This is a genomic window from Pseudomonas sp. TH08 (assembly GCF_016651275.1).
Taxonomy (GTDB): Bacteria; Pseudomonadota; Gammaproteobacteria; order Pseudomonadales; family Pseudomonadaceae; genus Aquipseudomonas.
Genome location: NZ_JAEKEE010000003.1, coordinates 692,103 through 807,445, shown reverse-complemented (window position 1 = coordinate 807,445; position 115,343 = coordinate 692,103). Strand labels below are relative to the sequence as shown.

94 protein-coding genes and 4 pseudogenes (2 of these 98 cut by a window edge) are annotated in these 115,343 nt (G+C 59.4%); 51 read left to right on the top strand and 47 right to left on the bottom strand.

The features are described from left to right. Positions 1-267, bottom strand: partial view of a transaldolase gene (gene tal, locus JFT91_RS16950; protein WP_201149666.1) — the start only. 660 nt of this gene lie to the left of the window's left edge; 267 of the gene's 927 nt are visible here — the first part of the coding sequence; it begins with the start codon at positions 265-267; its stop codon lies beyond the left edge, outside the window. A 203-nt stretch (positions 268-470) separates the two neighbouring features. Continuing rightward, on the bottom strand, positions 471-1,427 hold the full coding sequence (locus tag JFT91_RS16945) for a cellulase family glycosylhydrolase (RefSeq protein ID WP_201204929.1): 957 nt from the start codon (positions 1,425-1,427) through the stop codon (positions 471-473). 293 nt (positions 1,428-1,720) lie between these two features. On the opposite strand from JFT91_RS16945, the gene JFT91_RS16940 reads away from it, so the two are divergent. From JFT91_RS16940 to JFT91_RS16905, 8 genes are all read left to right on the top strand, one after another. Continuing rightward, positions 1,721-2,161 (top strand): low molecular weight protein-tyrosine-phosphatase, encoded by a 441-nt coding sequence (locus tag JFT91_RS16940; RefSeq protein ID WP_201204927.1) that lies wholly within the window; start codon positions 1,721-1,723, stop codon positions 2,159-2,161. A gap of 39 nt (positions 2,162-2,200) precedes the next feature. Next, the gene (locus JFT91_RS16935) at positions 2,201-4,429 is read left to right on the top strand and encodes a polysaccharide biosynthesis tyrosine autokinase (protein ID WP_201233176.1); all 2,229 of its coding nucleotides are present in this window, start codon (positions 2,201-2,203) and stop codon (positions 4,427-4,429) included. Between the two features lie 40 nt (positions 4,430-4,469). Continuing rightward, a complete protein-coding gene (locus JFT91_RS16930) occupies positions 4,470-5,552 on the top strand; it encodes a glycosyltransferase (RefSeq protein ID WP_201204925.1) in 1,083 nt (360 codons plus the stop codon). Between the two features lie 15 nt (positions 5,553-5,567). Continuing rightward, entirely contained in the window at positions 5,568-6,680 is a 1,113-nt protein-coding gene (locus JFT91_RS16925) for a polysaccharide pyruvyl transferase family protein (protein ID WP_201204923.1), read from the top strand. After that, entirely contained in the window at positions 6,677-7,909 is a 1,233-nt protein-coding gene (locus tag JFT91_RS16920; RefSeq protein WP_201204921.1) for an MATE family efflux transporter, read from the top strand. Before JFT91_RS16925 ends, JFT91_RS16920 begins: the two co-directional genes overlap by 4 nt. After that, a complete protein-coding gene (locus tag JFT91_RS16915) occupies positions 7,900-9,003 on the top strand; it encodes a hypothetical protein (RefSeq protein WP_201204919.1) in 1,104 nt (367 codons plus the stop codon). The genes JFT91_RS16920 and JFT91_RS16915 overlap by 10 nt, the downstream gene beginning before the upstream one ends. A 12-nt stretch (positions 9,004-9,015) precedes the next feature. Beyond that, entirely contained in the window at positions 9,016-10,062 is a 1,047-nt protein-coding gene (locus tag JFT91_RS16910) for an acyltransferase family protein (protein WP_201204917.1), read from the top strand. 186 nt (positions 10,063-10,248) lie between these two features. Then, positions 10,249-11,370 carry an SGNH/GDSL hydrolase family protein gene (locus JFT91_RS16905; protein ID WP_201204915.1) on the top strand — a complete coding sequence of 374 codons (1,122 nt, stop codon included), beginning with the start codon at positions 10,249-10,251 and terminating at the stop codon, positions 11,368-11,370. A gap of 98 nt (positions 11,371-11,468) precedes the next feature. On the opposite strand, the gene JFT91_RS16900 is transcribed toward JFT91_RS16905, so the two are convergent. Both JFT91_RS16900 and galU read right to left on the bottom strand, forming a co-directional pair. Further along, positions 11,469-11,879, bottom strand: a complete 411-nt coding sequence (locus tag JFT91_RS16900; protein ID WP_201204913.1) for a phosphohexomutase domain-containing protein — start codon at positions 11,877-11,879, stop codon at positions 11,469-11,471. Positions 11,880-11,926: 47 nt separating this feature from the next. Continuing rightward, positions 11,927-12,760, bottom strand: coding sequence for a UTP--glucose-1-phosphate uridylyltransferase GalU (gene galU / locus JFT91_RS16895; protein WP_008087693.1), 834 nt, complete (start codon positions 12,758-12,760; stop codon positions 11,927-11,929). Positions 12,761-13,151: 391 nt separating this feature from the next. On the opposite strand from galU, the gene galE reads away from it, so the two are divergent. From galE to JFT91_RS16865, 6 genes are all read left to right on the top strand, one after another. Beyond that, positions 13,152-14,168: a UDP-glucose 4-epimerase GalE gene (gene galE / locus JFT91_RS16890; RefSeq protein ID WP_201204909.1), complete on the top strand. Its 1,017-nt coding sequence runs from the start codon at positions 13,152-13,154 to the stop codon at positions 14,166-14,168. A gap of 230 nt (positions 14,169-14,398) precedes the next feature. Further along, entirely contained in the window at positions 14,399-14,635 is a 237-nt protein-coding gene (locus tag JFT91_RS16885) for a hypothetical protein (RefSeq protein ID WP_201204907.1), read from the top strand. A gap of 90 nt (positions 14,636-14,725) precedes the next feature. Beyond that, positions 14,726-15,841: a polysaccharide biosynthesis/export family protein gene (locus tag JFT91_RS16880; protein ID WP_201233175.1), complete on the top strand. Its 1,116-nt coding sequence runs from the start codon at positions 14,726-14,728 to the stop codon at positions 15,839-15,841. Positions 15,842-15,852: 11 nt separating this feature from the next. Then, a complete protein-coding gene (locus JFT91_RS16875; protein WP_201204905.1) occupies positions 15,853-16,518 on the top strand; it encodes a YjbF family lipoprotein in 666 nt (221 codons plus the stop codon). Continuing rightward, positions 16,518-17,276: a capsule biosynthesis GfcC family protein gene (locus JFT91_RS16870; protein ID WP_201233174.1), complete on the top strand. Its 759-nt coding sequence runs from the start codon at positions 16,518-16,520 to the stop codon at positions 17,274-17,276. The genes JFT91_RS16875 and JFT91_RS16870 overlap by 1 nt, the downstream gene beginning before the upstream one ends. Further along, the gene (locus JFT91_RS16865; protein WP_201233165.1) at positions 17,273-19,351 is read left to right on the top strand and encodes a YjbH domain-containing protein; all 2,079 of its coding nucleotides are present in this window, start codon (positions 17,273-17,275) and stop codon (positions 19,349-19,351) included. Before JFT91_RS16870 ends, JFT91_RS16865 begins: the two co-directional genes overlap by 4 nt. A 952-nt stretch (positions 19,352-20,303) precedes the next feature. On the opposite strand, the gene JFT91_RS16860 is transcribed toward JFT91_RS16865, so the two are convergent. The 3 genes from JFT91_RS16860 to JFT91_RS16850 all read right to left on the bottom strand — a co-directional run bounded on the left by JFT91_RS16860 (position 20,304) and on the right by JFT91_RS16850 (position 23,756). Beyond that, the gene (locus tag JFT91_RS16860; protein WP_201233164.1) at positions 20,304-21,698 is read right to left on the bottom strand and encodes an undecaprenyl-phosphate glucose phosphotransferase; all 1,395 of its coding nucleotides are present in this window, start codon (positions 21,696-21,698) and stop codon (positions 20,304-20,306) included. A gap of 390 nt (positions 21,699-22,088) precedes the next feature. Continuing rightward, positions 22,089-22,745: a winged helix-turn-helix domain-containing protein gene (locus JFT91_RS16855; protein ID WP_201204897.1), complete on the bottom strand. Its 657-nt coding sequence runs from the start codon at positions 22,743-22,745 to the stop codon at positions 22,089-22,091. 270 nt (positions 22,746-23,015) lie between these two features. Next, entirely contained in the window at positions 23,016-23,756 is a 741-nt protein-coding gene (locus JFT91_RS16850) for a winged helix-turn-helix domain-containing protein (protein ID WP_201204895.1), read from the bottom strand. A 572-nt stretch (positions 23,757-24,328) separates the two neighbouring features. Here JFT91_RS16850 and JFT91_RS16845 point away from each other — a divergent pair. After that, positions 24,329-25,162 carry an undecaprenyl-diphosphate phosphatase gene (locus JFT91_RS16845; RefSeq protein WP_201204893.1) on the top strand — a complete coding sequence of 278 codons (834 nt, stop codon included), beginning with the start codon at positions 24,329-24,331 and terminating at the stop codon, positions 25,160-25,162. Here the strand turns inward: JFT91_RS16845 and JFT91_RS16840 are convergent, their stop codons facing one another. The 4 genes from JFT91_RS16840 to JFT91_RS16825 all read right to left on the bottom strand — a co-directional run bounded on the left by JFT91_RS16840 (position 25,163) and on the right by JFT91_RS16825 (position 28,552). Further along, a complete protein-coding gene (locus tag JFT91_RS16840) occupies positions 25,163-25,591 on the bottom strand; it encodes a DUF2388 domain-containing protein (protein ID WP_242489284.1) in 429 nt (142 codons plus the stop codon). A gap of 27 nt (positions 25,592-25,618) precedes the next feature. Next, entirely contained in the window at positions 25,619-26,605 is a 987-nt protein-coding gene (gene dusA, locus JFT91_RS16835; protein ID WP_201233162.1) for a tRNA dihydrouridine(20/20a) synthase DusA, read from the bottom strand. Positions 26,606-26,774: 169 nt separating this feature from the next. Next, positions 26,775-27,611, bottom strand: a complete 837-nt coding sequence (locus JFT91_RS16830) for a hypothetical protein (protein WP_201233161.1) — start codon at positions 27,609-27,611, stop codon at positions 26,775-26,777. After that, positions 27,608-28,552 (bottom strand): hypothetical protein, encoded by a 945-nt coding sequence (locus JFT91_RS16825; protein ID WP_201233160.1) that lies wholly within the window; start codon positions 28,550-28,552, stop codon positions 27,608-27,610. The genes JFT91_RS16830 and JFT91_RS16825 overlap by 4 nt, the downstream gene beginning before the upstream one ends. Positions 28,553-29,120: 568 nt before the next feature. Here JFT91_RS16825 and JFT91_RS16820 point away from each other — a divergent pair. Both JFT91_RS16820 and JFT91_RS16815 read left to right on the top strand, forming a co-directional pair. Then, positions 29,121-29,510 carry a type III secretion system chaperone family protein gene (locus tag JFT91_RS16820; RefSeq protein ID WP_201233159.1) on the top strand — a complete coding sequence of 130 codons (390 nt, stop codon included), beginning with the start codon at positions 29,121-29,123 and terminating at the stop codon, positions 29,508-29,510. A 573-nt stretch (positions 29,511-30,083) separates the two neighbouring features. Continuing rightward, complete coding sequence (locus JFT91_RS16815; RefSeq protein ID WP_201233158.1) at positions 30,084-30,446, top strand: DUF6124 family protein; 363 nt, start codon at positions 30,084-30,086, stop codon at positions 30,444-30,446. Between the two features lie 45 nt (positions 30,447-30,491). On the opposite strand, the gene JFT91_RS16810 is transcribed toward JFT91_RS16815, so the two are convergent. Then, the gene (locus tag JFT91_RS16810; protein WP_201233156.1) at positions 30,492-30,860 is read right to left on the bottom strand and encodes a DUF7079 family protein; all 369 of its coding nucleotides are present in this window, start codon (positions 30,858-30,860) and stop codon (positions 30,492-30,494) included. Between the two features lie 18 nt (positions 30,861-30,878). Continuing rightward, a pseudogene (locus tag JFT91_RS29650) lies at positions 30,879-31,049 on the bottom strand (UDP-4-amino-4,6-dideoxy-N-acetyl-beta-L-altrosamine N-acetyltransferase); the annotation flags it as partial. A 144-nt stretch (positions 31,050-31,193) separates the two neighbouring features. On the opposite strand from JFT91_RS29650, the gene JFT91_RS16805 reads away from it, so the two are divergent. Continuing rightward, positions 31,194-31,409: a hypothetical protein gene (locus JFT91_RS16805; RefSeq protein WP_201233154.1), complete on the top strand. Its 216-nt coding sequence runs from the start codon at positions 31,194-31,196 to the stop codon at positions 31,407-31,409. A gap of 193 nt (positions 31,410-31,602) precedes the next feature. Here JFT91_RS16805 and JFT91_RS16800 read toward each other — a convergent pair whose 3' ends face one another. Then, positions 31,603-32,517 (bottom strand): alpha/beta hydrolase, encoded by a 915-nt coding sequence (locus JFT91_RS16800; RefSeq protein WP_201233152.1) that lies wholly within the window; start codon positions 32,515-32,517, stop codon positions 31,603-31,605. A 161-nt stretch (positions 32,518-32,678) separates the two neighbouring features. Here JFT91_RS16800 and JFT91_RS16795 point away from each other — a divergent pair, with 161 nt between their 5' ends. After that, positions 32,679-33,530: a helix-turn-helix domain-containing protein gene (locus tag JFT91_RS16795; RefSeq protein ID WP_201233151.1), complete on the top strand. Its 852-nt coding sequence runs from the start codon at positions 32,679-32,681 to the stop codon at positions 33,528-33,530. On the opposite strand, the gene JFT91_RS16790 is transcribed toward JFT91_RS16795, so the two are convergent. Both JFT91_RS16790 and JFT91_RS16785 read right to left on the bottom strand, forming a co-directional pair. After that, complete coding sequence (locus tag JFT91_RS16790; RefSeq protein ID WP_201233149.1) at positions 33,499-34,284, bottom strand: transporter substrate-binding domain-containing protein; 786 nt, start codon at positions 34,282-34,284, stop codon at positions 33,499-33,501. The two genes, JFT91_RS16795 and JFT91_RS16790, sit on opposite strands and share 32 nt — an antisense overlap. A 76-nt stretch (positions 34,285-34,360) precedes the next feature. After that, positions 34,361-34,831: a hypothetical protein gene (locus tag JFT91_RS16785; RefSeq protein ID WP_201204872.1), complete on the bottom strand. Its 471-nt coding sequence runs from the start codon at positions 34,829-34,831 to the stop codon at positions 34,361-34,363. 165 nt (positions 34,832-34,996) lie between these two features. Between JFT91_RS16785 and JFT91_RS16780 the strand changes: the two genes are divergently transcribed. Continuing rightward, the gene (locus JFT91_RS16780; RefSeq protein WP_201204870.1) at positions 34,997-35,662 is read left to right on the top strand and encodes a ribonuclease T2; all 666 of its coding nucleotides are present in this window, start codon (positions 34,997-34,999) and stop codon (positions 35,660-35,662) included. A gap of 350 nt (positions 35,663-36,012) precedes the next feature. Then, entirely contained in the window at positions 36,013-37,584 is a 1,572-nt protein-coding gene (locus tag JFT91_RS16775; RefSeq protein WP_201233147.1) for a sensor domain-containing diguanylate cyclase, read from the top strand. Positions 37,585-37,787: 203 nt separating this feature from the next. Here JFT91_RS16775 and JFT91_RS16770 read toward each other — a convergent pair whose 3' ends face one another. Continuing rightward, positions 37,788-38,087: a hypothetical protein gene (locus JFT91_RS16770; RefSeq protein WP_201204866.1), complete on the bottom strand. Its 300-nt coding sequence runs from the start codon at positions 38,085-38,087 to the stop codon at positions 37,788-37,790. Between the two features lie 186 nt (positions 38,088-38,273). Here JFT91_RS16770 and JFT91_RS16765 point away from each other — a divergent pair, with 186 nt between their 5' ends. After that, positions 38,274-38,714, top strand: coding sequence for a carboxymuconolactone decarboxylase family protein (locus tag JFT91_RS16765; protein WP_129391721.1), 441 nt, complete (start codon positions 38,274-38,276; stop codon positions 38,712-38,714). A gap of 116 nt (positions 38,715-38,830) precedes the next feature. On the opposite strand, the gene JFT91_RS16760 is transcribed toward JFT91_RS16765, so the two are convergent. From JFT91_RS16760 to JFT91_RS16750, 3 genes are all read right to left on the bottom strand, one after another. Next, a complete protein-coding gene (locus JFT91_RS16760; RefSeq protein WP_201233145.1) occupies positions 38,831-40,423 on the bottom strand; it encodes a DHA2 family efflux MFS transporter permease subunit in 1,593 nt (530 codons plus the stop codon). After that, positions 40,420-41,538 (bottom strand): HlyD family secretion protein, encoded by a 1,119-nt coding sequence (locus JFT91_RS16755; RefSeq protein WP_201233144.1) that lies wholly within the window; start codon positions 41,536-41,538, stop codon positions 40,420-40,422. Before JFT91_RS16755 ends, JFT91_RS16760 begins: the two co-directional genes overlap by 4 nt. A 96-nt stretch (positions 41,539-41,634) precedes the next feature. Continuing rightward, positions 41,635-42,399 carry an AraC family transcriptional regulator gene (locus JFT91_RS16750; RefSeq protein ID WP_201233143.1) on the bottom strand — a complete coding sequence of 255 codons (765 nt, stop codon included), beginning with the start codon at positions 42,397-42,399 and terminating at the stop codon, positions 41,635-41,637. 101 nt (positions 42,400-42,500) lie between these two features. Between JFT91_RS16750 and JFT91_RS16745 the strand changes: the two genes are divergently transcribed. The 9 genes from JFT91_RS16745 to JFT91_RS16705 all read left to right on the top strand — a co-directional run bounded on the left by JFT91_RS16745 (position 42,501) and on the right by JFT91_RS16705 (position 59,995). After that, positions 42,501-43,634, top strand: coding sequence for an MFS transporter (locus JFT91_RS16745; RefSeq protein ID WP_201233142.1), 1,134 nt, complete (start codon positions 42,501-42,503; stop codon positions 43,632-43,634). A 108-nt stretch (positions 43,635-43,742) separates the two neighbouring features. Then, positions 43,743-45,470, top strand: coding sequence for a ShlB/FhaC/HecB family hemolysin secretion/activation protein (locus JFT91_RS16740; RefSeq protein ID WP_201233141.1), 1,728 nt, complete (start codon positions 43,743-43,745; stop codon positions 45,468-45,470). Positions 45,471-45,583: 113 nt separating this feature from the next. Continuing rightward, on the top strand, positions 45,584-50,050 hold the full coding sequence (locus JFT91_RS16735) for a hemagglutinin repeat-containing protein (protein ID WP_201233140.1): 4,467 nt from the start codon (positions 45,584-45,586) through the stop codon (positions 50,048-50,050). A 575-nt stretch (positions 50,051-50,625) separates the two neighbouring features. Further along, the gene (locus JFT91_RS16730) at positions 50,626-51,462 is read left to right on the top strand and encodes a hypothetical protein (RefSeq protein ID WP_201233139.1); all 837 of its coding nucleotides are present in this window, start codon (positions 50,626-50,628) and stop codon (positions 51,460-51,462) included. Beyond that, positions 51,440-55,057, top strand: a complete 3,618-nt coding sequence (locus JFT91_RS16725; protein ID WP_201233138.1) for an AAA family ATPase — start codon at positions 51,440-51,442, stop codon at positions 55,055-55,057. Before JFT91_RS16730 ends, JFT91_RS16725 begins: the two co-directional genes overlap by 23 nt. Positions 55,058-55,089: 32 nt before the next feature. Then, positions 55,090-55,743 (top strand): WD40 repeat domain-containing protein, encoded by a 654-nt coding sequence (locus JFT91_RS16720; protein ID WP_201233136.1) that lies wholly within the window; start codon positions 55,090-55,092, stop codon positions 55,741-55,743. 214 nt (positions 55,744-55,957) lie between these two features. Next, complete coding sequence (locus JFT91_RS16715; protein WP_201233134.1) at positions 55,958-56,449, top strand: sigma-70 family RNA polymerase sigma factor; 492 nt, start codon at positions 55,958-55,960, stop codon at positions 56,447-56,449. 40 nt (positions 56,450-56,489) lie between these two features. Beyond that, positions 56,490-57,470, top strand: coding sequence for a FecR family protein (locus JFT91_RS16710; protein ID WP_201233132.1), 981 nt, complete (start codon positions 56,490-56,492; stop codon positions 57,468-57,470). A 98-nt stretch (positions 57,471-57,568) separates the two neighbouring features. After that, positions 57,569-59,995 carry a TonB-dependent siderophore receptor gene (locus tag JFT91_RS16705; protein ID WP_201233130.1) on the top strand — a complete coding sequence of 809 codons (2,427 nt, stop codon included), beginning with the start codon at positions 57,569-57,571 and terminating at the stop codon, positions 59,993-59,995. Positions 59,996-60,036: 41 nt separating this feature from the next. Here JFT91_RS16705 and JFT91_RS16700 read toward each other — a convergent pair whose 3' ends face one another. Both JFT91_RS16700 and JFT91_RS16695 read right to left on the bottom strand, forming a co-directional pair. Continuing rightward, positions 60,037-61,572, bottom strand: a complete 1,536-nt coding sequence (locus JFT91_RS16700; protein ID WP_201233128.1) for a trypsin-like serine peptidase — start codon at positions 61,570-61,572, stop codon at positions 60,037-60,039. A gap of 115 nt (positions 61,573-61,687) precedes the next feature. Continuing rightward, the gene (locus JFT91_RS16695; RefSeq protein WP_201233126.1) at positions 61,688-62,839 is read right to left on the bottom strand and encodes an MFS transporter; all 1,152 of its coding nucleotides are present in this window, start codon (positions 62,837-62,839) and stop codon (positions 61,688-61,690) included. Positions 62,840-63,079: 240 nt separating this feature from the next. Here JFT91_RS16695 and JFT91_RS16690 point away from each other — a divergent pair, with 240 nt between their 5' ends. Then, positions 63,080-64,060 (top strand): diaminopimelate epimerase, encoded by a 981-nt coding sequence (locus tag JFT91_RS16690; RefSeq protein WP_201233124.1) that lies wholly within the window; start codon positions 63,080-63,082, stop codon positions 64,058-64,060. Positions 64,061-64,084: 24 nt separating this feature from the next. Here JFT91_RS16690 and JFT91_RS30265 read toward each other — a convergent pair. From JFT91_RS30265 to JFT91_RS16660, 6 genes and pseudogenes are all read right to left on the bottom strand, one after another. Next, a pseudogene (locus JFT91_RS30265) lies at positions 64,085-64,737 on the bottom strand (carboxymuconolactone decarboxylase family protein). Between the two features lie 117 nt (positions 64,738-64,854). Next, positions 64,855-66,090: a cytosine deaminase gene (gene codA / locus JFT91_RS16680; RefSeq protein ID WP_201233122.1), complete on the bottom strand. Its 1,236-nt coding sequence runs from the start codon at positions 66,088-66,090 to the stop codon at positions 64,855-64,857. 15 nt (positions 66,091-66,105) lie between these two features. Then, a complete protein-coding gene (gene codB, locus JFT91_RS16675; protein WP_201233120.1) occupies positions 66,106-67,377 on the bottom strand; it encodes a cytosine permease in 1,272 nt (423 codons plus the stop codon). A 253-nt stretch (positions 67,378-67,630) separates the two neighbouring features. Then, entirely contained in the window at positions 67,631-68,443 is an 813-nt protein-coding gene (locus JFT91_RS16670; protein WP_201233118.1) for an alpha/beta fold hydrolase, read from the bottom strand. Between the two features lie 200 nt (positions 68,444-68,643). Beyond that, entirely contained in the window at positions 68,644-69,000 is a 357-nt protein-coding gene (queD, locus tag JFT91_RS16665; protein WP_007915588.1) for a 6-carboxytetrahydropterin synthase QueD, read from the bottom strand. 85 nt (positions 69,001-69,085) lie between these two features. Continuing rightward, positions 69,086-70,165, bottom strand: a complete 1,080-nt coding sequence (locus JFT91_RS16660) for a patatin-like phospholipase family protein (RefSeq protein ID WP_201233117.1) — start codon at positions 70,163-70,165, stop codon at positions 69,086-69,088. Positions 70,166-70,411: 246 nt separating this feature from the next. On the opposite strand from JFT91_RS16660, the gene JFT91_RS16655 reads away from it, so the two are divergent. Genes JFT91_RS16655 through JFT91_RS16640 form a run of 4 tightly spaced genes read left to right on the top strand, consistent with a single transcriptional unit; the run spans position 70,412 to position 73,013 of the window. After that, complete coding sequence (locus tag JFT91_RS16655) at positions 70,412-70,720, top strand: PepSY domain-containing protein (protein ID WP_201233115.1); 309 nt, start codon at positions 70,412-70,414, stop codon at positions 70,718-70,720. Beyond that, positions 70,720-71,031, top strand: coding sequence for a PepSY domain-containing protein (locus JFT91_RS16650; RefSeq protein WP_201233113.1), 312 nt, complete (start codon positions 70,720-70,722; stop codon positions 71,029-71,031). Before JFT91_RS16655 ends, JFT91_RS16650 begins: the two co-directional genes overlap by 1 nt. Positions 71,032-71,034: 3 nt before the next feature. Continuing rightward, positions 71,035-71,703, top strand: a complete 669-nt coding sequence (locus JFT91_RS16645; RefSeq protein WP_201233111.1) for a response regulator transcription factor — start codon at positions 71,035-71,037, stop codon at positions 71,701-71,703. Beyond that, positions 71,700-73,013 carry an ATP-binding protein gene (locus JFT91_RS16640; RefSeq protein ID WP_201226502.1) on the top strand — a complete coding sequence of 438 codons (1,314 nt, stop codon included), beginning with the start codon at positions 71,700-71,702 and terminating at the stop codon, positions 73,011-73,013. The genes JFT91_RS16645 and JFT91_RS16640 overlap by 4 nt, the downstream gene beginning before the upstream one ends. A gap of 112 nt (positions 73,014-73,125) precedes the next feature. Here JFT91_RS16640 and JFT91_RS30260 read toward each other — a convergent pair whose 3' ends face one another. Beyond that, complete coding sequence (locus JFT91_RS30260; protein WP_371924612.1) at positions 73,126-73,881, bottom strand: methyl-accepting chemotaxis protein; 756 nt, start codon at positions 73,879-73,881, stop codon at positions 73,126-73,128. A 102-nt stretch (positions 73,882-73,983) separates the two neighbouring features. Beyond that, positions 73,984-74,130 (bottom strand): annotated as a pseudogene (locus JFT91_RS30255) (HAMP domain-containing protein); the annotation flags it as partial. A 1,552-nt stretch (positions 74,131-75,682) separates the two neighbouring features. Here JFT91_RS30255 and JFT91_RS16630 point away from each other — a divergent pair. Further along, a complete protein-coding gene (locus JFT91_RS16630; protein WP_201233107.1) occupies positions 75,683-76,999 on the top strand; it encodes a Na+/H+ antiporter family protein in 1,317 nt (438 codons plus the stop codon). A 197-nt stretch (positions 77,000-77,196) separates the two neighbouring features. Further along, positions 77,197-78,879, top strand: coding sequence for a methyl-accepting chemotaxis protein CtpM (ctpM, locus tag JFT91_RS16625; protein ID WP_201233104.1), 1,683 nt, complete (start codon positions 77,197-77,199; stop codon positions 78,877-78,879). Positions 78,880-78,986: 107 nt separating this feature from the next. Here ctpM and JFT91_RS16620 read toward each other — a convergent pair whose 3' ends face one another. After that, complete coding sequence (locus JFT91_RS16620; RefSeq protein ID WP_201233102.1) at positions 78,987-79,922, bottom strand: LysR family transcriptional regulator; 936 nt, start codon at positions 79,920-79,922, stop codon at positions 78,987-78,989. A gap of 113 nt (positions 79,923-80,035) precedes the next feature. Here JFT91_RS16620 and JFT91_RS16615 point away from each other — a divergent pair, with 113 nt between their 5' ends. The 3 genes from JFT91_RS16615 (at position 80,036) to JFT91_RS16605 (ending at position 81,736) form a co-directional block, all read left to right on the top strand. Continuing rightward, on the top strand, positions 80,036-80,521 hold the full coding sequence (locus tag JFT91_RS16615; protein WP_201233100.1) for a DMT family transporter: 486 nt from the start codon (positions 80,036-80,038) through the stop codon (positions 80,519-80,521). Further along, positions 80,521-80,979, top strand: a complete 459-nt coding sequence (locus JFT91_RS16610; RefSeq protein WP_201233098.1) for a DMT family transporter — start codon at positions 80,521-80,523, stop codon at positions 80,977-80,979. Before JFT91_RS16615 ends, JFT91_RS16610 begins: the two co-directional genes overlap by 1 nt. Positions 80,980-81,067: 88 nt before the next feature. Then, entirely contained in the window at positions 81,068-81,736 is a 669-nt protein-coding gene (locus JFT91_RS16605) for a TetR/AcrR family transcriptional regulator (RefSeq protein WP_201233096.1), read from the top strand. Between the two features lie 19 nt (positions 81,737-81,755). On the opposite strand, the gene JFT91_RS16600 is transcribed toward JFT91_RS16605, so the two are convergent. The 4 genes from JFT91_RS16600 to JFT91_RS16585 form a co-directional block, all read right to left on the bottom strand. After that, positions 81,756-83,021 carry an MFS transporter gene (locus JFT91_RS16600; protein WP_201233095.1) on the bottom strand — a complete coding sequence of 422 codons (1,266 nt, stop codon included), beginning with the start codon at positions 83,019-83,021 and terminating at the stop codon, positions 81,756-81,758. A gap of 15 nt (positions 83,022-83,036) precedes the next feature. Continuing rightward, positions 83,037-83,513, bottom strand: coding sequence for an Atu1372/SO_1960 family protein (locus JFT91_RS16595; RefSeq protein WP_201233094.1), 477 nt, complete (start codon positions 83,511-83,513; stop codon positions 83,037-83,039). Between the two features lie 79 nt (positions 83,514-83,592). Then, entirely contained in the window at positions 83,593-84,498 is a 906-nt protein-coding gene (locus JFT91_RS16590) for a glycine betaine ABC transporter substrate-binding protein (RefSeq protein WP_242489283.1), read from the bottom strand. Next, positions 84,498-84,968: a VOC family protein gene (locus JFT91_RS16585; protein ID WP_201233093.1), complete on the bottom strand. Its 471-nt coding sequence runs from the start codon at positions 84,966-84,968 to the stop codon at positions 84,498-84,500. Before JFT91_RS16585 ends, JFT91_RS16590 begins: the two co-directional genes overlap by 1 nt. A 263-nt stretch (positions 84,969-85,231) precedes the next feature. On the opposite strand from JFT91_RS16585, the gene JFT91_RS16580 reads away from it, so the two are divergent. Continuing rightward, entirely contained in the window at positions 85,232-85,402 is a 171-nt protein-coding gene (locus JFT91_RS16580) for a metallothionein (RefSeq protein WP_201233092.1), read from the top strand. Positions 85,403-85,425: 23 nt separating this feature from the next. Here JFT91_RS16580 and JFT91_RS16575 read toward each other — a convergent pair whose 3' ends face one another. Continuing rightward, complete coding sequence (locus tag JFT91_RS16575; RefSeq protein WP_201204818.1) at positions 85,426-85,698, bottom strand: hypothetical protein; 273 nt, start codon at positions 85,696-85,698, stop codon at positions 85,426-85,428. A gap of 39 nt (positions 85,699-85,737) precedes the next feature. Continuing rightward, on the bottom strand, positions 85,738-85,965 hold the full coding sequence (locus tag JFT91_RS16570) for a DUF6555 family protein (protein ID WP_034154602.1): 228 nt from the start codon (positions 85,963-85,965) through the stop codon (positions 85,738-85,740). A 145-nt stretch (positions 85,966-86,110) separates the two neighbouring features. Between JFT91_RS16570 and JFT91_RS16565 the strand changes: the two genes are divergently transcribed. From JFT91_RS16565 to JFT91_RS16555, 3 genes are all read left to right on the top strand, one after another. Continuing rightward, positions 86,111-86,884 (top strand): AraC family transcriptional regulator, encoded by a 774-nt coding sequence (locus JFT91_RS16565; protein ID WP_201233091.1) that lies wholly within the window; start codon positions 86,111-86,113, stop codon positions 86,882-86,884. 218 nt (positions 86,885-87,102) lie between these two features. Then, on the top strand, positions 87,103-87,276 hold the full coding sequence (locus JFT91_RS16560) for a DUF1427 family protein (RefSeq protein WP_007969534.1): 174 nt from the start codon (positions 87,103-87,105) through the stop codon (positions 87,274-87,276). Between the two features lie 31 nt (positions 87,277-87,307). Next, positions 87,308-88,264 (top strand): quinone oxidoreductase family protein, encoded by a 957-nt coding sequence (locus JFT91_RS16555; RefSeq protein ID WP_201233090.1) that lies wholly within the window; start codon positions 87,308-87,310, stop codon positions 88,262-88,264. Positions 88,265-88,387: 123 nt separating this feature from the next. On the opposite strand, the gene JFT91_RS16550 is transcribed toward JFT91_RS16555, so the two are convergent. Beyond that, on the bottom strand, positions 88,388-89,410 hold the full coding sequence (locus JFT91_RS16550) for a purine-nucleoside phosphorylase (protein ID WP_201233089.1): 1,023 nt from the start codon (positions 89,408-89,410) through the stop codon (positions 88,388-88,390). Positions 89,411-89,425: 15 nt separating this feature from the next. Continuing rightward, complete coding sequence (locus JFT91_RS16545) at positions 89,426-90,385, bottom strand: nucleoside-specific channel-forming protein Tsx (RefSeq protein WP_201226491.1); 960 nt, start codon at positions 90,383-90,385, stop codon at positions 89,426-89,428. Between the two features lie 524 nt (positions 90,386-90,909). On the opposite strand from JFT91_RS16545, the gene JFT91_RS16540 reads away from it, so the two are divergent. The 3 genes from JFT91_RS16540 (at position 90,910) to mnmH (ending at position 103,837) form a co-directional block, all read left to right on the top strand. Next, the gene (locus JFT91_RS16540) at positions 90,910-101,433 is read left to right on the top strand and encodes an autotransporter-associated beta strand repeat-containing protein (RefSeq protein ID WP_201233088.1); all 10,524 of its coding nucleotides are present in this window, start codon (positions 90,910-90,912) and stop codon (positions 101,431-101,433) included. 266 nt (positions 101,434-101,699) lie between these two features. Continuing rightward, a complete protein-coding gene (gene selD, locus JFT91_RS16535; protein ID WP_201233087.1) occupies positions 101,700-102,734 on the top strand; it encodes a selenide, water dikinase SelD in 1,035 nt (344 codons plus the stop codon). After that, on the top strand, positions 102,734-103,837 hold the full coding sequence (mnmH, locus tag JFT91_RS16530) for a tRNA 2-selenouridine(34) synthase MnmH (protein ID WP_201204809.1): 1,104 nt from the start codon (positions 102,734-102,736) through the stop codon (positions 103,835-103,837). Before selD ends, mnmH begins: the two co-directional genes overlap by 1 nt. Before the next feature lie 133 nt (positions 103,838-103,970). Here mnmH and JFT91_RS16525 read toward each other — a convergent pair whose 3' ends face one another. After that, positions 103,971-104,645 carry a histidine phosphatase family protein gene (locus tag JFT91_RS16525; protein WP_201233086.1) on the bottom strand — a complete coding sequence of 225 codons (675 nt, stop codon included), beginning with the start codon at positions 104,643-104,645 and terminating at the stop codon, positions 103,971-103,973. A gap of 333 nt (positions 104,646-104,978) precedes the next feature. Between JFT91_RS16525 and JFT91_RS16520 the strand changes: the two genes are divergently transcribed. Both JFT91_RS16520 and hemB read left to right on the top strand, forming a co-directional pair. Beyond that, a complete protein-coding gene (locus JFT91_RS16520) occupies positions 104,979-105,677 on the top strand; it encodes a glutathione binding-like protein (protein WP_201233085.1) in 699 nt (232 codons plus the stop codon). A 249-nt stretch (positions 105,678-105,926) separates the two neighbouring features. Next, a complete protein-coding gene (gene hemB, locus JFT91_RS16515; RefSeq protein ID WP_201226485.1) occupies positions 105,927-106,901 on the top strand; it encodes a porphobilinogen synthase in 975 nt (324 codons plus the stop codon). 123 nt (positions 106,902-107,024) lie between these two features. Here the strand turns inward: hemB and JFT91_RS16510 are convergent, their stop codons facing one another. After that, positions 107,025-108,560 (bottom strand): FAD-dependent oxidoreductase, encoded by a 1,536-nt coding sequence (locus JFT91_RS16510; RefSeq protein ID WP_201233084.1) that lies wholly within the window; start codon positions 108,558-108,560, stop codon positions 107,025-107,027. 150 nt (positions 108,561-108,710) lie between these two features. Further along, positions 108,711-110,915 (bottom strand): TonB-dependent receptor, encoded by a 2,205-nt coding sequence (locus JFT91_RS16505; protein WP_201204803.1) that lies wholly within the window; start codon positions 110,913-110,915, stop codon positions 108,711-108,713. A 362-nt stretch (positions 110,916-111,277) separates the two neighbouring features. Here JFT91_RS16505 and JFT91_RS16500 point away from each other — a divergent pair, with 362 nt between their 5' ends. Next, a complete protein-coding gene (locus tag JFT91_RS16500; protein ID WP_201233082.1) occupies positions 111,278-112,369 on the top strand; it encodes a DUF1615 domain-containing protein in 1,092 nt (363 codons plus the stop codon). A 70-nt stretch (positions 112,370-112,439) separates the two neighbouring features. On the opposite strand, the gene JFT91_RS16495 is transcribed toward JFT91_RS16500, so the two are convergent. From JFT91_RS16495 to JFT91_RS16475, 5 genes and pseudogenes are all read right to left on the bottom strand, one after another. Next, positions 112,440-112,802, bottom strand: a complete 363-nt coding sequence (locus tag JFT91_RS16495; RefSeq protein ID WP_201233081.1) for a hypothetical protein — start codon at positions 112,800-112,802, stop codon at positions 112,440-112,442. Positions 112,803-112,935: 133 nt separating this feature from the next. Beyond that, positions 112,936-113,627: pseudogene (locus JFT91_RS16490) on the bottom strand (anti-sigma factor). Next, the gene (locus JFT91_RS16485) at positions 113,624-114,157 is read right to left on the bottom strand and encodes a sigma-70 family RNA polymerase sigma factor (RefSeq protein WP_201204795.1); all 534 of its coding nucleotides are present in this window, start codon (positions 114,155-114,157) and stop codon (positions 113,624-113,626) included. Before JFT91_RS16485 ends, JFT91_RS16490 begins: the two are co-directional and overlap by 4 nt. Before the next feature lie 165 nt (positions 114,158-114,322). Continuing rightward, positions 114,323-114,844: a DUF3455 domain-containing protein gene (locus JFT91_RS16480; RefSeq protein WP_201204793.1), complete on the bottom strand. Its 522-nt coding sequence runs from the start codon at positions 114,842-114,844 to the stop codon at positions 114,323-114,325. 169 nt (positions 114,845-115,013) lie between these two features. After that, positions 115,014-115,343: the end of an ABC transporter ATP-binding protein gene (locus JFT91_RS16475; RefSeq protein ID WP_201233080.1), read on the bottom strand. 1,305 nt of this gene lie beyond the right edge of the window; the window shows 330 of its 1,635 coding nt (coding positions 1,306-1,635); its start codon lies off the right edge, out of view — the gene reads right to left on this strand; it ends in the stop codon at positions 115,014-115,016.

The following is a 115,343-nucleotide window of genomic DNA, read 5'->3' as shown; positions in this document are numbered from 1 at the left end:
TTCAGTGGAGATACGGCCCGGAATCACTTTGAGAATTTCCTGACCTACCGCAACGCCGAAACGGTCGCTGGCCAGGCCGACATCGCCCTTGCAGTCGCTGACACAGGCGTTCAGCAGCTCGGCGTACGCCGGAATGGCCGCCGCTTTGAGCAGCAGGGAAGGGTTGGTGGTGGCGTCGACCGGTTTGACCCGGGAGATCGCTTCGAAGTCGCCGGTGTCGGCCACAACGGTGGTGAACTGTTTGAGTTGTTCCAGCTTGGAAGTCATGGGCGTGCTCTATCCTATGGGTCTGATGACATTACCCGAGCGCTGACAGCCACTCAAGGGTACATACGTGTATCGATGGCCCCTGTGGCAACAACCTGAGAACGATTGTTTGAAAGGTGGGGGCGCGCTATCGGTAAATACGATGCCAAAACCGCCAACAGGTTCAAAGCAACCGACCTGCGTACAGACCGGTTGCGCGGGGACTATTCGGCGTTCAACAGGGCTTCGACCGACAGGCGTGCCGGTTTCGGCTGGCCGTCAGAGGTCAGCAGGCCGAAGTTCTTCTCGCGATCATTACTGCCCGTATCACTGTTTTTCCATTCATAGATGGAGGTCAGCGGGATCTTGAGTTTTTTAACATCGCCGATAAACGCGTCGATCTTGCTCGCTTGCCCTTCAGCGCCGCCGTTGGACGCGAGCGCCGAGATACCCCATTCACTGATCACCCCCGGCAGATGAAAGTTTTGCTGAATGAAGTTCTGCGCATTACTGATCTGCGTGGCCGTCATGCCATACGGGTGATAGGAAACGGCGTTCAGGCATTTGGGGTATTCGCTGACGATGCGGCTCAGCGCCACGGTGGACGCTGAACCAGCGCTGGGTGGACGGGCGAAGCCGTAACCGATCACCGGGGTCGATTGCGGTTGCTCCTGCAGCGTCTTGCATACGCCGCTCATGAACGGCACAAACGTCGTGTCGAAATTACGCGTCGGCCAGTACGTTTCCAGGTCGGGCTCATTCCATAGCTCGATCGCTACCAGTTGCTCGCTGTACGACTGCTGCAGCCCTGTCACGGCTTTAGCGAAGCCTTCCCCGGCGGTGGCCAGCTCGGCGCTTGAGGTTGCGGGCAACGGTTTGATCGCACGGACCGTCAGCAAGACCGGCAGGCCCGCAGACTGGGCCGCTGCAAACGCATCGCTGACCTGTTTCTGATAAGCCTTGGCACTCAGGCTGTCACTCCACACGCCGAAGCGTACAAAACCGAAGCCTGCCGATTTGATTTGCGCGGCGTCAGCGGCAGAGAAGTTCTGAATCTTCACCTGAACGCCGATGTTCTTGGCCGGAAGGTTGGGAAACGTTTCGCTGGCGTGCACCTGAGTCGTTGTACCCAGCACCATCAGCGCCAGCGCGCCGAGTTTTTTGAGATGGACTGATTTCATGTCTGCTCTCCCGAAGAGAAGTGACAACTACGAACAAATATCTCGTTACCCAAGTTTCGATAGGGATGATGGCACTTAGTGCACGAATGTTATTTTTTGTCGGAAATCAAACAGCTGAAAATCACAGTTATTTTTAGTCCGCTAATTGTGGTTGGGGGGCTTTTAAACGCTGTGGTACTTAATGCTCCGGTACTAACAGGGCGAATCTATTTCTGAGTGCAGGAAGATCTTGAGGGTTCATTCAAATGCCCTCGGGATGTTGGCCGTTTGACATGACAGAGGAAAGTAAAACCTTGTTCAGAAAGATCCTTGTTGTTTGCGTGGGCAATATATGCCGAAGTCCGACGGCAGAACTGTTGTTGCGTAATGCGCTGGGTGCCTCGGCAATCACGGTGTCCTCTGCGGGCCTGTCGGCCAGAGTCGGCGAGGGCGTCGAGGCTTCGGCCCGCGAAGTTCTCGAAAACCACGGACACTGCGCCGAAGCGTTCCAGGCGCGGCAACTGACCTCGGACATCATCAATGACTCGGACTTGATTCTGGTCATGGAAAAACAGCATGTAAATCAAGTATTGAAGATTGCCTCTCACGCGAGGGGCAAAGTGTTTCTACTCGGCAAGTGGCAAAGCGAGCGCGAAATACAAGATCCGTATCGTCAAGGCAAGGCCGCTTTTATTCATGCCCATGCATTGATTGAAGATGCTGTCAGCTCATGGGCGCAACGCTTGGCGCGTTGATGAATATTCTTCAGATCAATGAATGGTAAGAACAGACTTATGCAGTTACCGTCCGTAATCGGCACCCGTGACAACGATCAAGACAGTATTGATCTGCTCGGTATATTTGGCAGTCTGATCGATCAGAAGTGGTTGATCGGCGCATTGACCGGGGCCTTTATGGTCACCGGTGTTGCCTATGCCGTTCTGGCGACGCCGGTGTACCTGGCGAACGCGCTGGTGCAGGTCGAACCGAAAAAGAACGACATGCTCGGGTTCTCCGACCTCAACAGCATGCTCGGCGGCCAATCGCCATCGGTGACCGAAATCGGCATCATCAAGTCCCGCGCCGTCATCGGTAAAACCGTTGACGACCTGCGCCTGGATATCGATGTCACGCCCAACACGTTCCCGGTCATCGGTGGCTTTCTCGCCCGGCGTTACCGCGGCGAAACCGATACCAGCGTCGCCGCGCCGCGCTTCGGCCTGAGCAGTTACGCCTGGGGCGGTGAGCGTCTGGAATTTTCCCGGCTCAATCTGCCCAAAGAACTGCTGGGCAAGAAACTCACCCTGATTGCGGGTGAACAGAAGCGCTTCCAGTTGCTCGATGACAACGACAACCTGCTGGTCGACGGCGTCGTCGGTGAAGCGTTCGCGCAGGACAGCGTAGAAGGGCAAATCACCCAGTTACTGGCTAACCCCGGCACCCGTTTCGAAGTGGTGCGCAATCCACGGATCGTGACCATTCAGGGGTATCAGGACGCGCTGGATATTTCCGAACAGGGCAAGGAGTCGGGGATCATTCGTCTGGCCCTGGCCAGCAGTGATGCTGCGGAAGCGGTGAAGATTCTCAACAAGATCGCGTCGCTGTACGTTGATCAGAACGTACGACGCACTTCAGCCGAAGCCGCACAGAGCCTGGCCTTCCTGCAAAGCCAATTGCCGCAGGTCAAGCGTGATCTGGCCAAGGCCAGCGATGCGCTCAACGCCTATCAGACCCACGGCAAGACCGTGAACATCTCGTTGGAAACGCAATCGGTGCTCGGCCAGTCCGTAGCGCTGGAAACGCGGATTTCCGAGCTGAAAATGCAGCAGGCGGAGATGGATCGCAAGTTCACCAAACAGCACCCGGCCTACCGCGCACTGATGAGCCAGCTCGGTGAACTGGTCCAGCAGCAGAAGTCGCTGGAAGGCAAGGTCGGTGATCTGCCCGCCACGCAACAGGAATTGCTCAACCTGACCCGCGACGTTGAAGTCGCCTCGCAGATCTACACGCAATTGCTGAACAAGTCCCAGGAACTCGACATCATCCGCGCCGGTGCGGTGGGCAACGTGCGCCTGATCGATACTGCGGACGTCGACCTGACCAGCCCGGTCAAACCGAAAAAAGCCTTGATCGTGCTGATCGCAACGCTGCTCGGCGCTTTCGTCGGCGTGGCGCTGGTGCTGCTGCGTAAATCCTTGAGTCGCGGCCTCGAAGGCCCCGAAGCCATCGAGCAACTGGGCTTGCCGGTGTACGCGTCGATCCCCTACAGCGCGTTGCAGCAGGAAGAGGACAGCAAAAAAGGTCGCGCCCGCGACGGCGTCGATAAACCGGCGTATCTGTTGGCGCTGCGCAACCCGACGGATTTGTCCATCGAGTCGATTCGCAGCCTGCGCACGTGCCTGCATTTCGCCGGGCTTGATTCGACCAACAACCGCATCATGATTTCCGGGCCGAGCCCGCAGGTCGGCAAGACCTTCGTGTCTTCCAACCTCGCTGCGGTGATGGCGCAAAGTGGTCAGCGCGTGGTGCTGATCGATGCCGACATGCGCAAAGGTCATCTGCACAAAACCCTCAACACGCCGATCACCAACGGTTTGTCCGATCTGCTGGTCAAGCGTTGCAGCATCGAACAGGCAATCAACCGCGTCGAAGTCGACAATTTGCACTTCATCAGCCGTGGTCAGGTGCCGCCCAACCCGTCCGAGTTGCTGATGCACGCCAACTTCCGCGAGCTGCTGGCGCAACTCAGCGAAATGTACGACCTGGTGATCATCGATACGCCGCCGCTGCTGGCCGTGACCGACGCAGCGATTGTTGGCCGTGAAGCCGGCATCAGCCTGATCGTCACGCGCTTCGGGGTGAACCCGGCCAAGGAGATCGAATTGACCATCCGCCGCTTCGCGCAGAACGGCATCGAGTTGAAAGGCGCAGTGTTCAACGGCGTCGAGAAGCGTGCCGCGAGCTATTACGGCAATGGCGGCTACGGCTATTACAACTACGAATACGCGTCCGACAAATCCTGACTGTCAGCGACTGTTTTTTCCTGTTTGAAGTGGGTGATTTGTGAAAAAAATACTGCACGTGGCCGAGACGATCAAAGGTGGCGTAGCGACCGTTATTCGCACGATTTCGGCGTCCCCCGAGGGCGACGCGGCGAACTACGAGCTGGTGTATCTGGTCCCGCAGGATCAGGAAAAAGAGCTGCACGGCATCGAAGCGCAGCAGATCCGCACCTTCGCCCGCACCGGGCGCAATGTGCCGTCGCTGCTGCGCTTCGCCTGGCGTCTGACCCAGGTGATGCTCAAGGAAAAACCCGATGTGGTGCATCTGCACAGCACCTTTTCCGGGGTGATCGGGCGTTGCGTGTGCGTGCTGTTGCGCCCGTGGCGCAAGCCGAAAATCGTCTACTGCCCGCATGCATTTTCATTCCTGATGGAAAGCTCGCCGATCAAGCAGAAAGTCTATGCGTGGATCGAGCGAGTGCTGCAGAAAGTCACCGACGTGATCATTTGCGTCAGCCAGTACGAGCTCGATAAAGCCGCGCGTTTCGGCATCGAGCGCAAGCGCATGAAGCTGATTTACAACGGCATCCATCGCAAGGATGACGCGCCGAAAGCCAGCAGCCCCGAGCCGATTCATCTGCTGTTCGTCGGCCGTCTCGATTATCAGAAAGGCTTCGACGTGTTGCTCAAGGCTTTCGCCAAGGTGCAGCGCAACGACCTGAAACTGACGGTGGTGGGCAGCGCGGTCAATGAAGATTCGGTCGAGTGTCCACCGATGGCCGCGGTTGAATATTTGCCGTGGGTCACGCCGAGCGAAGTGCAGGCGCTGTACCAAAAAGCCGATGCGTTGATCGTGCCGAGTCGCTGGGAAGGGTTTGCCATGGTGCCGCTGGAAGGCATGGCCATGGGCTTGCCGGTGATCGCGAGCAATTGCACGTCGCTGCCCGAGTTGGTCACCAACGAAGTGTCCGGCTATGTCTTTCCCTCCGGCGATCACCAGGCGCTGGCCGATGTGCTGGCGAAAATCCAGAAGCCGCGCTTGCTCGACCTCGGCAACGAGGGTCGCAGCATCGTCCGCGAACGTTTCAGTGCCGCGTTGATGATTCGCCAGACCTACGACCTGTATTGCGCCCCCACTTATTAAGTAGAACTCAAGCTTATGAACGTAACGATTTTGCATGGCTACAGTGCGTCCAACTCCGGTGACGGCCTGCTCGTCGATCTGGCGATTGCCTTGGTGCAGCGCAATTTTGGTGAGGACACCGCGATCAGTGTTGTGGCCTCCGATCCAGATTCTTTCAGTTACTTGCCGCATCCACGTTTTGACGCGCCAGTGATGGCGGCCAAGGGTTTGGGCCGGGTCAAGCAGGCGGTGTTTCTCAACCAGTCCTACGCTGGCCTTGCCGATCTGTTGAAGAAAACCGATTTGATCGTCGGCGTCGGCGGCGGCTACATGCGCTCGAAAAGCGCCTTCGAGCACATCAAATTGAAACTCGGCCACGCCAAGCAATTGGAAACCGCGATCCTCAGCAAAGTGCCGTCGGTGTATCTGCCGCAAAGCATCGGCCCGTTCCATGGCGAGAGCAGCAAGATCGTCGAGCACTACGCCAACGCTGATGCGGTGTTCGTGCGCGACAATCGCTCCTCGGCGATCTTCGACGCCTGTGAAAACGTCTACCGCGCGCCGGATCTGGCGGTGCAGTCGCTGGCGAGCAAAATTCTTCAGCAACCCAAGTTCACCCGCTGCGCCTCGTCACCAGCAACGGTGTGCGTGGTGCTGCGCAAGCCGCCGGAGTGGAGCAAGGAAAAGAAGCTCGCCTACGTCGCCAACCTGAAGGTGCTGCTGCAGCGCCTGAAGGACAAAAGCAAAGTGGTCTGCGCCGTACAAAGCGCGGTGCGCGGCAACGATGACGGCGCGTTCTATCGCGAGCTGGGCATTACTGAAGATTTGCTGTCGTTGAAGGCGACGATTGCCAAATATCAGCCCGACCTGGTGATCTCCGTGCGGCTGCACGGCGCTATCGAATCGCTGCTGTCGGGCGTGCCGGCGTACCACATCAGCTATGAGCGCAAAGGCTTCGGCGCCTATCAGGACATGGGCGTAGAAGACTGGGTGATCAACGGCGGAGACATTAATGTCGACACCATCATCAACACGGTTTACGCGCCGAATGCGCTGTCGAATTTCGGCCAGCGCCTGACCGATACCTGCCGTGAGATCGAAGCGAAAACCGTGGCCATGGACGACATCATCAAAGGTGTCGTTCGATGATATTTCGGCTGTTGCTTCGCGGCGGTGCCTTGGGCGCGAAGTTTTTGCTGGTGTTGGCGATCACTCATTACCTCGGTTATGAGGCCTTGGGCTTTTATGGCGTAGTGGTCGCGGCTTCGCTGATCGCCTCGAAGTTCTACAGCGTCGGCTTCAGTTCCGAGATCAATCGTTTGATCAGCGTGGGCGGCAGTTCGCGCCGGGTCGTCGACAAAGTCCTGCTGCTGTACCTGGCCGTGGGGCTGGTGCTGTCGGTGGTGACGGTGCTGATTTATTCGCTGTTCCAGACAGTTGAAGCGACCGCTGCATTGATCCTCTGTGTAACGCTGGTGCTGCTCACCGAACACCTGTCGTTCGAGATCAACTCGTTCGTATTTTCCGCGCAGAAAGCCACGGCCGGTGCGTTGCTGTTTTTCATCAAGACCGGCCTGTGGGCGGTGTTGGCGGTGGGCGGGATGATGCTCGGCTGGGTGTCGGGTATCGCCAGTGTCTTGTGGTTGTGGGTCGCCGCGAACGTGATGGTGATCATCGCCGGTTATTTGATCGTGGTGAATGTGCACAAGGGGCGCGTCGCCGGCACCTTGGCCACGGCCACCGTGTGGAAGGCCGGGTTGCCGTTCTATCTCGGTACCGGGCTGATTGCGCTGAGTCAGTACGCCGAGCGTTTCCTGATCATCGACCTGGAACCCTACGCCAGCCTCGGTAAATACGTGTATGCGTGGTCGGCGGCCAACACCTTGCAAGCTTTGTCGTATGCGGTGGTGGCGGTGGTGGGCATTCCGGTACTGGCCAAGCGTTTTCAGGCCGATCAACAAGCGTTCACGGTCAAGCAACTGTTCATCAACAAGTGGGTGATGCGCTCGCTGGTGGTGTCGGCTGCGGTGGCAGTGGCGATTTATCTGTTCTTCAACGTGGTGCTCGATTACGTCGCCACCAGCGTTCCGCGCCCGGACAACGCGATCCTTGGCGTACTGATTTTCTCCTTTGCCTTGCGCGCGATTGGCGACATCGTCTGGGGTGGTTTGATTGCCTCGAAAAACAGTCGTGTATCGCTGGCCAGTGCGGCGATTTGCTTGCTGGTCTCGGTGCCCGTCAGCTATGTGTTGATCAAGCACTATTCGATCTATGGCGCCGCGTGGGGCAACGTCTTTGCGATCATCGTGCAGCTCGGCGTGATTGCCGTGTTGACCCGTGTAACCACTGCGAAAAAGGCCGCTCTGTCATGGGCCTGAAGCTGCCGTGCATCGAGTTTCGCGGCAAGAAACTCGACTCGTCAATTTCGTTCCTGATCCTCTTCACCGGGCTGTTTCTGTCGGTGGCCATGCCGCTGCTGATCCCCCGTGATCCGGGGCCGGATGCGATGACCTTGTGGTCGTCCTACGCGCGTGCCGACAACTGCAACTTCTGGAACCCGTTCTCGCCGGATCGCTCCTCCTACGAGTGTTCGGCGTTCCTGCTGCGGCCCACCGGGATCAACCTGACCAATGCCTGGGCCTACGGCATGTTCTGCAATTTTTTCCTCACGGCGATTCCGGTGGTGGTGTTTCGGCGCATGCCGTTGGCGATCTTCGGCACCTTGTGTCTGTGGGGCATCGTTCGCTCGTTCTTCCTGGAAAACCTGACCAAGGAAATCATTGTGTCGGTCGCGGTGTTGAGCATTTTGCTCAGCTCGTTGACGCGCAAATATCGCGGCGGATTTTTCTTTTCGGCGGTGATCTACGGCGTATTGATCAGGCCCTACTGGATTCTGTTCTCACTGTCGTGGGTCGGCGTCTGCGTGATGAAGAAGTACGTATCACGCACGACCTTCTTCCTGATGCTGTTCCTGTTCTACCTGGCCGTGGCGATGTCGATCCAGATCGCGCTGGGCTTTCCGGTGTCGTCGATTCGCGCCAGCAACAACGAGCTGCGCACGGCGGGTGAAGAGGGCTCGAAATCGTTGATTGTCTCGTGGCTCAGCGGCAGCGACTTCGTTTCGCAGGCGCTGGACTCGATGATCATCTTCTTCCGCCTGTCGTTTCCGGTGGAGCTGATTCTGTTGTCCGGGCCGGGCCAGGTGATCTTCGTTGCGTTGATGATCATGACCGCGCTGCTGCTGTTCAAAGTCATCACCTCGACCGATTACAAGGGCGCGCCGATCCAGACCAAACCCAAGGAATTGATCGCGATTCCGCTGGCGTTTCTGCTGGTGCAAGGCTTGTTCGAGCCGGATTTCGGCTCGTTCGCCCGACACTTCTCGATGGTGGTGCCGGTGCTGTTCGTCGGTTTGGGATTGATGCTGCGGGCGAACAAACCGGTGCAGGTTGAATCAAGAATTCTGAATTGAGGCAGGTGCTTTATGTCGAGCAAGAAAAAGTCCCTGGAGATTGAAACCCTGCGCGGCCTGGCGTGCCTGCTGCTGGTGCTCTATCACGTCATCGGGCCGTTGGGCGGTGGTTTGAAGATCGATATCGGCTCGCCGTTCCGGGTGATCGCCGATTCGATGGTGTACGTGCGCATGCCGCTGTTCACCTTTATTTCCGGGTACATCTATTCCATCTACAAAATTCGCGGCAATGACTTTTCCGCGTTTTTCAGCGGCAAGGTGCGGCGTTTGATTGTGCCGTTGTTTTGCGTCGGTGTGCCGTTCTCGGTGTTGCAGGCGGTGGGGCCCGGGGTGAACAAGGATGTCGGCGTGATCGACGCATTGTTGTCGTTTTGGGTGCCGATCAACCACTTCTGGTTCTTGCAGGCGGTGTTCATCATTTTCATGTTCGTCGGGCTGCTGGAATGGCGCGGGATGCTGCGTTCGGCAACACGCTTGTATGGGCTGTTCGTTTTTTCAGCGGTACTGTTTCTGCTGCCGCCCTTCAAGTTCGACGCGTTCGGGATTAATGGCGCCGTCTATCTGCTGCCATTTTTTGTCGCGGGGATGATTGGGCAGGAGAACGTCGACGTTTTGAAACAGCGGTTCAAAGTGATCGGGCCGCTGGTGTTTGTGTTGATTTCACTGACGCTGTTGTATGTGGCGGCGATTGATCGTGAATTGATTGTTGATCGTCGCAGCCTGATCGGCCTGACCGTGGGGTGCGTGTCGTGCATCGCTTTGCTGTCGAGTGATATGCGCTCGAAGGCGCTGACCTGGCTCGGTGGGTATTCCTATGCGATTTTCCTGTTCCACGTGCTGTTCGCCGCGACTTCGCGGTTTGTGCTGGGGCGTTTAGGCATAAAGGATGAAAGCCTGCTGGTGTTGGGCGGCTTGACCTTCGGCCTGCTGGGGCCGGTGGTGCTGTCGATGATCTTCAGTCGCTTCAACTTCACCTCGGTGCTGTTCCTCGGCGAGCGCGCGGCAAGCAGAAAACCGGCGACGCCTATCGTTCCGGTGGTGCAGACGCAAAACAGCTAAAAGCTTCGAGAGCAGTGGATCTGTGTTGAACACTATCCCTTGTAGGAGTGAGCCTGCTCGCGATTGCGGTCTGTCAGTCAGCATTTCATTACCTGACCCACCGCAATCGCGAGCAGGCTCACTCCTACAATTGATCTGTGTACACCCCTGCATTCGGTGGGCCATTTCAGATTTAAGGAATTTTGCATGTTGGCAGTAGATGACGCGCAACCCGTTGCTGCGTCGGTGGTTCAGGTGGGCGACGCCCGTGAGCGTTTTGCGCAGTGGCGTGAAGGCAAGGCCGGTAAGGTTTTGTCCGTCTCGGTGATCGGCGACAGCTACAGCGCCGGACAGGATTTCTATCTGAACAAACTGGTGCAACGCGTGGCCGGGGAGGTCGGTTTTGCCGGGCCGGGTTACGTCGGTTTCAACCATGGCGCGGCACTGGGCGGTACCCACTTCAAATACACCCGCAGCAGTGAAAAGTATTTTGGCGGCGGCTGGAAGGTTTCAGGCCTGGGGCAGGCGAGCCCGGACAGCCGCACCGTGACGGGCAAGTCGGGCGCATGGTTGCAGGTCGATGCCAGTCCTACGCCCGCGATCGACACGACGGTCAGCCAGGCAAAACTGCTTTACCTGGGTAACGGCGAATCCAGCGAGATCCGCTATCGCTGGTCAACCTCGCAAGACTGGCAACCCTTGAAGCTTGACGGTTCGGGCGTTCAGGAAGTGCCGCTGGCCGGACTGTCATCGGCGCAGGACTGGTCCTTCAGACTGGAAGTGGTCAAGGGCGCACCGACGTTGTTCGGCCTGTGGATGAGCAATGATCAGAAGGGCGTGCGCGTTTCGAAACTGGCGGCATCCGGTGCCGCCTCCGCAGACTTTTATCACAAGGATCCGCAGTGGCAGATTCAGTGGAAAGCCGCTGTATCGAAGATCCCTGCGGACGTTTACCTGATCATGCTCGGTGGCAATGACCAAGGCTTCGGCGTCAAGCCAGCGCAGTATCTACAGAACGTTCAGGGGCTGGTGGGCATGCTGCGCGAGATTCAACCGCAGGCGAGCATCAACCTGATCATGCGCCAGGACACCACGCGCTCCAGCGCTTATCCGATGTCGGCGTATGCGCAGGTGCTTGAGCCGTGGGCGCGTGAGCAGCGTCTGGGGTACGCGAACCTGCAATGCGCGTTTGGCCCCAACGTCAAACGTTACGCGGCGGCAATGATCGGCCCGGACAAGATTCATCCCGTGCCGGCCACGGGCGGCAAGGTGATTGCCGATTACTTCTACGCCTGGATCACTGGCGCCAACGTGCGCTGCAATAATTAGCCACTGCAGGAGCTGCCGAAGGCTGCGATCTTTTGATCTTGTCTTGTCAAAACAAGATCAAAAGATCGCAGCCTTCGGCAGCTCCTACAGGGGACAGTTCAGGCGTCGGTGAACGTGTCGATCTGATCGAGCAGTTCCTTGAGCTTCTGTGGCATCAAGCGTGTATCGCAACGGGTTTCCACGTTGATGATCACCGCCGGGTCGCTGCAGCAGATGCGCACGCGAAAGCGCCAGTCGCTGAAGATCACTTTCAGACCATCACAGTCGTCCATTTCCAGTGCCTGCTCGGCGTACAGACTTTTCAAATGAGCGAGCAGGGGATAGGGGTTGCGCAGCGTGCGGCGAATATCGCCGGACGCGGGAAACACGCCGATGCGCTCCACCAGCAGAATCGTGCCCAGCCAGGATTCGTTGGCGCTGGGCAACGGTTGATGGCGTGACAGCCAACTCATCACCCCAAGGTTACCCACCTCGCGTTCAATCTCTACGGAATGTTGTGCAATGTTCATGGTTGCCTGCCTGAAGTGAAAAGTGGGCGTCGGGTTCTGGAGCCGTTTCAGCGGCCCTTGAGGTAGACGTTTTCGTAGCAGAAGTTGGTCGCCTGCAAGTAACCCTCGGCGTCGCCGCAATCGAAGCGCATGCCTTTGAATTTGTAGGCCAGCACGCAACCGTTCTGCGCCTGTTTCATCAGCGCATCGGTGATCTGGATTTCGCCGCCCTTGCCCGGTTGGGTGTCGGCGATCAGGTCGAAAATATCCGGCGTGAGGATGTAGCGACCGATGATCGCCAGGTTCGATGGCGCGTCCTGCGGCGCCGGTTTTTCCACCATGTTGTTAACCCGGTAGATGCCGTCGGAGATCAGCTCGCCGGCGATTACGCCGTACTTGTGAGTCTGATCGGCCGGGACTTCCTGAATGGCGACGATCGAGCAGCGGAATTTCTTGTACAGCTGGATCATCTGCGTCAGGACGCCGTCACCTTCCAGGTTCAGGCACAGGTCATCGGCCAGTACCACGGCGAACGGCTCGTCGCCGATCAACGGGCGGCCGCTGAGAATCGCGTGGCCCAGGCCCTTCATTTCCACTTGGCGTGTATAGGAGAAAGTGCAGGTGTCGATCAGTTCGCGGGTGCCGGCGAGGAATTTTTCCTTTTCGGTGCCGCGGATCTGGTGTTCGAGTTCGTAGCTGATGTCGAAATGGTCTTCCAGCGCACGCTTGCCTCGGCCGGTGACGATGGCCATGTGTTGCAGGCCGGCGTCCCGCGCTTCCTCAACGGCGTACTCGATCAACGGCTTGTTGACGATTGGCAGCATCTCTTTAGGCATGGCTTTGGTGGCCGGCAAGAAACGCGTGCCATAGCCGGCAGCGGGGAACAAACATTTACGAATCATAAAAGTATCCTGGACAGTCATGGAACACAGGCAACGATTGCGTGCACTAATTAAGTGCGTGCAAGTTTCAATGCATATTGAACGATTGCTTTAATACCTGAGTCAGGTTGTTAATGGCAATCAACCATCGCGGTTTAACCCGACAATGTTATGAGATGTCGGTCAGTGCGTTATTAGTTATTTTTAGTCGGTATCTGTTGATAGTGATGAGTGCACAGGGAGTGCTAATAAGTAGCGGGCAATACAGTGTGACCTGCAAAAATATTTATTGCCAGTCATTGAACTAGTTTTGTTTTCGATTGTTGTCGCCTTATTTGTGTGGAGTGCAACACATCTTCAGCAAGTCAGGCTTGACACGCTACTTGTCACTCATCCAAAGACGGACCTCGCTATGAAGATTCTGGTTACGGGTGGCGCCGGTTATATCGGCTCGCACACCACACTCGCGCTGCTGCAAGCAGGTTATGAAGTTGTCGTGCTGGATAATCTTTGCAACAGCAGCGAAGCCGCATTGCACGCCGTTGAAACAATCTGCGGCAAGAGTGCCTGGATGATCCGTGGCGATGTCTGCGACCGGGCACTGCTTGACCGGATTTTCCGTGAGCACAGCATTGAAGCAGTGCTGCATTTTGCCGGTCTGAAGGCGGTCGGCGAGAGCGTGCGCAAGCCGCTTGAGTACTACGAGACCAACGTCAGCGGCAGCATCACGCTGTGTCAGGCAATGGCGGCAGCGGGGGTGTTTCGCCTGGTGTTCAGTTCCTCGGCGACCGTGTATGGCGAGCCTGAGCAGATGCCGATTCGCGAGGATTTCCCCACGGGTATCCCGACCAATCCTTACGGTCAGTCGAAACTGATCGTCGAGAACGTGTTGCGTGACTTGAGCCAGGCTGAGCCGCGCTGGAGCATCGCTTTGCTGCGCTACTTCAACCCGATCGGTGCTCACGACAGCGGTCACATGGGCGAAGACCCCAACGGCATTCCCAACAATCTGGTGCCTTATATCAGCCAGGTAGCGGTCGGCAGCCTGCAAGAGCTGTCGATCTTCGGCAACGATTACCCCACAGTCGACGGCACGGGTGTGCGCGATTACATCCACGTCGTCGATCTCGCCGACGGGCATTTGAAGGCCTTGCAGTCGATCGCCGGACGCACCGGCATTCACACCTGGAACCTTGGCACCGGCGATGGCTACAGCGTGTTGCAAGTGCTGCACGCGTTCGAGCAGGCGTGTGGGCAACCGGTGCCGTATCGGATGATGCCGCGCCGCTCCGGTGATATCGCCGAGAGCTGGGCCGATGCCTCCAAGGCTGCCAAAGAGCTCGGCTGGAAAGCCACGCGCAGTTTGCAGGACATGGTCACCGACACGTGGCGCTGGCAATCAAATCATCCCAATGGTTACTTGCGATGATGGCCATTTAGTCCAATGTTATTTTCAGTCAGGTTGTTAGATAACGTCGGGAAATTACACTGGCAATGCCTTTTGCAAGTCCGTAGATATAAACCTGCCGTTCGACTTTTATCAGTTGCGTAAGACTGTGAAAGAACAACGGATCTTGTTCGCGCTTTTTGCGGACTTGAACGCTACCACCTCTAGCACAGATCAGTTTTTAACAGATCGAATGTTAGAAAGGAGTTGATATGAAAAAAGTGATGGCAATTGCCCTGTTGTCGATGTTGAGCAACTGGGCTGCCGCTGCTGAAGCACCGCTGACAGCGGTAACCAATGTAGGTGGCAATGTAGCGGCTTCTCAAGCGCCTGCAGCCAGTACTGCAATGGTTGCCAGTGCTGTAGCGGCGTCTAACAGTGGTGGCAGTGCCAACGGCGGTACCACCGGTACGACGGGTACCACCGGCACCACCGGCACGCACAACTAACAGGAACATTTGTTAGTGCAGTACAAGGTCGCCCGACGCAAGTCGGGTGACTTTGTTTTTGGATTCGCCCTTGAATAGCGTAGTGCCATTATGACTCGTAGTGTTTATCTTTTAATGTTGGCAAGTCTCGCTTTGCAAGGTTGCATGTTTTCCCCCGGTCAATACCTCAGCACCGGCAGCATCACCCGCCAGGGCGCCAGTGAGAGCAGCCGGGTCGAGCTGATCCCGATTACGCCCAAGCTGATCGCCATGAACCGCGCCACGCAAAAGCGTGAGTCGTTGCCGGCGGAGCTGTTGGTGACACCTGCCGAATACCGTATTGGCAACAATGATGTCCTGTACATCACGGTGTGGGATCACCCTGAGCTGACCGCACCCTCGGGCGCGCAACAACAGATCGATGCCAACGGCCGTCTGGTGCGTTCCGACGGCACGCTGTACTACCCGTTCATCAAGGAAGTCCAGGCCGCCGGCCGGACGATCCAGCAACTGCGTTCGGACATCGAGCAGCGACTGTCGGCGTTCATCGCCGAGCCACAAGTGGATGTCGCTGTGCTGCGTTTCGCCAGCCAGAAGGTGGTGGTCACCGGCGCCGTGGCCAAGGCCGGCCCGCAAGCAATTTCCACCAACCCGCTGAGTGTGGTCGAGGCGCTCGGTTCGGCCGGTATCGATACCAACAACGCCGATTTGTCCGGGCTGTTGCTGACGCGTAGCGGACGCACCTATCCGTTGAATCTCGATTCGCTCAATCAGCAGGATTCCGAGTTGCAAAACGTCTACCTCAAGGGGGGCGACCAGCTCTATCTGCCGTACAACGACAACAAGCGCATCTACGTGATGGGCGAGGTCAACCAACCGCGCGCGCTGAGTTTCAAGACAGCGACCATGAACCTCACCGATGTCCTCGGTTCGGTCGGAGGCTTGAGCCAGACCACCTCCAACGGCAACGCGGTGTACGTCATTCGTGGCGTGGAAAACCTCGATGTCGAACCGGCCAAGATCTATCAGCTGGAAGCCGAATCGCCGACCGCCATGGCGCTGGCCTCGCACTTCGAAGTCCGCCCGCAGGACGTGGTGTATGTCGGGCCTGCCAACGTGACTCGCTGGAACCGTCTGATCAGTCAATTGGTGCCTTCGGCATCGATTGTCGGCACGGGCGCTTCCGCTGCGAAGAACTGGAGCGAATACAGTAACAACAGCAAATAAGGTCGCCGACTGTGAACACGTTGAAAGTTGGCGTCTGCCTGATGGCGGCCCTGATGTTGAGTGGCTGTAACCCGCTGATGAGTGCTTCGTTGAACAACCTCAAGGCAGCGGTCGTTGGCCCGGATGAAGTGGAGGTAACGCCGGCCGAAGTCGCCGGGGTCAACTATCCGCAACTCAAATTGACCACACCGTCCGGCTCCGGGGTACTGGCGCTGGTGCGTGAGCGTGAAGACCTGCAGTTCTGGGTCGCCTCCGGCAAACAAGTCCTGCTGCTGCGTAATGGCCTCGCCGTGCGCAGCATCGGCCTGGGCCTGGAAGGCGATCTCGATGGTACGCGGCTGTCCGATGACTCGCCGTTCAAACAAGGTCTGCAGCACGTCGTGGACGGTTTCACCACGCGGCGCTGGATTGATCTCTACAAGGGTCAGGAAGTCGGGGTGATCGTTAACAGCCGCTTTTCCCGCCGTTCGGAACAGACCCTGCAGATTCTCGACAAGGAGTACACGGTGCTGCGTGTCGATGAGCAGATTGATGCCCCGGCCATTGGCCTGAGCGCGACCAATCGTTACTGGGTCGACCCGCGTGACGGTTTCATTTTGCAGAGCGAGCAGCAACTGACGTCGCAGTTGCGCGTCAAGGTCGTGCAACTGACCCCTGATCGCAGGCACTTGCCGTGATGCGCCTGAGCATATTGGCGGCGGGCCTGATGCTGGTCGCGAGTGTCAGCCAGGCGGCCGTCATCGTGTCGGGCGATGTTGCTAATCCCGGGCCGGTCGAGTTGCCGGTGGGTGGGCGCTTGCTCGATGTGATCAACGAGGCCGTACCGAACGCCGAAGGCTACTGGCTGGCGGGCGCCTTGTTGCGTCAGTCGCTGGTGGAGCAGCAGACGCGGCTCAAGGTCGGCGTGCTGTTTGATCTCGACGTGTTGCAGCGCATGGCAATGTTGTTCGACAGACCGAGTCGTGCAGCGTTGGCGCAGCGGATCGCCGAAGAAGTCCGGCAGATGCCGGTCACCGGGCGCCAGGTCGCGGATCTCGATCCGGTGGCGCTGGAGGTGGGTTTCGCGCGCAACATCCGCCTCGACGATGGCGATCGACTGATCTACCCAGCGCGGGTGGATGAAGTGCAGGTTCTTGGCGCGGTCGCCGAGCCATGCCACTTGCCGTATCAACCGCTGCAAGAGGCCCGTGAGTATCTGCAAGGCTGTTCGATTCTGGCCGATGCCGAAGCCGATTACCTGTGGCTGATCCAGCCCAACGGTGCTGCGCAGCGCGTCGGCATTGCCCACTGGAATCGCGAGAGCGGGCACTTTGCCGTGGCCGGCAGCAAGATTCTGGTGCCGGTAAAAAATGATGATCTTGATCCGCCTATCCCTGAGCTGAATCAGCAGTTGGCCGAATTTATTGCCACGCAGCTGGCCGAGGTGGTTCGTTGAAGTTACGTTTTGCAGCTGTGTTGTTATTGCCGTGTGGTTTGGCTCATGCAGAGCCACGTATTACTCAGAGTGACTTTGGTGGCACCGGTCTGTTGCAGACGCCGACGGCGCGCATGGCCCCGGCGGGCGAGTTGAGCGTCAACGCCAACCGCACCGAGCCGTACAGTCGCTATAGCGTTTCGTTGCAGCCTTTGGACTGGCTCGAAGGCTCGTTTCGCTACACCGCGATCACCAACCGGCCTTACGGCTCGGAGGCCCTGAGCGGCAGCCAAAGCTATAAGGATAAGGCGGTCGACGTCAAAGTCCGGCTGTGGGAGGAAAGCCACTGGTTGCCCGACTTCGCCCTGGGCATGCGAGACGTCGGCGGTACGGGTTTGTTCTCCAGCGAATTTTTCGTCGCCAACAAGCGCTTCGACAACTTCGATTTCAGTGCCGGGATTGCCTGGGGTTACCTCGGTAATCGCGGCGACATCGACAACCCGCTGGGCTACGTCAGTGATCGCTTCGATACCCGGCCAGCCCTTGAAGGCACCGGTGACGTCAACTCGGGTTCGTACTTTCGCGGCAAGCCATCATTCTTCGGCGGCGTGAGTTACCAGACGCCCTGGGATCGCCTCAGCCTGAAACTCGAATACGAAGGCAACGACTACAAGCACGAGCCCAAAGACAACATCATCAATCAGGACTCGCCGATCAACTTCGGTGCGATGTTCAAGGTGACTGATTCGATCGACCTCAGTGCGGCGTGGGAGCGGGGCAACACGGCGATGTTCGGCGTGACGTTCCACACCAATTTCGTCAGCCGCAAGGCGCCGGCCAAGACCTACGATCCGACACCCGAGCCGCTGCCGGCAAAGATGCCGACCACCTCGATGGAGCAGGTCGATTGGGCCAACGTATCGCAGCGCTTGCAGCAGAATGCCGGCTACAAAGTCGAGCGCATTGCTCAGCGTGATTCCGAGCTGATCGTCTATGGCGAGCAGCAGCGTTACTTCCACGCGCCGAAGGCTGTTGGCCGGGCGAGCCGGATCCTCGACAACAGCGTCAACGACGATATCGACTGGTTCACCGTGGTCAACAAGCGCTACGACCTGCCGCTGGAAGAGACCAGCGTGCCGCGCCAGACCTTCCGCGAAGTGATCAACAACGAGGAACCGCTGGAGTCGCTGCACCGCACCACCGAGATCAACCCGGCGATGCCGCACAACGAGAAAACCCTCTACACCGAAGCGCCGCAACACTTCAGTTATGGCGTGGGGCTGGGTTTCAAGCAGAACGTCGGTGGCCCGGATGGTTTGCTCTATCAATTCACTGCTGACGCGGACGCCGAGTACCGCTTCAATCGCAACACCTGGTGGAACGGGTTGCTCAGTGCCAACCTGGTCAACAACTTCGACAAATTCACCTACGACGCGCCGAGCGGTTTGCCGCGTGTGCGCACGGATTTGCGTCAGTACCTGACCACGTCCAATACGACCATGCCGCTGTTCCAGGTCAGCCACGCCGAGCAGTTGGATAAAGACCTGTATGGCATGGTGTATGGCGGTTATCTGGAGTCGATGTTTGCCGGTGTGGGCGGCGAGGTGTTGTTCCGGCCGACCGGTGAACGCTGGTCGGTGGGCGCGGATATCAACTGGGTGCGCCAGCGTGATTTTGATCAAGGGTTTGCGCTGCGCGATTACTCGGTGGTGACCGGGCATATCACCGGGTATACGGATTTGCCGTTCGATACGTTGGCGGCCGTCAGCGTGGGACGTTATCTGGCCGGGGATTGGGGCGGGACGGTCGACATTTCGCGCGAGTTTTTCAATGGCGTGCGCTTTGGCGCCTGGGCGACGATCACCACCGCAGGCAGTGCCGAGTATGGCGAGGGTAGTTTCGACAAGGGCCTGTATCTGTCGATTCCGTTCGACGAAATGATGAGCATGTCGACCATGCGCCGCGCCAACCTGGTGTGGGCACCGCTGACCCGTGACGGTGGCGCACGCCTCAACCGCAGCTTCCAGCTGCACTCCATGACCGATAGCCGGGATGACGACATGTTCTATCGCAACTTCGAGAAAATCACCGAGTAATCCAAAATCCCGCCCACCCCAATCGTTGTAGGAGTGAGCCTGCTCGCGAAAGCGCCCAACCAGTCGCCATCTGCATGCCTGACACACCGCCATCGCGAGCAGGCTCACTCCTACAAGGGATATGTGTCGAACCGCCCAAATCCCTGTGGTAGCTGGCTTGCCAGCGATGACGGCGGCACATTCGGCATAGATACTGTCTGGCTTGACGCCATCGCGGGCAAGCCACGCTCCCACAGTAGTGTTGTGTCGAATCCAAAATCCTGGTCAACACACGATCCCCTGTAGGAGTGAGCCTGCTCGCGAAAGCGCCCAACCAGTCGCCATCTGCATGCCTGACACACCGCCATCGCGAGCAGGCTCACTCCTACAAGGGATATGTGTCGAACCGCCCAAATCCCTGTGGGAGCTGACTTGCCAGCGATGACGGCGGCAAATTCGGCATAGATACTGTCTGGCTTGACGCCATCGCGGGCAAGCCACGCTCCCACAGTAGTGTTGTGTCGAATCCAAAATCCTGGTCAACACACGATCCCCTGTAGGAGTGAGCCTGCTCGCGAAAGCGCCCAACCAGTCGCCATCTGCATGCCTGACACACCGCCATCGCGAGCAGGCTCACTCCTACAAGGGATATGTGTCGAACCGCCCAAATCCCTGTGGGAGCTGGCTTGCCAGCGATGAGGCCGGCACATTCAACATTGATGTCGCCTGACCCACCGCCATCGCTGGCAAGCCAGCTCCCACATTGGTTATTTGTCACGCCACAAATCCCGAACCAACCCCAAATCCCCTGTAGGAGTGAGCCTGCTCGCGAAGGCGTCCGAGCAGTCGACATCCCTGGTGCCTGACCCACCGCCATCGCGAGCAGGCTCACCCCTACATGGCGTACCGCGAACCCCAAATCCCAGGCACAAAAAAGGGGACTTTCGTCCCCCTGCGCAGTGCAACTTCGATCTCAGTAAATATCCTTCGACAACAACGTAAACGGCGTCTTGACCAGGATCTTCAGATCCAGCCATAACGACCAGCTGTTGATGTACTGCAGGTCAATCTCCACACGCTTCTGCATCTTGTCGAGGGTATCCGTCTCACCCCGGCAACCGCTGATCTGCGCCAGCCCGGTGATCCCCGGTTTAATCCGGTGACGGGCCATGTAGGCAAGGATTTTCCCCGAGTAGAAATGGTTGTGCGCGACAGCGTGCGGACGCGGGCCAACAAGTGCCATATGCCCTTGCAGCACGTTGAACAGTTGTGGCAATTCATCCAGCGAAGTGCGACGGATAAAGCGACCGACAGCCGTGATACGCGAGTCATTGCGGCTGGCCTGTTTCACATCGCGGTCATCGTGCACGCTCATCGAGCGAAATTTCCAGACCTTGATCACCTTGCCATTCCAGCCGTGGCGATCCTGTTTGAAGAGCACCGGGCCAGGCGAGGTGAGCTTCACCGCCAGCGCAATGATCGCCAGCACCGGACTCAACGCAATGATCGCCAGCAGGGCCACGGTTTTTTCCACCAGACTTTTGCTCAGCGCAGCCGTCGGGCGGCTGGTCAGTGGGCTTTCGTTCAAGTAGATCGCCGGCAGGCCATCCACGACTTTCACCGAGTGATTGAGCAGCGTCAGCGCGTTCAGATCCGGCACCCAGACCACGTCGACATTGGCGCCCAGCAGATCGATGTACATCGCTTCGATCTTCGCCGCTTCGCACAGCGGCAGGGTGATGTACAAGCGGCGGATGTCATGCGCCTCGATCAGCTCCAGCAACGCTTCCTGATCGCCAACAATGCGTGGTGCATCCGCGTTCAGCGAAGGCACATCGCCGTTACTGACCAACCCTACCAACGGCAGGTTTTCCAGTTGGCTGAGCTTCTTCGCCAAGCCCAGCGCCAGTTCGCCTGTCCCGACAATCAGGGTCTTGTGCTCGCTTTTACGCGAGCGCTGATAGAACTTCGAAAACGCATGCAGCGGCGCATACAACAGTGCCTGACCGAGGAAACCGTACACCGCCCAGCTCAGGATCACTTGCCGCGAAAACAACTCATCGGCCTTGCAGACAAAGGCAATGAACGCCAGTGCCGCCATGGTCATCGCCCAACCCATGAACAGGCGACCCAGGCCAGTCAGATAATTGTCACGTTTTCGATAAACACCGCTAAAGGTGTAAGCCGGCACCGAGGCCAGTACCGCCAGTGTTGCGCACATTCTGTAGTAGAACGCGACGGTTCCGGTGTGCTGTTCAGCGAGTATGAACAACAGAGTTACAACAAAGCCCTGTGCCAGCGCCCATTGGCCCCAAAAGGTCAGTCCCTTGAGGCCCGTGTTTCGATTGATACTAAGAGAAAGATCCATACGATATCCCCAAAAGACGTCCATTCAGGTTTCAACAGTTGAAAGCCGAGTTGTTAGGAAGACTTATTGTTTTTGTTGTAGAAAGTGTCCTGAGGTAACAGCGTCGATATGCCGAACTGTTGTCAGTCAATAGACTAAGTTATTGCCGGGAATGGTGTCTGACGAGTTCTAACAAGATGGCACATTGCCAACTTTTAATAATTAAATATGAGTCTGTTAGAAAAGGTCGCAGAGAGGGGGTGAATAAATGATGTTGTATTTGTTACTGTTGGAGGGGTCGAAGCAGGGAGTTGGAATCTTGATGAGGGAGGTGTAGCCAAACAGAGTGCTCTTGTTGTTTTTATAATCGCACTTTTTTCTGTTTGTTGTGTTCGCAGGTGTCGGGTGAGATTACGCGACGATTTCCTGGATCAAGCAGTAACCGCGATTTCTGACGGCGCGAAACAATCGCTCACCGTTACTCGCGCTTTTGAATTTGTCCTGCAGGCGACTCAGGCACATTTCCAGGCCACGGTATTGTTCCGGCTCTCGACCGATGCTCAGAATCAAATCGTCGCGGCTGACAACACGCTCTTCATGGTTGAGCATTTTTCTGACCAGCGCTGTTTCCAGGCCCGTAAGGCTGATCTCGACATCGTCTTTTACCAGTGCGCCCTGATCATCATCGAGATGCCAGGTTTCGCTGGCAGGCATATCAGCTTCGATGGCCACTGGTGTCTGGCTTTCGCCGGTTATGACCGGAATGCTCTGGAAAGGATTGGTCGATTGTGCGGCCAGCCATTCGGACTCAAGAGTGGCCAATATTCGCTGGGTATCATGTTCAATACTGCGGGCGACGTTCTTTCGACTGACGCTGGGATATGTGAACTCCATCACCATCGGAGTGGAGGAGGGCGAAGCAACACCTTCAACAAACATTTGCGCCTGAGACGTGCCAAATGAATTGAAGCGCTCGCTGGACAAGAGGTTCTCAAGTTCGCGCTGGGACGTTGTACTGTGAGTCACGACGACAAAATATTTTCTGGGGAGGGTTGTACTAGTTTCCATGTCTCTCTCCTTAACTGCGTACCAAAAATTGGCTAAAAGGTAAATCGGCAGGCGAGCAATTGCTTCCTTGGAAGTAATCGACAGGCAGGGTCTGGGCCCGAAATGGCCCTCGATAAGTTCCACTCGATCTGCTGCTATGTTGTTAAGTTTATTGTTATGGTGTCGCGCTCATTCAATTGCTTTTTTATAGGTAGGCTTGAAGTACAACTAGGGCTATATGGTTGCATCAGACGATCCTTCGTACGTATGCAAAAGGTGGCTGCCCTTGAGTCAGGCAGTCGATATCAGACCCCGCAGCAGGCGATAGCCATAACCGCGGATACTCTGAATCGCGTTTGTACCATACATGTCCTTGATTTTTCCACGCAAGCGACTGATCGATTTTTCCAGCGCTCGAGGGTCGTAGAAATTGGTATTGAGCCCCATGATGCCTGCGATTTCATCATGGCTGAGAATGTGATTACCGGTTTGCGCAAACGCTTCCAGGATCTTCATCTCGGCAAATGAGATGTCGAGTTTCCGGCTGGCATCCATCAAGCAGATGCGTGTCGGATCAAGCGTCAGGTTGATCTCGCGTTGCCATTCTTCACTGTTGAAGAACTCGCCCAGCAAGTCGGCGCCATCATCGGAAAGGGTATTGAGCTTGATACAGACATCCGCCCCGGCAAGATAGTATTTGATCTTGTTGAAGGCGCCTCGCCCGGTAATGACCGCGCAAATGATCGGTTTCAAGTTATCGCTGCGCAGGTTCTCCACCAGCGCGAGATTGTCTTCGAGGGCCTGTGGGCTGTCGATGACGAGGAAGATGGCGCGATACGAACCAGAGTGTTCATTGTGCTGATATGAACTAGCGTACGCATCGGCCTCAAGTGCCATATCAGTTCGCACGTGCTTGGCGACCAGCGCTCTAAAATGTTCAGCCACGCCACGGGTACGACCCAAAGTGAGAACACCGGGTTCGTCGTTTGTCGGGCGCGGGCTTCTAGTCGCTAAGTTCCCTGAGAGCATCATGCATTGACTCGAATTAGTGCTGACGTCGGGATGTTAAAGCACCGGTTCTCATCTGTGACTGACAATTGGTAACATTTACGCGGATTTTAGACGTGTCTCCCGAGTTTTCTAACAATAAATAAGCTTTTCAAGCTTTTAGTTGATTTTCTCGGGGTGGTGAACTAGTCACTAGATGGTGGCTATATGCAATGGTGCCACTATTTTGAGTCTATTGCGATGGCTTTGTTTATGTCCTTTTGCCACTGTCTGGCCATCTCTGAATAGTGTGATATTGATCACAGTTTGTTGGCGGGGCAAGTTTTTTTCTGCGCAAGGCCTAAATATTCTTCGTTTAGATCGTCAGCCGACGATTACTAACATGGCTTGAGTGTGGCAATTCATAAGCCCTATTCTTTCAAAGTCAAAAGATCGCAGCCTGCGGCAGCTCCTACAGGGGAATGCATTTCAAATGTAGGAGCTGCCGCAGGCTGCGATCTTTTGATCTTCAAATAAACCAATTGTTTAACTTCTGATACTCAATCCCTGAGTGTTATAAGCCGGTCGCTCGCCAAGAGCGCTCTGACGGAGGATTAATGGATTTCTGGACTCTTTTTCAGGTGTTGATATTAGGTGCAGTAGAAGGCCTGACCGAGTTCCTGCCCATCTCAAGTACCGGTCACCAGATCATCGTCGCCGACTTGCTCGACTTTGGCGGTGAACGCGCCATGGCCTTCAACATCATTATTCAACTGGGTGCCATCCTTGCCGTCGTCTGGGAGTTTCGACCAAAGATCATCGACATCGTCAAAGGCCTGCCCACCGAGCGTAATGCGCAACGCTTCACCCTGAACTTGCTGATCGCCTTTCTGCCCGCCGTGGTGTTGGGCGTGTTATTCGCGGACGCCATCCACGAATACCTGTTTAACCCGATCACCGTCGCCGTGGCCTTGGTGGTCGGCGGCATCATCATGCTGTGGGCCGAACAGCGCAATCATGTGATCAGCGTCGAACACGTCGACGACATGCGCTGGTCCCACGCACTGAAGGTCGGTTTCGTACAATGCCTGGCGATGATTCCCGGTACCTCGCGCTCCGGTTCGACCATCATCGGCGGCCTGCTCTTCGGCCTGTCGCGCAAAGCCGCCACTGAGTTCTCGTTCTTCCTCGCCATGCCGACCATGGTCGGCGCCGCCGTGTATTCCGGCTACAAATACCGTGACCTGTTCCAGCACAGCGACCTGCCGGTCTTCGCCCTCGGCTTCGTCACCGCATTCATCTTCGCCATGATCGCCGTGCGCGGGTTGCTGAAGTTTATTGCCAACCACAGCTACGCCGCGTTCGCCTGGTATCGGATCGCGTTCGGCTTGCTGATTCTGGCAACGTGGGCGTTCGGTTGGGTCAACTGGACGGCAGCAGCGGCAAGCTGATTACTGACTGCTGATCAACGCGGCGACGGCGAGGTCGTTTAACTCGCTGTCGGGCGACTCCTGGCGAAAACGCTGTAACGCTGACGTGAAGTACGCGGCCTGCAGCATGCCGTCACTGGCAAGGAAATACCGCGCGGCTTCGATTTCTTCTACCGAATACACACGTTTTTTCAGCCCGGACATGTCCGACAAACCATCGACCGTGATCATCGTCGTCGTGAAAGTCAGAAAACCGGCCATCTGGGTAGATTCAAAAGGGCCGTCTTCCCCATCACCGCACCCTTTCAAGAAATCGCAACTGGCGCAGGCGCTGGCAGGGACGGTGACGAGCAAAGCGAGGAGGGTGAATCGCTTGAAGAAAACACAGCTGAACGCGGGCATACCCAAAAGACATCCTGTCAGCAAAACAAAACTACGGGCAACGCTCATGCATTGCCCGCCTATTCAAACCTTCAATCAACGGCCTTCCAGCAACTCCGCAGCCTGATCCAGCAACGCCAACGGATCCTTGGCCTTGTGAATATCTACCGACAACAACTGACGGAATTTACGTGCCCCCGGGAAACCCGTGCCCAGGCCCAGCACATGGCGGGTGATGTGATGCATCGATCCACCCGCCAGCAAATGCTCGGCAATATAAGGTCGCAGCTGCGCCAACGCCTCAGCACGGCTGATCACCGGCGCCGAACTGCCAAACAACTGCTGATCCACCTCCGCCAGCAAATACGGATTGTGATAAGCCTCACGCCCCAGCATCACACCGTCGAACGTCTGCAAATGCTCATGGCAAGCCTCCATCGTCTTGATCCCGCCGTTCAGCACAATCTCCAACTCTGGAAAATCCGCCTTCAGCTGCGCAGCAATGTCATAGCGCAACGGCGGAATGTCGCGATTCTCCTTCGGCGATAAGCCCTCAAGAATCGCAATCCGCGCATGCACAGTGAAACTGGTGCACCCGGCATCGCGGACGGTGCCGACGAAATCACACAGCTCCGCGTAACTGTCCCGACCGTTGATACCGATCCGATGCTTCACCGTGACCGGAATCGTCACCGCATCGCGCATCGCCTTTACACAATCCGCCACCAGTTGCGGGTGACCCATGAGGCAGGCGCCAATCATGTTGTTCTGCACACGATCGCTTGGGCAGCCGACGTTTAGGTTCACCTCGTCGTAGCCGTGCTCCTGCGCCATACGGGCGCAGGCTGCCAGATCCAACGGAACGCTACCGCCCAACTGCAGCGCGAGAGGGTGCTCGGCTTCGTTGTGACGGAGGAAACGTTCGTGATCGCCGTTGAGCAGCGCGCCGGTGGTGACCATTTCGGTGTAGAGCAGGGCGTTCTTCGATAGGAGGCGTAGGAAGTATCTGCAATGCCTATCAGTCCAATCCATCATCGGGGCGACGGAGAAACGGCGGGACAGCGGGGCAGGTTGTAGAGGCATTGGGGGAATCTGAATCAGAGGGGCGAAGGCGGGGGAGTTTATCAGGAATGGTGCAGAGCAGAGTCTCATGCGTCGTGAATACGTATTTCCGATTGCAATGAATCTGGCGTTGATCGCCTGGGTATTCCATAGAAGATCACGCCAGTCATATTGCTGTCAGCGGCATCAGTCAGACTTTTATGGCGTGATTTTGTAGCAGGCGGGCAGTGAATTCGAGTTTGTCATTACGCTCGCTTGCTCGCTCAGGAAAAGTAGTGAGCCCATTTTCATCGACCCGCTCCTGGCCGAAAGCATCATCAATAGCTTGAGCCATGGCACTACGACCAGTCGTCGTATGCGGATCGATTGGACTCTCCTGTAGGCGAAGCCGGTTTTCACTGACAGCCAGCTGCAGCGCATCCAGCTCGCTGGCAAGGGTCGCAATTCTGCTATCCATCCGTTGGGCCAGTTCATAGAGGCGGCTCTCTATGCCGATCGCCATCGCTTGGCTGTCAAGATATTGCCCCTTGCTTTGGTCAAATCTGCTCATGGCACGTGCAGCCAATTCCAATGCATAGGCCTTGGTGGCCATCGCATTGACGCTGCCTTCCCAGCCCACCTCGGTGCCAACACCCAGGGTCACACCGAGGGTCGTATGCAGTTTGACGCCTGCCGAGCCGATAGCTGCTGTTGCACCTGCTGTGGCACCAACGCCCAGATTGGCGGCAGCGCGAACCTTGGCCGATAGGCTGTATGCATTGGCGTATTGGCTCTTGAACAGGTTGAGCTGAGCGCTCCCTTCTGCTTTCAGGCCGGCGAAAGCCGAGGCGTTAGCTGTCACGCTGGCCATCGGTCCCGCTGGGGTCATCATCAGTGCGGCTCCTGCCTCCAGTCTGGCGTTGACGCCAACCTCGGCAGCGCCTGCGAGTTTGGCATTAAGCAGGTTGCCGACAGTCCAACTGCCCTCGACTGACAGTCCAAGCTTGCTGACCAGCTCGGCGCTGGCACCGATGCGCAGCAGGCTCACATCGTGAGGGCCAGGCTTATATCGCTCACCCTCAGTGTCGTTGAGGATCCGGGGGCGGAGTTGAACGCTAGTGACCCTTCGACTTTACCGATCATCGCCTCGGCCTTGGCTCCGGCCATGTTCTCCTGAACCAGGGTCGCTTTTGTGGAAAGCTCGCCAATAGGGGTCTGGCTGCGAGCTTCCCATTTACCGATCTCGATTTTGGCAAATGCTTCAGCCAACACGCTGGCGTTGATTAGCCCTATATCGCTGAACTCCTTCTGACTGACAGGCTGTCCGGGATTGATCTCGTGACTGGCGACATCAAGAGGGCGCTTGAGCTCAGCTCGCACACCGAGCTCATAGCTCATCTTTTGCTTGTTTTCTCCTTGCCAGAGTAATTTTTTCTCTTCAGCCAAGGCCTGATAGGGAGCGTCCAGTCCATCCACCAGCGCTGTCAGTAATTCGGTCCTTAGTAGCCCAATCTCACCCTGCTGCTTCACCTTCTGGGCCAGACTCAGAGCTAGCACTTCCTTGAGGTGGCCCATCTCCAGGAGGTGGCTGTGGGCTATCAGAATGTCACGACCGTTCTCTTCGGCTGTGGCTTGTGGCTGCAGCGCCCCAAGAGTTGGTAATTGCAGGCGCAGTGCGCCACAGAATGCCTTCCACTCATGACTACCGGCGACTTCCTCTTGGGTGGGAGCGCGCTCTAAACGGCAGGCTGTCATTGTTTCACTTACTCCGAACATCAGGTCGAGTCCACTCTGCAGTTCTCGTTTGAACAGATCATGAGCCCCCTGTTGCCGTAAGTGAGTAAGTTCCCCTATCCATTGACGAATATGATGATTGCTCTCAATGGGTTGATTAACTCGCCCCTGCTCATTACAGACCCATGCCAGTTGAAAGGATGGGGCCTGCCCTCCTTGGCTGAACGCTTGACGTCGAGAGGCGATGTCATTCACCAGTCGTTGAAGTACCGGATCCTGCTGACGGGATCGGTTCCTTCCTGACTCGAGCCAAAACTGCAACGCGTTATCGATTTTCGCCAATGCGGCCAGCGAAGGTGTTTTCTGGGCCTGATAATTACGTACCGCCTGAATGACAGCCTTTAGTTCTTTACTCTGGCTGTGAGTGATGTTGCGACGGATCCCTCGTTCGAACTCACGATTTCCGGTATCAAGAAGGCGCAGTCTGTTGTTACCCAGAGTGATGACCGTCGGCTGTTGCAGCCTGGATTGAGACGGGGGAGTTGGCTGATGTCGGGATTGTGGGGTGCTGTCTTCATGTAATTACCCAGCGGCCAATGGGGCGAAAGACCTTTAACTTACGCCATTACCCAGAAGCAATTTGTCAGAGATAGCCTCGCTTTTTTAGGATTCAGACCAACCCGAATGAGAGGTGAGCGAGTCCCTCCTGTTTAACGGCCGGCCGTGCATTAGCGCCCCTGTGCTACAAAAATACGACGACAACTAATAAGCAACAGCCTGGCGGCCAAATAGAGTGATGTTCTCCTTTGAACAAGGCTTGGCTATGTATCACTCGCTCGTCACCGCACTCTTTACTCACCTCGGACTACCCACTCCTGAAGCCGGACAAACCATAACTACGTTTACTGTCAACGATGAGCTGGTATTGACGTTGGCGGAAGATGACGACCATTTGGCCATTTATCTGCTGCTACCGGGCCATGTGATGCCTGATTCTCCGTTGCTGACAACGTTCTGCAGCGACACTGTGTTTCTGTTGGATCGGACACCTCAGGGTGAGACGCTGCTTTGGAGCCGGGAGTGGCTAGATCATTTGACGGTCGACAGTTTGTTGCTGTTCTTGGAGCGTGCTATTGAACTGGCTACTGAACTACTCGCCCATAAGCACGACAGTCAACAACCGCTGGAACAGAGTTCGGGAATACGGGGGTAGCGGGCGGGGGCAATCCAGTGGGGAAATGATAAAGATCTGATTTGCTGTTTTTAGCTCCCTCGACGAAAGCGTATGGTTAAGTTTTTCGATTGCAAACATCAACACAGGCTTTGAAGATTTCTACAGTTCGAGACGCTAAGAGTGCCCAGAAAATGAATGCGACCGCTGCATGTCGGTGCCTGATGGCGAAGCACTCGAATTTTTCGTGAATTTAAACAGCGAAGACTGCGCTTGTTTAAGTGAGTTGAGGTGGTGTCGTCCAAGACCTACAACACCTTGCGCCACGCCCTACACCTAAGACAGAATCCGCCGGCTTGTGCCTCTAGCTCGCGGGTTCTATTGTTCCTGGGTCACTGAAAAACAGTGATCGGGTTTGGTAGCCCGTCTCCGTCAGAAGCACAAGACTACTGTCTTGCGACGACGTTTCTCGTCTTCGTTTTGATGGTGGCCATGCGCAGGGCTTCTTCGGAAGCGCCGGTTCCAATGCCCGGTCTACCAACCTTCGTATGGCCGCCACCCATCGTTTGGTAGCGAGAGGGTGAAAGCTCCACAAATAGCATTGGAGTTTCACTTATGTTCAAACCAACACCCAACCCACCAGAAACCGATCCCGGATCCCCCTACGATTCCCTCAACCCCAAAAAACTCCACGAAGCCGCCGAGCGTGCGCTCGATCACTATCTCCTTCCCGCCAGCCAGAACATTGCCGACACCGACGAGCCTGAACGCATGTACTTCGCTAATCCGAAGTACGACTCGGAATCCCTGTTGGCCAATGCCAGCGAAACCCTGGGTTCTGCCTCGGAGATGCTCAACAATTTTGCCGCGACGCTGGACAACACGCGCCGGAAAACCGCGCTAGGCATTGCGCAGGTGGTGATGTTGGCCGAGTTGGCGGTGAATCGGGCGTTGGATAACGTCGAAATCAAGCCGTAAATCGTAGCTCTCTGTGGCGGTGGGTTGCCGTTGCCATGGAGGGCATCAACTCGAACGTTTAAGGTGCGCCGAAAGCTCTTTCCACGCATCCCCATAGTTAAACCGCAACCAAGCGGTGTGCAGTCGGTGAAGCTGCCGCCGCATCCAGCTGTTTTCCTTCGCCAGCAGCATGTCCTCGATGTCCTGATTCAACTCATCGGCTTTGAATCCTGTCCAGATCGGCGGCAGTGGGCCGGCGAGGTTCCAGGCGCAGACGACGGCGACTTCGGAATAGAGGATGTCTTTGATCTGTTCCGGATCGTAGCCTTCGACTTGTCTGGCGATGTAGGGGTAATCCACGGCGGTGTCGACGAAGATCCACGACAGGGCGTCGCGGATTTCGTATAGCTCGGCGGGGCTCAGTTCTCGTCGCAAATTCGGCCGCTCCCTGCGCTAGGCGTTATTCAGTCGTTCGATCACAGGGGCCAGTGCCGGACGCTTGTCCTGCCATTCAGCCTTGGTAATTCCCAGCTGAACCACGTCTATCCGAACGCCATCCTAGACCACGTTTTGCCGCCGAACACCCTCGACCTCAAACCCGAATTTCTGGTGCATCTTTACCAGGAATTGCATGGGATGTCCTTGTCTGGCGGTCAGGCGATTCTGAACCGGCGCTGTCGATCAGGAAAGTTTCATGTTGGGGTGGGCGGCGCAGGCCTATGATGTTGGCACAAGATCGTCGCTTTTAATCCCGAGGGGAATCGTGCCATGCGCCTGAATATCGTCAAAGTGCTGTTGGTTGCTGCTGCGGTGTCAGTGTTGAGTGCCTGTTCAGGGGCGGGCGGGTTGACGACCACCAGTTGTTTTTCGGCGGATTGTCAGTCGTTGGATGGGCGTAGTAATGCGACGACGCTGAAGTTCGGCGGGAACAGTATTGGCAGCAGTCTTAATCAGTACAGTTCCGGCATGTTGCATGACGATTGAAATGCTCGGATGAATTGTGGCGAGGGAGCTTGCTCCCGCTGGGTTGCGGAGCAGCCCCAAAGGATGGGCCTGCTGCGCAGTCCAGCGGGAGCAAGCTCCCTCGCCACGGTTTTAGTTGCTTCGCTGAAAGATGGGGCGCTTTGTGACCCATCGGGGATGAATCCCCTCACCACAGCTTTTGTGGTTTATCGCGTTACAGGTAGTGTTTGAAGAACCCCGCCATTTTCTCTACCGCCGGGCCGACAAATTGTTCTTTGTCGTACAGGTCGATGTGGCTTGCGCCTTCAATCAATACCAACTCTTTGGGCTCCATTGCCTTCTCGATGGCCAATTCACTGAAGTAACGAGTATCGGCCTCAGTGCCGGCAATCATCAGCAACGGGTGCGGTGAGATCAGGTCGATGCGGTCGTAGGACGAGTACGCGGCAATCCGGTCGATGCTGGTGAACACGTAGGTGTTCGGCGAGTGCGGGTGCTGTGCCCGTGGGGTGCGGTAGTACTCGCTGCCTTCGCGATACAGCGTCGGGGTGCCTTCGGCGATGTCGGCCGGGTTGTCTGGCACGATCGGGTCGAGGCGCACGGGTTCGCCACGGGCTTCGCGGGTGCGTTGCTGGCCGACTTCTTCGAGCAATTGTTTGAGCTGCTCAGGAGTGCCGGTGCCGCCAAGGCCTTCGCGGAACAGCAGGCCGATGTCGGCGGCGCTGACGGTGGCGACGGCGCGGATGCGTCGGTCAGTCTGGGCGGCGAAGGGCACGTAGCCACCGGCCGCGCAGATGCCGAGGGCGCCGATGCGTTGCGGGTTGACCGAAGCATGGTTGGACAGAAAGTCGACCGCGCCTTTGAAATCTTCAGCACGCACGAACGGATCTTCGAGGAAGCGCGGTTCGCCTTCGCTTTCGCCTTGGTAGCTGGCGTCGAAGGCGAGGGCAATCAGGCCTTTTTCGGCGAGTTTCTGTGCGTAGAGGCCGGCGGTCTGCTCTTTGACGCCGCCGAACGGGTGGCCGACGACGATGGCCGGGCGTTGTTCGCCGGGTTGCAGGTCGTTCGGGGTGTAGAGGTGGCCGGCGAGTTTGAGGCCGTTGCTGAGGAAGCTGATGTTGGTTTTCATTGGTGCACTCCACGGGTTGGTGCGGTGCCGCAGGTGGCGGCTGACGAGGCAAAGATTGAACCCGTGGGAGGGAGGCAAAAAGAGAGCGCGGTTCCTGGGAAAGTTTTTCCTATGATAAAGAGAGCCTTCCTTGATTCGCGCGCGAGCGCCATGATCGCCCCATGACTATAGAAAACAGCCCCAACGACCTCGGAGAATTCCTCCGCGCGCGTCGTTCCGAACTCGATCCGACGCAGGTCGGATTACCCGCTGATGTAGGGCGTGCACGCCGTGTCGCCGGTTTGCGCCGCGAAGAAGTGGCGATGCTCGCGGGCATCAGCGTCGATTACTACACGCGTCTGGAGCAGGGACGGTTGTCGCCGTCCAAGTCCGCGTTGGCCGCCGTCGCGCGCAGCCTGCGTCTGCAAGAGGATGATCTGGATTATCTGTATCGACTGGCGCGGCTGGGTCGCACCACGGTTGATCTGCATCGACGGCAAACCGTCGGCGCGCAAACTCAACGTCTGCTCGACAGCCTGCGGGACATTCCGGTGATAGTCATCGGTCGCTACATGGATGTGCTGGCGTGGAATCCCTTGGCGGCGGCGCTGTACGTCGACTTTTCCGAAATACCGATCGAACAGCGCAACCTCATTCGTCTGTCATTTCTCGACCCACGGTTTCGCAGTTTGTACGTCGATTGGGAAAACAACGGGCGCAACTGCGTGGCGTTTCTGCGGATGGACACGGCGCGCTTTCCGGACGATCCGCGACTGGCTTCGCTGATCGGCGAACTGTCCCTGCGTGACGAGGACTTCCGCCGCTGGTGGGCGACTCATCTGGTGGCCAGCCCAACCTGCGGCAGCAAAACTTTTCAGCATCCGCAGGTGGGGAAGCTCAGCCTTGATTGGCAGATGCTCTCCTGCACGGAAAGCCCCGATCAGTCGATCATCGTCATGACCGCCGCACCCGACAGCGAGGCCGATGCAGCGCTGAAAACCCTTACTGCGGCACTGCCAGCCACTCACCTATGACCTTCTGATAGTTGCCGGTGACCTTGCTCAGGTGCAGCCACTGATCGACATACAGTTTCCAGCTGATGTCATCGCGCGGCAGCAGGTAAGCCTTCTCGCCGTACTGCATGTACTGGTGCGGATTCACCGCGCACAACCCCGGTTTGAGTTTCTGCTGGTACAGCGCTTCCGAGGCGTCGGTAATCATCACGTCGGCCTGGTTATCGAGCAGTTGCTGGAAGATTGTCACGTTGTCGTGTAGAGCCAGTTGCGCGTTGGGCAGATAGGCGTGGACGAAGGCTTCGTTGGTGCCGCCGGCCGGTTCCACCAGGCGCACGTTGGGCTGGTTGATCTGTTCGATGGTCTGGTATTTGGCTTGCTCGGCGCAGCGCACCAGCGGGATCTTGCCGTCAGTGTCGAGGGTGTTGCTGAAGTACGCCTTTTTCTGCCGTTCCAGGGTTACCGATATGCCGCCCATGCCAATGTCGCACTTGCCAGCCTGCATGTCCGGCATCAGGGTTTTCCAGGTTGTCTGCACCCATTGCACCTTGACCCCGAGGCTGTCAGCCAGTGAGCGAGCCATGGCGATGTCGATGCCTTCAAAGTCGCCGTCGGCGCGCTTGAAGGTGTAAGGCTTGTAGTCGCCGGTGGTGCAGACGCGCAGTTGACCTTGTTGCTGGATGCTGTCGAGGTGTGAGGTCTGTTCTGCCGCCTGAGCACTAAAGTTCAGGGACAGGGCCAGCAGAGTACCGAGCAAGATTGTGGTTTTTGTCATGTCTGTCGGGCTTCAAAGGGATCGGAGCGAGAAGTTAACCACGTTCTCGGCGCTGATCACCTATCGGTGAAGGCGCTTACAAACCGAGACCTTCCTGCACCGCCTGCAGCAAGTTATTTTCGGTCAACGCGATGGCATCCAGTTGTTGCCCGGTTTCAACGGTCTGCAGCCACCAGTGGCTTTCTTGGTGTTCATCGACAGTTCGCAACAGGTAAGTGTTGCGGTCCGGCAGGGTGATTTGCACCCGTCCGGCGCCATCCTCGGTAAACCGTGCGATGGGATCAAATGTCAGGCTTTGGTTATTCGCCTCGATGACCAATTGGTCGATGGCGTAATCATGCGCTTCGCCATCCGGCGATGTTTCGCAAACGTGGGTCGGATTACGCCGGATTTTCAGGCCAACTTCGGTGACCGGTAGCAGCCACCCTTCGATGCGGTGGTAAAGGGCATACACTTGCGCCGGCCAGCAATCGATCTCCAGCGCCGCGTCCGCATGGGCAGGTTGGGTTTGCTTGAGCTTCGCGGCGAGTTCGTCTGCTTTACTCATTTCGGATCCCTGTATTTGATGTCTGCTTATTAATCGTAGACCTTTCAACGGCGTAGGGCCTTGCCTTGCGTCATGCACTTGCAACACAAGCATGTCCAAATCACCTCTGACCAAGACTGGTCAGGATCGAAAACCACGGACGCAGGCGTCCCAAGGAGCGGGTAGATGAAAAAGCTGTTTACAATTTTGGCAGTGATTGCGCTGACGGTCGGTAGCATCGGTTTGAGTTCGGCGCGGCAATCGCAGTCGAGCAAAGTGCAAGCGGAAGCGGTGGCGGGGGTATTCGATTACTACTTGCTGACGCTGTCGTGGTCGCCGACATTTTGTCTGACCCACAAGGACGATGTGCAGTGTTCCAGCAAGGGCTATGGCTTTGTCCTGCATGGCCTGTGGCCGCAATACGCCGGTGGTGGCTGGCCGGAATCCTGCCCGCCGCTGACTACGCTGTCGGCAGCGGAAACCGCAAAAGGCCTGACGTTGTTCCCGACCAAAAAACTGCTCGATCACGAATGGTCCAAGCACGGCACGTGCAGCGGCCTCGGCGCGATGGGCTATCTGGACGAAGCGGATAAAGCCGTCGCGGCGGTGAAAATCCCTGATGAACTGCAACCGTTCAGCACCTCGTACTACTTCGAGGCGCAGGAGATTGCAGACCTGTTCCGTAAGGCCAATCCGGGAATTCCGGCCAACGGCATTGCAGTGATATGCAGCGGCCCGGAACTGTCGGAAGTGCGCGTGTGCATGGGCAAGGATCTGCAGTTCGGCGCGTGCGGCAAAGGCGTGAAAACCCAGTGCCGGGCGGGCGACATCCGTGTGCCGCCTTCGCGCTGATTTGACTCAAAGTCGAAAAGACAAACACTGAACCTGTGGTGAGGGGATCAATCCCTTCACCACAGGGTTTATGGCCTCGCTGCACCCCGCTCAACACCCTTTCATGCCCAGACCAGCGCCCGTTCAGTCGGCGCTAAATCCGGAAAAACCGTACACACCGCTTGATACGGCAATCTCACCGAAACAGGCAAACGAAAATAAATCTCCCCGTAGCGGTCATCCAAATTCGCCGCGCGCCGATACAACTTGGCGGGCCGCTGGCGTTTGCCCGGCGCATCTCGGTGAACTACGCTCACAAAAACTAAGGGTTTCGGGCCTTTGCCCTTGTCGTACCTGCTCAGGACACGCTTTTGCCAATCCCCATTCACGATCCGCACCAGGCTCCCGGAGGCTCCCTTAAACGGCTGCCGCTGCGCAAAGCCGCGGCGTTGTTCATCGTCGCGGTGTGTCTGTGCCTGTTTGGTTTGCTGTACCTGCAACTGGAGCAGTCGCGGCGCCAGGATCTGGCGGTGGCGCAGGTGGCATCGAGCAACCTGACGCGGGCGATGGCGCAGCAGGCCGAAGACACGTTTCTGGCGGCGGATCTGGTGCTGACCAGTCTGGTCGACTGGGTCGAGGACGATGGTTACGGCGCCGCACAACGGCCGCGTTTGCAGAAAACCTTCGCCCGTCGAGTGCAGCAACTCGAGCAGTTGCACGGCATGTTCCTGTTCGACAACAAGGGCCAGTGGGTGATTACGTCCTACCCGGACTTGCCTCACGGCAACGGCGTGGCCGACCGCGAATACTTCAAGTTCCATCAGCAGAACGTCTCGACCGTGGCGCACATTGGCCCGGCGATCCGCAGCCGTGAGAACGGCGAGTGGATCATTCCGATCTCGAAACGTATCAACGACCGCGCCGGCAACTTCCAGGGCGTGTTGATGGCCGGGATCAAGATGTCGTATTTCGACCAGTTTTTTAAGAGCTTCAGCCTCGATGACGACGGCATCATGTTCCTCGGTTTGACCGACGGCACGCTGCTGGCGCGTCGCCCGTTCGAAGAAAACCTGATCGGTAGTTCGTTGGCCAATGGCAGGATTTATCGCAAGTTGCTGCCCGAAGCCACGGCCGGCACAGCGATGATCAGTTCGGTGGTCGATGGTGTTACGCGTTTGTATGGCTATCGGCAATTGGCCTCGTATCCGCTGGTGGTGTCCGCTGCCACCTCGCAAAACACCATTCTCAAGGGTTGGTACGCGCGCGCGTTTCAGTCCAGTGTGATCGTTGCGCTGCTGATCCTCGGTGTCGGTCTGTTCGGCTGGGTGTTCATTCATCAGGTGCGCAACGGCGAGCGAATCGAGAAGAACCTGCGCAAGGCACAGCTTGCGCTGGAGCAGATTGCGACACATGACAGCCTCACGGGCTTGGCCAATCGACGCTTGTTCGAGCGTTCGCTGGAAATTGAGTTTGCCCGGGGCGCGCGGCAGGTCAGCCCGGTCAGTCTGATCATGCTCGATATCGATTTTTTCAAACGCTACAACGATGCCTATGGGCATGTGGCCGGCGATCACTGCCTGACGCAGGTCGCGCAGGTCGTGAAGACGTGTTGCCAGCGCAAGGCTGATCTGGCGGTGCGTTACGGTGGCGAAGAGTTTGCAGTGCTGTTGCCGGACACCGACATCAACGGTGCTTTGGCGATTGCCGGGCAGATTCGTCGCAGTGTGATCGACAAACACATTGCACACAGTGGCTCGCCGACCGGTTATCTGACGGTGAGTCTGGGTTGTTATTCATTTATTCCGAGCGGCAATGACAGTCTGGAAGTGTTTATCCAGCGGGCCGATGCGGCGTTGTATCAAGCGAAAAATGCCGGGCGTAACCGCGCCGCGGTGTTGTCGATGGATGACAGCATCGCGGAATTGATGCGTTCTGACCGCTGATACACAAATCCCTTTACCTGAAGAGACCTGCTACCCCTGTGGCGAGGGAGCTTGCTCCCGCTGGGGCGCGAAGCGGCCCGCTCTTTGACTTCAAAAGCAGGGGCCTGCTACGCAGTCCAGCGGGAGCAAGCTCCTCGCCACAGAGTGAACATTCAGTACAGGGTGGGTACTCGATTCATTTACCACGGATGACTCTTGTTCGTTCAGCCACCCGTGCCACCGCCTGCACCGCCAGTGCCACCGCCGGCCGAACCGGTGCCGCCACCCGCCCCCGAACCTGAGCCGCTGGCGCCGCCATTGGTGCCAGTGCCGGAACCGGCGCCGTCGGAACTGTTACCACCCGATGGTGCACCGGGGGTGTTGTCCGGCGGCATGGTCGAGCCGCTGGTTGCGCCGGATTTGGTGCCGGTCGCATCAGCGCCGTCATTGGCGGCGAAGCTGGCGGCCGATGCCGTAGCCAGCAGGCCGGCGAGCAATATCGAGGTGAGTTTGCGCGTCATCATGGTACGTCTCCAGAAAGGGGATACACCTGATATTGGTCTGACGCGCAGAACCCTTGGTGCCGGTCGGCTGACGAGCGGTCGCGGGTGTTCGCGAGTGGCCTCCTGATCTTCGGCAATATTGGCTATTTGATGAACCCGAGGTGAGGACTAACGTAGTCACACATTCACTCGCCCCGGAAACCCACCATGAAAGCTCGTACCGATTTCTACACCGCTTCCCCTGACGCTCTGAAAGCCATGATCGCGCTGGAAACGGCGGTCTCCAAACTGCCGCTGGAAAAAACTCTGGTTGAGCTGGTCAAACTGCGCGCTTCGCAAATCAACGGCTGTGCGTTCTGCATCGACATGCACACCGCCGACGCAATCAAGGGCGGCGAGACGCCACGCCGCCTGTTCGCCGTGACGGCATGGCGCGAAGCACCGTTTTTCAGCGACCGTGAACGCGCCGCATTGCTGTGGACCGAGTCCCTGACCCAACTGAGCCTGACCCACGCCCCGGACGAAGACTACGAAGTTGTCGCCGCGCAGTTCAGCCCCAAGGAAATGGTCGACCTGACCGTCGCCATCAGCACCATCAACAGCTGGAACCGCCTGGCCGTCGGCTTCCGCAAAACCCCACAGGCCTGACCCACCCCTGTAGATAGCTGCCGGAGGCTGCGATCTGTTGATCTGGCTTGCTAAAACCCAAGATCAAAAGATCGCAGCCTCGTTGCACTCGACAGCGCCTACGAGAGTCACAAGCGTCAATGGGCGTCGGCACTCGGCCCTGGCGGTGGTTGCACCTTGCGCATCAAGGGCACCATCGCCGTGGCGATGACGAAGCACACCATGATCATCAGAAACGTATCGCCGTAAGTCTGGGTTTGCGCCTCGCGATAGGTCAGCAACCACAGCTGATGCAGACCGGCGGTGACGCCGACATCGCCGCTCTGGCCCAGCGCGGCGAGGTTGCCGCCGACCTGCTCCAGCCACTGATTCATCGCCTCATTGCTGCTGTTCAAATGCTCGGCCAACCGCGTGAAGTGCAGGTTGGTGCGGTCATTAAGAATGGTGGCGCACGCAGCAATGCCAATCGCCCCACCGAGGTTACGCATCAGGTTGAAAAGCCCCGATGCATGCTTGAGCCGCGCCGGTGCGAGCCCACCCAGGGTCAACGTCACCGCCGGCGGTACGGCCAGTTGCTGAGCAATCCCACGCAGCGCTTGCGGCAGCATTAATTGCCCCGCGCCCCAGTCGTGGGTGATCGGGCTGAACTCCCACATCGACACCGCGAACAAGCCCAGCCCGACCATCATGATCCAGCGCAAATCGATGCGATTGGCCAGAAAGGCGTACAGCGGAATCGCCATGATCTGGAACACCCCGGTGGAGAAAACCGCCAGACCAATGTCCAGCGCGCTGTAACCGCGCACCCGGCCGAGAAACAGCGGCGTCAGGTAAATCGTTGCGAACAGGCCGATGCCGGTGACAAACGAGAAAAAGCAGCCGAGGGCAAAATTGCGGTCCTTCAATGCGCGCAAATCCACAATCGGATTGGCCACGGACAATGTCCGGCCAATAAACGCCAGACCTGACAGGCCACTGATCCACGCAGTGGTGAGGATCGTGCTGTCGCTGAACCAGTTCCAGCGCGGGCCTTCTTCGAGGGTGTATTCGAGGCAGCCGAGAAACAGCGCGAGAAACACCATACTCAGATAGTCCGCGCCCTTGAGCAGCGACAGCTCCGGCTGGTCGATCTTCACCAACATCGGCACCGCCACGGCGACGAAAATCCCCGGTACCAGATTGATGTAGAACAGCCAGTGCCACGACGATACATCGGTGATCCAGCCGCCGATCACCGGGCCCATGGTCGGCGCCAGTGACGCGACCGCACCGATGGTCGCCGCCGCGATCACCCGTTGTTTGCCGGTAAAGAAAAAGAACGCCGTGGTGAATACCAGCGGAATCATCGAGCCGCCGAGAAAACCTTGCAGTGCGCGAAAAGCGATCATGCTCTGGATGTTCCAGGCAATGCCGCAGAGCAGGCTCGCAAGGGTAAAACCGACCGCCGAGGCGCAGAACAACCAACGCGTCGAAAACACTCGCGACAGCCAGCCCGACAGCGGAATCACGATGATTTCGGCGATCAGGTAACTGGTCTGTACCCACGCGGTTTCGTCGGTGCCGGCAGACAATCCACCGCCGATGTCGCGCAACGACGCGGAGACGATCTGAATGTCGAGCAGGGCGATGAACATGCCGATGCACATGGTCGCGAAGGCGAACACCTTGGTCGCGGTCGCCATGTCCGCCGCGTTGAACGGTTGCGCAGGGGCGGTGAGGGTGGCGCTCATGGCGCGACAGCCACGGCGCTGGTTTCAGGCTGAGCGCGGGTGTCGACTTCAGCGGTCACCGACAGCCCAGGGCGCAAGTGACCGAGCACGCCATCGGCCGGATCGAGGAGGATGCGTACCGGTACACGCTGAACGATTTTGGTGAAGTTGCCAGTGGCGTTTTCTGGCGGCAGCACGCTGAATTGCGAGCCGGTGGCCGGCGCCAGGCTGTCGAGACGACCGTGGAATTCCTGGCCGGACAGCACGTCGGCGCGGATGCTCACGCGTTGCCCGGGTTTCATCCGCGCCAGTTGGTCTTCCTTGAAGTTGGCATCGACCCACAAGCCGCTGGCCGGCACCACAGAGAGTTGCTGCGAACCCGCCTGCGCATAGGCGCCGACCCGTGCGCGGCGGTTGCCGATCACGCCGTCGACCGGGGCGCGCAGTTCGGTATAGCCGAGATTCAACTGCGCCAGGTCTCGCTCGGCGCGGGCTTGCTGGAGGGCGGCGCGGGCCTGTTGTTTCTGTGTATCGATCACCGCCAGTTGGCGTTGTGCGGCCAGCAGTTCGGCCTGGGCGCGGGCGCTCAGCGCTTGCGCGGTTTTAAACGTGGCGTCGGCACGTTGCGCGCTTTCGACTGACACGGCATTGGTCGTCACCAAGCGTTTGTAGCGAGCATTGTCATCGCGCGAGCGAGAGGTTTCGGCACCCGCCGCATCAATACCGGCACGGGCCTGACCGATCACGGCTTGCTGCAATTGTTCAGTGGCGTCAAGGTTGGCCAGCAGCGCTTCTTCGGCCGCGACCGCACCTTCAGCCTTGGCCAGATTGGCGCGATAGTCACGAGCGTCGAGGCGAATCAGCACATCTCCGGCCTTCACCGACTGGTTGTCGCTGACCAGCACTTCGTCGATGTAACCGGCGACTTTCGGTCCGATCACCGTGACGTCGCCGCCGATGTAGGCATCGTCGGTTTCTTCGAGAAAACGCCCGGTGCCCCACCAATGCACGGCGTACACAGCGGCGAACATCAGCGCGATCAAAACGGCGGCGGCAATCAGCAGGCGTTTAAGCAGGGGAGGTCGGGTCTTGGCCGCAACAGCGAGATCGGGTTCGAGGGTGGGCATGCTGGTCATGGCGTAATACCTGCGGAAGCGAGTCGTTATTACGGACGTAATATGACGCAGGTAATATTTGCTGGCAATTTATTTATGTTGCCGATCGTCAGGTGCCTACTTGAGCCAATGGCCGGGCGTGCTGCCGGTCATTGATTTGAAGAACGCGATGAACGCGCTGTCGCTGGCAAAGCCCAACTCAAACCCGCAGTAGCTGAGGCTGCGCCCGGTGGCGAGCAATTCCATGGCGCGCATCAGCCGCCACTGCTGGCGCCATTGCTGGTAGCTCATGCCGGTTTCGCGCTGGAAGATCCGGCCGATGGTGCGGGCGCTGGCGCCGATCTGCTGCTCCAGCACCTGCAGTTCCGGTGGCAATTGTTCGGGAGACATCAGCAACGGTGCGAGGCGTTTGTCCCGGGGCAGGGGCAAAAGCATGGGTTGTTGCGCCGCATCGCTCATCTCGCTCAAGCACAGACCCAGCAGGTGGACGAATTTGCCCTGCCGCCAATCACTGTCGAAGTCTGCCAGTGCCATGGGCTCCAGCACAGCGCGCAGGAGTGGGCTGACTTCGAACACGCAGACCTGTTGCGGCAGTTCGCAGCACAGCTCGGGCGACAAATAGATAGAGCGGTAATCGACACTTTGCTGCATCACCGCACGATGAACGACGCCCGGTGGAATCCACGCCGCACGCGAGGGCGGCAGCAGGCACAACTGTTGCGCAAGGGTGATGCGGGTGCAGCCTTGTCGGGTGTAGAGCAATTGCCCGCGTTGATGGCGGTGCAGCCCGGAGTCGTGATCGCCCAATGTGGAGGCGATGCCGATTACCGGTGCCGGATAAAGATCCGGGTCAAACGTCGCGTGGGCATTGAGCCAAGCCATGGATTGTCCGATTTAAGCGATAAGTTGGCGGGATCTGGATAATACGCCAGTCGACGCTTCATAAACTCCTCTGCAGTTTTAGCTTGGGGAGTAAACGAAAAATGAACAATCGAAACTTATTGCTACTGGCGATTGCGCTGTTGATGTTTCCGCAGATCGCCCAGACCTTGTACAGCCCGGCGCTTGGCGACATTGCGCAGGCGTTCGACGTCAGCCCGCAGGCAGCGGCGCAGACGTTGTCGGTGTATTTTCTGGCATTTGCCTTTGGTGTGGTGACCTGGGGTCGGGTGTGTGACCGGATTGGTCGGCGCCCATCGATGCTCGCCGGGCTGGCGATCTACGCGGTGGCCATCGTCATTGGCTTGAGTGCCAGCACTTTCCAGCAACTGTTGATGGCCCAAGCCTTGGCGGCGTTCGGCGCCGCCGTCGGTTCGGTGGTGACGCAAACCCTGTTGCGCGACCGCTTCCAGGGCGCGGAACTGGCGCAGGTGTTTTCGCTGGTGGGCATGGCGCTGGCCGCCAGCCCCGCGATTGGCCTGTTTAGTGGTGCGGGGCTGGTACAGGGCTTTGGTTATCGCGGTGTGCTCGGCGCGTTGTTGCTGATCGCTGTGCTGCTGTGGCTTTGGAGCTGGCGCGCTCTGCCGGAAACCCGTGTGTTACCGGTGGCTTCGGTAGGCCTGTTGGAAACTCTTGTGCGCATGTTGCGCGATGTCGGGATCTGGCGTTCGGCACTGTGGGTCGCCTCATTCAACATTGCGTTGTTCAGCTATTACAGCCTTGGTCCGTTTTTGTTCAAGCGAATCGGCTTGAGTGAAGCGGCGTTCGGATACAGCGGCGTGATCCTCGCGTTGGGCTCAGGGTTTGGAGCATGGCTCAACAAGCAATTGTTGAAAGCAGGGTTCAGCGCTTTGCAGTTGATTCGTCTCGCGGCGTTCAGCGGTTTGCTGGGTGGCCTCGGTGTCTGGTGGCTGCAGGACGGCGGTGTGTTCGTGCTGCCGATGTTGCTGGTGGTACTGGCGTTCGGCATGGCGATTCCAAATATTCTCGGCACCGCACTGGTCAATTACCCGGATTGTCTGGGCACTGCCGGCGCGTTGCTGGGGCTGTTTTATTACTTGCTGATCGGCGCGGGATTGATGCTCGCCGGTGGGTCTCGGGCCCTCGGGGAAACCCTGATAGCGTGTAGCGCCGTGGCCTTGTTGCGGGCAATAAAGCCTGTGAAAGCAATTGTTTAAGAAATGTAAGCGCTGTAGGAAGCGTCTTGCATTTGTGTAGGAGGGCTCCGACTATCACGATTATTGATGACATGGCATTACGCCATTTGATGATCGCAAGGAAGTTGCGTGCCGTATCCGTTTCGCGTTGTTTTTCGTCGTAGTTTCACGCGTTGCCCGCTGTTGGCGGCCTTTGTGTTGAGTGTGTGTGCCTCCTCGATTGAAGCTGCCGAACCTTCTGCGCCGGGTCAGGAAGTGCTGCGCCAGCAACAACAACAGCAGCGCGATCTGCAACAGCTGCAACTGGAGCAGCGCCGCCGGCAACTGGAGCGCGGCGCGTTCGGTGCGGCGCCCGTCACTCCGGCCACCCCGGCCACCGTTGCCGCCGATGAGCGTTGCTGGCCATTGAGCGGTACGCGCATCGGCGGCGTCACCTTGATCGACAGCGACAAACTCAACGCGCGAATCAAACCGCTGCTGGCGCCGTGCATGGGCGTCGGCCAGATCAATCATCTGCTGGCGACCATCACCGCGATCTACGTCGAGCAGGGCTACATTGCCAGCCGGCCATACCTGGTCAGCGCCCCGGCGGCGGGGCAGTCGCTGGATATTCGGGTGGACGAAGGCTACATCGAGTCCATCGAACTGGCCGATCAGAGCCTGCCAGTGTCCCTTGGCGGGGCGTTCCCCAACATGCTCGGTGAACCGCTGAACCTGCGCGATCTGGAGCAGGGCCTCGATCAGTTGAACCGCTTGCGCTCGGTCGATCTCACCGCCGACATCGCTCCCGGCAGCCAACCCGGCGCCTCGCGAATCATCCTGCGCAGTCGTGGTGCTACGCCGTCGCGCTGGGCCCTGAACGCGGGTTTCGATAACCTCGGCAGCGCCAGCACCGGCCGTGATCGCGACACCGTCAGCCTGAGCCTCGACAGCCCGTTGCAACTCAATGACCTGCTGAGCGTCAGCGCCAGTGACACGCTCAATCAGGGCGATCGCTACAGCCGCAACGCCAGCCTGTATTACGCGATCCCCTACGGTTACTGGACCTATAGCGTATTCGCCAGCCATGCCGAATACCGCGCACCATTCAAGTTGCCGAGCATTACCTTTCACAGCACCGGCATCACCGACCAGCTCAGCCTGCGCGCCGACCGCGTGTTGTGGCGCGACCAGAGCCGCCAGCTCAGCGCCAACCTGCAACTGGCACACAAGGACGTCGACAGCTATCTGGAAAATGTCCGGCTGGGCATTCAGAGCCCGACCCTGACCGTGGCCGAGGCCGGGCTCAATCTGTTCTGGCTCGACCGCGCGGTGTGGAACCTGGACATCAATTACGCTCAAGGCCTGCGTTGGTTCGGTGCCGACGATGATTCGCAACAGTCGATCAACAACTTGCCCAAGGCACAGTTCCGCAAGTACCGCGCCGGCCTCAGTCAGTGGCGCAACGGCCAGTTCGGTGCGCAGACCTGGCAGTGGCAGAGCCAACTCAATCTGCAATACAGCCCCGACCCGTTGCCGGCCATCGAACAATTGCTTGGCACCGACGATTCGGCGGTACGCGGCTATCGGGTCAGCAGCGCCTCGGGCGCCAGCGGAGCGATCTGGCGCAACACCTTGCGCTTGCCGCTGCGCAGTGATTGGCCGGTACAGATCACCCCGCGTGTGGGCCTCGACCATGGCTGGATCAAGGCTGATCACGGCGCTCAGGGTCAACGCCTGAGTGGTGCCAGTCTCGGCCTCAATCTGGGCTGGAAGAACCTGCAAGTCGACGTCGATTACCAGCGCGCCCTCAACATCCCCAACGGTTTGCAGCATGAGCCTGAAACCTGGCTGATGCGTGTCGGGGTGCAGATATGAGCGCTACCTGAACCTTTAACGCAGTGAACAAACAGCCGTCGGATCTGAGCGCGTCAGCCACGGCCAAGACTAAAACGCGCGACGTGATGCCGTACTCACATGGAGACGTTTTTATGCCAGCACACACCTTTGCATTTCATCTTTCCCCACGGGGCAAATTGCGCTGGGCGATTGCCAGCCTGTTCTTCGCCGTGCACCTGCCGAGCGCGATGGCCGGCGGTGTCATCGTCGCACCGGGCCCCGGTGGCACCGCGCAATTGCAAACCCAGGGCGGTGTGCCCATCGTCAACATCGTCGCGCCCAACGGTTCGGGCCTGTCGCACAACCAGTTTCTCGATTACAACGTCGACCGTCAGGGCCTGGTGCTGAACAACGCCTTGCAGGCCGGGCAATCGCAGCTTGCCGGGCAACTGGCGGCCAACCCGCAGTTGCAGGGTCAAGCCGCGAGCGTGATCCTCAACGAAGTGATCAGCCGCAACCCTTCGGCCATCAACGGCGCGCAGGAAATCTTCGGTCGCGCCGCCGATTACGTGCTGGCCAACCCCAACGGTATTTCGGTGAATGGCGGCAGTTTCATCAACACGCCGAACGCCAACCTGGTGGTCGGTCGTCCGGAATTGATCGACGGCAAACTGCAAGGTCTGAGCACCCGCGATGCCAGCGGCCAGTTGCAGATTCAGAGCGGCGGCCTGCGCAATGCGGAGGGCTCGATCAACCTGATCGCCCCGCGTATCGACAGCCAGGGCGCGATCAGCGCTCGTGATCAATTGAACCTCACCGTCGGCCGCAATCAGCTCGACTACGCCAGCGGTCAGGTGAAAAACGTGGACCCGGCCGGCAATACTGCCGATCAACGCATCGACGCCAGTCTGTTCGGCGCAATGCAGGCCGGGCGCATCAACATTGTCAGTACCGCCGAAGGCGCTGGTGTGCGCGTCGGTGCAGTGCAGGTCGCCGGGCGTGACGGCGTGCAGATTCGTTCTGCCGGTGACCTCAGTGTCAGCGGTGAGGCCGTGGCCAACAGTCTCGACGTCACCCGCGCGGGCATCCGCAGCAGCCAGGGCGATGTCGGCCTGCACAGCGGCAAGGATCTGACCCTGGCCGCCACCGATGTCAGCGGTCGCGACGTTACGGTCGACGCCAAACGCAATCTGACCTTGTCCACGGTCGAGAGCCGCAAGCTTCAGGAAAAGCGCGAGAACTGGAACAACAGCACCATCGGCATCACTTGGGAAACCTACGATCGCACCCAGACTGACAGCGAATCGCGCCAGCACGGCAGTCAGATCGCCGCCAGCCGCGATGTGAAATTGTCTTCCGGCAAAGACACTGAACTGCAAGCCGCCAAGGTCGAAGCCGCGAAGCATCTCAGCGTGCAAAGCGGCGGTGATCTGCGCCTGACCGCCGCCACTGAAAGCCATACCCAGACCGATCAGGGCAACCACCGTAAACACCTGTGGAAAGCTGACTGGAACAGCAGCAGCGAAGAACAGCGCAGCGTCACCAGCCAGTTGAAGGCCGGCAACATCGCTCTGCAAACCGCTGGACTGCTGCGCTCCGAAGGCGCCGAGTTGAGCAGCTCGGGCGACGTCCAACTGGCCGGCAAACAGGTGGAAATCACCACGGCGACGCGGACCAACCGCAGCAGCGACAACCGCTACTCCGGTGACCTGGTCGGCGGTGGTTTCTTCGGCAAGACCGGCGATGCCGACAAGGGCCGGACCCAGCATCAGGGCAGCAAAATCAACGCTGCCGGCAAACTGATCGTCAAGGCTGACGACGTGCGCATCAGTGGCAGCCAGGTGCGCGGCGGCACTGAGGCAAGCGTGATCAGCGACAAGGGTTCGCTGGTGATCGACGGCGTGCAGGACACGACCCACAGCAACACTCACGACAAGGACAGCAAGTTCTTCGGCATCACCAAGGACGAGTCACGCCAGAACAGCAAGGACAGCACCACGGTGCGCAGCGAGCTGGTGTCGGACAGCAACCTCAAGCTCAAGAGCGCCAGGGACATTGAAGTCGCCGGCGCCACGGTCAAGGCTGGCGGTGCGCTGACGGCCGATGCGGCGGGTGATGTGAACGTGCATTCGGCGCAGAACACTCACGACAGCAGCTCCACCAATGAAACGCGTGGCTTCGATGCCTACGCCAAAGAGCAAACGCCAGAGCAATATCGCGCCGGTGTTCACTACGAAGACAAACAGCAAACCGTCACCAGCAACGACGTCACCCAGCAAGGCTCCAGCCTCAGCGGCGCCAGCGTTCAGGTGAAGGCGGGCGGCGACGTGACCCTCAAAGGCGCGCAAGTGGAATCCACCGCGGGCGACACGACGTTGAGCGGCAAGAACGTTGCGCTGCTGGCCGAAGAGGACAGCCATAAAACCTCCACCGACAAGAGCAGCACCGGCGGCGGTTTCTATTACACCGGCGGCCTCGACCGCGCTGGCAGTGGCGTCGATTTCGCCCACAGCACCTCGCAGGACACCACCAGCAAAACCACCGCGCAAACCACCCGTATGCAGAGCAGCGGCGGCCTCAACCTCAATGCCGACAAACTCGTCACTGAGGGCGCGCAACTGAAGTCCGGCAACGGTCTGAATGTGCTCGCCAACGAAGTCGACAACCGAGCGGCCAGCAACACCGACAGCAGCACTCACACCGAGAGCAACTGGTCGGCGGACATCGGCGCCAACGTCGAATACAAGGACATCGCCCGGCCAATCGCCGGTGCGGTTAAAGATGTATTGAACGGCAAGGTGCCGGACAAGGAGGCGCTGAGCAATCTCGGTCAGCCGAACGTCGGTATCGACGTGGCGATCGGGCATGGCAGCGCCAGTAAATCCGAGCAAGCCAGCAACGCCGTGGTCAGCCGTTATGACGGCGCAACTGTCGATGTGAAAACCACTGGCACGCTGCACGACCAAGGCACCCAGTACAGTGCTGGCGCCGGCAAGGTCAACATCAGCGCCGACAAACTGATCGCCGATGCCGCGAGCAACACCCACAGCAGTTCCGATAACGCGGTAGACGCCAAGGTCGATGTGCGCGTCTACACCAAAACCGGTGAAGACGTGAACGTCGCCGGCAGCGGCGCGGGTGGCAGCAGCACGTCCGCGAAGGACAGCTCCACTGCCGTAGTCGGCGGTTATGCCGGCAGCCAGGGCGTGAACATCAAAGCGGCTGGTGATGCGCAGTTCGAAGGCAGCCGTTTCGATGGCGGGCAGGGCGGTGTGAGCATCAAGACTGGCGGTGATCTGGCGCTGAATCAGGCCAACGACCGTCAGAACAGCAACGAAAGCAGCCTGCGCGGCAATGGCTCGCTGACGGTCGGCACTTTGCCGGGCAACGACGGCACCAACGTCGATCTCGGCGCAGGGTTCCAACTCGATCACACCGGCAAACAAACCACTGACACGCAAGCTCGCGTGGCGAGCATCAGCGGCAACGGCCCACTGCAACTGAGCAGTGGCGGCGATCAGGTCCAGCAAGGCACCAGGGTTAACGCGGGCGTCATTGACCTGCACGCCGACGGCAAACTCGATCTGCAAGCGGCCACCGACACCCACACCGCGACCGGCAGTAATCTCGGCGGCGGCTTGAAGGGCGGCGGCAGCAAGACCAGCAGCGAGAAGAGCCGTGATCAGGGCGGTAATCTGAGCGGGAACTTCAACATCGGTCGGGTTAACGAGCACTCGCAAACCCTGAGCGGTGGCCAGCTCAACGCTCAGAGCGGTATTGCGTTGAGCGGCGAATCGGTGCATCTGCAAGGCACCCAGGTCAGCGCGCCTGACGTCAGAATCGATGCGCAGAAGGGCGGTTATGTGCAGGAGTCGGCGCAGTCCACCGACAACCGTAATAACTGGAATGTCGCGCTGAACGCGGGTGGCAACCTGAGCAGCAAAACCCCAACCGCGACCGATGAAAAAGCCAGCAGCGATCACGGCTTCAATGCCGGGGCTAAAGTGGGCGTGGATTACCTGCAAGGCACCACGCAGCAGAACAGCCAGATCAAGGCTGACAGCGTAGTGTTGAACAGTGCTGGTGATGCGCAGTTGGCCGGCGCGCGGATCGATGCGCAATCGGTCAGTGGCAAGGTTGCGGGTGACCTCACCGTCGACAGCCGTCAGGACTCGCAGACGCACGCCAAGGTCGATGTCGATCTGGGCCTGACGGCGAAAAAGAATCCACCCAGCGACAAGGAAAAACTCGCCGGCACCGACTACAAACCGACGCTCAAGGCACTGGGTGAATACGCGCACAAGGACAGCGTTGCGCAGGCGTCCGGGATCAGCGGCAGCCAAGGCGTGAACCTGGCTGTTGGCGGTGCTACGCAACTGACCGGCGCACGGATTTCGGCGACTGAAGGCAAGGTTGATCTGGGCGGTTCCAAGGTCAGCAACAGCGACCTGAGCAACCGTGATTATGGCGTCAAAGCCGGGCTGGATCTGCCACACAAAACCGAGGAAAACGCACCGAAGGTTTCCCTGGAAAACGGCAACCTGAAAGTCGGCCCGGTCACCCTGAGCGGGCATCTGGACACCCAGACCCTGCAAGCCGGGATCGACGAGAAAGGCTGATCCCCAGCACAAAACCTGTGGGAGCGAGCCTGCTCGCGAAGGCGTCCATTTTGTCAGCGAAATACCTGACTGATGCGACGCTTTTGCGAGCAGGCTTGCTCCTGTTTTTGTGCCCGCAGCAAAGCTGCGAGGGCTGTTGTGTCCCGTCTAGCTCCTCTTGACTACACGAGTTATAGGCACAACGCACAGCGTCACCGCTAATACCTGCCGTTATTAAATCAAACGATTGCCTGTGATGCTGGCAGGCGTGTGAAACCGTGGATTTGGCACTGGCGATTGTGCGTATCTGCTCTGGTCGAACAGGTCAGTGACCACAAACTGCCAAAGCATGGCGCGTTCTTCACCGGACGTCGTTTGTGAGATCTGATCCGGGGTGAGGGGCAGTGGTGGGATTGATGAAATGCGTCCGGCTGGGCAGGGAAAATATCAACGCCGCTAAGGTCTGCGCAAATGACCAGGCACGAGTAAAGTCAGTAATATGTCGTTAATACCCAATGGCCACTAGTTGCGCTTCGGGTTTCCATGGATGGCTTCAGAACTCTGAGTGCCGAGCGTCAAAAGATAAGGGGTGAACAATGGCAACGATCATTGGTGTGCACGGCATCGGTCATCAGTTTGGTGGTGAAAACACGTTGAGCGACCAATGGCTGCCGGCGCTCAAGGATGGTCTCGCGCGTGCCGGACGAGAATTGCCTGACGAAGTAACCTTCAAATGTGCCTTCTATGGGGACTTGTTTCGCCCGAAGGGTAAAGGAGCGATACCGCCCTACAGCGCCGAGGATGTCGATGCCTGGGAGGCGCAACTGCTCAAGGCATGGTGGGAGGAGGCGGCCAGAATTGATCCCGCTGTTCGCGCACCTGACGAGACCACCAAAGCGGGTCTGGTGACGTTCGTCCAGCGCGGACTCAATGCATTGACACGATCAAAATTTTTTTCCGGTCAGCTGGAAAAAGTGATGATCAGTGATTTGAAGCAGGTCTATCGATACTTCCATGACGATTCAATCCGTCAGGCCGCTCGTGCCAGTATTGAAAAATGGGTGAATGACGATACACGGTTGATTGTTGCCCATTCTTTGGGGTCAGTGGTTGCCTACGAGGCTTTATGCGCAAACCCTCAGTGGCCCGTCCAGCACTTGATTACATTGGGTTCGCCACTGGGCATCCGTAATCTGATTTTCGATGCCCTGCAACCCGCACCGCAACGTGAGCTTGGTGCATGGCCTGGCAACGTGCAGCACTGGACCAATATTTCAGACAGCGGTGATGTAGTGGCCCTGACGAAAAAACTTGAGCCCTTGTTCATGCCGCGAATTGTCGATGTAAGTGTCGCCAATGGCATGAAAGTCCACGATGCGAGCCGCTACCTCACGACCCGGGAGGTGGGAGATGCCATCGCAGCCGCTATCTGATACTTATCGACGTCGTCTGCTTGCCACTGGCACCAGTCAATTCGATAACCATGCAACGCTGTCGCAGGTTCCGGACGAAGTTGAAACAATCAAGTCGGCCTTCGCTGCATTGCACTATGAGGTCGTACCGGCAGAACTTGATATGGATCCCCGAGAACTGCAGGATTCTATTTTCAAAGCTTGTGCAGACTGCACTGAAAACGATTTGCTGGTGCTCTATTACACGGGACATGGTGAAAGTGACAACCAACTCTATTTATTGTCCCGTGAGTCACAGCAGGCGGCTGAGGATCACCCAGCGCTGGCGGTAAAAGTCGTCGATCTGGCACAGATTCTGATCAAGACCAGAGCAGCGCAGGTTCTCTTGATCCTTGATGTCTGTTACGCCGGCACGGGAGCTGGTGATTTTCTCAGAATAGCGGCCGATCTGATCAGGCAGCGGCCTTCATTGAGTCCGGCCTATGTCATCGCGGCAACGCGATCGCGAGATGAGGCGGATGAGGGCGCCTTGAGCAAGGCGTTGGCTAAAGCGTTGGCTAATCCCGACGGTCAGTTCGGCGGTGCTACGCAGCGCTACCTGGCCATGGACGAAGTGATGGAGGCGATCAGAGAATATCTCGCCGAACGCTTTCCCAAGCAGGAAGCTCAATTGGCGGGGGCAAACCTCAAAGGTCGTTGCCTGTTGTTCCCCAATCCCCAGTACCGCCCTCATATTGGCCCAGGCCTGGATCTGGCCAGCCAGCGAGTGTTTGATGAACATTGGTTACCCAAAGCCGGAGGGGTCGAAGGTGGGTGGGTCGGGAGCTATTTCACCGGCCGTCATCGCGCGTTGCGGGAAATAGGAGAGTGGCTCGCACAGGTCGATACTCATGGGCGCGTTTTGGTAGTGACCGGTGGCCCGGGAACAGGCAAATCAGCATTGTTGGGGCGCATCGTGTCGCTGTCTGAGCCGAGCTTTCGCGATCGGGTACTTGCAGTCGATGGATCTTCATTCGACGTTGCTGACATGCCACCTGAAGGTATCGTCAATGTCGCCGTACATGCCCGGCACAAACTGTTGAGCGAGGTCTTGAACGAGATCGCGGACAAGCTGGATCTGTCGGATCGTGACTTGCCATCGGTGCTTGAATCACTAAAAAAACGCGGCAGAAAAACGGTGATTGTCATTGATGCTCTGGATGAAGCTGCCGACAGCCAGATTATTTTGCAGCAGTTGTTGTTGCCATTGGCGACATTCAAGCATGTCTTTCTGTTAGTGGGGACTCGGCCCGACGCTACTTCATTGCAACAGCGTTTCGAGGGATTTGGGCCAGATACTGTGGAAGTCAATCTCGAACATTCGCTGCATACAGAGCCCGGCGAGGTTGCGCTGTATGTCGAGCGACGGCTGTTAGCCAGCGAAGAACCACGGCGCTTCACGCCTTATCGCAAGCATCCCGAAATCGCTCGAAAGGTGGCCGAGGCTGTCGCCCAGCGAGCGAAGAACGTGTTTCTGGTGGCACATACCGTCGCACTCAGGCTGTTCAAGATGGGCAAATTGGTCGACACGAGCCGCCTTGGCTGGATGGATCATCTATCAACCGAGTTGGCTGACGCATTCAATCAGTATCTGGCCCCCTTGGAGGAGGGTAAAGAGGGGCTGAATATCACAACTGCCCGCGCGGTTTTGCTGGCTTTGGCTTTTGCCGAAGGTGAGGGCTTGCCGTGGGCCGATTTATGGCGTTCAGCGGCCAGCGCCTTGAGCGGTCAGACGATCACCGACGCGGATATCATTGCCGTGCGCAAATTTGCGGCGCCCTTCATTGTGGAGTCCATGGAGGGCGACCGGTCGGTTTATCGGCTATACCATGAGCAGTTGGCAGAGCACCTGCTCGAAAGTGATGGGCAGGCCCCGGCCCTTTCATGCCAATTGTGGCAAGCGTTGCTGGCCTGTGTACCTGCAAATTCCGAGGGGCGTCACGACTGGCTGCGTGCCCATCCTTATCTGAAACGTCATGCCGCAAGCTTCGCAGTCAAGGCGGGCATGTTGCAGGCGCTACTCGACGATCCGGCATTTCTGGTGGTCAGTGATCCGGCTATTTTGCGCCGTTATCTCAACCCTCAGTCGTCCATCGATCAGCCGATGGTTCAGGCCTATTTGCGAGCCTTTGGGGCTTTGCGGGAATTGCCCGAAGCAGAGCGTCGATCCTACCTTGCACTGGCATCCCTGCAGAACGGGATTGATGAATCAGTGCCCTTGCCGGGCGAGGAACGCTCTCGGTGGATGCCACTCTGGGCGACCTGGAATCCGCCGGAAGGCAACAGCGTGCTGGTTTCGCGAGATTCACGAGTGACCGCACTGAGTCTCGGTCAATGGGATGACCGTACTCCGGTGGCACTGGTCGGGCGCGAGGATGGATTGATTGAAGTCTTTCAGCTCGACAATGGCAAGCAGTTGGCGGCTTGGCATCCCATTGTGGGCAGCCGGATTTCACACTTGGCAATCATCGCAACGCCAAGCGGTGAAGTATTGGTTGCGAGTGGGGAGGAGGGTTGGCTGGCGACAACGAATCTTCGAACCAAGCGCGACATTTATGTCCCTTTCGCTGAGCAGAACGGTCGCATCACTGCGCTGACGGTATGCCGGGAAGGTGATCGCTTTCTGTGTGTGAGTGCTCATGAGCGAACGCTTGCACGTACCCGCTTAGATGACAGAGCTGAGCTGGAAGGTGATCTACGAGTCTGGGATTTGACTGACCTCGGCCTGATTCATCACAGAGCCGCTGCTTCACGCGCCCGGATTCTGGCTGTGGCGATTGTTTTTACGTTCGACGGTCTTCGAATTCTGTCAGCAGGCAGTAGTTTCTTCGATGGTGCGCGATGTGCCAGAACCCTGAGAATGTGGAAGCTTGATCTGGAGTTTCTATGGGAAATACCTGCCACGATTGAAAGCGAATGCATTTCATCAATCCGCCTGCACATGGTGGGTGGTGCTACGTATGCGGTAACCAACGATTTTTTCCGACCACCTCGAATTTGGCAAGTCCGGCCTGAACAAATCATTCTTGTCTATTGCGCTCCGGAGGACAAACGAGGGGCTTGGCTGTGTGAGTCACAAGCTTCAAAAATTCTTTATCTGCTGGCTGAAGACGGGACAATTGAAAGCCAGAACATTGAGGTAGCCAATCCGGTCGAAATCTCTTCAACATTGACATCGGTCACGCGCATCGATGGCTACTGGACGGAGGAGTTCCGTACCGACAGCTTCAACTTGGGCACAAGTCATTATTATCTGAGTAGCAACGCGGGCTCAGTCAATATGTGGAGCTTGAGGGACGCACAACCGCCGGCGCGCTCTGTACAGGAAGGCCAATTTTTTCCAGGCCACGTCAAATGCATGTTCATGGACTCCATCGCGTCCAACACGATTTACTGTGGCACCGCCGCCGGAGAGGTCGTGGCGATCGATGAGATGAGCGGCAACCTGACCTGGACGTGTGAAATCATTCCGAATCAACGAATCCACGCAATAACCGGTTATGTGGATGAGGGAAAACTGCTGCTGGTCGTCGCCATTCGGGGGTTATCTGTCTGGTTCCGGCAGGAGGTCAACTAGACCTCTCGGCGGTGATTCAGGCAGGCGATGATGTGACCCAGGTACAAGTCGTCCGGATCGACGACGAACCGATGGTTGTGGCTTCGGTGAGTCAAGCCAACGTGAACGCCGTTCGCATATGGAATCTGCGTTCAAAACTGGAAATCAATACTCTTCGCAATGAGTTTGGAGCCAAGTGGAACTATCAGCTCAGTTACGGCGAAGAAGACAAGCCCATCATGAGTCTGGTTTGTCTCGCTGGCGATGATGTAGCGCGAATCGTATTCGCCAGCAAGTATTCGCAGATCATGGTTGCGCAGCATCCGGTTCCACCCTCTGAAATGCCCAGGCTTTCACTGTTTGATACTTGGCGCATACCGGGTAGCGGCATAGCCGCAGTGCTTTCTCTGGCGCAAAGCATGGATGGCGAGTTGATCGCTGCCGGCACTGATTCAGGTCGAATTGCCTTGTGGCATTACCCAAGCGGAGAACGTCTGGCGTGCCAACCAGGCACTCACCTCAATGGGCGCATTCAGGCCTTGGCATTCTGCGATGCCAGCCCATCGCCACTTTTGGCATCAGGGGGAGGACGGTGTAGTCCGATTCTGGGACGGCGAATTGAATGCCCTGTTTCAAATCAGTATCACCTCCCCGATTCGTGGAATCTGCTTCACCGCAATGGCCCGCATGGTTGTAGCAACCCATAACGGATTAGTGATGATCGCTCTTGATGAACAGATGCTGGTGGCATCTGCAGACCGTAATCCGAAAGGCAATTGACGCGGTAACGTAATCGTTATTCTCAGCTGAACGGTAACCGGCGGCCATTGCTAGATCAGTGGCCACCGGAATCCATTGCTTCGCCTTAATACGAAGCATTACTATTCACACCCCTTACCTCAGCGCACCGCCCATACCCCCATGCGTCCCCGCAGACCCGGCTTTTTCGAGCATTACGAAGAGTTGATCGGCACCTGGACTCGCCGTTTGCGCAATCGCGCGCAGGCCGAGGATCTGGCGCACGACACCTTTGTGCGGGTGCTTGAATCCGATTCGGCGGCGGTGCAGCAGCCACGGGCGTATTTACACCAGACCGCGCGCAATATCGCGGTCGACGGCTATCGGCGTGAGGATCGGCGTGGCGCCATGGAGTCGGAGGCGATCGATCACAGTGAGTCGTCGTCCGGCGACCCGGAGCATTACATGCATGCGATCCAGTTGGCCGACTCCATCGAACGGGCGCTCTCTGAACTGCCGATCAACTGTCGCAAGATCTTTGTCTGGCAGAAGATCGAAGGCCTGACCCAGGCGGAAATCGCCGATCGCCTGGGGCTGTCCAAGAACATGGTCGAAAAGTATATGATCCGCACCCTGCGGCATCTGCGTGATCGACTGGATGGGTTGCATTCATGAGTTGCCGTGCTTTTTCATCCCCAGCCAAACAGGACATTCCATGACGGATATTCGTGATTGCGCGTGCGGGCAAACAACGGTGCGCGATGACGCGGCGCGCTGGTTTGTGCGTTTGCAGGAGCCGGCCGTGAGTGCCGATGAACAGCAGCGCTTCGACGCCTGGCTGAATGAACATCCGCAGCACCGTGACGAGTTTCAGCTGCTGCAAGGGTTGTGGACGGCGGCAGATCTGTTGCCGGCGCCACGCCTGAAAGCCCTTGTCGAAACGCCGCCGAGTCGTCAGCGTCGACCCTTTGTGCGTTATGCCGTCGCTGCCAGTGTGTTGACGGTAGCGCTGGGGCTCGGCTTGTTCAGCGGTTTGAATCATCCCGCAGGCTACAGCGCCGAGTTCGCCACCGCGCTGGGCGAGCGCAAACACGTAGCGTTGCCGGACGGTTCGGTGATCGATATGAACAGCCGTAGCCGCTTGCAGGTGCGGTATGAAAGTGGTCGTCGACTGATCGAACTGAGCGAAGGCGAGGCGATGTTCAGCGTCGAGCACGACACGTCTCGCCCGTTCGTGGTCGAGGCCGGCAGCGGCAAAGTCACGGTCACCGGCACGCGTTTCGACGTACGTCGCGATGTCACGCAAACCCGCGTGGCGGTGGAGCAGGGCACGGTGAAAGTGCAGGGGCATGATGCGCCGGACAATGAATTCATCAGTCTGACTGCCGGCCTCGGCACCCATATCGATGCTCATGGCCAAGTCGCGGCAGCCTACGCGGTCAATCCAGCGGAACTGACCGCGTGGCGCGGCGGCAAACTGGTGTTCAACAACGCCAGCCTTAGCGAAGTGGCTGCTGAAGTGTCGCGTTATCGCGAGAAACCGCTGACCGTCGCCAACCCGGCCGTGGCCAATCTGCGCCTGACCAGTGTGTTCAAATCCGACAACACCGAGGCCTTGCTCAAAGCCTTGCCGAGCATCCTGCCGGTGGCCGTTCGTACCCTCGCGGATGGCAGTCAGGAAATAATTTCAAAATAAAATTCAGGTTTTTTTCGAGTTCATCGTCTTCCTGTTCAACTGCAACTGGTTTGCATTAACAGCCGCACACTCTTGCGATCCACAGGACTACGTTCGACGTGAAAAAAACCACTGCCAACAACAAAAAATCCCCTTGGTTGCCGCTGGCCCTCGCGCTGGCGGTCAACGCGGCGATGCCACTGGCATTTGCCGGCGAAGCGATTCATATCCGCGCCCAACCGCTGGGCCAGGCCTTGAGCGAACTGGGCCAGCAAACCTCACTGCAAGTGTTTTTCAGTCCCGATCTGGTCGCCGGCAAACTGGCCCCGGCGGTGGATGGCGACATTTCCCCGGAACAGGCGCTGCGCCAGTTGCTGCAAGGCAGCGGTCTCGATTATCAGATCAACGAAGGTTCGGTGACCCTGTCGCCCGCTGCCACTTCCGCGGCCACCAGTGGCCCGCTGGAACTGGGCGTGACTGACATCAAAGTGGTCGGTGACTGGCTCGGTGATGCCAACGCCGCCGTGGTGCAAAACCACCCTGGCGCGCGCACGGTGATCCGCCGCGAAGCGATGGTCGAGCAGGGCGCGATGAACGTCAGTGATGTACTCAAGCGTGTGCCGGGTGTGCAGGTGCAGGATTCCAACGGCACCGGCGGCAGCGACATCGCCCTGAACGTCGGCGTGCGCGGCCTGACCTCGCGGCTGTCGCCACGCTCCACGGTGTTGATCGACGGCGTGCCCGCCGCGTTCGCGCCGTACGGCCAGCCGCAACTGTCGATGGCACCGATTTCCTCGGGCAACCTTGACAGCATCGACGTCGTGCGCGGCGCCGGTTCCGTGCGTTATGGGCCGCAGAACGTCGGTGGCGTGATCAACTTCGTCACCCGCGCGATCCCGGAAAAAGCCACCGGTGAAATCGGCACTACGCTGGAAACCACCCGGTACGGTGGCTGGAAACACATCGACACGGCATTCCTCGGCGGCACCGCCGACAACGGCATGGGCGTGGCGCTGTTGTATTCCGGCGTCAACGGCAACGGTTACCGCGAGCGCAACAACGGCAACGACATCGACGACGTGCTGCTCAAGACCCACTGGGCGCCCACCGATCAGGACGATTTCAGCCTCAATTTCCACTACTACGACGCCAGCGCCGACATGCCCGGCGGCCTGACGCAGAAACAGTACGACGACAAACCTTACGACTCGGTGCGCGACTACGACAACTTCAGCGGTCGCCGCAAAGACGTGTCGTTCAAGTGGATTCGGCAGATCGACGAACGCACTCAGGCTGAAGTGCTGACCTACTACACCGACAGTTTCCGTGGCAGTACCATCGCCGCCCGCGATCAGAAAACCCTCAGCTCGTACCCGCGGTCCTATTACACGCTGGGCATCGAGCCACGGGTGTCGCGGGTGTTCGATGTCGGCCCGACCAGCCAGGAAGTCAGCGTCGGTTATCGCTATCTGAAAGAGGCGATGCACGAACAGTCGAGCCGTCTGGCGCTGGTCAACAACGAGCCAGTGGTCACCAAGACGTCCGACGGCCACGTGTTCCAGGATCGTACTGGCGGCACCGAGGCCAACTCGGTCTACGTCGACAACAAGATCGACGTCGGCAACTGGACTATCACGCCGGGCATTCGCTTCGAACACATCAGCACCGACTGGCATGACCGTGCCGTGCTAGACACCGCCGGCAAGCGCGTACCGGAGAAAAACCGCAGCATCGAGAGCAACGAACCGCTGCCGGCCCTGAGCGTGATGTATCACCTGTCGGACGCGTGGAAGCTGTTCGCCAACTACGAAACCTCGTTCGGCAGCCTGCAGTATTTCCAGCTCGGTCAGGGTGGTTCGGGTGACCAGACCGCCAACGGTCTGGAGCCGGAAAAAGCCAAGACCTATGAGATCGGTACGCGCTACAACGATGACGTGTGGGGCGGTGAGGTGACGCTGTTCTACATCGACTTCGATGACGAACTGCAATACATCAGCAACGATGTCGGCTGGACCAACCTCGGCGCGACCAAGCACCAGGGCCTTGAAGCGTCGGTGCATTACGACATGGCGGCGCTGGATCCGCGTCTTGAGGGGCTGACTGCCAACGCCGGTTTCACTTACACCCGCGCCACCTATGAAGGCGAGATTCCGGGCTTCAAGGGCCGTGATCTGCCGTTCTATTCGCGTCAGGTGGCGACCGTCGGTTTGCGTTACGACATCAACCGCTGGACTTACAACATCGATGGTTTCGCCCAGTCGAAACAGCGCTCGCCGGGCACCGGGGTAAACGCCGATGGCAGTTTCAACGGCAACTACATCACCGAAGGCACGGCGGATGGGCAGTACGGCGACATTCCGGGTTACGTGACCTGGAACGTACGTGGCGGTTATGACTTCGGGCCACAGGTGTCGAACCTGAAGCTGGGCGCGGGGGTGAAGAATGTCTTCGACAAGCAGTACTTCACGCGTTCCAGCGATAACAATTCGGGGATGTACGTGGGTGCGCCGCGCACGTTCTTTGTGCAGGCCAGCGTCGGTTTCTGACCTTTTGCGCAGGCGGCTGTCGCCAGCCGCCTGCAGCACAATTATTCATTTTTATCGGTTGATTCAAGTAACTGGAAATCCACCACCGGGGAGGGATTGCCTACGATGTCATGACCTTTGAGACAAACTCTTTTTGGACCATCGGCAACCGTGACGATAAACGCACTCTGGTTCTCCCCAAGGCGTTGATAGTCCTCGGCGTTCAGGCAATCGGACGTTTGCGGGGGAATAATTTTGTATTGGTAACCCGCGTCAGTCAGATCCGGCGCCACTTCGACCGGGGTAACGGTAAAGGTGTTTTTTTTACTTTCAAACAACGTATAGACCGGGGCAAGGTTTGACGGCCCTGCCAGTGCCCAGCGCCAGTAGACTCGGGCATTTCGAGCCGACCATCGATCCACGGTGACTGTCTCGTGCGGTTGCCCCATGACGCATAAGAAATAGAACCCGGGGCCTGCGCGTAAAGCGTGAGTTGAGGTGTCTTGTTCTTTACCTTTGCTTTGTCGAGCCGGGCCATAGCCCTCGCCGTTCGCGCAGTCGGCCAGTGTTCGAGTGTATTTGAGCCGGTAAAAGGGTTGATCCGAGGTAAAGGTCTGTTTCCACAGCAGCGGATCAAAACCACCCTCTGTATTTCGTAGCATCCGCACGTAGTTTTCATCGTTGCGCGGTTCGAAGTCACTGGCCGGGCCGAGCGGGCAGTCGACATTGTCGGAAGTGAATCGACCCGCGTTGAAGCAGCGATCCAGAGAGGTGACGGGCGTTGCATAGTTGGTGTCTGGCGATTTTTGCGGCGTACCATCACGGATTTCGCAGGGCTCATCCGCACCGCACATCGATGGTCCGCCGATGCGCGTAGTCGTACCGATTACCCCGAGGATCTCGTTGCCATATCGAGTCAGGACCGGTGAACCGGAAATACCGTTGCGTACACCCTCGCAGCGATTGCTAAGTTGGTCGAACCAGACGAAACCTTCCTCAAATATATCGACCGACGCTTCCTGCCGGCAGGCGACCCGTGTCAGAAAGGAGGATTGCGGTGCTCCGACGATCAGCACATTCGAACCCGCCGCCGCAGGTTGGCGCGTCAGTTTCAGCGGGGTGATCCCGTCATCCATCAGTTGTTTCAGAGAACGGTCAAGTTCAACGATGGCAATGTCACCACCGCGCCGCGTACCCCAAGGGATTCGCACTATCGAGTAGGTCTGCTGACGGGCCTGCGTGTCCTTGAAATAGTTGAAAATGACCCGGCCAGAGACGGGGGCATTTTGGATAAAACGATCTGCGTCGCTATACACGCAGTGTCCCGCTGTCAGTACGTAGGCCGGACCGTCCTGAATGCCATCGGCATCGCGCGTGTCGATCAGGCTGCCGGAACAATGAGATTTTCTGACTATTACCCGACCGATCGCCAACCAGTGCCGGTGTTGCCCATGGTCGTCGCTCAAGACCTGCTCCGGCGCGAAATTGGCCACGGCTTCACCTAGATCCGGATCGGTTGGCGTCGACGCCTGCGCACCATGGCTCAGACCGAGCAGCAGTGGAAGCGCCAGAATTCCGTTTCTGCAGATCGATTTCATGATGCGTCCATAAGAGGTGACTGATCTTATGCTGCGACGCGATGCGATATCCGTCCACTGTCAGAAATGACAGTGGACTGCCTAATAATCCACCGTTTGTCGTAAATCCCTTTCCTCAGACTTTAAGGACTTTCCCGCCAATCGCCACGGCGACCAGCAGCACCGCCATCAAGCCGAAGGCAAAACTCAAACTGCTGGCGTGCGCAACAAACCCGATCACCGCCGGCCCCGCCAGAATCCCTGCATAGCCCAGCGTGGTAATCGCCGGCACCGCGATGCTTTCCGGCATCACCGTCTGCTTGCCCACCGCCGTGTACAACACCGGCACGATGTTCGAGCAACCAGCGCCGACCAGCGCATAACCCACCAGCGCCGCTTCCCAGCTCGGTGCGAACGTTGCCAGAAACAGACCCGCCGCCGCCAACAGTCCACCAAACAGAATGATCCGCGTGGCGCCGACGATCCGCACAATCCGGTCACCCATCAAGCGTCCCGCCGTCATGGTCAACGCGAACGCCGCGTAACCCAATCCCGCATACGCCGTGTCGATCCCGCGTTCCTGAGCGAGGAAGACCGCACTCCAGTCCAGCGCCGCGCCTTCGGTGAGGAACACGATGAAGCACATGCCGCCGATAAACAGCACGATGCCGTGGGGGATGGCGAATGCCGGGCCTGAGCTTTCACTGCCGTAAGGCAGCATGTGCGGCACGCATTTGAACAGCGCCGCGATCAGCACCACGACCACCACCAGCATCGCCGCGAGCGGCGTCAAGCCAAGGCCGAGCAGGGCGCTGACACCCGCCGCGCCGACGATGCCGCCCAGGCTGAACAAACCGTGAAACCCCGACATCATGTTCTTGCCGCTGGCCCGCTCGACGATCACCGCTTGCAGGTTTACCGTCGAATCCACCGTGCCGAGGCCCGCGCCGAACATGAACAACGTGGCGATCAGCGCCGGAATCGACGACACCGTCGCCAGCAATGGCAATGCTGCGCAGATCAGCAAGGTGCCGCCGGTGGCCACACGCCGACAGCCGAACCGCGTTGCGAGAATTCCCGCCAGCGGCATCGCCAGAATCGAACCGACCCCCAGGCACAACAGCAACAAACCGAGCGTGCCCTCATCGAGCCCGGCGCGCGCCTTGGCGTATGGCACCAGCGGCGCCCACGCGGCGATGCCGAGTCCGGCAATGAAGAAGGCGATGCGCGTGGACATCTGTTGCAGGCGTCCGGGGACGAAGGTGTCTTGGGTGTTGAGGCTGGTCATATCAATCCTTGGCAAAAAACGTCGCGTCCCCGAAGGACAGTGATACGGCGTCGAGGTTCGATGACCGTTTATTCGAGAACGTGCAGCCGACATCCTACCCTGTAGGAGTGAGCCTGCTCGCGATAGCGGTGGGCCGATTTAAAAAAAATGTCGACTGACACACCGCTATCGCGAGCAGGCTCGCTCCTAGAGGGGATTGCGGTTTACAGTGGAATTCTTCGTTAGCAGGGATTAAAAGTGATGACGCAGTTTTATGATGCGCGGGGCAATATTTATGGTGTGGTTTCGCCGGAGGCACTGCGCGAAGCGGGCGTTGATTTACCTGCCAGCGCGTGCGCATGCGCATCGTCGCGCCCGACGTGGAGCCACGCGGCAATCAAACTGTGCTGTGACTGGCCCGCAGGCGAGCGGCCACCCAACAGCAAATCCCACCGCAGCGACGGCCTGCTGATCGGCCCGTTCCAGACCTCGCCGCCGTTCGATGTGCTGATCGTCAACACCGACGGTACGCTCGCGGAACGCAGTGGCAACGGTCTGACGATATTTTCTCAGGCGCTGACCGAGCAGGAATTGATGCCGGAGGCGGGCGCATTGCTGCGCGTGCATCACGACAAGGGCGCAATGGTGGAAACTTCGGTGAAACCGGCTGAAGTCGACGGTATTCAAGGTTTCTGGCTTGACCTGGGTCAACCGCTATTCGGACCGGATTCGGTGGGCGCGCGGGCTGTTGAAAGCCTTCAGTTCAACGGTCGGGACGTGAGCCATGTCCAGCCCTTGGCGCAACTCGATCGTCACTGGACGCACAGCCAATTCGTACGCATCGGTAACCCACACTGCGTGACCCTGCTCGGCGACAAGACCGCGTTGCCCACTAACGAGAGAATGCGTGAATCACCACTGAACGAAGACCTGACCCGAATCGCCTACGCCATGCCGACCGGCACCGGACAACTTTGTCCGGCGGGCATCAATCTGCAGTGGGCCGCGCGCGAATCAGAGCAACGGATTGTCGCGCGCGTGTTTGAGCGCGGCGAAGGCCCGACTGCGTCCTCGGGCACCAGCGCCAGCGCGGTGGCCTCGGCAGCGTGGCGGGTCGGTTGGGTCGCGGCAGGCGCCGTACACGTCGTCATGCCCGGCGGCACGGCGCCGATTCTGCTGGAAGAGGCCAATGGGCAATTGCTGCGCGTCAGCCTGTTCGGCACAGCCCACCAGATTGCCTGACCCCTGTAGGAGGGCGTGGCAGGGTCAGTGAGCCTTGAACAATGTCACGCTCGTTACTCGGTCTCCTTCGACTTTCAGTCGCAGCAACGCCTGTGGATCGGGCTGCTCTTCAAAACACTCAACGATGACCGAATGCGCCGAAGACGCCAGCAGCGACAGGCTCCGCGCATGCTTCAACTGGCGTTTCACCGCTGCGCTGACCGGTATCGGCGCGTGGCCGTCGCGTACTTGCTCACAGAACGCCAGGGCGAGTTCACGCGGCGTCGGTGCAGGCGGTGAGGTCAGGCCGGCCTCGTCGAACAGTCGATTGAGTTGCTCGGCCGCACTCACTGCCCGGGGAACCCCGCGAATGCCGAAGCCTGCAACAGCACTTCGGTCATTTCACCGGGCGCCAATCCCGAGGCCAGCCCGGTCTTGAGGTGTACGCTCAACGGTGGGCCAACCATGCCTGAAGCCACGATCGCAGCGAAGGACACTGCCTCACGCAGGCGCGGGTCGAGGCCGGGACGAGCATGCAGATGCCCGTACACAACGCCGACGGCCAGTTCGCCCAGTGCGGGCACGGTATGAAACAAGGCATCAAGACGGGCACCGCCGTCGGGCACCAGTTCGATAAAGGTATGGCGGCCTTCGGCGTACAGCGTGGCCATCGGAGTGGAGAGAGGGTTGTGTTTCATGGCGAGTCCTCAAGCGAATGAGGATGGCGGCTGATCAACTGCGCACGAACTTCAGCATGAAAGAGCGTCCATCGAAGTGGAGTGAATCGGCGCCGTTGCGACGCCGACTTCTATACCTTAGACGAACTGCACCGCTGGCATCGTCCGCTTCATCAGCACCTTGCCCCCACGAATCGAATACAGCGGCAAACCCTGACTGCGAATAACCTCGTAATCACTGTCCGCCGACAGAATCAGCAAATTCGCCGGCCGCCCCTGTTCGAGGCCATAACGCTCGCCCAGGTGCATGGCTTTGGCGCTGTTGTCGGTGACCAGATCCAGCGCACTTTGCAGGTTGCGGTAACCGAGCATGTGGCAGATGTGCAGCCCGGCCTCAAGCACACGGAGGATGTTGCCGTTGCCCAGCGGATACCACGGGTCGACGATGGAATCCTGACCGAAACACACGTTCATGCCGGCTTCGAGCAACTCGTTCACACGGGTTACGCCACGGCGTTTCGGGAAGTTGTCGAAGCGACCTTGCAGGTGAATGCTTTCGGTCGGGCAGGAGACGAAGCTGATCCCGGAATGCCCGAGCAAACGAAACAGTTTCGCGCAGTAAGCGTTGTCGTAAGAACCCATCGCCGTGGTGTGGCTGGCGGTGACGAGGGCGCCCATGTCGCGACTGCGTGCCTCTTCGGCGAGTACTTCGAGAAAACGTGAATGCGGGTCGTCGGTCTCGTCGCAATGCACGTCCACCAGACAACCGGTGCGCTCGGCCAGGTCCATCAGAAACTTCACCGAACTGACGCCCTGATCGCGGGTGTACTCGAAATGCGGGATGCCGCCGACCACGTCCGCGCCCATGCGGATCGACTCTTCCATCAGCTCGCGACCGTTGCGAAACGACTCGATGCCTTCCTGCGGGAACGCGACGATTTGCAGGTCGATCAGGTGACGGCTTTCCTCGCGCACTTCGAGCATGGCTTTAAGCGCGGTGAGTTGCGGGTCGGTGACGTCGACGTGGGTACGCACGTGCTGAATGCCGTGCGCGGCCAGCGTCTGAATGGTTTTCTTGGCGCGGGTCTTGGTGTCTTCTTCGGTGATGGTGACCTTGCGTTCGCCCCAGCATTCGATGCCTTCGAACAGCGTGCCGCTCATGTTCCAGCGCGGCTCGCCGGCGGTGAGGGTGGCGTCGAGGTGGATGTGCGGCTCGACGAAGGGCGGCACCACCAGATTGCCGCCGGCGTCGAGGTCGTCGGGGCCCAGCGACGGCGCTTCAGTCTGGCGGGCGATGTTGTGAATCAGCCCGTTCTCCAGGTGCAATTCGTGCAAACCTTCCTGGTTGCGCAAGCGAGCGTTGATGATGTGCATCAGGCGAATCCTTTTTTATAGGTCTTGTAGTGGCGCGGCTGCGCTGCGAGCGCCGAGCGCGCCGGTGACGATGACATACGTTAGCGCGGCAGCGGCGATCCCTACCAGCGGCGCGACCCACGGCGAGCTGAACGCGGCGACGGTGCCGACCGCGTAAGCCCCCAGGCCCGGCCAGTTGAACGCCGGCAGCCGTGCGTCGACGAGGCGCGGATAATGACCGCGCCAGCGGTAGAAGAAGTCCGCCATGATCACTCCGCCAATCGGCGGAATCACCGTGCCAAGCAAAATCAGGTACGGCACCAGCATGTCGTACATGCCGAGCAAGGCGAGCAGGGTGCCGATCACTGCACCGGCCAGTGTCACGGTCTTGCGCCGACCGGTGCGCAGCAGGTTGCAACCGGCGACGGCGAAGTTGTAGATGGTGTTGTCCTGGGTGCTCCAGATGTTCAGCAACAGCATCGCCATTGCGGCCATGGCAAAGCCCTGCAACAGCAGCACTTCAACCACGTCCGGTTGTTGATAGACGATGGCGCCGTACGCACCGATCAGCACCATCAGGCCGTTGCCGATGAAGAAACCGATCAGGCTCGCCAGCACCGCGACTTTTGCCGAACGGGAGAATCGCGTCCAGTTGGTCGCTTGCGTCGCGCCGCTGACGAAGGTGCCGAACACCAGCGTGATAGCGGTCGACCAGTCCATCGACGCCGTTGGCATAACGCTGAGCAAACCTTCGAAGCCACCGACCTTCACCGTCGCAACCCACATCGACAGCATTAGCAGCAGCATCATCGCCGGCACGGCGATGTACGACAGAATCTCCAGACCGCGATAACCGACGTACGCCGTGGCGCAAAACATCAGCCCGAACAACACCATCAGCCCGAGCACTGTGCCTTCATCCAGATCGAAGTATTTGCCGAGCACTACGGCTGCCGTCGCGGTACCCCAGGCGTACCAGCCGATCTGGGTGAAACCGAGGATCAGGTCGCTGAGTTTGCTGCCGACTTCGCCAAAGCAGAAGCGGCCCATCAACACCGAGTTGAGTCCGCTCTTGAAAGCGATGTAACCCAGGGCCGCCGCATACAGACCCAGCAGCAAATTGCCGACGATGATCACCGCCATCATTTCGCCAAAACTGAACGCCACGCCAAGCTTGCCGCCGGCAAACATGGTTGCGGTGAAAAACGTGAAACCGAGCAGCACCATCGCCGTCGAGGCCAGGCCTTTGCGCGCGTGCATGGGGACTTCGCTGAGGGGGTAATCGTTGCCGGGATCGTTCTGCGTCATGGGGCGGTCCTTGCTGGAATAGAGGAGACGCGGGGGAGGGTTGCAGTGGTCGTGCCAAATGCCGGATGACGCGGGTTATGGTTAGACCAGTCGCGCCGATTGGCGCGAAAGCGGTGCACCTGAATGCACCCGAGCCCAATGTGGGAGCTGCCGAAGGCTGCGATCTTTTGACTTTGATTTTAAAAACCAGATCAAAAGATCGTCCGATCGCGGCCCGGGCCTTCGGCAGCTCCTACAGGGGATGGGTGTTGGTTTAGAGAAAGCGCAGCAATGCAGCGACGATCGCTTCCGGGGCGTCTTCCTGGACGAGGTGGCCGGCATTGGGAATTGGGTGGAATTGTGATCCCGGGATCATCTGATGTAACGCACGGCCACGCTCGATGGGAATCCACAGATCCTCCTCACCCCAAAGAATCTGCACCGGGCAGCGTATCGCCGGGTACAGATTTTCGGCTTCACGGGTATAGCGTTCGTCCATCTGCGCGATCTGCCGATAGAACGCCGCTTGCCCCGGGTCGCCCAGCCACGGTTGCACGTACGGCGCCAGTTCCGCATCGGCAATATCCCGGTGAATCGCCCCGCGAATGTAGGTCGGCACGATGGCGCGCTGGATGTAGTCAGGCACGCCACTGAACGCCGCTTCATGCTGGCGCACATGCTGCACGAACGGTGAGCCCCATGGCGTCAGTGCGACGGGGTCGATCAGCGTCAGGCTGCGGTAATCCTTGCCGTTGAGCAGGTGCGTGCGCAGGGCCGTGGCGCCGCCGAAATCGTGGGCCACCACGTCCGGGCGTTGCAGGTTCCAGTGATCGAGTAGCTGCGCCAACAGTTGGTTTTGCACGCCGAGAGAGACATCGGCGTCAGGCTGCCCGGAGCGCCCGTAGCCCAGCAGGTCGAAATAATGCACGCGGTGTGTGGCAAAAAAGTGCGGTGCGATCCGGTGCCACACGTACGACGAAAACGGCGTGCCATGCACGAACACCAGCGGCGGGCCGTCGCCGTGTACGGCGTAACGCACCTGACGGCCATTGAAGTCAAAGACTTGATCCAGCAGCCAGTCCGTCATGGGCCTGTCCTCTTGGCGGGTTTGAGCCAAAAAGCATAGGCGTAAAAAAACAGCCGTGAAGGCTGTTCTCTTATGTTCCCTGAAAATACACCAATCCCTGTAGGAGCTGCCGCAGGCTGCGATCTTTTGATCTTGATTCTAAAAAACAGGATCAAAAGATCGCAGCCTGCGGCAGCTCCTACAAGGGGATTGGTGTTGAATTATTCGCCGCGATAGATGCAACCGCTGGTGCACGTCTCGTGAATACGGATCGCGCTCAGTTCCGGCAGCAGCGGCTTCATTTCATTCCAGATGAATTTCGCCAGCACTTCGCTGGTCGGGTTTTCCAGGCCGGGAATGTCGTTCAAGTAGTTGTGATCGAGGCGCTCGTACAGCGGCTTGAAGATCGCTTTGATTTCAGAGAAATCACGGATCCAGCCAGTGTGCGGGTCGAGGTCGCCGCTCAGGTGAAGCGCCACTTTGAACGAGTGACCGTGCAGACGCCCGCACTTGTGGCCGTCCGGGACGTGCGGCAAGCGGTGGGCGGATTCGAAAGTAAATTCCTTGAAGATTTCCACAGTATTTTCGGCTCTGTTCAGATGGCGTTCGCCGCAGCGATTCGGGCAGGCGGCGAGTTTACCAGCTTGTAATTGGCCGTGCTGACTAAAGGGTCAGCAAGCGCTCGGCGAGGCGACCATTGGTGGCCAGCTCCAGAAACTCGTCGCCCAGCCGGCGGCTCTCGTCCATCGCCGCATGCCAGTATTTCTGCCGGCTTGGCGCATCGCCCATGAAGCGTTTGAAGTCGTTACGATCGGGCAGTTTGCCGTAAGGCAGGCGCGCCAGATATTCCTTGGACGGTGCGAGCAGCAACACGTCTTGCAGGCGTTCGGTCGAGGCGCGGCGCCACGGCAGGGTCTTGTCGAACCAGCCTGGAATCACCCGATCGGTGAAGTGCGGATACAACACAATGCCGTCGCCGCTGTAGGGCAGGTCGAGGTGATAGTCGAGCAGGCCGCCGTCACGGAAGGTGCCGGCACCAGCGCCGGGCAGGTCGCGTACACCCTCCATGACCATCGGGATCGAACCCGAGGCCAGTAATGCCTGGCGCAGGTTGCCGGCGTTGAGGGCGACGAAACGCGACGGGAAATCGTTCAGCGCATTGACCGGCGGCGCAAGGCGCGGATCGTGGATGATCAACCGTTCGAAGTGTCGCGACAGCCGTGCGCGACCGCGCAGGTTGTCGGCAATCACCGAACCCAGCGCCAGCCCGAGACGGCCGCGATGATCGTCGGCCAAGCGCCCCTGACTTTTCACCACCATGATGTTCAAGCGGTAATCGGCGTTGTTGAGGATGCTTTCGTCACGGCCGTCGAGCAGATCATTGAGCATGCGCTGCGAGCTTTGACTGATCTCGGCCATGGTCACGCCTTTGTTGAAATTCTGCTCGGCGTAGAGCTCGCCGAGGCGGCGAATGCCTGCGGCGGCATCAGGCAGGCAGGCGCTGGCGAAGCGCCAGGAGCCCACCGATGCACCGATCAGCGAACGCTCGCGCGGCGCCGCCGGGAGCCATTCGCCGAACAACGCCAGATCCAGTCCCTGAATCCCCAATGCCTTCGGCCCACCGGCCGCGCCGGGCAGCGTGCCGACGTCAGCGGCGTTCAGGCCTTGGGCGCGAATCCGCGCCATGGCCCGTGGGCCGGCCTTGAGAGTAAGGGCGGGAAACTTGATGTGGATGGCGGTCATACCGGTCTCGATCGTTAGCAAGCGAACAATTATAAGCACATGTTGCAAAATTTGTAGGAGCAGAGCTTGCTCGCGAAGGCGGTGTGTCATTGAGTGACGATGTGTCTGACCCACCGCCTTCGCGAGCAAGCTCTGCTCCTACAAAGGGATTGGTGTGGACTGAGCATGATGGCAATTCAGTTTCAGTTAAGTTCAAATCGCTAAGGTGCCGGCCGTAAGCAACACATAAAAAATACGGAGACACCCATGAAAACCCTGACTGCCCTGTCACTCGCCTCGATCCTCGGCCTCACCGCCAGCCTCGCTCACGCTCGCGATCTGGGCCCCGATGAAGCGCTGCGCCTGCGCGACGCTGGTACTATCGTCTCCTTCGAGAAGCTCAACGCAACCGCGTTGGCCAAACATCCGGGTTCGACGATCACCGACACCGAGCTGGAAGAGCAGTACGGCAAGTACATCTACCAAATCGAAATGCGTGATCCGCAGGGGCAGGAATGGGATCTGGAATTAGACGCGGTGACTGGGCAGGTTCTCAAGGATCATCAGGATACGTAATGAAGGTTAATGTTCGCGCCACTCGCCGCACGGCGTTGGCGCTGGTGATGTTTTGCTCGACGGCGATGGCCCGCGACCTCGGTCCGGACGAAGCGCTGAATCTGCGCAAGCAGGGCGTGATCCTGCCGCTGGAGCAAGTGCTGCAGCAGGCGATGGATCGTTATCCCGGCGCGAAACTGCTTGAGGTCGAGCTGGAAGAAAAGCACGACGTCTACATTTATGAAGTCGAGTTGCTGACTGCCGAGGGCGTGGCCCGCGAGCTGCATCTGAAGGCCGATACCGGCGAACTTGTGAAAGACAAGGAAGATTGACCGATGCGTTTGCTATTGGTGGAAGACCACGTACCGCTGGCCGACGAATTGCTCGCCGGCCTGCAACGCCAAGGCTATGCGGTCGATTGGCTGGCAGACGGCCGTGATGCGCTGTATCAGGGCAGCAGCGAGCCCTATGACCTGATCATTCTCGACCTCGGACTGCCCGGCGTGCCGGGGCTCGACGTGCTGGCACAGTGGCGTGCCGACGGTTTGGCGATCCCGGTGTTGATCCTGACGGCGCGTGATTCATGGGCCGAGCGCATCGAAGGTCTGAAGGCCGGCGCCGACGATTACTTGACCAAGCCGTTTCATCCCGAAGAGCTGTACTTGCGTATCCAGTCGTTGTTGCGCCGCTCCAAGGGGCAGGCCAATCAATCGACGTTGAAGGCCGCTGGCCTGCATCTGGACGAAGGTCGCCAGTGCGTGGTTCGCGACGGCGCCGACATTCAGCTGACCGCCGCTGAATTCCGTCTGCTGCGCTATTTCATGCTGCACCCGGAGCAGATCCTCTCGAAGAGCCACCTCGCCGAACACCTCTACGACGGTGAGACCGAGCGTGACTCCAACGTCCTCGAAGTCCACGTCAATCACCTGCGGCGCAAGCTCGGCAAAAGCGTGATCGAAACCCGTCGCGGCCAGGGCTACCTGTTCGGCGGGCAGGCTTCGTGAGGTCGATCCAGCGCCGCTTGAGCCTGGGATTGATCAGCGTGATGGTGATCGTCGGCCTGGTGCTGGCGCAAACCAGCCTGTGGTTGTTTGAAGTCGGTTTGCAGCGCTATCTCGAAGCCGGTCTGCGCAACGACAGCGAAAGCCTGCTGGTGGCCCTGGTACGTGGCCCGCAAGGTTTGCAGCTGGATGAGCGGCATTTGTCGCCAGCCTACCAGCGGCCGTTTTCCGGGCATTATTTCCGCATCGATTTTGCCGACAGTCACTGGCGCTCCCGATCGCTGTGGGATCAGGATCTGCCGCTGCTGGAACAGGCCGGTTTGCACAGCAATCTGCAATTGGGCCCGGACGGGCAGCAATTGCTGGTGCTGCGTTCGGACTATCGGCGCCTCGGGCAGTCGATTTCAATCAGCGTCGCGCAGGACTACACGCCCGTGCGCGAGAGCTTTCAGCGCATGCGCCAGATCGGTTTGGGCCTCGGTCTGGGCGGGTTGCTGCTGATCCTGTTGTTGCAACGTCTCACCGTGCGTCGCGCGTTGAAACCGCTGGAAAAGGCCCGCGAGCAGATTGCGCAATTGCAGCAAGGCCAGCGCTCGCAACTGGACGAGCAGGTGCCGGTGGAGCTGGAGCCGTTGGTGGCGCAGATCAACCATTTGCTCGCGCACACCGAAGACAGCCTCAAGCGTTCGCGCAATGCGCTGGGCAATCTCGGGCATGCGTTGAAAACGCCGTTGGCGGTGCTGCTGAGCCTGGCGTCCAGTGAAAAACTCGACGCTCATCCCGAGCTGCGCAAGATCCTCAAGGAACAACTGGACCAGGTGCAGCAACGGCTCAATCGCGAGCTGAATCGAGCGCGGCTGTCCGGTGATGCGCTGCCGGGTGCGCTGTTTGATTGCGATGCCGAACTGCCGGGATTGCTGGCGACGCTGAACATGATTCATGGCGAACACCTGGCGTTGAGTTACGTCGCGCCGGCAGGGCTGCAATTGCCGTGGGATCGTGAGGATTTGCTGGAGCTTTTGGGCAACCTGCTGGACAACGCCTGCAAATGGGCCGATGCCGAGGTGCGTTTGAGTGTGATTGAGCGTACGGACGGTTTTGCCCTGAGCGTGGAAGATGACGGCCCGGGGATTCCCGAGGAACAACGCGCTCAGGTGTTCAGCCGGGGAACGCGGCTGGATGAACAGACTCACGGGCATGGCCTTGGACTGGGGATTGTGCGCGACATCGTCGACACGTGGGGCGGGTTGCTGGTGCTGGGCGAGAGTGAGTGGGGCGGGTTGAAGGTGGTGATCGAGCTGCCTAAACGCTGATCCCGAACCTCGCACAAACCTATGTAGGAGCTGCCGCAGGCTGCGATCTTTTGATGTTTTAAACAGCAAGATCAAAAGATCGCAGCCTTCGGCAGCTCCTACAGGTTTCAGGTCAGACGCGGAACTGATCCATCAGGCTCTGCTGCTGATTCGCCAGGCTATTGAGCGACTGGCTCACCCGCGCCGATTCATTCGCCTGCCCGGACAACGACTCCGTCACATCACGAATCGTCGCCACGTTGTTGTTGATCTCTTCTGCCACCGCGCTTTGTTCTTCAGCCGCGCTGGCAATCTGCAGGTTCATGTCGCTGATCACCGTCACCGCGTCGCCGATCTGCCGCAGTGCCGTCACCGCTTGGCCAACCTGTTCGACACTGCCTTGTGCCTGGCGATGGCTGTTGTTCATCGAGCCGACCACGTCCTGCGTGCCGCTCTGCAATTGCTCGATCACCTGACGGGTTTCTTCCACCGACTCTTGCGTGCGGCGGGCGAGGTTGCGCACCTCATCGGCGACGACGGCAAAACCGCGTCCGGCTTCACCGGCACGGGCGGCTTCGATCGCCGCGTTGAGCGCCAGCAGGTTGGTCTGTTCGGCGATGGCGCGGATGGTTTCCAGCACCGTGCCGATTTTCTCGCTGTTGGCGGCCAGGCCTTCGACTTGCACCATGGCCGCGCTCATGTCGGCAGCCAGAGTGTCGATGCTCGCGGTGGTGCGGTCGATCACGGTCAGGCCCTGACGGGTGGCGCGATCGGCGTCCTTGGCGGCTTCGGCTGCCTGGGCGGCACTGCGTGCAACGTCCTGTGCGGTGGCGCTCATTTCGTGAGAGGCGGTCGCGACTTGATCGACCTGACGGTATTGCTGCTCCATGCCGGCGCTGGTCTGCGTGGCGATCGCCGAGGACTGATCCGCCGTATTGCGTGCGTCCTGCACCGAGCGTTTGACGTCGGCAATGATCGGCTGCAACTTGTCGAGGAAGCGGTTGAACCAGCCGGCCAACTGGCCGAGTTCGTCCTTTTTGTCGTAAGCCAGGCGACGGGTCAGATCACCTTCGCCGCTGGCGATGTCTTCGAGCATGTGCGCCACGCCGAGAATCGGTTTGGTCACACTGCGCGCCATCAGCCACACCAGCAGCAGGCCGATCAGCGCGGCCAGGACGCCGAGGCTCAGCTCGATCAGCGTGCCAGAGTTGTTGCTCGCATCCAGTTGCTGCTTGAGCGCTTCGGCGCGCGCCACCAGGACTTTCTCCGGCACATCCAGCAGCACGGCCCACGCCGGGCCACCGGGAATCGGCTGGAACGGCGACAGCACTTTCAACTGGCCATTGCTGTGCAGGCTGCTGACAGTGCTGCTTGCCGCCAGCATGCGCAGCAGTTCGCTGCCGCTGGTCTTGTCCACGGCATCCAGACGCTGGCTGAGTTTGCTGGCATCCGGGCTGTAACCGGCGAGCAGGCCGACGGGGCTGATGATGCTCACGGCGGTCTGGCCGTCATAGAGCTTTTTGCTCGCGCCCTGGCTGATGGCTTGCAGGCTGTTGAGGTTGATGTCGACCGACAGCGAGGCGATGACTTTGCCGTTGACTATCAGCGGGAAAACGATGCTGGTCATCAGCACGTTCTGGCCGTCTATCACATAGAAGTACGGTTCGATCACGCAGGGTTTGAGCGTGGTGCGCGGGCAAGTGAACCAGGCGTTGGCGGCTTGGCCGCTGGGGCCGGTGCTGGTGTCGGCCATGTCGCTTTCCGGCAGCGCCATCGAGGTGACTTTGCCCGGGGTCGGTTGCGACCAGTACAGGGCGAAACGGCCCTTGTCGTTGCTGCCCAGTTCAGCTTGGCCGGCGAACAGTTCGTCCTTGCCGTCCAGTGCGTTGGCTTCGAACACCAGCGACAGACCGAGCAGATCCGGGTTGGCTTGCAGGGCGGATTTGACCTGACGGGTCATGTCTTCGCGCAGGTCGAAGGCGTCGAGGAAGCGCTTTTCAGCCTGCTCGCGGAGGAACAGTACCTGGCGCGAGAAGCCATGGCCGTATTGATAGGCGTCCATGAACTGCTGGCGAATGCCGGCGGCCTGCACTTCACCTTGAGATTCGATGCGCGCCTGGGCCGATTCGGTGAGCATCTCCATGCTGGAGGCCTTCACCAGCTCGGAACTGTGCTCCATGCGATACAGCGAAAGACCCACCAACAGGGTCACGATACCGGCCAGGCAGAGGCCGGCGAGCAGGGTGATTTTCCATTGGATGGAAAGTTGTCTGAGCGACATGGAGACGTCCTTATTCGATAAATATCTGAGACTTTGCACTGTAACGGCCGCGTTTCGGCTTTCTTTATGCTGGAAACACAATATGGCGAATTGCCGCATGTTGTGGCTGCAGACCTGTGGCGAGGGGATTTATCCCCGTTCGGCTGCGCAGCAGTCGCAAATCCTGTTAATGCATTTCATCTGGAAGATCGCATGGGGCGGCTTCGCCACCCAACGGGGATAAATCCCCTCGCCACAGAGATTGTGCCTGGCCCTGGATGGTGGGCAGTTGTTTTGACACCGGCGCCACTCTGCGGCACAGTGCGCGCCCTTCTAATAAGACCCTCTTTGCAAATCCGCCGGTACTCCGTTGGCGGACTCATCCTGTCTGGCGGTGATTTTTCCACCGCAGTGTTTTTGAGGTAGTGAAATGAATGCAGTCATTGCAGCAGTCGGCGTCATGCTGATTCTCAGCCTGTCCCGCGTGCATGTGGTGATCGCCTTGATCGTCGGCGCGCTGGTCGGCGGCCTGACCGGTGGTCTGGGCATCGATGCCACGCTCAAGGCGTTCAACAGCGGCCTGGGTGGCGGCGCGACGGTGGCGTTGTCCTACGCGCTGCTCGGCGCTTTCGCCGTGGCGATTGCCAAATCCGGCCTGGCTCATGCGTTGGCCGACAAGGCATTGGCGATGGTCGACCGGCAACATGCGACGGGCGGCGGCAGTGTCAAATGGCTGCTGATCGGTCTGTTGTGGGTGGTGGCGATTGCTTCGCAGAACATCCTGCCGATCCATATCGCGTTCATTCCGCTGCTGGTACCGCCACTTCTATATGTACTGACCAAGCTGCAACTCGACCGCCGGCTGATTGCCTGCGTCATGACTTTCGGCCTGATCACCCCGTACATGTTCCTGCCGGTCGGCTTCGGCAATATTTTCCTCAATGAAATCCTCTTGGCCAACGTTGCGCGCAGCGGCGTCGACATCAGCGGTATCAATGTCACTCACGCCATGGGCATTCCGGCGTTGGGCATGGTCTTCGGCCTGGCAACGGCGTTCATCAGCTACCGCAAGAAGCGTGTCTATGACCTGGCGAAAATCGAGCAGGTCGAGCAGGTCGCGGTGCAATACAACCCGCTGAGCCTGATGATTGCCGGTGTGGCGATTGCCTCGGCGTTCATCGTGCAACTGTTGCTGGACTCGATGATTATCGGTGCGCTGGTGGGCTTTCTGATCTTTTCGGTGTCCGGCATCGTCAAGTGGCGCGAGACCGATGATCTGTTCACCGAAGGCATGAAAATGATGGCGATGATCGGTTTCATCATGATCGCCGCCTCCGGTTTTGCCGAAGTGATGAAGGCCACCGGGGAAGTGCAGACGCTGGTTGAGTCCTCGGCGTCGTGGATCAATCACAGCAAGGGCATTGGCGCGCTGTTGATGTTGCTGGTCGGGCTATTGGTGACCATGGGCATCGGTTCGTCGTTTTCCACCGTGCCGATTCTGGCGGCGATTTTCGTCCCGCTGTGCGTGCAACTGGGCTTCAGCCCGTTGGCGATTGTGTGCATTGTCGGCACGGCCGGTGCGTTGGGTGACGCCGGTTCGCCAGCGTCGGATTCGACGCTGGGCCCGACGTCCGGCCTGAATATCGATGGCCAGCATCACCACATCTGGGACACCGTGGTGCCAACGTTCCTGCATTACAACCTGCCACTGCTGGCGTTCGGCTGGGTGGCCGCCATGGTCCTCTAACACCACAAATCATCTGTAGGAGTTAGCCTGCTCGCGATAGCGTTAGATCAGCCGACACATCCGGCGTCTGTTACACCGCTATCGCGAGCAGGCTCACTCCTACAGGGGGCGGAGTGAACCCGAACCTCAACTTTTGCTTGGGCGTGCCGTTAAAGCCTTTAACCACGCCAATAAAACCAAAAGAGTGAGCCCCCGAAATGCGCCTGAGCCTCAAGGCTAAAGTCCTGTCCCTCGCCGTTCTCCCGGTATTGCTCTTTGCGCTGGTCATCAGCCTGACCACGCTGTTCATCCTGCAGGAACAGGCACACAAAGAGGTCGAGCAGACCCGCGAACGGCTGCTGGCCGACGCCAAGGCCACCCTGCAAAGTTACGTCGCCGTGGCCATGACCACGATCAAACCGCTATATGACGCAGCCGCCCCAGGCGATGACGCCGCGCGGGCGCAGGCGATCAAACTGCTCTCGGGCATTCGTTACGGCAAGGACGGCTACTTCTTCGGTTACGACTCCGAGACCGTGCGCCTGTTCAAGGCCAACGACCCCGAAGGCGTGGGCAAAAGCTTCAAGGACAACCGCGACCCGAACGGCGTCTACGTCAACCAGGGGCTGGTGAAGGTGGCGAAGGACGGCACTCACTATCTGCAATACAGCTCGCCGCTGCCAGGCAACGCGCAGGTGCTGGTGCCGAAACTGGGTTACACCGAATACCTGGCGAAGTGGGACATGGCGGTCGGTACTTCGGTCAATCTCGACGGCATCGAAGCGCAAGTGGCGCTGGTCCAGACCCAGGTTCAAGAGCGCATGGAAGGCGTGATCCTCAGCATCGTCGGCGTGGCCGTGGTGGTGCTGTTGGTGATCGCGGCAGCGGGGATGCTGCTGGCCAATACCATTTTGCGTCCGCTGACCCTGATGAAAGCCAACCTCGACGATATCGCCGCAGGCGAGGGCGACCTGACCCGCCGCTTGAACATCACCAGCCAGGACGAACTCGGCGAACTGGCCGGCTCGTTCAACCGCTTCGTCGACAAGATTCATGGCCTGGTGCGGCAGATCACCGAGATGACCACGCAGTTGACCGGGCTGGTCACGCAAGTGTCCGATCAGGCCCAGCGTTCGGATCAGGCGATGGAGCGTCAGCGCCACGAAACCGATCAGGTGGCCACGGCGATCAACGAAATGTCCGCCGCCGCGCAAGAAGTTGCCAAGAGCGCACAGAACGCCGCCGTCGCCGCCCAGCAGACTGATGAAGAAGGCCAGAGTGCCAAGCGCGTGGTCGCTGGCAGCATCAAACAGATTCATGCATTGGTCGATGACATCCGCAGCAGCGGTGTGTCCCTCGACAGCTTGCAGCAGGACGTTTCGTCGATTGTCGGCGTGCTCGGGGTGATTCGGTCGATTGCCGAGCAGACCAACCTGTTGGCGCTGAACGCAGCGATTGAGGCGGCGCGGGCCGGGGAGGCCGGGCGCGGTTTTGCGGTGGTGGCCGATGAGGTGCGGGCGCTGGCCAGTCGTACGCAGATCAGCACTCAGGAAATTCAGGGGATGATCGATCGCTTGCAGGCGGGCACGCAGTCGGCGGTCGAGGCGATGCGTCGGTCCAGCGAGGCGGGCGATGGCACTTCTCAGCAGGCCAATCAGGCTGGGGCTTCGCTGGATGCGATGGCGTCACTGATTGCGACGATCAATTCGATGAACGCGCAGATTGCCAGTGCGGCGGAAGAGCAGACCGCCGTGGCCGAGGAGATCAACCGCAGCGTGCATCAGATCGCGGTGGCGGTGGATAACGTCGCCGATGAAACGCAGTTGGGCGCGCAGACCTCGCGCAGTCTGGCCGATCTTGGCCAGCGTCTGGGCAAACTCGTAGGCCAGTTCCGAATCTAGAGTTTTCCGCAACCCTGTGTAGGAGCTGCCGAAGGCTGCGATCTTTTGATCTTTTAAACAGCAAGATCAAAAGATCGCAGCCTTCGGCAGCTCCTACAGGGTTTGCGTTACGGTCTGTCCCAGTAGGGAATTTCGCCGAAGCATTCGATGAAGAAGTCGATCACCGTGCGCACCTTCACCGACAGCCGCCGACTCCCGGGCCACAGCACCGCAATCTGCTGCGGCTCCAGGCTGTTCGACACCTGATACTCCCTCAACACCGGCACCAGCGTGCCTTCGCGCACCGCTTCGCCAATCAACCACGACGGAAACATCACCAACCCCAGGCCTTGCACGGCGGCTTGCGTCAGGGTGTCGGCGTGGTTGCCGGTGATCGGGCCTTTGACCGAGTAGGGCGTCCAGTCCTCGCCATCGCGGCGGAAAAACCAGCGCTGCTGGCCGGTTGCACCTTTGTAGGCGAGGCATTGGTGTAGCGCCAGATCCTCAGGCTGTTGCGGTGTGCCGTGGCGCTTGAGATACGCCGGGCTGGCCGCGACCTGAAAGCGGTGCGGCGCCAGAATCCGCGCCTGCATGCTCGAATCGTGCAGCGGGCCGATGCGAAACAGCAGATCGGCGCCTTCCTGTAGCGGGTCGACGTAGTGGTCGGTCTGCTGGATATCCAGTTGCAGCTTCGGGTAACGCGCGCACAACTCGCCGAGCCACGGCGTCAGATGCCGTTGACCGAACACCACCGGGGCGTTGATGCGCACCAGGCCGGTGGGTTCGCTTTGTTGTTCCTGTAACGCTTGCTCAGCCTCTTCCAATTGCACCAGTAGCAATCGCGCATGGTAACCGAGCATGCGCCCGGCCTCGGTCGGCGTCACGGCGCGGGTGTGGCGATAGAGCAATTGCTGGTTCAGCGCCTGTTCCATCAACTGGATCTGCCGGGAAATCGACGAGGGCGCTACGCCTTCGCGACGGGCAACTTCGGAAAAACTGCCGTGGTCGAGCACTGCGACAAACAGCCGTAGCGCCTTGAATCCGAGTTCGTTAAGCCCGTGCATGCTGAATCCTGCTGTGCGTTTTGCGCAAAAGTGTTGTCCGGATGCTCCCATTTATCGCAAAGCGGCGCCAGCCGATAATTCGCGCCATCGTTTATTGGGCTGAAAGGTTGTTTATGCAGACGTTGGATGAAGTAGATGTAACGCCGCCGGTGGCCAAGTCCGGGTTGCGCTTGTTGTTGCTGCCGTTGGTGATTCTGGCGGGCATGGGCTTGTCGATAGAGGCGGGGTTGCTCGGGCCGTTGGGTGAGCAGGTCGGGCATCTGTGGGCGACGTTGAGCATTTTCGGTGTGGGTTCGGCGATTCTGTTTTTGCTGCTGTTGTTCAGCGGTCCTCAACCAGGGCCAGCGTTGAACACATTGCCGCGCTGGCAGTTGATCGGTGGTGTTCTCGGGCCGATCTACGTGGTGGTGCTGACGCTGGCGACCCCGCACATCGGTATCGCCATGACCATGATCGCGATTCTCTCCGGCCAGGTTGGCAAGAGTGTGTTGATCGATCACTTCGGCTGGTTCGGCGCGGCGCGTAAAAAGGTCAACGGGGAGCGCTGGCTGGCGCTGCTGCTGATTGTTGCGGCACTTGTCTTGATTGCTCGGGGTTGATGATGAATCTGATTATTTTGTTGGCAGTGGTGGTCGCGGCAGGCGCGGTGTTGAGTGTTCAGGCTGCGATCAATGGACGTCTGGGTGAAACAGTAGGGGTATTGCGCAGCAGTTTGCTGACGTTTGCCGTGGGCGCGTTGGTTACCGGGTTGCTGATTGTTTTTTTCGAACCAGCGCACGCGGTGAGTTTGCTCGACGTGCCGAAATGGCAACTCAGTGGCGCGTTGTTCGGTGTGGTCTACATGATCGTGATGGTTGGCGCAGTGCCACGGATCGGCACGGCGGTGGCGACGGTTGCGGTGATTGTCGGGCAACTGGGGATGGGGATGCTGATTGATAATTTTGGCTGGTTGGGGAATCCGGCTATCGAGCTTTCTTCGAGTCGGGTTTTGGCGATGGTGTGTTTGGGGTTGGCTTTGGTGTTTATGTATCGCAGTAGTGTGCGGCAGGACGTTTGAGCGAGGTGGCGCCCACAATTCCACTGTGCTGGCGCCAACGCGTATGATGGCTTCACGCTTACTACACCCGTTATTGCACAGGTCGACAATGGCAAAAATCAGCGATACCCACAAAGCGCCAATGGCCGGTCGCAAGAACCTCACGGCGGAGGATCGTCAGCAGCAAATGGTCGAACGGGCCATTACCCTGTTCGCCCAGAAAGGTTTCGCCTTGACGACACGGGAGCTTGCCCAGGGGTTGCAGGTCACTCAGCCCTTGCTCTATCGCTACTTCCCGAGCAAACAGCTTTTGATTGAACAGGTATACCAGCAGGTGTTCATGAACCGCTGGGATCCTGATCTGGAGCCTCGACTCAAAGATCGCACAATCCCGCTCAGGGAACGTTTAATTGATTATTTCATCGGCTACACCCGCACCATTTTGAACAATGAATGGGTGCGTATTTTCTTGTATGCCGGCTTGCAGGATCCAGCGCTGAACCAGCGCTACCTCAAGCGCCTGCATGAGAATATCTTTCTGGTGATCAATGAAGAATTGCGTCACCAGAGGCGACTCGCCGTGCCACCGACTGAACATGAACTGGCACTCGAGATCGAAGTGCTGTGGGGGTTCCACAGCAGCTTCTTCTACCTCGGGGTACGCAAGTGGGTCTATCAGATGGCCGTCCCGGAGAATCTGACCGAGCTGATTACCCACCGGGTGAATACTTTTCTGGACGGTGCCCTGCATTGCGATCCAACGCTCGCGGAGCAATGACCGGCGGACGCGGAACTGCTCAGTGCGGTGTTTCGAGCAAGTGCGGGCGGTAGCCTCCTCGCCGACTGAAGACCAGCCACAAACCGGCAAAGGCGAAGACCAGTAAACCTGGCAGCAACGCCACCACCAACAAGGCACTGGCCGTGTCGTAATGGTCCATCAGCGTACCGATGGTCGGCACAGCCACCATCACCGATAGCATGCCCGCGCCGCCCATCAGGTTGATCAGCAGAGCTCCACCCTTGGGTAGCAACTCGCTGGTAATCGCTAGCATCGTCGGCCAGAAAAAGGTTTTACCCACCCCGAATGCGGTTACGCAGAACAGTGCGGCAGCGCCACCCCAGCCGGCCGATAGTCCGCTGCGCCCCGACAAACCCAGACCCAGTAGACCTGCCGCCGTCAGTACCGCACTGAAGGTCAGCACGGCAAACGGCGAATACCGCGCGAAGATCCAGCCCGAAGCGTATTGCCGAAGAATGAACATCAGGCCTGCGGTGTAGACCAGTAACAGGATGCTGTTGCTGCCCAATTGCGGGAGGAGGTCGACCATGATCTTGGCGAACCATTGATCCGGCGCCAACTCGGTGGCCGCCGTCACCCACATCAGCAGCATCAGCACGATGAACAACGGGCGTTTGATCTGGGCGAACATATCGCGGCTGGATACGCTTGCACTTACCCGTTCGGTACTCGGGTACTGCAAGGGTACGACCAGCATCAGGTAACCGAGGGTCGGCACGCCGACGACCGCCAGTTTGACCTGCCAGGACAGGCCAAGCTGCCCCAGCCCCCAGGCGATCAGACCGCCAGCAATCAGACCCATCGGCCACCAGGCGTGCAGCCTTGTCAGCATGCGTCGCTTGTCACGCTTGAACAGCGTGGCCACCAGCGGGTTGGTCACACCTTCAACGACGCCTTGGGCGATCCCCGTGAGTAGAAAACCGAGGTAAAGCACCGTGGTTCCGCTGGCTGCAAAAATATCGTCGATCGGCTGACCGCTGCTGTTGGCCGGCGCCAAAAGAATCAAGGCGATCCCAAGCAAGTAGCCCACGCCCGACAAAATATGCAGACACTTCATGCCCACGAAATCGACGATCAGTGCGCAGCCAATAATACCCAGGGTGAAACCCCAGAATACCGATGAAATCGTCAATCCGATCATCGCGTTGGACAGCAGGTAGTCGGCGCTGATGGACTGCAGCACATCTGCGCGGATGGAGAAAATCATTGAAGTGACCAGCAGCGACAGGCAACTGGCGAAAAACAGCTTATTGGCCTGAATCATGGTTTCGTCTCCCGATTACTGCGTGTCTATTTCGGCAAACAGGTAGACCAGGCAGAAGCCGTCCATGGGCATGACAGGGTTGGACCAGATCATTCGTGTATGCCGGGCGCGCTCGGCAAAAATATCGACCAGCAGATCGGAAGCGCCATCCAGTGCCTTGGGATGATCGTAAAAATCCTCCGCGACATTGAGCACGCCTTCGAGTCGGTAAATCTGGCGAATGCGGCTCAACTCACCGACGGCATCCTTGAGTTGGGCAATGGCATTCAACGCCGCCAGGCGACAGGCCGCGTAACCCTGTTCCAGATCCAGATCGCGGCCCAGACGCCCGCGGTACTGCAACTGGCCATCGATCCAGGGAAACTGGCCGGAGGTCATCAGCGTATTGCCGACAATGCTCCAGGGCACATAATTTCCCAATGCCGGCGCCGGACTTGGCAAGGTCAGGCCGCGGGCTTGCAGACGCAATTCGGGTGTGTCGAGAGTGTTCATGGTGAGGTCCTGTGCTTTTTTATTGTCAAGCGCGCCAACCGCGCGCCTGGACGCTATACCGAGGGATTTTTTCTGTTGCTCAGCCGAGTGGGGCAAGCCACGAGGCAAGGATCTGTGGGTTTTTATCCAGCCAGAGAATGGCCGCCTGGTCTGCGCTTTTGCCGTCGCGATTGATGGCGTAATCAAGCTCGGCAACGATGGCGTTGTTCAGGCGGATGTTGTCCAGAACCTGAATCTGTGCTGCGCTGAATTGATCCAGACGGTCGGCACGTGCCAGCAGTACCGCACGGTCGACGCTACCCAGCAGCCCTTTGGGATCCTTGAGGTCGCGTATGCGATGACGAAAATGCAGAAACTGTGGATGCCAGAGTGGCACCACTCCCCAGCGCTGGGTCTGCACCAGTTTCTCGAAAGCGCCCACACACTCTTCCTGGGTGCCGGTGCGAAAGCTGTAGCCGGCCGCAGCGAGTCCGTAATCGTCCATCATTCGCAGGGAGAAACGGGTGATACCGGCGCCCGGACCAATGCCCTGTATCACCTTGTGCATATGCGCTTTGACCTGCGGCTTGAGCAAGTCATCGACCGAGTCCACCTCGGACACCGGGATGTAGTCAGGCACCCCCCACAGCGCATAGGGGGCGTAATGCAAACCAAGCTCCCGCGTTGCGACCTGCTCCTCGACTTGGGCCTTGTACAACCCGTGACTGGAAGGAATCCAGGCTGAGGCAATCATGTCGATTGACCCCACGCGCAGTTGTTCGAAGTTGGCCTCGTGCAGTGCGTAGGAGCGCTCTACAGCAAAACCCATGCGCTGCAATACCGCGGCCACGACGGCTGCAGTGGCATGATGAAAGGAAAGATCAGTGACGCCGAGTCGTACCATGGTCTTGCTCTCCGCGAGGATATTGCCGCGAGCCAGCATCGGCGCCAGAAGCGCAGTACCGGCCAAGGCGTGAATGAACTGTCTGCGATTGAAACCGGCCATCAGCGTTCGTCCTCAGACGTGCCGATCGCCAGGTTCGGCATGGCTTGACCAACGATCCGGCTACCCGGCGCATAATCGAAAATCATCTCGATGGTGATGCCGTTAGGATCCTCGAGGAACAGTTGGTGCTCGCCAATCTGCGGAATGACTCGCTCGCGAAAGACGATCCCCATGGATTGCAAACGCGTCTGCACCTGTTCCAGCCCTTCGCAACGCATCGAAACGTGGTCGAGCGACCCCGAACCGTAGCCGCCCTGCTTGTCGCCGAGGTACACCTGAAGGTCTTTCTGGTCGCCGGTGACGCTGGCAATGTGCAGCAGCGGATGGCCGCCGGCATACATCCAGCAGCCGGGAAAAAGAAACCCCGGGCGTGGACCGGGTGTCAGGCCGATGACTTGTTCGAAGAACTCGGCAGTTTCTGCCCAGCGTTCGGTGCGAATGGTGAAATGGTCGAGCTTGAGGACGCCCATGGGGTCTCCTGGCAGTGATTAAGCTTCGCGTGACAAATTAATTATCAGTCGATAAATTATTCCAGGCAATAAGTTATCGATTGATAATTTGTATGAGAGAGATAGAGGTGTTCACATCCGCGATCTTCAGGGATGTGCCTTCATGGCGAGGGATTGGCCGGATCGGGATTTCATCGCGGCACGAGACCGCTCACATAGTCCTACACTGTTTCCCAAGGCTGCCATTCAAGCCTCAGACAACCACCACTCAAGGAGTCTGTCTTATGCCTGTTAAACCTGATAACACCTGTGACTGTCCTAAATGCAACTGCAAGCTCGGTGGGCATCCGATTGCGCGCCACGGCAAACACTACTGCTGCGAAGCCTGCGCTCACCACCACAAGAGTGGCGAAGAGTGCTCAAGCAAGGGCTGCCATTGCGCGCATCCCAAATAAACACAGCCCAAAAAAAGTGGAGCCTAATCAGGCTCCACTTCCAGTTTCAGACTTTCATCATCCATTCGCTCGGTATGGCGCACCGTGCCTTGCAGTCGTCGACCTTCAACCCGGACCACCACGGTTTTCGCCTGGTCCAGATTTTCGGGTAACGGCGCCGGCACCCTCAGGGCGAAGCAAAAGGGATCAGCGTCGACCGCCTCCAGCCCAACCCGACACTCCACGCTTTTGGTAATACGCCCGAACAGCGTATCGAGGCCATATTCCAGATGCGCCGGACTGTTGATGGTGCTCATGGTGCGTTCCCCCGAATGATCGCAATCGCCAGGCTGAGCTTAGCTGGTCGGTCGCCACACGACGTTTTCCACGCCGAATTTTTCCGCCATCGGCTTGCTGGTCTTTTGCACCTTTTCCCGACCAAAGCGAGGGATGCGACCGACGCCGGCGTCGCAACTCGCCCAGTGCCACGCCTCGGCGTTGTCCATTTTGTCCGAGCGGATAATGAACGACTTGGGCGTGCCGTGAAGGGTGTAATCGATGACATAGAGTTTTGCGTTGTTCATAAAGCCCGTATTCCTCCCTGTGGTAATAGAAGGATCGCGGCGCGCGTGGAAAATTCACTCGGATTGTCCGACGGTTTCTACCGTTGGCGGCGAAATGACTGACTCGTTACCATGGCGCTTCCGCCAACCCCAATGAATACTCGCCATGGCCCTTGCCGTCCCGCCCGATCTGAGTGACACCGATGTGCCTGTGCAACCGCTGGCGCGCACATACCCGCGTGGGCTGTTCATCGAGCCGCATGAGCATGTCTGGGGCCAGTTGCTGTATGCGATGAGCGGGGTGATGTGGGTCGAAACCCCGCATGAGGCGCTGGTGGTGCCGCCGCAACGGGCGGTGTGGTTGCCGCCGGGTGTCCCGCACGGAATTCGGGTGGTGTCGGATTTGCAGATGCGCAATATCTACCTGCGCCCGGCGTTGGCGGCGACGCTGGATGAGACGGTGCAGGTGATCGAAGTCGGCGGTCTGCTGCGTGAGCTGATCGTCGGGCTGGTGGAGCAGGGCGACAATGGCGCGCCGGAGTATTACGAAGCGTTGGTCGGGCTGGCGCTGCTCGAGTTGAAACGCGCACGGCGTTCGCAGTTGAAAATCCCGATGCCGGACGATTCCGATCGGCGCCTGATGAATCTGTGTCAGGCCGTGATGGCAGCGCCTTCGCTGGCTATTCCTTTCGAACAGCACGCGGAAAACGCCGGGGCCAGCGTGCGTACGCTGGCGCGGCTGTTCAAGGATAGCCTAGGCATGGGCTTCGCCGAGTGGCGGCGCCAGGTGCAATTGGCGACCGCGGTGGCGGAGTTGATTCAGGGCGTGGCGGTGAGTGTGATTGCCCGTGAGCTGGGTTATTCGCCGAGCAGTTTCAGCGACATGTTTCGCCGCGAACTCGGCGTCGCCCCGTCGCAATTCATGATTCAAAGCGTTTGATCAGACTGGCTAATACCTGTAGGAGTGAGCCTGCTCGCGATAGCGGTGTGTCATTCAACTATCCATCAGCAGACACGCCGCTATCGCGAGCAGGCTCACTCCTACAAGGGATTGTGTTGGTTCCAAAGGGTTGGCCGAAATTCAGAAGTCCTTGGCCGGTATCGTTTGCAGGCTTTCCCTAGACTCTGCCCATTCCCTTTACGCGGCGGAGTTCTCCCATGAACTACCTGATTTCACTGGCCATCGGCCTCGGCGTCGGCCTGCTCTACGGTGCGCTGGATTTCCGTTCGCCCGCGCCTCCGGCCATCGCGCTGGTCGGTCTGCTGGGGATGTTGGCCGGTGAGCAATTGTGGCCGATGGGCCGGCAACTGGTCGCGGGCTGGCTGTCCTGAGTTTCCTTTTTTCCATTCGGTGGAGGTGTCCATGCAAGCACTGCAATTCGATAAAACCGGCGACCTGTCTTCCTTGCGCTTCGTCGAAGTGCCAACCCCGGTGCCCGGCGCCAATGAAGTGTTGGTGCAAATCAAGGCTGCCGGCCTCAACCCCAGCGACGTCAAAAACGTCCTCGGCCGTTTCCCTTACACCACGCTGCCGCGTATTCCCGGACGGGATTTTGCCGGGGTGGTGGTCGATGGCCCACAGGCACTGATCGGTCAGGAAGTCTGGGGCACTGGCCGTGAGCTGGGCTTTTTCGCCGATGGCTCTCATGCCGAATTCGTCAAACTGCCGGCCAATGGCGTGGCCCCCAAACCGACGCACTTGAGCTTCGCCCAAGCAGCCAGCCTTGGTGTCCCTTACACCACCGCGTGGGATGCGTTGGAGCGCAGCCTTGTGAATCGCGAAACCCGTTTGCTGGTGATCGGTGGCGGGGCGGTGGCCACGGCAGCATTGGCATTAGCGAAGGTTCGCGGCGCGCAGTTGCTGGCAGCGGCGCGTCGACCGGAGCAGGTGAAGGATTTGCAGGCGCTGGGGTATCAGACGATTCAACTGGATAAACCCGAAGACCTCGGCGCGCAGGTCAACGCGGTGTATCGCGGCGGCGCCGATGTGATTTTCGATACCACCGGTTTCTGGCTGCCGGCCTCGGTGGCGGCATCGGCCACGTTCGGTCGCATCGCCATCATCGCTGCGCCGGTAGACGGTCATGTGCAATTACCCGCGCTGGCGCTGTATCGCAAGGGCGGCTCGGTGGTCGGGATCAACTCGCTGCTGTACGGCGTTGCAGCCTGCGCGGCGATGCTCGAGCAGTTCGGCAAATTCTTCGATGAAGACTTGCTGCCGTTGCCGCAAGGGTTGGTCGAGGCGCCGTTGGCTGAGGGCCTGGCGCGTTACGCCGACGTCAACCAAAGCAGCGGCGACAAAGTCATCCTCATCCCCTGATACACCGCAAAACCCCTTGTAGGCCTTCGCCTGCTCGCGATCACGGTTTGTCAGTTGATACATAGCTGACTGACACACCGCTATCGCGAGCAGGCTCACTCCTACAGTTGATTTGTGTGGGGTTCAGGATTGCGGAACGCCGTTTTCCCATGCCGACCAGTGCTTGAGGATGTCCTGCACCAGCGGATTGCCCGCGCGATAGAGGTTTTCCAGCGCCGGCACGAATCCGCCCTGATCGGCGTATTTGAGCAGGTTGTTCACTTCACTCCCGCCCGGTTCTGGACGGTCGAAATCAGAACCGGCCCGCACCACGGCCAAGCGTTGTACATCCACCAGACCTTCGCGGCTGGCGCGTAGCAGCGCTTCATAGGTCGAGTTGTCTTCCTGTTGCGTCGTGCAGTATTCGCCTTTGTTGTCGGTCAACAGTTTGGTCCAGACCTCGGCCCGTTCGCTCAGGCGCGTGCCCGAGAACCAGGTGTTGCCCGCCAGCGTGTCGCAACGGGTGACCACGGGCGGCTGATTAGCCGGTGCAGAGGGATATTTAAGGCGCCATGCGGCCGATTCCTTGCTCTCGCTCAGTTCGACTTTGTGGCTGAGGGCGAACGCTTTGGCTTGCAGTTTCGGGTTGAGTTCGAAGACTTCGGTCTTGTAGTCCAGCGGCGGTTTCTCGTTCGGGCCCTGGGTGTTGATGCCCAGGTAACCGGTCGGCCAGCTCGACGGCACATCGCGTGAATCGATCTCCCACTGCGTACCGAATTCCACCAGGTAATGCGCCCATGCGGCGGTGCCGATGGTGCCGTGTTTGGGGCTGATCCCGGCAATCCCGGCGATCAGGAAATAGCTTTTGCGCAAGTCGAATTTCGGCGACAGGGCCAGTGCCAGGGTCGAGGCGGCCGCATTGGTCTGGCCCATGCCGGTGGTCAGCAGACACACCTGCCGGGCGTTGCAGCGGATGCTCGGGTATTCGGCGGAAAGGCCCGGCACGCGGATTTCCTGCTTCAATTCGAGGCGATCAATCCAGTGCTGCGCCTCGGGAGCGAACATGGTGATCAGCACGACTTTTGGTTGAATCGGTGCCTCGCTCGCCCAAACGCTGGAAGAGAGCAGGGCTGCACCGGCCAGGGTGAGACGCGTCATTGCTTGCATGAAACCTCCTGAAGATCAGAACTGATAACCGACGCCGGCGTAGTAACCCCAGCCATTGGAGCGCGCGCGGAAATTACCGTCGCCGAAGTTCAGCTCGCTGCCGTCCTCCCAGTTGCCGCCGTTGTGGAAATAACGCCCGACCAGGGTGAAGCGCAAGTGGGTGAACGAGTACAGCAACACGTTGGTCGCCACGGTCGCGTTGGCGGTGCGCGCCGGGTTGTCCTTGTGGATGTCCGAGCCGAAATCGAAGTTGGTGAAACCGATGTAGGTCAGCGAGGCGCCGTTGCTGAATTTGTCGATCGGCACGATGTATTTGAGCTGGGCGCGGTAGCCGTCCCACGAATATTCATTGCTCGCGCCGTAGTTCTCCCATTGGTAGCGCCCGTACAGGTTGGCCGACAGGTTGACCCGTGAATGGGTGTCGATGTCGGTGCCGAAACCGCTGTAGAGCGTGTTGGCGCGGTTTTCCTTGCGGCTGCCGTGGTCATAGATCCAGTCGAACGCGACGTACCATTCCTTGAACGGGCCGATAGCCAGGCTGCGGCCGGCGAGGTAGTCGATGGAGATGCGCGGTTCGTGTTCCATGAACACCGGTGAGCCGTGATCCCACACGCCTTTGTCGTGGCTGTTGCCGATGTTGAAGATCTTCGGAATGTCGACGTAACCGTACAGTTCGAACGGGCCCTTGCGGCCGAAGTATTCGTACTCCAGGTAGATATCGTCGGACGGTTGCGGGCCGAAACTGATGTCTTTGCTGCCGATCAACATCAGGTCCTGGTTGTACCAGTCCGACAGATACGCACCTTTTTTCGGTGGGCTGGCTTCCGGGCTGAGGGCTTCACCCTGGGCGGATTCTTCCGGCAACGCGGGCTGGGCGAAAGCGCTGTGGCTGAGAAGTCCGGTAACGCCGGTCAGTAGCAAGGAAACAGCAAACGTGCGCGCAAAAGGTGCGCGAAAGAGGGTTGCGGCGTGCATTCAAAGTCCTTTTTTGCGGATCGAGGCCCGGATTCTGCGGACCTGTAGGGGTTTGTCGGGAAAATGCCGGGATTGACGGTTCGCAAACGTTTGCACAAGCCGTACCAATGTTTTCAATATCTCTGATATTTCGTCGATTTCAACGGTTTTTCTGACAGAACGATCACATTTTTCAAAGCGCAAAAATGCCGGCGGGTATGACTCCTGTGGCGAGGGGATTTATCCCCGATGGGGCGCGTAGCGGCCCTTGAAAGCGGGGCCTGCTGCGCAGTCCATCGGGGATAAATCCCCTCGCCACAAAAGCCATGTCAAAGGCCCGTCGGTACGGGCTGAAACGCTTATTCCAGACGCCTCTAGTCTTAAAGTATTAACACCATTTAATCAGTGCCCCATTGCTGGGCGTCTACTAGCTTTGTCCCCAATCAACGGTTTTGTGATGACCGTCGCAGTCTTGATTCGCGTGTGGAATAAGCACGGCTCTGCGCGCCTTCAAGGAAGAAATTGGCCACGACAAGGAGTAGCCCGTGGAAGCAAGGTTTGGTGTCGCCCTCGTATCGCGTTTTTCTCCTCTTTCCCTTGCTGTGCACCTGAGCGTCGCCGGGCTTCTGTTCGGCGGGGTCAGCGAGCAGGCGTTTGCGACCTGCTCGGCGGCAGGTTCGACGATTACCTGTTCGGGCGTGCCGACGCTGCCGCTGTTTCTCAATGACTACAGCAGTGCCACCAGCGGCCTGACGGTCAATGTCGCCAACGGTGCGCAGATGAACGCCACCCTCGGCGGCAAGGTGCTCAACCTGACCGGGGCCAACATCAACCTGAACAACTCCGGCACTCTCGACCCGGCGCTGTTGGGGCTGGTGTCGGTGCTCAGCGGCGGTGCGTTCATTGGCTCCGGCGCCACCAGTGCGGTGAGCGTGGTCAACAATGCCAGCGGGATCATTCGCGGTACCGGTATGTTGCTCGGCCTCAACCTGACCAGCGTCGATGGCCTGGGGATTGCGGTAAACAACGCGGCGGCCGGCACCACGACCATCACCAACGACGGCACCATCACTTCCACCGGCTTGTCGGTCGGCGGGATTACCCTGGCCGACACTCCGGTGGTCGGGGTGTATGGCGGTTCGCGAGTCAACATGACCAACAGCGCCACCGGTACGATCAATGGCCGGATCGCGTTCGAGACGTCGGCGGCGGGCAACACTTTCACCAACGCCGGTGCAATTACCGGCGGCGTGTCGATGGGCGCGGCGAGCACCAACACCTTCACCGCCGTTACCGGTTCTTCCGTGCAAGTCGGTGATGGTGTTCAGGTCTCGGTGGGGCTTGGCGGCCTGATCGGTATCAACCTGACGTTTGCCCCGACCGGCACCGTCGATGGCGGCGCGGGCGGTACCAACAGCCTGATCCTGCAAAATCCGATAGGCCTCGGCGGCGGCACCACCGGCACTGGCACCGCTTCGAGTGCGACCTACGTCAACTTCAACAACCTGACCCTCAACAGCGGCACCTGGACCTTGCAGGGGCCATTGGTCAGCGGCGCGACCACCCTCAATGGCGGTGTTGCGCAGTTCAACAACAACGCCACCTTCGGCAGCGGTGTGATCACCTCCAACGGCGGGATTTTGCAGGCCAGCAACGCCGGGTTGAACCTCAGCAATCTGATCTCACTCGGTGCGGGTGGCGTTACGGTGCAAGGCACCAATGCCACCACTTTGAGCGGAGTGATTTCCGGCAGCGGCGGTTTTACCAAGGCCGGTACCGGCCAGCTTAACCTCAGCGCGGCCAACACCTACACCGGTAACACTCTTCTCAACGGTGGCGTGGTGGCGGTGGGTAACAACTCGGCATTCAGCACTGGTGGCATTACCATCGGCGGCTCGACAAGTTTGTCGACGTCGGGACCGATTTCGCTGAGCAATGCGCTGACCCTAAACAGCACCATGACGGCGACCGGCACCGGCGCACTGACCCTCGGTGGCTTGATCAGCGGCAGCAGCGGCCTGACCAAAACCGGCACTGGCAGCCTCACCGTCAGCGGCGCTAACACCGGTTTCACGGGCACCACCACCCTGAGCGCCGGCAGCCTGCTGGTGACCAATAACAACTCGCTGGGCAGCGGCGCGCTGAACACCGCCGCTGGCACCAGTCTCGACAGCACCGCCAACGTCACTCTGGCCAATAACATCGGCATGACCGGCGCCCTCAACGTCCTCGGCAGCAACGCCCTGACGCTGGGCGGCGTGTTGAGCGGCACTGGCGGTATCACCAAATCCGGCACCGCCAGCCTGACGTTGACCGGCAACAACACTAACTCCGGCAATACTGCGCTCAACGCCGGCAGCCTGTTTGTCGGCAGCAACACCGCACTCGGCACGGGCGCGTTGAATGCGGCGGCGGGCACCACACTCGATGCGACCACAGCGGTGACGCTGACCAACGCCGTCGCGCTGGCGGGAGGGCTGACCATCGGCGGCACTCAGGCGTTAGGTCTGAGTGGCGTCGTCAGCGGCGCGGGCAACTTGGCCAAGAACGGCTCTGCGAACCTGACCCTCAGCGGCAACAACACCTTCTCCGGCGGCACCGCGCTCAACAACGGCACGCTGATCGTCGGTTCCAACACCGCGCTGGGCACCGGCGCATTGACCACAGCGACGGGCACCACTCTCGACGCCAGCACCAGCGTGGCGCTGACCAACGCGGTCAGCCTCGGCGGCAATCTGAACGTCGCCGGCAACGCCAACCTGACCTTGGGCGGTATCGTCAGCGGCAGCGGCGGGCTGACCAAAAACGGCGCGGCCAACCTGATTCTCAACGGCACCAACACTTTCAGTGGCGGCACCACCCTCAACGCCGGGACCCTGACCGTCGGCAATGCCGCCGCACTGGGTAGTGGCAGCCTGACCGTCGCGAATGCCGCGACCCTCGACAGCAATGCGGCGGTGACGCTGAACAACAACGTCCTGCTCAACAACAACCTGGCAATCGGCGGCAGCAACGCGCTGACCCTCGGAGGTGTAATCAGTGGCACCAGCCAACTGGTGAAAAACGGCACCGCCAACCTGACCCTCAACGGCGCCAATACTTTCACCGGTGGCACCGCGCTCAACGCCGGCAGCCTGACCGTCGGCAACGGCGCAGCACTCGGCACTGGCACGCTGACCGTCGGCGGCGCGGGTGGCACGCTCAATAGCAGCGCTAACGTCACGCTTAACAATGCGATTGCCCTTAACGCCAACCTCACGGCGGGCGGCGCCAATCCGCTGACCCTCGGTGGGGTCATCAGTGGCGCGAGCAACCTGATCAAGAACGGCGCCTCGACGTTGACGCTGACCGGCAACAACACCTACACCGGCGCCACGTCGCTGAACGCGGGAACACTGATCGTCGGCTCCAACACTGCCCTCGGCACCGGTAGTGTCAATGCCTCGGCCGGGACTACGTTGGACGCCTCCACTGCAGCAAGCCTGGCCAACAACGTCAACCTCGGTGGCAACGTGACCATCGGCGGCAGCAACGCGCTGACCCTCGCCGGCGTGGTCTCCGGTGTCGGTGGACTGACCAAGAGCGGTCCCGCCGACCTGATCCTCAACGGCGCCAACACCTACTTCGGAAACACCGCACTCAATGTCGGCAAACTGATCGTCGGCAGCAATACCGCGATCGGCAGCGGCGCATTGAACGCAGCAGCGGGCACCACGCTGGACACCAACACTGCCGTCACCCTGGGCAATCAGGTCAACCTCGCCGGCGCGCTCAACGTCGGTGGCAGTGCGGATCTGACCCTCACCGGCACCGTCGCCGGTGCCGGCAGCCTGGTGAAAAACGGTGCGGCCAATCTCAATCTGAATGGCACCAATACCTACGTCGGCGGCACCACGCTCAACGCCGGTACGGTGACTGTCGGCAACAGTTCGGCGCTGGGCACCGGTGCCCTGACCGTCGGCGGCGCGGCGACGCTGGACAGCAGTTCGCCGCTGGCCAGTCTGGCCAACGCGGTGGTGCTCAATGCGGCACTGAGCGTCGGCGGCACGCAGAACCTCACCCTCGGCGGTGTGATCAGCGGTGCCGGCCAATTGATCAAGAACGGCGCGGCCAACCTGACAGTCAACGGCACCAACACCTACAGTGGTGGCAGCACGCTGAATGCGGGAACGCTGACACTGGGCTCGGCCGGTGCATTGGGCAGTGGCGGCTTGACCGTCGGCGGCGCTTCGACGCTGGATACCAGCACCGGGATGAGCGTCGGCAACAACATCACCCTCAACGCCGGCCTGACCCTGGCCGGCAGCAACACCCTGAACCTCAGCGGCGTGATCGATGGCGCCGGCAGCCTGACCAAGGATGGCTTTGGCGATCTGACGCTCAGCGGCAACAACACGTTCACCGGCGCGCTGAACATCGCCTCCGGCAGCCTTACCACCGTGAGCAGCGGGGCGCTCGGCAACACTTCCGGCGCGAATATCAGCGCCGGTGCCAGTCTCTATCTCAACAGCAGCGCCAGCCTCGACGGGTTGAGCGGTAGCGGCAGTGTGCAAATCGCCGGCGGTAATACTCTGACCGTGGGCGGTGTGAGCAATACCAGCACCTTCGACGGCGACCTCGGTGGCAGCGGTGCGTTGACCAAAGTCGGTACCGGTACGCTGAACCTCACCGGCAGCAGCGGCATCACCGGCAACACCAACGTCAATGGCGGTACGCTGAATCTCACCGGTTCGCTGGCCAGTTCCCAGCTCAACGTCAACAATGGCGCCACCCTCACAGGTACCGGTTCGGCACTGGGCTTCATCACCATCAACAGCGGTGGTCATCTGGCGCTGTCCTCGGGCAATACCCTGTCAGCCTCGTCGCTGATCCTTACAGCTAACAGCAATGTCGACACGAGCCTCGCCACGCCATCGACCAGCTCGCTGATGAACATCGGCGGCAACCTGACCCTCGACGGCAATCTCAACGTCACCGATGCCGGCGGTTTCGGTGTCGGGGTTTACCGTTTGTTCAACTACATCGGCGCGTTGACCGACAACGGCCTGACCGTGGCCGGTGTGCCGGTGGGCTACGGCCTCGGCGACATCCTCGTGCAGACCTTAGGTAACCAGGTCAATCTGGTGGTGTCGGCGCCGAACACCAACCTGCGTTTCTGGGACGGCAGCCAGACAATCCCCAACGGCACAGTGGATGGTGGCAGCGGTACGTGGAATGCCGGTGGCACCAACTGGACCAATTCCAACGGCACGCTGAACCAGACCTGGGCCGGCGATTTCGCAGTGTTCCAGGGCACGGCCGGCACCGTGTCGGTCAACGGCACGCAACTGTTCACCGGCATGCAGTTCCTTACCGATGGCTACAACGTGGTCAATGGCACGTCGGGGCTGCTCACCGCCGTCAATGGCAGCGGTGGCACCACGGCGATGCGCGTTGATCCGGGCGTGACCGCCACGGTCGGCGTGAACATCAACGGCAGCGGCATTCTCAACAAACTCGATGCGGGCACCTTGGTGCTCAACGGTGCCAACACCTATACCGGCGGCACGCAACTGGATGGCGGCACGCTGGTGGTCGGCAGCAATACCGCACTGGGCACTGGCGCGTTGATCGCCAATGCCGGCACGCAACTGGACAGCAACACCGCCGTGACACTGGCCAACGCTGCCACGCTGAATGGCAACCTCACGGTGCTCGGCAGCAACGCGCTGACCCTCAACGGTGTCATTTCCGGCACCGGCGGTTTGATCAAGAACGGTTCAGCCAGCCTGACCCTCGGCGGCAATAACGCCTTCCTCGGCCCGGTGGCACTGAACGCGGGTGGGCTGATTCTGGCGTCGAACAGCGCGCTGGGCTCTGCCACCCTGAACGCGGCGAACGGCACTACCCTGGATGCCAGCGGCACCTTCACGGCGGGTAACGCGATCAACCTAGCGGGCAACGTCGGCATCGTCGGCAGCAACGATCTGACACTCAGCGGAGCCATCAACGGTGCCGGCAGCCTGACCAAGAATGGCGCGGCCAACCTGATCCTGAGCGGGGCCAACAACTTCCTCGGCGGCGTTACCCTGAATGCCGGCACCCTGACCGCTGGCAGCAACGGCGCCCTCGGTCTGGGCAACCTCACCGTGGCCGGGGCTTCATCCCTGGACAGCAACACTTCGGTGTCGCTGGGCAACAACGTGGTGCTCAACGCCAACCTGACCAACACCGGCACCAGCGACGTAGCCCTCAGCGGAGTGGTCAGCGGCACCGGCGGTCTGATCAAGAACGGCGCCTCCAACCTGACCCTCAACGGTATCAACAGCTATAGCGGCGGCACCACGCTGAACGCCGGCACCGTGACGCTTGGCACCTCGGCGGGCCTGGGCTCCGGCGCAGTCACCGTGGCGGGCGCGTCGACCCTCGACACCACTGCGCCGCTGGTGCTGGCCAACAACATCAACGTCAATGCCAACCTGAGCGTGGCCGGCAACAACAACCTGACCCTCGGCGGTGTGATTGCCGGTGCAGGCACCTTGACCAAGAATGGTTTGGCCGATCTGACGCTGTCCGGCAACAACACCTTCAGCGGCACCTTCGATGTGCAGTCCGGCAGCCTGACCACGCTGGGCAACTCGGCACTGGGCAGCAACGCCGGGGTCAATCTCGGCGCTGCGGCGACCCTCAACCTCGGCGGCTCCGGCAGCCTCGCCAGCCTGACCGGCAGCGGTACCGCGCTGATCGGCGGCGGCAACACGCTGAGCATCGGCGGCAACAACGCCAGCAGCATTTTCGACGGCGTGCTCACCGGCACCGGCGAGTTGAACAAACTCGGCACTGGCACCCTGACGCTGACCGGTATCAACAGCCTGACCGGTAACACCACCGTCAACGCCGGCACCTTGAACGTCAACGGCTCGCTCGACAGTGCCAGTGTGCTGGTCAACAGCGGCGGTACTCTGGCCGGTAGCGGCTCGCTCGGCGGTGCAGTGACGGTGGCCGATGGCGGCCATCTGGCCGGCGCTACCGGCAGCACCCTGTCGGTGAATTCGCTGGTGTTCAACGCCAATTCCAACTTCGACGTGGGCCTAGGCGCACCGGTCTCTGGCGGCGGCAATGCGCTGGTCAACGTCGGCGGCAACCTGACCCTCGACGGCACCCTCAACGTCAGCGACATCGGCGGTTTCGGCAGCGGCGTGTATCGCCTGATCAACTACACCGGCGGCCTGACCGACAACGGCATGCTGATCGGCACGGTGCCGGGCAGCGTCACCCCCGGCGACCTGACCCTGCAAACCGCGCTGGCCAACCAGATCAACCTGCTGGTCACCGCACCGGGCGTCACCGTGCAATTCTGGGACGGCAATCAACTGATCGCCAACGGGTCGGTGGACGGCGGCAGCGGCACCTGGGGCACCGGCACCACCAACTGGACCGACGTCAACGGCACGACCAATCAGGCCTGGACCAACAACTTCGCGGTGTTCCAGGGCACGGCGGGCACGGTCACGGTCAACGGCGCACAAACCATCACCGGCATGCAGTTCGTCACCGATGGCTACAGCCTGCAAAACGGCACGGCGGGCTCGCTGAATCTGGTCAACGGTTCGATGGGCAACGCTTCGGTGCGCGTCGATCCGAACGCCACCGCAACGATCGGTGTGGCGCTCAACGGCGCCGGTACACTCGGCAAATATGACACGGGCACGCTGGTACTCAACGCCGCCAACGGCTACACCGGCGGCACCGCGCTCAACGGCGGCAAGATCGTGGTTGGCAACAACGCCGCCCTTGGCACCGGTGTGTTGACCGCGGCCGCCGGCACCGCGCTGGACAGCAACACCGCCGTCACCCTCGGCAACGGCGTGGTGCTCAATGGCGGCTTGACCGTTGCCGGCTCCAACGCGCTAACCCTTGGCGGCGTTGTCAGCGGCGCGGGCAGCCTGATCAAGACCGGCGCTTCGAGCCTGACCCTCAACGGCAGTAATACTTACAGCGGTGGCACCACGCTGAACGCCGGCACGCTGATCCTCGGCAATAACAGCGCGATCAGCAGCGGCGCATTGAGTGTGACGGGCAACTCGACACTCGACAGCACCTCGGCGCTGCAACTGGCCAACTCAATCAACCTCGGCGCGCAACTGACCCTCGCCGGCAACCAGAACACCACACTGATCGGTGCGGTCAGCGGCAGCGGCAGTCTGCTCAAAAACGGTACTGGCGACCTGCTGCTCAGCGGTGCCAACACCTACAGCGGCGGAACCACGCTGAATGGCGGCAACACCACGGGTGACACCAGCAGCCTGCAAGGTGCGATCGTCAACAACGCAACACTGACCTTCGCGCAAAACGCTGATGGCAGCTACACCGGCAATCTCACCGGCGCCGGTACGTTGAACAAAACCGGCAGCGGTCAATTGCTGCTGACCGGGAATAACACATTCACCGGCAACACTTCGGTGCAGGCCGGCAGCCTGACCGTCAACGGCGTGCTCAACAGTGCCAACGTCAACGTCGCCAGCGGTGCGAAAATCGGCGGTAGCGGTCAAGTCGGCGGCGCGGTGCAACTGGCTAACGGCGCGACGCTGGTCGGTGGTGGCACGGCGACGCCGTTGTCGGTCGGTTCGCTGGCGTTGTCCTCGGGCACCAACCTGGACTTCAGCCTCGGCTCGGCGACCAGTTCGACCACGGTGGTCAATGTGGCGGGGAACCTGACCCTCGACGGCACGCTGAACATCAGCAACGCCGGCGGCTTCGGTACAGGCGTCTATCAACTGTTCCGCTACGGCGGCAGCCTGACCGACAACGGTCTGGTTTATGGCAGCCTGCCGGTGTCGGCGGCCAATCTGACCCTGCAAACCGCCATCGCCAATCAAGTCAACTTGCTGGTGCAAGGCACGCCGGGTGAGGTGCAGTTCTGGAACGGCGGCACCACTAATCCTGACGGCAGCATCGGCGGCGGCAGTGGTGTGTGGGGGCCAGGCACCAACTGGACCGACCCGAGCGGCACGCAGGCGTTGGCCTCGAACGGTCAGTTTGCGGTGTTCGGTGGGCAAAGCGGCACGGTCACCGTGCTGGGCAATCAGAACTTTACCGGCCTGCAATTCCTCACCAGCGGCTACAGCCTGACGCCGGGCGCCGGTGGCACGCTGACTCCGGTCAACGGCGCGGATGGCAGCCTCGCACCGGTTCGCGTGAATGCCGGGGCGAGCGCAGAAATCTCCGTGCCGCTGGTGGGCACGGGCGGTATCGAGAAACTCGATTCCGGGACCTTGGTGCTGAGCGGGGCCAACACCTACAGCGGTGGCACCACCGTCAGTGGCGGTACGCTGGTCGGTAACACCACCAGCCTGCAAGGCAACATCCTCAACAACGCCTCGCTGGTGTTCCAGCAGAACGCCAATGGTCAGTTCAACGGTCGCCTCAGCGGTCTCGGGGCGATGGCCAAACGTGGTGCCGGAACCTTGCTGTTGACCGGTGATAACCCGTTCAGCGGCACCGTAGCGGTCGATCAAGGCGTGCTGCAAGTCGGCAGCCGTTCGGCGCGCGCTTCGTTGGGCGGGCAAGTGACGGTGGCCAACGGTGCGGGTCTGAGCGGTAACGGCAGCGTCGGTTCGGTGGTCAACAATGGTGTCGTGGCTTCCGGTGGCGACGCTGGAACCCTGAGCGTTGCGGGTAACCTGACCAATAACTCAAGCGGTGTATTGGCGTTGACCATCAGCTCGCCAACCGCCACGCCATTGGCGGTCGGCGGTACGGCAGCCCTCGGCGGCGGCTTGCAAGTGAACTCGCTCGCACCGTTCACCGGCAACACCGTTTACTCGCTGATCACCGCGGGCGGTGGCGTGACCGGCACCTTCAGCTCCACCGATCTGCCGCAGTACGCCTTCCTCGACAGCTCACTGGTTTACGGTGCCGATTCGGTGACCCTGGCGGTCAGCCGCAACGGCAACTCGTTCACCGATGTCGCTGCCACGGGTAACCAGCGTGGCACCGCTTCGGCACTGTCACGCAATGGTGCGGCGGGTGCTGCTTTGCAGAATCAGATCGTTAATCTCAGCGTGGCGGGGGCGCGCAATGCCTTCGACAGTCTGTCCGGGGAAATCCATGCCAGCACCGCCAGCGCGATCCTTGAGGATTCGCGCTATGTACGTGAGGCGGTCAACGACCGCATGCGCCAGCCATCGTGCAGCGCAGCGGATGATCCACGCCGTGCCCTGGCACCGAGTGACAACCAACTGAGCAGCAACGGTTGCCACGGTGAAATGGTCGGCTGGGCCCGCGCACTGGGTGCATGGGGTGAATCGGATGGCGACAGCAACAGCGCCAAACTTGATCGCAACCTCAGCGGCTTCATGCTCGGTACCGACAAACAGCTCGATGATCAGTGGCGCGTGGGCATGGCCGCCGGTTACACCCGCAGCGACCTCGACGCGCATGACCGTCGCTCGGATGCGACCGTTGAAAGCTATCACTTGGCGGCGTACCTCAACTCGCAATTCGATGCACTGGCTGTGCGCCTCGGCGCGGCTTACAGCTGGCACGACATCGAGAGCAAACGCGACGTCAGCGTCGGCAGTTACAACGACCGGTTGAAGGCCAATTACGATGCTCGCAGCGCCCAGGTGTTCGGCGAAGTCGGTTACACAATCGATGCCGCCGGCATTGCCCTGGAACCGTTTGCCGGCCTCTCGTACGTCAACTACGACTCCGACAAGGCCAAGGAAAAAGGTGGGGTAGGGCGCCTGGAGGCCGAGGCCGATCAGGACATCACCTTCTCGACCCTCGGCGTGCGCGCCGGCAAAGTCATCACCCTGGCCAACGGCGGGCAATTCACCCCGCGCGCGGCCATCGGCTGGCGGCATGCCTTCGGCGACACCAAGCCTGACGCTGACCTGACCTTTATCGACGGCGGCGCCTCGTTCCACACTCAGGGCGTGCCGATTGCCAAGGACAGCGCGCTGGTCGAAGCAGGTGTGGACTTCCAGATCAGCCCGACCGGCAAGCTCGGGGTCGGCTACTCGGGGCAACTGTCGAAAGACAGCAATGACCATGCGATGACCATCAGCTTCAGCCTGGGCTTCTGATTTAGGGTCGAAGCACTTTCAGCCGCCCGCAAGGGCGGTTTTTTTAGGGGCAAAGATCAAAAGATCGCAGCCTGCGGCAGCTCCTACAGAGAAACGCGATTTTCTATGTAGGAGCTGTCGCAGGCTGCGATCTTTTGATCTTGAGTTTTCTACATTCAGGACTTTCGCTTCCATTGCCTTCGCAAGCAGGCTCTGAGTATCAGCACAAGAATCGGCAACCTCGTGCTCTGCTAGAATCCGCCTCATTAACAGCCTGAGACTCCCCCATGAGCGAGCCGATTCGTCTGACCCAATACAGCCACGGCGCCGGTTGCGGCTGCAAGATTTCCCCGCAGGTGCTGGAAGTGATTCTGGCCGGTAGCGGCGCGCAGAACCTTGATCCGAAACTGTGGGTCGGCAACGCCTCGCGCGATGATGCGGCGGTGTACGAGATCGATGCCGAGCGCGGCGTGGTTTCGACCACTGACTTTTTCATGCCGATCGTCGATGACCCGTTCGACTTCGGCCGCATTGCGGCGACCAACGCGATCAGCGATATCTACGCAATGGGCGGTGATCCGTTGATGGCGATTGCGATCCTCGGCTGGCCGGTCAATGTGCTGGCGCCGGAAGTCGCGCGCGAAGTGATTCGTGGCGGTCGTGCGGTGTGCGACGCGGCGGGCATTGCGTTGGCGGGCGGGCATTCGATCGATGCGCCAGAGCCGATTTTCGGCCTCGCCGTTACTGGCCTGGTGGAAAAACGCCACATGAAGCGCAACGACACCGCCACCGCCGGTTGCCTGCTGTACCTGACCAAACCGCTGGGCATCGGCATCCTCACCACGGCCGAGAAGAAGGGCAAATTGCGCGCCGCCGACGTTGGCGTGGCCCGCGACTGGATGTGCACGTTGAACAAGCCCGGCAGCCGTTTTGGCAAACTCGCCGGTGTCACGGCGATGACCGACGTCACTGGTTTCGGCCTGCTCGGGCATCTGGTGGAAATGGCTGATGGCAGTAAGCTCACCGCACGCATCGCCTATGACCGTGTGCCGCGTCTGGACAGCGTCGAGTATTACCTCGATCAGGGCTGTGTACCCGGCGGCACGCTGCGCAATTTCGACAGCTATGCGAGCAAGGTCGGCCGCGTGCAGGAACTGCACAAACGGGTGCTCTGCGACCCGCAAACCAGCGGTGGTCTGTTGGTTGCCGTGACGCCTGAAGGCAATGACGAGTTCCTCGCTGTCGCCGCCGAGGTGGGGCTGATTCTTGCGCCAATCGGCGAACTGGTTGAGCGACAGACGAACGCAGTCGAGGTGATTTGATGCTCCGCGACTGCACTGACTTCCGTGATATTTTCCTCAACGACCGGCCGCTGATGGATGCCCGCGCGCCGGTCGAGTTTCACAAGGGCGCGTTCCCTGGCGTGGTCAATCTGCCGCTGATGAACGACATCGAGCGGCAGAAAATCGGCACCTGCTACAAGCAACACGGCCAGCAGGCTGCCATCGAGCTGGGCCACCAATTGGTCTCTGGCGACGTCAAAGCTGAACGCATCCAGGCCTGGGCCGATTTCGCCCGGGCCCATCCTGATGGCTATCTCTATTGTTTTCGTGGCGGCTTGCGTTCGCAGATCACGCAACAGTGGCTGCGCGACGAGGCGGGCATCGACTATCCCCGCGTTGGCGGCGGCTACAAAGCGTTGCGCAACTTCCTCATTGTTACCCTCGAACAGGCCATCGCCCAGTGTGATTTCGTTTTGCTGGGCGGCATGACCGGCACCGGCAAGACTGAAGTGCTGGTGCAACTGCGCAACGGCCTGGACCTGGAAGGGCACGCCAATCATCGCGGTTCGAGCTTCGGCAAGCGCGCCACGGGTCAGCCGTCGAACATCGATTTCGAAAACCGCCTGGCCATCGACGTCCTGAAAAAACGCGACGCCGGTATCGAGCAGTTTGTGCTGGAAGATGAGAGCCGGGTGGTCGGCAGTTGCGCCTTGCCGCTGCCCTTGTATCAAGGCATGCAGCAGTACCCGATGGTCTGGCTGGAAGACAGTTTTGAAGACCGTGTGGAGCGGATCCTGCGTGATTACGTGGTGGATCTGTCAGCCGAGTTTGCGGCAGTACACGGGGAGGAAGGCTTTGCGCTGTTCTCCGAGCGCTTGCTGGAAAGCTTGAACAACGTGCAGAAGCGCCTCGGTGGCGAGCGCCATCGGCGGATGCTGCTGTTGATGGAAGAGGCTTTGATCGAGCAGGGGCGCAGCGGGGCGGTGGATCTGCATCGCGGCTGGATCGAGGGATTGCTGCGTGAGTATTACGATCCGATGTACGCGTTTCAGCGGGAGAAGAAGGGCGGGCGGATCGAGTTTGCCGGGGAGAGTGCGGCGGTGATCGATTATTTGCGCGAGCGGGTGAGCCAGAAAGATTGAGGTTGTAGTGGCTGGCCTCTTCGTTGGCAAGCCAACTCCCACAGTGTTTTGCGCTGACTGCCAATATGGGCATCACCCAAAAACCGGTGGGAGCTGGCTTGCCAGCGATGAGGCCCGACTGACAGCAAAAAACTCAGGTCGGGCAGGTTTCCTTACCATGATCCAGCCCCTGCTTGTAGCTATGGCTCTGCAGGCTGGCCTTGCCGTTGTGCCAGGTCAGGGTCAGCACGTAGAGCGAATCAAAATCGTCACCCTCCCAGTCCTTGGTGATGGTCTGCTTTTCGCCAACGGCGTTGCCGGCGACTTTGTTGATCAACTCCGGCAGGTAACCATGGGACCACGCGGTGTAAATCGTCGAGTTGTGGTACTTGTCGGCGAGCAACTCACGGGCCAGATCGCTGGTGTCGTTGGCTGAAAACTCGATGTTCACCGGCAAACCGAGCTTGATCGCTGCCGGGCTGATGGTCATCAGCGGGCGAATGTAGCTGTAGGAGTTGTCCAACTCACCTTCCTCGACATTGCGCGTCGGGTTGGCGGCGAATACGTAATCGGCTTTGCCGAATCTCTCCGGCAATACTGTCGACAGGTCGATGGCGCGATTCAGACCCTGACAATTGAGCTGACCCAGACCGCCCTCGGGCTTTTCGGCGTGGCGCAGGAACACCAGCGTCTGCGTGCCATCGACCGGCTGCGCGCGGCTCTCGCTGGATTCGAGTGACAGAAAGACCGCGCTGACCGCCAGCAGGGAGGGCAGGACCACGTAGGCGCGGTGTTTGAAACGTTTGGCGAAACTTATCAGGTTCGTCATGGAATAAGGGGTTCTTCAGCAAGTTCGATTAAGGTTGACAAACCTTTACACCACTGGCTCCCAGCACCGGGTGTTTTCCCTGTCGTGAACGGCTTCCTCTGCAACAAGTGCATAGCTCAGAGTCCTTCAAGGCCGATTTGGTTCGATCCGCGCAATGTAGCGGCACCGAGTAACCGTCAGGGGCAAAGGTTAGCCACAGGATGTTACGGTTCATGTAGAAGCTGGCGCAGGTTGCGATTTTTTAACGTGAAGAAAGGCTCAAGATCAAAAGTTCGCAGCCTGCGGCAGCTCCTACATTAATATCGGGGTTCAATTTGTGACTGGATGCTTCCCATGACCGATCTGTCCGCGTTCCCGATCACCCAGAAATGGCCGGCGCAGTACCCTGACTGGATTCAGCTCTATTCCTTGCCGACCCCCAACGGCGTCAAAGTCTCGATCATGCTCGAAGAGATCGGCCTGCCGTACGAGCCGCACAAGGTCGCTTTCGACAGCAACGATCAGTTGTCCCCGGCGTTTCTGTCGCTAAACCCGAACAACAAGATCCCGGCGATTCTCGATCCGCATGGCCCGGAAGATCAGCCGCTGCCGTTGTTCGAATCCGGCGCGATCCTGATTTATCTGGCCGACAAGAGCGGTCAGTTACTGGCGCAGGAAGGTGCGCTGCGCTACGAAACCATCCAGTGGCTGATGTTTCAGATGGGGGGTATTGGCCCGATGTTCGGCCAGTTGGGTTTCTTCAACAAGTTCGCTGGCAAGGACTACGAGGACAAGCGTCCGCGTGACCGCTACGTCGATGAAAGCAAACGCCTGCTCAAGGTGCTCGACACACGCCTGGAAGGCCGCGACTGGCTGATGGGCGAGCGCTACACCATTGCCGACATCGCGACGTTCCCGTGGGTGCGCAACCTGATCGGTTTTTATGAGGCGGGCGACCTGGTCGGCATTCAGAATTTCCCGAATGTCACCCGCGTGCTGGAGCGCTTCCTTTCTCGTCCGGCCGTCATCCGAGGCCTGACCATCCCGTCCTGACACCGCACACAACCCCTGTAGGAGTGAGCCTGCTCGCGATGGCATTGTGTCAGTCGACATCAACGTTGACTGATACACCGCCATCGCGAGCAGGCTCACTCCTACAAGGGATGTGCACAATCCGGAGGATTATTGCGCGCTCGGTAATGCACTCTTGATTGATCCAGGTTTGTACGCCAACCCCCGCAAGGCATAAGCTTCGCCCCCTACGACTTTCGTCTCATCTGCCGTTTTTTCAGGAAAGGCCCCATGTCCAGTCAGTTCCCCGAAGCACGTCCCCGCCGTCTGCGCCGCAATGCGAGCCTGCGCAGCCTGTTCCAGGAAACCGAATTCAGCCTGAACGATCTGGTGCTGCCGATTTTCGTCGAGGAAGAAATCGATGACTTCGTGCCGATCAAGAGCATGCCCGGCGTGATGCGTATTCCCGAGCGCAAACTGGCCGGCGAGATCGAGCGTTACGCCCGTGCCGGCATCAAGTCGGTGATGACCTTCGGCGTATCGCATCATCTGGACGGCAACGGCAGCGACACCTGGCGCGAAGACGGTCTGGTTTCGCGCATGTCGCGCATTGCCAAGGATGCTGTGCCGGAAATGATCGTGATGTCCGACACCTGCTTCTGCGAATACACCGACCACGGCCACTGTGGCGTGATGCACAACCATGAAGTCGACAACGACCAGACGCTGATCAACCTCGGCAAACAGGCCGTCGCGGCAGCCCGCGCCGGTGCTGACGTGATCGCGCCGTCGGCAGCGATGGACGGTCAGGTGCGAGCAATTCGCCAGGCGCTGGACGCCGCCGGGTTCACGCAGATTCCGATCATGGCGTATTCGACCAAGTTTGCTTCGGCACTGTACGGCCCGTTCCGCGAAGCGGGTGGCAGTGCGCTGAAGGGCGACCGCAAAAGCTATCAGATGAACCCGATGAACCGTCGTGAAGCCCTGCGCGAATCGCTGCTCGACGAGCAGGAAGGCGCCGATGCACTGATGGTCAAACCGGCCGGTGCGTACCTGGACATCATCCGTGATATTCGCGAAGCCTCGAACCTGCCGCTGTCGGCCTATCAGGTCAGCGGCGAGTACGCGATGATCAAGTTCGGCGCGCAGGCCGGGGCGATTGATGAAGATCGTGTGGTGCGCGAAAGCCTTGGCGCGATCAAGCGGGCGGGTGCGGATCTGATCTTCACCTACTTTGCGATGGACCTGGCCCTGGCCGGGATCTAAGCAACACCGCAAATCCAAATGTAGGAGTGAGCCTGCTCGCGATGGCGGTGTGTCAGTCGAATTATTGGTGAATGACACGCCGCCATCGCGAGCAGGCTCACTCCTACAGGGGATTGTGGTGTGTCAGGGACAACTAAAGAACGGCCGGATGCCGTGATCGCGGAAGTAGCGTTCGATCACTTTTGGATCAGCACTGTTGTCGGCAATCGCCACGTACGTATCCGGGCGCAGCAGGTAAAAGCCGTTGCGCCCCAATCCCGCCGTTTCAAACGCCGGCCGCCAGTCGAACACGTGCAACGGTAGATGGTGTTCGTGGCACCAGGCGATCATCTCGTCGCTGGTGTCACCGTACACATGCACCTGCCAGCACGGCTGGCGCAGCGGTTCATAATTATCCCCCTCGCCATCATGCGCCCACGGCAAGCGGTCGCCGCCGTGAACATGGCCGGCCTCGCCCTGGCTGAGCAGCATGCCGCGATAGTTGAGGGTGACTTGCGATACGGTGCGAAAGAGGAATTCACGGCTCGCTTCGAATGACGCCATTTTCGGGATCAGGAACGGTGCCAGCCGTGTGCGCAGCAAGTCAGCGAGGCGGCCCTCGGCGGTGACGAAGCTGAACACCTTGTCGGTGGTCGAGACCAATCGCCGGGCGAAGGCGATGCGTTCGGTTTCGTAGCTGTCGAGCAACTTGGCCGTTGCCGCACCGCTGAGCACGGCCGCCAGCTTCCACGCCAGATTGATCGCATCGCCAATCCCGGTGTTCATGCCCTGACCACCGGCCGGGCTGTGCACATGCGCCGCATCTCCCAGCAAGAATGCCCGACCGCCGCGAAAGTGCTCGGCCACGCGGTGGTGCACGCGGTAGGTGGAAAACCAGTGGACGTCTTCGATGTGCACTTTCAAGTGGTCGATGGCGCGGCTGCTGACATCGGAAAACGCCAGGGTTTCGGCACGGTCTGCGCGTTCGTCACGCACCGTGCCGATCAGCCTGGCGCGGCCTGCGCCAGCCAGCGGGAACACCGCGAGAAAATCCGCCTCGTCGAGGTCCAGATGCAATTCGCCATTGATCGCCGGGCCGCTGGCCTGCACGTCTGCGACGTAGAAAATCTGCTGATAAGTGCCGCCGGGGAAACCGGCATCGAGGGCTTTGCGCACCACCGAACGGGCGCCGTCGCAGCCCGCCAGATAGCAGGCCTGGCAGACTTCCTGCGCGCCATCGGGGCGACGTAAATGGGCGGTGAGGCCGTCGCCGGTTTCGTCGAAGCTGTCCAGCGTGGTTTCGCGTTCGACGCTGACGCCATAGTCGGCGAGGCGCTCGATCAGCAACTGTTCGTGTTGATCCTGCGGAAAAATTTCGACAAACGCGTAGGGCGTCAGGCCCTCGCCGATACGATTGAGCGGCAGTTGCGCGACCGGTTTGCCGTTGACCCAGAAATTCGCCGCCGCGACCCGGTGGCCGCTGCGCACGATGGTATCGGACAGGTCCAGTTGCCGATACAACTCCAGCGTCCGCGCTTGCACCGCCAGCGCCCGGGAGGTGGTACCGGGTGCGGAAGTCTTGTCGATGATGCGCACGCGCACGCCGAGTTTGCTCAGCCACAGGGCCAGCACCAGGCCGGTGGGGCCGGCGCCGATGATCAGAACGTCGCTGCGGTTCATGAGTTTGTTCTCCTCACGGGGTGCAGCAAGTATGGATCAGAAGGTCGGGCTGGCCAGTTCTGCTCGCGATGAGGCCGGAAAATCCCCCGCAAAACAAAAAAAGGCCCCGCAGCCATCAAAGCCGCGGAGCCTTTTTCCTGACGGTGACGCTTAGAAGTCGATCGTCCCCGACAACTTCGCCACGCGCGGTTCGCCCTGGGTCAGGTAACCGCCCTGAGCCGATTCCCAGTACTTCTTGTTCGCCAGGTTTTCCACGCCCAGACGCACGGTCACGTCCTTCTCCGAAACCTTGAACGCATAACGCGCACCCGCATCGAAGCGATTCCAGGTCGGCAGGCTCAAGTTGTTCGCCGCGTCAGCATATTGGCCGCCGGTGCGCAGCATCCGCGCATTCAGCGCTACGCCTTGCAGGCCGGGCACGTCCCAGTCGGCGCCGGCGTTGAACTGGAAGGTCGGCACACCAATCGCACGGTTGCCGTCGTTGGCGCCGTTCTGGGTATTTTTCAGTTCGGTGTCCATCAGGGTCAGGCCGCTGATCAGGCGCAGGCCGCTGATCGGCTCGCCGAACACGTTCATTTCCACGCCTTTGTTGACTTGCTCGCCTTCACGCACATAACGCGACGTGTTGGCGTCGATGATTTCCGAGTAACCGTCGCTCGGCTGTTCGATGCGATAAACACCCAAGCTTGCACCGTAGGTGCCCATGTCGACTTTCACCCCGGCTTCGGTCTGCTTCGAGCGTGCCGGTGCGTAGGCTTCGTTGCCGTTGATCACGACGCGCGAGCCGGACGTGGTCGGCGACGTCGGCCCTTGCGCCAGGCCTTCGATGTGGTTGGCGTAGAACGAAACATGCTCCCACGGCTTGAACACGATGCCGTACACCGGCGTGGTGATCGATTCGTCGTAGCTGGAAGAACGCGGGCCGCTGCCGTAGCTGGCGTAGCTGTAACCTTGCACGACCAATTGCTGGCGACGCAGACCGGCGGTGATCAGCAGGCGATCATCGAAGAAACCGAGGGTGTCGGAGATCGCGAGGCTACGGTTGAAGGTCTTGCCGACGATGCCCGGATCGCTGTTGTCGCCACCGGCGAAGTTGCCGACCGGCGACGGGGTTTCCACCGGGTGGTAGATGTTGTTGGCGTATTTGGTCAGGTCGAAGTCATAGGCGCTGCGCTGTTCAGCCCAGATGCCGGTCAGGCCGAAATTCAGCTTGTGGCTGACGGCGCCGGTGTTGAACTTGCCGTTAAGGCCGGCCATGACGCTGGTGTTGTCTTCGTCATGGGGGATAAACGAGCCAGTGGTGGTCGATGCACCCGTGTTGCCGACCAGCGTGGTCGAGTTGTAGCGCCCGACTTCGCGGGTGTGCTTGGCGCCACCCGCGGCGTAGGCGGTCCAGTTGTCGTTCAGATCGTACTCGGCGCGGAGCATGCCGAAGGTGTCTTCGATGTCGGTGTAGCCCCACTTCGGCGCGTAGTTGGTGTCGGCCGACGGTGCGTCCGGAATGTGCGTGGCGGTGCCGAGGTTGACCGAGTTGCGACCACCGTTGACGCGTTCTTTCTGGTAGGCGAAGTCACCGGAAATGCGCAGGGCGTCGCCGCGATAATCGAGGCCGATGGCGAACAGTTTCGAGCGTTGGTTTTCGTGGTCGATGGCGGTGTCGCCTTCGCGCTGGGACAGGTTGACCCGCGCGCCGAAGCGGTTGTCTTCACCGAAGCGCTGACCGAGGTCGAGGTGCTGACCGATGCGGCCTTCGCTGTTGATGTCGGTGGTGTAGCGGCGCAGTGGCACGTCGCCGGCGCGTTTTGGCTGCAAATTGACGCCGCCACCGATGCCGGAGCCGGTCGGGGTCACGCCGTTGACGAAGGCATTCGGGCCTTTGAACACTTCCACACGCTCCAGCGCGTCAGTGGAAATGATCTGCCGTGGCAGTACGCCGTACAGGCCGTTATAGGAAATGTCGTCGCCGTTCAGCGGCAAACCGCGAATCATGAAGACCTGCGATTGGTTGGAGAACCCCGAAGCCTGGCGTACCGACGAGTCGTTGAGCAGCACATCGGCGACGTCTTCGGCCTGTTGATCCTGAATCAGTTGCTCGGTATAGGACGCGGCGCTGAACGGCACGTCCATCATGTCTTGATTGCCCAACACGCCGAGCTGACCGCCACGCGCGACCTGACCACCGGCGTAAACCGGTGGCAAGGCATTTGGCGTCGGCGCCTGGGCGTTGATGTTGACGTTGTCGAGCACCAGCTCGTTGCTATCGCCTTCGGCGGCGTAAGCGGTGACAGTCAGGGAGCACAGCAGGGCGAGAAGCGTTGGGCGAAAAGGGACGGCGAGTCGAGCAGGAGCGGGCATTTTTATACCTGGAGGCGCACGGCCAATGGGAAAAAATAAGGGCGGCGCGGGAACTCCTTGCGCAAATGCGACTCCAGGCGCAAATGATAGGTTTTCTCAGTAACGTTTTGCAATCAGTTTGTCATCAGTCGCTGAAACCTCTAATCCAAGGCTTGATTTGCTTCCTTGTGGCGAGGGATTTATCCCCGATGGACTGCGCAGCAGTCCCCTTGGAAATCAAAAGCGGGGCCGCTTCGCGCCCCATCGGGGATAAATCCCCTCGCCACAGATAAATTCCCTCACAGCAAGGTCAGTGTGAGTCTGGCTTGTGGAATACCATTGAACGTATGGTGAACCGGGCACAACGGACTGGATGAAGCTTCATGCACAACTTTCGATTACCGATCACGCTCGCCGCACTGCTGGTACTCGGCGGTTGCGCCAGTCAGCGCAGCGATGAACCCGCACCGCGTGCGCCGAATGAAGTGAAGGCCGAAATCGTGCGGCTGATGCCGGCGAAAACTGCCGATCGACAAGGCTGGGCCACCGATATTTATGCAGCGTTTGCCGCGCAAGGCATCAGTCCGACCACCCAAAACCTGTGCTCGGTGCTGGCGGTGGCCGAACAGGAATCGACCTTTCAAGCCGATCCGACCGTGCCGGGCCTCGGCAAAATCGCCCGTGACGAAATCGACCGTCGCGCCGCCAAAGTGCACATCCCCAGCCTGTTGGTCAGTGGCGCGCTGCAAGTTCGCTCGACCAATGGCAAAACCTACAGCGAACGCCTGAGCGCCGCGCGCAGCGAAAAGGAACTCAGCGCCATTTTCGATGATTTCATCGGCAGAGTGCCCATGGGCCGCACGCTGTTTGGCGGTTTCAACCCGGTGCACACCGGCGGGCCGATGCAAGTCAGCATCGAATTCGCCGAGCAGCACGCCAAGGGTTACCCGTACCCGGTGGACGGCACGATCCGCCACGAAGTGTTCAGCCGTCGCGGCGGCATGTATTTCGGCATCGCGCATTTGCTCGGCTACCCGGTGAGTTACCGCGAACCGCTGTATCGCTTCGCCGACTTCAATGCCGGGTGGTACGCCAGTCGTAATGCGGCATTCCAGAATGCCGTCAGCCGTGCCTCGGGCATCCCGCTGGCGCTGGATGGCGATTTGATTCGTTACGACTCGATCATGCCTGGCAGCACGGAACTGGCGGTGCGCACCCTTGGCAAGTCGTTGGGCATGCGCAATCCGACCATTCGCGATCAACTGGACAAAGGCAAAACCCTGGAATTCGAAGAGACCAAACTCTATCAACGGGTATTCGAGTTGGCGGAGAAGGCCGAAGGCAAGTCATTGCCGCGTGCGGTGTTGCCGGGGATCGTCCTGCAAAGCCCGAAAATCACCCGCAAACTGACCACGGCCTGGTTCGCCAAACGGGTGGATGAGCGTTACAAACGCTGCATGGCCAAGGCCGGCTGATTCCCGCAGACGTAAAAAACCCGGCTGCGGGAGCCGGGTTTCTCTGGGTTGTTGCATTGAAGCCATCCATTCAAACGGCGCGGCGTTCAAGCAGACGATCCGAACCACCTTCAGCAACGCGGCGTTCGATCAGACGATCGGAACCACCTTCAGCGACGCGGCGTTCAAGCAGACGATCCGAACCACCTTCAGCGACGCGGCGTTCGATCAGACGATCCGAACCACCTTCAGCAACGCGGCGTTCAAGCAGACGATCCGAGCCACCTTCAGCGACGCGGCGTTCAAGCAGACGATCCGAGCCACCTTCAGCCACACGGCTTTCAATCAGTTTGTCCGAACCGCCTTCAGCGATCATCGTGTGGGTCGGGGTAGCGGCGAAAGCGTTAACTGCGAAAACCGAGAAAGCGATGCTGAGAAGAGTTTGGCGTTTCATGATGGTGTGCTCCGGGGGTGTTGTTGGTTGGTATGGAGCCGATCTTACGCCGGGGATTTTTTATGAGAACTTCATTGCCGTGATGGTGAACATCGACGGCAATGATGATTGCCGGCACCCCCGCGCCAGAGCCCTACAACACCTTCACCGCACGCCCGATCGCCTGAATCGGCCCGGTCGGTTTGCCGATTGGCGAGCCATTGGCACCTTCAAGCGTCAACTCGAATAGCTGATTCGGTTGCAGCGGCGGCAGCTTGTCCAGCGGCACCGACAACGCCTGTCCCGGTTTGACCAACCCCAGCGACACCGGCCCTTGCCAACCGTCAGCCTTGGTCCAGAACTCCAGCGCCTTGTCCGCCGGCACCTCGACCACGCCCAGTGGAATCAACTGAATCTCCCGCGAATTGCTGGCCTGGATCACCCAGCCCGGCGCCTTGTCCTGCGGCGCCACCAACACCACCAGATAATTCGGCTTCGGCGTGGTCTGGGTCAGCAGGATCGCGCCCAGGATCAACGTCGCGGCCAATCCGGCAGCGCTCAGGCCACGCCACAACGGCAGCAGATTCCACCATGAGGTGGCAGGCGTTTTTGCGTGAAGCGTTCAACGCTGCGTTCGATCCGTTGCCACAACTGTGCCGACGGTTGTTGAGGCGCGGCGAAATCCGTCAGTTCCAAAAGCCGCCGCTCCCAGGCATCCACTGCCGCACGCAGTGGCGGCTCATGCGTCAGACGTTTCTGCACCTCGCTGCGCTGTTCGGCCGAGAGCGTGCCGAGCACATATTCGCTGGCCAGTTCATCGCGTTCTTGCGCCGATTCAGTGGTCATCCCATGCACTCCCGCAAGGCGTTGAGGCTGCGCTTGATCCAGGCTTTGACCGTGCCCAGCGGCGTGTCGAGGCGTGTGGCAATCTGCGCGTGCGAATAACCGTCGACATAGGCGTGCAGGATGCAGCGCCGACGCTGCGGATCGAGTTGTTCAAGGCAGCGGTGAATACGCGCCGAATGTGCGTGGGCGTCGAAGCCATCATCCTCTGACAGCGCTGCATGTTCTTCGCTGAACGGCGTTTCCCGGCCATGGTCGCGCAGCAGATTCAACGCCAGGTGCCGGGTCACGCTGAACATCCAGCCTCGCGCCGAACCGCGTGCCGGATCAAACCCCGCCGCGCCGTTCCAGATCTTGATGAACGCCTCATGAACAATGTCCTCGGCCAGCGCCGTATCGCGCACCAGCCGCTTGGCCACGCCGAGCAGGCGCGGGCCTTCCTGCACATACAAATCGCGCAGGGCCGCACGCTCGCCGCGCGCGCAGGCAGCAAGACGGGCTTCGTAATCAAACACGGATTCGGGCAAAGACATGTCGTGCAATCTAGCTCACATTCCAGCAAACATCCAGACAACCCGATTCCCTTTGTAGGCCTTCGCCTGCTCGCGATAGCGGAGTGTCAGCCGAAATATTTTTCACTGATACACCGCTATCGCGAGCAGGCGAAGGCCTACAGGGATTTGTGGTGAGTACTGGAGTCAGTTCACGGCCCAGAAGATGTAATCGGCCTGGTACTTCACCACTTCCTGTTTGCCCTTGTTCGCCGCTGTGCATTCGCTGCCCGGCGCTACGCCGCCCTTGAGGGCGACGCGCTGGATGTAACTCACGCCCGTCATGGCACCTTTGCCTTCGGCCGGGTTGGCCTTGACCAACTGATAGGGCAGGTTGCCCGGGCTCGATGGCGCCACGGCCAATTGCGTGCCGGTGACTTTTGAACCGTCCTTGGCCTGCCAGGTGGCGGGTGGACCAAAGTAGGTGCCGACCTGTTTGCCGCTGCGATCGTTGAGCACCGCTTTCGGGCCGACGAAGGTCCACTCGGTCTGCCCGGCGACGTTGGGCTTGTCGCGGCACTCGTAGGTGATCTCGCCAACGCCGGTGGTTTCCATCGCGATCTTGTGGCCATCCGGGACTTTGATCGCGTCGGGATAACTGCTTTGAGCGAAGGTCGTCGAGGTGACAGCGAGCAAACCGGTGAGGCCAATCAGCTGGGTAATGTTCATCAGTGTGTTTCTCCGAAAAGGGTAAACCGCTGACAGCCGAAGAGGGCTGTTACAGGGACTACCCATGGCGGAGGCGTTTGGATGCAGTGCCCGGAAAATAAATTTCAAACCCCACTGACCTTCCCTGTGGGAGCGAGCCTGCTCGCGAAGGCGCCGGATCAGTCAGCACTTATGTGACTGACACACCGTATTCGCGAGCAGGCTCGCTCCCACAGGGATTTTTGTCAGTCTTCAGGCCGGAGGCTTTCAGAAGTTCCTGGGTGTAGGGGTGTTTGGGCGCAGCGAAAATCTCCCGTGACGAACCCTGCTCAACGACTTTGCCATCCTTGATCACCATCAAGTCATGTGCCAAGGCATGCACCACCGCCAGGTCATGGCTGATGAACAGGTATGTCAGCCCATGCTTGATCTGCAACTGCCGCAACAGCTCCACCACCTGTTTTTGCACCGTGCGATCCAGCGCCGAGGTCGGCTCATCCAGTAGAATCAGCGCCGGTTC

Coding starts and splice junctions, on each gene's coding strand:
- JFT91_RS16945 (WP_201204929.1), bottom strand. CDS start 1,427: ATGAAATCAGTCCATCTCAAAAAACTCGGCGCGCTGGCGCTGATGGTG.
- JFT91_RS16935 (WP_201233176.1), top strand. CDS start 2,201: ATGCAGTTACCGTCCGTAATCGGCACCCGTGACAACGATCAAGACAGT.
- JFT91_RS16925 (WP_201204923.1), top strand. CDS start 5,568: ATGAACGTAACGATTTTGCATGGCTACAGTGCGTCCAACTCCGGTGAC.
- JFT91_RS16920 (WP_201204921.1), top strand. CDS start 6,677: ATGATATTTCGGCTGTTGCTTCGCGGCGGTGCCTTGGGCGCGAAGTTT.
- JFT91_RS16915 (WP_201204919.1), top strand. CDS start 7,900: ATGGGCCTGAAGCTGCCGTGCATCGAGTTTCGCGGCAAGAAACTCGAC.
- JFT91_RS16910 (WP_201204917.1), top strand. CDS start 9,016: ATGTCGAGCAAGAAAAAGTCCCTGGAGATTGAAACCCTGCGCGGCCTG.
- JFT91_RS16905 (WP_201204915.1), top strand. CDS start 10,249: ATGTTGGCAGTAGATGACGCGCAACCCGTTGCTGCGTCGGTGGTTCAG.
- JFT91_RS16900 (WP_201204913.1), bottom strand. CDS start 11,879: ATGAACATTGCACAACATTCCGTAGAGATTGAACGCGAGGTGGGTAAC.
- galU (WP_008087693.1), bottom strand. CDS start 12,760: ATGATTCGTAAATGTTTGTTCCCCGCTGCCGGCTATGGCACGCGTTTC.
- galE (WP_201204909.1), top strand. CDS start 13,152: ATGAAGATTCTGGTTACGGGTGGCGCCGGTTATATCGGCTCGCACACC.
- JFT91_RS16885 (WP_201204907.1), top strand. CDS start 14,399: ATGAAAAAAGTGATGGCAATTGCCCTGTTGTCGATGTTGAGCAACTGG.
- JFT91_RS16880 (WP_201233175.1), top strand. CDS start 14,726: ATGACTCGTAGTGTTTATCTTTTAATGTTGGCAAGTCTCGCTTTGCAA.
- JFT91_RS16870 (WP_201233174.1), top strand. CDS start 16,518: ATGCGCCTGAGCATATTGGCGGCGGGCCTGATGCTGGTCGCGAGTGTC.
- JFT91_RS16860 (WP_201233164.1), bottom strand. CDS start 21,698: ATGGATCTTTCTCTTAGTATCAATCGAAACACGGGCCTCAAGGGACTG.
- JFT91_RS16855 (WP_201204897.1), bottom strand. CDS start 22,745: ATGGAAACTAGTACAACCCTCCCCAGAAAATATTTTGTCGTCGTGACT.
- JFT91_RS16850 (WP_201204895.1), bottom strand. CDS start 23,756: ATGATGCTCTCAGGGAACTTAGCGACTAGAAGCCCGCGCCCGACAAAC.
- JFT91_RS16845 (WP_201204893.1), top strand. CDS start 24,329: ATGGATTTCTGGACTCTTTTTCAGGTGTTGATATTAGGTGCAGTAGAA.
- JFT91_RS16840 (WP_242489284.1), bottom strand. CDS start 25,591: ATGAGCGTTGCCCGTAGTTTTGTTTTGCTGACAGGATGTCTTTTGGGT.
- dusA (WP_201233162.1), bottom strand. CDS start 26,605: ATGCCTCTACAACCTGCCCCGCTGTCCCGCCGTTTCTCCGTCGCCCCG.
- JFT91_RS16820 (WP_201233159.1), top strand. CDS start 29,121: ATGTATCACTCGCTCGTCACCGCACTCTTTACTCACCTCGGACTACCC.
- JFT91_RS16815 (WP_201233158.1), top strand. CDS start 30,084: ATGTTCAAACCAACACCCAACCCACCAGAAACCGATCCCGGATCCCCC.
- JFT91_RS16805 (WP_201233154.1), top strand. CDS start 31,194: ATGCGCCTGAATATCGTCAAAGTGCTGTTGGTTGCTGCTGCGGTGTCA.
- JFT91_RS16800 (WP_201233152.1), bottom strand. CDS start 32,517: ATGAAAACCAACATCAGCTTCCTCAGCAACGGCCTCAAACTCGCCGGC.
- JFT91_RS16795 (WP_201233151.1), top strand. CDS start 32,679: ATGACTATAGAAAACAGCCCCAACGACCTCGGAGAATTCCTCCGCGCG.
- JFT91_RS16790 (WP_201233149.1), bottom strand. CDS start 34,284: ATGACAAAAACCACAATCTTGCTCGGTACTCTGCTGGCCCTGTCCCTG.
- JFT91_RS16785 (WP_201204872.1), bottom strand. CDS start 34,831: ATGAGTAAAGCAGACGAACTCGCCGCGAAGCTCAAGCAAACCCAACCT.
- JFT91_RS16780 (WP_201204870.1), top strand. CDS start 34,997: ATGAAAAAGCTGTTTACAATTTTGGCAGTGATTGCGCTGACGGTCGGT.
- JFT91_RS16770 (WP_201204866.1), bottom strand. CDS start 38,087: ATGATGACGCGCAAACTCACCTCGATATTGCTCGCCGGCCTGCTGGCT.
- JFT91_RS16765 (WP_129391721.1), top strand. CDS start 38,274: ATGAAAGCTCGTACCGATTTCTACACCGCTTCCCCTGACGCTCTGAAA.
- JFT91_RS16760 (WP_201233145.1), bottom strand. CDS start 40,423: ATGAGCGCCACCCTCACCGCCCCTGCGCAACCGTTCAACGCGGCGGAC.
- JFT91_RS16755 (WP_201233144.1), bottom strand. CDS start 41,538: ATGACCAGCATGCCCACCCTCGAACCCGATCTCGCTGTTGCGGCCAAG.
- JFT91_RS16750 (WP_201233143.1), bottom strand. CDS start 42,399: ATGGCTTGGCTCAATGCCCACGCGACGTTTGACCCGGATCTTTATCCG.
- JFT91_RS16745 (WP_201233142.1), top strand. CDS start 42,501: ATGAACAATCGAAACTTATTGCTACTGGCGATTGCGCTGTTGATGTTT.
- JFT91_RS16735 (WP_201233140.1), top strand. CDS start 45,584: ATGCCAGCACACACCTTTGCATTTCATCTTTCCCCACGGGGCAAATTG.
- JFT91_RS16730 (WP_201233139.1), top strand. CDS start 50,626: ATGGCAACGATCATTGGTGTGCACGGCATCGGTCATCAGTTTGGTGGT.
- JFT91_RS16725 (WP_201233138.1), top strand. CDS start 51,440: ATGCCATCGCAGCCGCTATCTGATACTTATCGACGTCGTCTGCTTGCC.
- JFT91_RS16715 (WP_201233134.1), top strand. CDS start 55,958: ATGCGTCCCCGCAGACCCGGCTTTTTCGAGCATTACGAAGAGTTGATC.
- JFT91_RS16710 (WP_201233132.1), top strand. CDS start 56,490: ATGACGGATATTCGTGATTGCGCGTGCGGGCAAACAACGGTGCGCGAT.
- JFT91_RS16700 (WP_201233128.1), bottom strand. CDS start 61,572: ATGAAATCGATCTGCAGAAACGGAATTCTGGCGCTTCCACTGCTGCTC.
- JFT91_RS16695 (WP_201233126.1), bottom strand. CDS start 62,839: ATGACCAGCCTCAACACCCAAGACACCTTCGTCCCCGGACGCCTGCAA.
- JFT91_RS16690 (WP_201233124.1), top strand. CDS start 63,080: ATGACGCAGTTTTATGATGCGCGGGGCAATATTTATGGTGTGGTTTCG.
- codA (WP_201233122.1), bottom strand. CDS start 66,090: ATGCACATCATCAACGCTCGCTTGCGCAACCAGGAAGGTTTGCACGAA.
- codB (WP_201233120.1), bottom strand. CDS start 67,377: ATGACGCAGAACGATCCCGGCAACGATTACCCCCTCAGCGAAGTCCCC.
- JFT91_RS16670 (WP_201233118.1), bottom strand. CDS start 68,443: ATGACGGACTGGCTGCTGGATCAAGTCTTTGACTTCAATGGCCGTCAG.
- JFT91_RS16660 (WP_201233117.1), bottom strand. CDS start 70,165: ATGACCGCCATCCACATCAAGTTTCCCGCCCTTACTCTCAAGGCCGGC.
- JFT91_RS16655 (WP_201233115.1), top strand. CDS start 70,412: ATGAAAACCCTGACTGCCCTGTCACTCGCCTCGATCCTCGGCCTCACC.
- JFT91_RS16650 (WP_201233113.1), top strand. CDS start 70,720: ATGAAGGTTAATGTTCGCGCCACTCGCCGCACGGCGTTGGCGCTGGTG.
- JFT91_RS16645 (WP_201233111.1), top strand. CDS start 71,035: ATGCGTTTGCTATTGGTGGAAGACCACGTACCGCTGGCCGACGAATTG.
- JFT91_RS30260 (WP_371924612.1), bottom strand. CDS start 73,881: ATGGAGCAGCAATACCGTCAGGTCGATCAAGTCGCGACCGCCTCTCAC.
- JFT91_RS16630 (WP_201233107.1), top strand. CDS start 75,683: ATGAATGCAGTCATTGCAGCAGTCGGCGTCATGCTGATTCTCAGCCTG.
- ctpM (WP_201233104.1), top strand. CDS start 77,197: ATGCGCCTGAGCCTCAAGGCTAAAGTCCTGTCCCTCGCCGTTCTCCCG.
- JFT91_RS16620 (WP_201233102.1), bottom strand. CDS start 79,922: ATGCACGGGCTTAACGAACTCGGATTCAAGGCGCTACGGCTGTTTGTC.
- JFT91_RS16615 (WP_201233100.1), top strand. CDS start 80,036: ATGCAGACGTTGGATGAAGTAGATGTAACGCCGCCGGTGGCCAAGTCC.
- JFT91_RS16610 (WP_201233098.1), top strand. CDS start 80,521: ATGATGAATCTGATTATTTTGTTGGCAGTGGTGGTCGCGGCAGGCGCG.
- JFT91_RS16605 (WP_201233096.1), top strand. CDS start 81,068: ATGGCAAAAATCAGCGATACCCACAAAGCGCCAATGGCCGGTCGCAAG.
- JFT91_RS16600 (WP_201233095.1), bottom strand. CDS start 83,021: ATGATTCAGGCCAATAAGCTGTTTTTCGCCAGTTGCCTGTCGCTGCTG.
- JFT91_RS16595 (WP_201233094.1), bottom strand. CDS start 83,513: ATGAACACTCTCGACACACCCGAATTGCGTCTGCAAGCCCGCGGCCTG.
- JFT91_RS16590 (WP_242489283.1), bottom strand. CDS start 84,498: ATGGCCGGTTTCAATCGCAGACAGTTCATTCACGCCTTGGCCGGTACT.
- JFT91_RS16585 (WP_201233093.1), bottom strand. CDS start 84,968: ATGGGCGTCCTCAAGCTCGACCATTTCACCATTCGCACCGAACGCTGG.
- JFT91_RS16580 (WP_201233092.1), top strand. CDS start 85,232: ATGCCTGTTAAACCTGATAACACCTGTGACTGTCCTAAATGCAACTGC.
- JFT91_RS16575 (WP_201204818.1), bottom strand. CDS start 85,698: ATGAGCACCATCAACAGTCCGGCGCATCTGGAATATGGCCTCGATACG.
- JFT91_RS16570 (WP_034154602.1), bottom strand. CDS start 85,965: ATGAACAACGCAAAACTCTATGTCATCGATTACACCCTTCACGGCACG.
- JFT91_RS16565 (WP_201233091.1), top strand. CDS start 86,111: ATGGCCCTTGCCGTCCCGCCCGATCTGAGTGACACCGATGTGCCTGTG.
- JFT91_RS16560 (WP_007969534.1), top strand. CDS start 87,103: ATGAACTACCTGATTTCACTGGCCATCGGCCTCGGCGTCGGCCTGCTC.
- JFT91_RS16555 (WP_201233090.1), top strand. CDS start 87,308: ATGCAAGCACTGCAATTCGATAAAACCGGCGACCTGTCTTCCTTGCGC.
- JFT91_RS16550 (WP_201233089.1), bottom strand. CDS start 89,410: ATGCAAGCAATGACGCGTCTCACCCTGGCCGGTGCAGCCCTGCTCTCT.
- JFT91_RS16545 (WP_201226491.1), bottom strand. CDS start 90,385: ATGCACGCCGCAACCCTCTTTCGCGCACCTTTTGCGCGCACGTTTGCT.
- selD (WP_201233087.1), top strand. CDS start 101,700: ATGAGCGAGCCGATTCGTCTGACCCAATACAGCCACGGCGCCGGTTGC.
- mnmH (WP_201204809.1), top strand. CDS start 102,734: ATGCTCCGCGACTGCACTGACTTCCGTGATATTTTCCTCAACGACCGG.
- JFT91_RS16525 (WP_201233086.1), bottom strand. CDS start 104,645: ATGACGAACCTGATAAGTTTCGCCAAACGTTTCAAACACCGCGCCTAC.
- JFT91_RS16520 (WP_201233085.1), top strand. CDS start 104,979: ATGACCGATCTGTCCGCGTTCCCGATCACCCAGAAATGGCCGGCGCAG.
- hemB (WP_201226485.1), top strand. CDS start 105,927: ATGTCCAGTCAGTTCCCCGAAGCACGTCCCCGCCGTCTGCGCCGCAAT.
- JFT91_RS16510 (WP_201233084.1), bottom strand. CDS start 108,560: ATGAACCGCAGCGACGTTCTGATCATCGGCGCCGGCCCCACCGGCCTG.
- JFT91_RS16505 (WP_201204803.1), bottom strand. CDS start 110,915: ATGCCCGCTCCTGCTCGACTCGCCGTCCCTTTTCGCCCAACGCTTCTC.
- JFT91_RS16500 (WP_201233082.1), top strand. CDS start 111,278: ATGCACAACTTTCGATTACCGATCACGCTCGCCGCACTGCTGGTACTC.
- JFT91_RS16495 (WP_201233081.1), bottom strand. CDS start 112,802: ATGAAACGCCAAACTCTTCTCAGCATCGCTTTCTCGGTTTTCGCAGTT.
- JFT91_RS16485 (WP_201204795.1), bottom strand. CDS start 114,157: ATGTCTTTGCCCGAATCCGTGTTTGATTACGAAGCCCGTCTTGCTGCC.
- JFT91_RS16480 (WP_201204793.1), bottom strand. CDS start 114,844: ATGAACATTACCCAGCTGATTGGCCTCACCGGTTTGCTCGCTGTCACC.